General features: G+C 69.0%; 92 protein-coding genes and 1 riboswitch (2 of these 93 only partly in view). Of the genes, 38 read left to right on the top strand and 54 right to left on the bottom strand.

Going from position 1 to position 115,343, the window contains the following annotated elements; translation table 11 throughout:
* From ACWH49_RS24995 to ACWH49_RS24965, 7 genes are all read right to left on the bottom strand, one after another.
* Positions 1-5,971, bottom strand: partial view of a GH36-type glycosyl hydrolase domain-containing protein gene (locus tag ACWH49_RS24995; RefSeq protein WP_448173895.1) — the 5' portion only. 2,564 nt of this gene lie to the left of the window's left edge; the window shows 5,971 of its 8,535 coding nt (coding positions 1-5,971); its start codon is at positions 5,969-5,971; the stop codon falls past the left edge of the window.
* A gap of 10 nt (positions 5,972-5,981) precedes the next feature.
* Positions 5,982-6,224 (bottom strand): hypothetical protein, encoded by a 243-nt coding sequence (locus tag ACWH49_RS24990; RefSeq protein ID WP_448173894.1) that lies wholly within the window; start codon positions 6,222-6,224, stop codon positions 5,982-5,984.
* A gap of 204 nt (positions 6,225-6,428) precedes the next feature.
* Positions 6,429-6,971 carry a hypothetical protein gene (locus ACWH49_RS24985; RefSeq protein ID WP_448173893.1) on the bottom strand — a complete coding sequence of 181 codons (543 nt, stop codon included), beginning with the start codon at positions 6,969-6,971 and terminating at the stop codon, positions 6,429-6,431.
* Positions 6,968-7,348 carry a hypothetical protein gene (locus ACWH49_RS24980; protein WP_448173892.1) on the bottom strand — a complete coding sequence of 127 codons (381 nt, stop codon included), beginning with the start codon at positions 7,346-7,348 and terminating at the stop codon, positions 6,968-6,970. Before ACWH49_RS24980 ends, ACWH49_RS24985 begins: the two co-directional genes overlap by 4 nt.
* A gap of 35 nt (positions 7,349-7,383) precedes the next feature.
* Positions 7,384-7,776 (bottom strand): hypothetical protein, encoded by a 393-nt coding sequence (locus ACWH49_RS24975; RefSeq protein ID WP_056463306.1) that lies wholly within the window; start codon positions 7,774-7,776, stop codon positions 7,384-7,386.
* A gap of 53 nt (positions 7,777-7,829) precedes the next feature.
* The gene (locus ACWH49_RS24970) at positions 7,830-7,994 is read right to left on the bottom strand and encodes a DUF1328 domain-containing protein (RefSeq protein ID WP_082548774.1); all 165 of its coding nucleotides are present in this window, start codon (positions 7,992-7,994) and stop codon (positions 7,830-7,832) included.
* A gap of 185 nt (positions 7,995-8,179) precedes the next feature.
* Positions 8,180-9,523 (bottom strand): CHASE3 domain-containing protein, encoded by a 1,344-nt coding sequence (locus tag ACWH49_RS24965; RefSeq protein ID WP_448173891.1) that lies wholly within the window; start codon positions 9,521-9,523, stop codon positions 8,180-8,182.
* Positions 9,524-9,588: 65 nt separating this feature from the next.
* Here ACWH49_RS24965 and ACWH49_RS24960 point away from each other — a divergent pair, with 65 nt between their 5' ends.
* Positions 9,589-10,221 (top strand): response regulator, encoded by a 633-nt coding sequence (locus ACWH49_RS24960; protein WP_056463301.1) that lies wholly within the window; start codon positions 9,589-9,591, stop codon positions 10,219-10,221.
* A 10-nt stretch (positions 10,222-10,231) separates the two neighbouring features.
* Here the strand turns inward: ACWH49_RS24960 and ACWH49_RS24955 are convergent, their stop codons facing one another.
* Entirely contained in the window at positions 10,232-10,639 is a 408-nt protein-coding gene (locus ACWH49_RS24955) for a response regulator transcription factor (RefSeq protein WP_448173890.1), read from the bottom strand.
* Between the two features lie 190 nt (positions 10,640-10,829).
* On the opposite strand from ACWH49_RS24955, the gene ACWH49_RS24950 reads away from it, so the two are divergent.
* The 3 genes from ACWH49_RS24950 to ACWH49_RS24940 are packed head-to-tail and all read left to right on the top strand — an operon-like array spanning position 10,830 to position 14,966.
* Positions 10,830-12,329 carry an ABC transporter permease/substrate-binding protein gene (locus ACWH49_RS24950; protein ID WP_448173889.1) on the top strand — a complete coding sequence of 500 codons (1,500 nt, stop codon included), beginning with the start codon at positions 10,830-10,832 and terminating at the stop codon, positions 12,327-12,329.
* A gap of 35 nt (positions 12,330-12,364) precedes the next feature.
* A complete protein-coding gene (gene rmuC / locus ACWH49_RS24945) occupies positions 12,365-13,744 on the top strand; it encodes a DNA recombination protein RmuC (RefSeq protein WP_448173888.1) in 1,380 nt (459 codons plus the stop codon).
* The gene (locus ACWH49_RS24940; protein ID WP_448173887.1) at positions 13,737-14,966 is read left to right on the top strand and encodes an MFS transporter; all 1,230 of its coding nucleotides are present in this window, start codon (positions 13,737-13,739) and stop codon (positions 14,964-14,966) included. The genes rmuC and ACWH49_RS24940 overlap by 8 nt, the downstream gene beginning before the upstream one ends.
* 82 nt (positions 14,967-15,048) lie before the next feature.
* Here the strand turns inward: ACWH49_RS24940 and ACWH49_RS24935 are convergent, their stop codons facing one another.
* The 5 genes from ACWH49_RS24935 to ACWH49_RS24915 all read right to left on the bottom strand — a co-directional run bounded on the left by ACWH49_RS24935 (position 15,049) and on the right by ACWH49_RS24915 (position 21,965).
* Complete coding sequence (locus ACWH49_RS24935) at positions 15,049-15,690, bottom strand: glutaredoxin family protein (RefSeq protein WP_448173886.1); 642 nt, start codon at positions 15,688-15,690, stop codon at positions 15,049-15,051.
* A gap of 109 nt (positions 15,691-15,799) precedes the next feature.
* The gene (locus ACWH49_RS24930) at positions 15,800-17,854 is read right to left on the bottom strand and encodes a M3 family metallopeptidase (protein WP_448173885.1); all 2,055 of its coding nucleotides are present in this window, start codon (positions 17,852-17,854) and stop codon (positions 15,800-15,802) included.
* Between the two features lie 25 nt (positions 17,855-17,879).
* Positions 17,880-18,734: a bifunctional methylenetetrahydrofolate dehydrogenase/methenyltetrahydrofolate cyclohydrolase gene (locus ACWH49_RS24925; protein ID WP_448173884.1), complete on the bottom strand. Its 855-nt coding sequence runs from the start codon at positions 18,732-18,734 to the stop codon at positions 17,880-17,882.
* Positions 18,735-18,795: 61 nt separating this feature from the next.
* The gene (locus ACWH49_RS24920) at positions 18,796-19,419 is read right to left on the bottom strand and encodes a response regulator transcription factor (RefSeq protein ID WP_056463286.1); all 624 of its coding nucleotides are present in this window, start codon (positions 19,417-19,419) and stop codon (positions 18,796-18,798) included.
* Positions 19,416-21,965, bottom strand: a complete 2,550-nt coding sequence (locus tag ACWH49_RS24915; RefSeq protein WP_448173883.1) for a PAS domain-containing sensor histidine kinase — start codon at positions 21,963-21,965, stop codon at positions 19,416-19,418. Before ACWH49_RS24915 ends, ACWH49_RS24920 begins: the two co-directional genes overlap by 4 nt.
* A gap of 176 nt (positions 21,966-22,141) precedes the next feature.
* Between ACWH49_RS24915 and aceE the strand changes: the two genes are divergently transcribed.
* From aceE to lpdA, 4 genes are read left to right on the top strand one after another with little or no spacing between them, the layout of a single operon-like run.
* Entirely contained in the window at positions 22,142-24,850 is a 2,709-nt protein-coding gene (gene aceE, locus ACWH49_RS24910; RefSeq protein WP_448173882.1) for a pyruvate dehydrogenase (acetyl-transferring), homodimeric type, read from the top strand.
* 21 nt (positions 24,851-24,871) lie between these two features.
* Positions 24,872-26,542, top strand: a complete 1,671-nt coding sequence (gene aceF, locus ACWH49_RS24905) for a dihydrolipoyllysine-residue acetyltransferase (RefSeq protein ID WP_448173881.1) — start codon at positions 24,872-24,874, stop codon at positions 26,540-26,542.
* 7 nt (positions 26,543-26,549) lie between these two features.
* Positions 26,550-27,122, top strand: a complete 573-nt coding sequence (locus tag ACWH49_RS24900; protein ID WP_056463275.1) for a hypothetical protein — start codon at positions 26,550-26,552, stop codon at positions 27,120-27,122.
* Between the two features lie 2 nt (positions 27,123-27,124).
* Positions 27,125-28,900, top strand: a complete 1,776-nt coding sequence (gene lpdA / locus ACWH49_RS24895; protein ID WP_448173880.1) for a dihydrolipoyl dehydrogenase — start codon at positions 27,125-27,127, stop codon at positions 28,898-28,900.
* An 81-nt stretch (positions 28,901-28,981) separates the two neighbouring features.
* Here lpdA and ACWH49_RS24890 read toward each other — a convergent pair whose 3' ends face one another.
* Complete coding sequence (locus ACWH49_RS24890; RefSeq protein WP_448173879.1) at positions 28,982-30,472, bottom strand: TolC family outer membrane protein; 1,491 nt, start codon at positions 30,470-30,472, stop codon at positions 28,982-28,984.
* A gap of 196 nt (positions 30,473-30,668) precedes the next feature.
* On the opposite strand from ACWH49_RS24890, the gene ACWH49_RS24885 reads away from it, so the two are divergent.
* Both ACWH49_RS24885 and ACWH49_RS24880 read left to right on the top strand, forming a co-directional pair.
* The gene (locus ACWH49_RS24885; RefSeq protein ID WP_448173878.1) at positions 30,669-31,496 is read left to right on the top strand and encodes a transglutaminase-like cysteine peptidase; all 828 of its coding nucleotides are present in this window, start codon (positions 30,669-30,671) and stop codon (positions 31,494-31,496) included.
* Positions 31,497-31,517: 21 nt separating this feature from the next.
* On the top strand, positions 31,518-33,449 hold the full coding sequence (locus ACWH49_RS24880; protein ID WP_448173877.1) for a bifunctional diguanylate cyclase/phosphodiesterase: 1,932 nt from the start codon (positions 31,518-31,520) through the stop codon (positions 33,447-33,449).
* 9 nt (positions 33,450-33,458) lie between these two features.
* Here ACWH49_RS24880 and ACWH49_RS24875 read toward each other — a convergent pair whose 3' ends face one another.
* Complete coding sequence (locus ACWH49_RS24875; RefSeq protein WP_448173876.1) at positions 33,459-41,633, bottom strand: VCBS domain-containing protein; 8,175 nt, start codon at positions 41,631-41,633, stop codon at positions 33,459-33,461.
* Here ACWH49_RS24875 and ACWH49_RS24870 point away from each other — a divergent pair.
* Positions 41,601-41,837 (top strand): hypothetical protein, encoded by a 237-nt coding sequence (locus ACWH49_RS24870; RefSeq protein WP_448173875.1) that lies wholly within the window; start codon positions 41,601-41,603, stop codon positions 41,835-41,837. The genes ACWH49_RS24875 and ACWH49_RS24870 overlap by 33 nt on opposite strands.
* Positions 41,838-41,877: 40 nt before the next feature.
* Here the strand turns inward: ACWH49_RS24870 and ACWH49_RS24865 are convergent, their stop codons facing one another.
* From ACWH49_RS24865 to ACWH49_RS24855, 3 genes are read right to left on the bottom strand one after another with little or no spacing between them, the layout of a single operon-like run.
* The gene (locus ACWH49_RS24865; protein WP_448173874.1) at positions 41,878-43,281 is read right to left on the bottom strand and encodes an HlyD family type I secretion periplasmic adaptor subunit; all 1,404 of its coding nucleotides are present in this window, start codon (positions 43,279-43,281) and stop codon (positions 41,878-41,880) included.
* Positions 43,278-45,443, bottom strand: coding sequence for a type I secretion system permease/ATPase (locus ACWH49_RS24860; protein ID WP_448173873.1), 2,166 nt, complete (start codon positions 45,441-45,443; stop codon positions 43,278-43,280). Before ACWH49_RS24860 ends, ACWH49_RS24865 begins: the two co-directional genes overlap by 4 nt.
* 13 nt (positions 45,444-45,456) lie before the next feature.
* A complete protein-coding gene (locus ACWH49_RS24855; protein ID WP_448173872.1) occupies positions 45,457-46,005 on the bottom strand; it encodes an NUDIX hydrolase in 549 nt (182 codons plus the stop codon).
* Between the two features lie 135 nt (positions 46,006-46,140).
* Here ACWH49_RS24855 and ACWH49_RS24850 point away from each other — a divergent pair, with 135 nt between their 5' ends.
* Both ACWH49_RS24850 and pgeF read left to right on the top strand, forming a co-directional pair.
* Positions 46,141-46,851 (top strand): fumarylacetoacetate hydrolase family protein, encoded by a 711-nt coding sequence (locus tag ACWH49_RS24850; protein ID WP_448173871.1) that lies wholly within the window; start codon positions 46,141-46,143, stop codon positions 46,849-46,851.
* A 59-nt stretch (positions 46,852-46,910) separates the two neighbouring features.
* Positions 46,911-47,624 (top strand): peptidoglycan editing factor PgeF, encoded by a 714-nt coding sequence (gene pgeF / locus ACWH49_RS24845; RefSeq protein ID WP_448174396.1) that lies wholly within the window; start codon positions 46,911-46,913, stop codon positions 47,622-47,624.
* On the opposite strand, the gene ACWH49_RS24840 is transcribed toward pgeF, so the two are convergent.
* A complete protein-coding gene (locus ACWH49_RS24840) occupies positions 47,544-47,933 on the bottom strand; it encodes a hypothetical protein (protein ID WP_448173870.1) in 390 nt (129 codons plus the stop codon). The two genes, pgeF and ACWH49_RS24840, sit on opposite strands and share 81 nt — an antisense overlap.
* A gap of 41 nt (positions 47,934-47,974) precedes the next feature.
* On the opposite strand from ACWH49_RS24840, the gene phaC reads away from it, so the two are divergent.
* The 3 genes from phaC to phbB all read left to right on the top strand — a co-directional run bounded on the left by phaC (position 47,975) and on the right by phbB (position 51,776).
* Positions 47,975-49,669 carry a class I poly(R)-hydroxyalkanoic acid synthase gene (gene phaC, locus ACWH49_RS24835; protein ID WP_448173869.1) on the top strand — a complete coding sequence of 565 codons (1,695 nt, stop codon included), beginning with the start codon at positions 47,975-47,977 and terminating at the stop codon, positions 49,667-49,669.
* Between the two features lie 53 nt (positions 49,670-49,722).
* Positions 49,723-50,904 (top strand): acetyl-CoA C-acetyltransferase, encoded by a 1,182-nt coding sequence (locus ACWH49_RS24830; protein WP_448173868.1) that lies wholly within the window; start codon positions 49,723-49,725, stop codon positions 50,902-50,904.
* Between the two features lie 134 nt (positions 50,905-51,038).
* A complete protein-coding gene (gene phbB / locus ACWH49_RS24825) occupies positions 51,039-51,776 on the top strand; it encodes an acetoacetyl-CoA reductase (RefSeq protein ID WP_056470789.1) in 738 nt (245 codons plus the stop codon).
* On the opposite strand, the gene ACWH49_RS24820 is transcribed toward phbB, so the two are convergent.
* The 4 genes from ACWH49_RS24820 to map all read right to left on the bottom strand — a co-directional run bounded on the left by ACWH49_RS24820 (position 51,777) and on the right by map (position 57,069).
* A complete protein-coding gene (locus tag ACWH49_RS24820; protein ID WP_448173867.1) occupies positions 51,777-52,346 on the bottom strand; it encodes a TMEM165/GDT1 family protein in 570 nt (189 codons plus the stop codon). It abuts the gene before it with no gap.
* A 14-nt stretch (positions 52,347-52,360) separates the two neighbouring features.
* A riboswitch (yybP-ykoY riboswitch) is annotated at positions 52,361-52,534 on the bottom strand.
* 24 nt (positions 52,535-52,558) lie between these two features.
* Positions 52,559-53,614 (bottom strand): tRNA 2-selenouridine(34) synthase MnmH, encoded by a 1,056-nt coding sequence (gene mnmH / locus ACWH49_RS24815; protein ID WP_448173866.1) that lies wholly within the window; start codon positions 53,612-53,614, stop codon positions 52,559-52,561.
* A 21-nt stretch (positions 53,615-53,635) separates the two neighbouring features.
* Positions 53,636-56,236: a [protein-PII] uridylyltransferase gene (locus ACWH49_RS24810; RefSeq protein ID WP_448173865.1), complete on the bottom strand. Its 2,601-nt coding sequence runs from the start codon at positions 56,234-56,236 to the stop codon at positions 53,636-53,638.
* Positions 56,237-56,247: 11 nt separating this feature from the next.
* Positions 56,248-57,069: a type I methionyl aminopeptidase gene (gene map / locus ACWH49_RS24805; protein WP_448173864.1), complete on the bottom strand. Its 822-nt coding sequence runs from the start codon at positions 57,067-57,069 to the stop codon at positions 56,248-56,250.
* 96 nt (positions 57,070-57,165) lie between these two features.
* Between map and purL the strand changes: the two genes are divergently transcribed.
* Entirely contained in the window at positions 57,166-61,164 is a 3,999-nt protein-coding gene (gene purL, locus ACWH49_RS24800; RefSeq protein ID WP_448173863.1) for a phosphoribosylformylglycinamidine synthase, read from the top strand.
* Positions 61,165-61,170: 6 nt separating this feature from the next.
* Here purL and ACWH49_RS24795 read toward each other — a convergent pair whose 3' ends face one another.
* The gene (locus tag ACWH49_RS24795) at positions 61,171-61,977 is read right to left on the bottom strand and encodes a helix-turn-helix domain-containing protein (RefSeq protein WP_448173862.1); all 807 of its coding nucleotides are present in this window, start codon (positions 61,975-61,977) and stop codon (positions 61,171-61,173) included.
* A gap of 96 nt (positions 61,978-62,073) precedes the next feature.
* On the opposite strand from ACWH49_RS24795, the gene ACWH49_RS24790 reads away from it, so the two are divergent.
* A complete protein-coding gene (locus ACWH49_RS24790) occupies positions 62,074-62,814 on the top strand; it encodes a DUF1624 domain-containing protein (RefSeq protein WP_448173861.1) in 741 nt (246 codons plus the stop codon).
* Positions 62,815-62,938: 124 nt separating this feature from the next.
* On the opposite strand, the gene thrH is transcribed toward ACWH49_RS24790, so the two are convergent.
* Both thrH and ACWH49_RS24780 read right to left on the bottom strand, forming a co-directional pair.
* Positions 62,939-63,556, bottom strand: a complete 618-nt coding sequence (gene thrH / locus ACWH49_RS24785) for a bifunctional phosphoserine phosphatase/homoserine phosphotransferase ThrH (protein ID WP_448173860.1) — start codon at positions 63,554-63,556, stop codon at positions 62,939-62,941.
* Positions 63,557-63,610: 54 nt separating this feature from the next.
* Positions 63,611-64,858 carry an FAD-dependent oxidoreductase gene (locus tag ACWH49_RS24780; protein ID WP_448173859.1) on the bottom strand — a complete coding sequence of 416 codons (1,248 nt, stop codon included), beginning with the start codon at positions 64,856-64,858 and terminating at the stop codon, positions 63,611-63,613.
* A gap of 29 nt (positions 64,859-64,887) precedes the next feature.
* Here ACWH49_RS24780 and rlmB point away from each other — a divergent pair, with 29 nt between their 5' ends.
* The 3 genes from rlmB (at position 64,888) to ACWH49_RS24765 (ending at position 66,828) form a co-directional block, all read left to right on the top strand.
* The gene (gene rlmB, locus ACWH49_RS24775; protein ID WP_448173858.1) at positions 64,888-65,634 is read left to right on the top strand and encodes a 23S rRNA (guanosine(2251)-2'-O)-methyltransferase RlmB; all 747 of its coding nucleotides are present in this window, start codon (positions 64,888-64,890) and stop codon (positions 65,632-65,634) included.
* Between the two features lie 13 nt (positions 65,635-65,647).
* A complete protein-coding gene (gene upp, locus ACWH49_RS24770) occupies positions 65,648-66,274 on the top strand; it encodes a uracil phosphoribosyltransferase (protein ID WP_448173857.1) in 627 nt (208 codons plus the stop codon).
* An 89-nt stretch (positions 66,275-66,363) separates the two neighbouring features.
* On the top strand, positions 66,364-66,828 hold the full coding sequence (locus ACWH49_RS24765; RefSeq protein ID WP_448173856.1) for a hypothetical protein: 465 nt from the start codon (positions 66,364-66,366) through the stop codon (positions 66,826-66,828).
* Positions 66,829-66,841: 13 nt separating this feature from the next.
* Here ACWH49_RS24765 and ACWH49_RS24760 read toward each other — a convergent pair whose 3' ends face one another.
* Genes ACWH49_RS24760 through ACWH49_RS24745 form a run of 4 tightly spaced genes read right to left on the bottom strand, consistent with a single transcriptional unit; the run spans position 66,842 to position 70,162 of the window.
* On the bottom strand, positions 66,842-67,387 hold the full coding sequence (locus ACWH49_RS24760) for a chromate transporter (RefSeq protein WP_448173855.1): 546 nt from the start codon (positions 67,385-67,387) through the stop codon (positions 66,842-66,844).
* Positions 67,384-67,980, bottom strand: coding sequence for a chromate transporter (locus ACWH49_RS24755; RefSeq protein WP_448173854.1), 597 nt, complete (start codon positions 67,978-67,980; stop codon positions 67,384-67,386). Before ACWH49_RS24755 ends, ACWH49_RS24760 begins: the two co-directional genes overlap by 4 nt.
* Complete coding sequence (locus tag ACWH49_RS24750; RefSeq protein ID WP_448173853.1) at positions 67,977-69,155, bottom strand: MFS transporter; 1,179 nt, start codon at positions 69,153-69,155, stop codon at positions 67,977-67,979. The genes ACWH49_RS24755 and ACWH49_RS24750 overlap by 4 nt, the downstream gene beginning before the upstream one ends.
* Positions 69,155-70,162, bottom strand: coding sequence for a D-2-hydroxyacid dehydrogenase family protein (locus ACWH49_RS24745; protein WP_056470745.1), 1,008 nt, complete (start codon positions 70,160-70,162; stop codon positions 69,155-69,157). The genes ACWH49_RS24750 and ACWH49_RS24745 overlap by 1 nt, the downstream gene beginning before the upstream one ends.
* 106 nt (positions 70,163-70,268) lie before the next feature.
* Between ACWH49_RS24745 and ACWH49_RS24740 the strand changes: the two genes are divergently transcribed.
* Positions 70,269-70,781, top strand: a complete 513-nt coding sequence (locus ACWH49_RS24740) for a DUF1993 domain-containing protein (protein WP_448173852.1) — start codon at positions 70,269-70,271, stop codon at positions 70,779-70,781.
* 4 nt (positions 70,782-70,785) lie between these two features.
* Here the strand turns inward: ACWH49_RS24740 and ACWH49_RS24735 are convergent, their stop codons facing one another.
* Both ACWH49_RS24735 and lexA read right to left on the bottom strand, forming a co-directional pair.
* Entirely contained in the window at positions 70,786-71,097 is a 312-nt protein-coding gene (locus ACWH49_RS24735; protein WP_448173851.1) for a helix-hairpin-helix domain-containing protein, read from the bottom strand.
* Between the two features lies 1 nt (position 71,098).
* Positions 71,099-71,791, bottom strand: coding sequence for a transcriptional repressor LexA (gene lexA, locus ACWH49_RS24730; protein ID WP_448173850.1), 693 nt, complete (start codon positions 71,789-71,791; stop codon positions 71,099-71,101).
* Between the two features lie 92 nt (positions 71,792-71,883).
* On the opposite strand from lexA, the gene ACWH49_RS24725 reads away from it, so the two are divergent.
* Positions 71,884-72,855: an asparaginase gene (locus ACWH49_RS24725; RefSeq protein WP_448173849.1), complete on the top strand. Its 972-nt coding sequence runs from the start codon at positions 71,884-71,886 to the stop codon at positions 72,853-72,855.
* Here the strand turns inward: ACWH49_RS24725 and ACWH49_RS24720 are convergent.
* Both ACWH49_RS24720 and ACWH49_RS24715 read right to left on the bottom strand, forming a co-directional pair.
* A complete protein-coding gene (locus ACWH49_RS24720) occupies positions 72,834-73,256 on the bottom strand; it encodes a hypothetical protein (RefSeq protein ID WP_448173848.1) in 423 nt (140 codons plus the stop codon). The genes ACWH49_RS24725 and ACWH49_RS24720 overlap by 22 nt on opposite strands.
* Positions 73,257-73,290: 34 nt before the next feature.
* Positions 73,291-73,683 carry a hypothetical protein gene (locus ACWH49_RS24715; protein ID WP_448173847.1) on the bottom strand — a complete coding sequence of 131 codons (393 nt, stop codon included), beginning with the start codon at positions 73,681-73,683 and terminating at the stop codon, positions 73,291-73,293.
* A 195-nt stretch (positions 73,684-73,878) separates the two neighbouring features.
* On the opposite strand from ACWH49_RS24715, the gene ACWH49_RS24710 reads away from it, so the two are divergent.
* Positions 73,879-76,110 carry a putative bifunctional diguanylate cyclase/phosphodiesterase gene (locus ACWH49_RS24710; RefSeq protein WP_448173846.1) on the top strand — a complete coding sequence of 744 codons (2,232 nt, stop codon included), beginning with the start codon at positions 73,879-73,881 and terminating at the stop codon, positions 76,108-76,110.
* Between the two features lie 40 nt (positions 76,111-76,150).
* Here the strand turns inward: ACWH49_RS24710 and ACWH49_RS24705 are convergent, their stop codons facing one another.
* The 9 genes from ACWH49_RS24705 to dapC form a co-directional block, all read right to left on the bottom strand.
* Positions 76,151-77,215 carry a GspE/PulE/PilB domain-containing protein gene (locus tag ACWH49_RS24705; protein WP_448173845.1) on the bottom strand — a complete coding sequence of 355 codons (1,065 nt, stop codon included), beginning with the start codon at positions 77,213-77,215 and terminating at the stop codon, positions 76,151-76,153.
* A 133-nt stretch (positions 77,216-77,348) separates the two neighbouring features.
* Entirely contained in the window at positions 77,349-77,774 is a 426-nt protein-coding gene (locus ACWH49_RS24700) for an organic hydroperoxide resistance protein (protein WP_056470724.1), read from the bottom strand.
* A 40-nt stretch (positions 77,775-77,814) separates the two neighbouring features.
* Complete coding sequence (locus ACWH49_RS24695; protein WP_448173844.1) at positions 77,815-78,303, bottom strand: MarR family winged helix-turn-helix transcriptional regulator; 489 nt, start codon at positions 78,301-78,303, stop codon at positions 77,815-77,817.
* 85 nt (positions 78,304-78,388) lie between these two features.
* Positions 78,389-80,374 carry an ABC-F family ATP-binding cassette domain-containing protein gene (locus tag ACWH49_RS24690; RefSeq protein ID WP_448173843.1) on the bottom strand — a complete coding sequence of 662 codons (1,986 nt, stop codon included), beginning with the start codon at positions 80,372-80,374 and terminating at the stop codon, positions 78,389-78,391.
* A 4-nt stretch (positions 80,375-80,378) separates the two neighbouring features.
* A complete protein-coding gene (gene prmB / locus ACWH49_RS24685; RefSeq protein WP_448173842.1) occupies positions 80,379-81,266 on the bottom strand; it encodes a 50S ribosomal protein L3 N(5)-glutamine methyltransferase in 888 nt (295 codons plus the stop codon).
* Complete coding sequence (gene dapE, locus ACWH49_RS24680) at positions 81,263-82,414, bottom strand: succinyl-diaminopimelate desuccinylase (protein WP_448173841.1); 1,152 nt, start codon at positions 82,412-82,414, stop codon at positions 81,263-81,265. The genes prmB and dapE overlap by 4 nt, the downstream gene beginning before the upstream one ends.
* 8 nt (positions 82,415-82,422) lie before the next feature.
* The gene (locus ACWH49_RS24675; protein ID WP_056470707.1) at positions 82,423-83,613 is read right to left on the bottom strand and encodes a PilT/PilU family type 4a pilus ATPase; all 1,191 of its coding nucleotides are present in this window, start codon (positions 83,611-83,613) and stop codon (positions 82,423-82,425) included.
* A gap of 73 nt (positions 83,614-83,686) precedes the next feature.
* Entirely contained in the window at positions 83,687-84,520 is an 834-nt protein-coding gene (dapD, locus tag ACWH49_RS24670) for a 2,3,4,5-tetrahydropyridine-2,6-dicarboxylate N-succinyltransferase (protein ID WP_448173840.1), read from the bottom strand.
* A complete protein-coding gene (gene dapC, locus ACWH49_RS24665) occupies positions 84,517-85,728 on the bottom strand; it encodes a succinyldiaminopimelate transaminase (RefSeq protein WP_448173839.1) in 1,212 nt (403 codons plus the stop codon). Before dapC ends, dapD begins: the two co-directional genes overlap by 4 nt.
* 201 nt (positions 85,729-85,929) lie before the next feature.
* On the opposite strand from dapC, the gene ACWH49_RS24660 reads away from it, so the two are divergent.
* Positions 85,930-86,763 (top strand): transglutaminase-like domain-containing protein, encoded by an 834-nt coding sequence (locus ACWH49_RS24660; protein WP_448173838.1) that lies wholly within the window; start codon positions 85,930-85,932, stop codon positions 86,761-86,763.
* Here the strand turns inward: ACWH49_RS24660 and ACWH49_RS24655 are convergent, their stop codons facing one another.
* Positions 86,764-87,489, bottom strand: a complete 726-nt coding sequence (locus ACWH49_RS24655; protein ID WP_448173837.1) for a peptidase — start codon at positions 87,487-87,489, stop codon at positions 86,764-86,766.
* Positions 87,490-87,498: 9 nt separating this feature from the next.
* On the bottom strand, positions 87,499-87,972 hold the full coding sequence (gene queF, locus ACWH49_RS24650) for a preQ(1) synthase (RefSeq protein WP_448173836.1): 474 nt from the start codon (positions 87,970-87,972) through the stop codon (positions 87,499-87,501).
* 140 nt (positions 87,973-88,112) lie between these two features.
* Here queF and smc point away from each other — a divergent pair, with 140 nt between their 5' ends.
* The 5 genes from smc to ACWH49_RS24625 all read left to right on the top strand — a co-directional run bounded on the left by smc (position 88,113) and on the right by ACWH49_RS24625 (position 96,137).
* Positions 88,113-91,628, top strand: a complete 3,516-nt coding sequence (smc, locus tag ACWH49_RS24645) for a chromosome segregation protein SMC (RefSeq protein ID WP_448173835.1) — start codon at positions 88,113-88,115, stop codon at positions 91,626-91,628.
* Entirely contained in the window at positions 91,625-92,698 is a 1,074-nt protein-coding gene (locus tag ACWH49_RS24640) for a cell division protein FtsZ (protein ID WP_448173834.1), read from the top strand. Before smc ends, ACWH49_RS24640 begins: the two co-directional genes overlap by 4 nt.
* 41 nt (positions 92,699-92,739) lie before the next feature.
* The gene (ligA, locus tag ACWH49_RS24635) at positions 92,740-94,827 is read left to right on the top strand and encodes an NAD-dependent DNA ligase LigA (protein ID WP_448173833.1); all 2,088 of its coding nucleotides are present in this window, start codon (positions 92,740-92,742) and stop codon (positions 94,825-94,827) included.
* Entirely contained in the window at positions 94,824-95,630 is an 807-nt protein-coding gene (locus ACWH49_RS24630) for an NUDIX hydrolase (RefSeq protein WP_448173832.1), read from the top strand. The genes ligA and ACWH49_RS24630 overlap by 4 nt, the downstream gene beginning before the upstream one ends.
* A 150-nt stretch (positions 95,631-95,780) precedes the next feature.
* Positions 95,781-96,137: a YXWGXW repeat-containing protein gene (locus tag ACWH49_RS24625; RefSeq protein WP_448173831.1), complete on the top strand. Its 357-nt coding sequence runs from the start codon at positions 95,781-95,783 to the stop codon at positions 96,135-96,137.
* Between the two features lie 9 nt (positions 96,138-96,146).
* Here ACWH49_RS24625 and ACWH49_RS24620 read toward each other — a convergent pair whose 3' ends face one another.
* Genes ACWH49_RS24620 through ACWH49_RS24590 form a run of 7 tightly spaced genes read right to left on the bottom strand, consistent with a single transcriptional unit; the run spans position 96,147 to position 105,117 of the window.
* Entirely contained in the window at positions 96,147-98,561 is a 2,415-nt protein-coding gene (locus tag ACWH49_RS24620; protein ID WP_448173830.1) for a GcvT family protein, read from the bottom strand.
* A gap of 9 nt (positions 98,562-98,570) precedes the next feature.
* The gene (locus ACWH49_RS24615; RefSeq protein ID WP_448173829.1) at positions 98,571-99,443 is read right to left on the bottom strand and encodes an EamA family transporter; all 873 of its coding nucleotides are present in this window, start codon (positions 99,441-99,443) and stop codon (positions 98,571-98,573) included.
* Positions 99,443-100,015: a phosphonate degradation HD-domain oxygenase gene (locus ACWH49_RS24610; RefSeq protein ID WP_448173828.1), complete on the bottom strand. Its 573-nt coding sequence runs from the start codon at positions 100,013-100,015 to the stop codon at positions 99,443-99,445. Before ACWH49_RS24610 ends, ACWH49_RS24615 begins: the two co-directional genes overlap by 1 nt.
* Before the next feature lie 13 nt (positions 100,016-100,028).
* Positions 100,029-101,708, bottom strand: a complete 1,680-nt coding sequence (locus ACWH49_RS24605; RefSeq protein ID WP_448173827.1) for a Na/Pi cotransporter family protein — start codon at positions 101,706-101,708, stop codon at positions 100,029-100,031.
* A gap of 24 nt (positions 101,709-101,732) precedes the next feature.
* Positions 101,733-103,151 carry a phosphonoacetaldehyde dehydrogenase gene (gene phnY / locus ACWH49_RS24600; RefSeq protein ID WP_448174395.1) on the bottom strand — a complete coding sequence of 473 codons (1,419 nt, stop codon included), beginning with the start codon at positions 103,149-103,151 and terminating at the stop codon, positions 101,733-101,735.
* A 29-nt stretch (positions 103,152-103,180) separates the two neighbouring features.
* Positions 103,181-104,401, bottom strand: a complete 1,221-nt coding sequence (gene phnA / locus ACWH49_RS24595) for a phosphonoacetate hydrolase (RefSeq protein WP_448173826.1) — start codon at positions 104,399-104,401, stop codon at positions 103,181-103,183.
* The gene (locus tag ACWH49_RS24590; RefSeq protein WP_448173825.1) at positions 104,398-105,117 is read right to left on the bottom strand and encodes a phosphonate utilization associated transcriptional regulator; all 720 of its coding nucleotides are present in this window, start codon (positions 105,115-105,117) and stop codon (positions 104,398-104,400) included. The genes phnA and ACWH49_RS24590 overlap by 4 nt, the downstream gene beginning before the upstream one ends.
* A gap of 179 nt (positions 105,118-105,296) precedes the next feature.
* Here ACWH49_RS24590 and ACWH49_RS24585 point away from each other — a divergent pair, with 179 nt between their 5' ends.
* From ACWH49_RS24585 to ACWH49_RS24570, 4 genes are read left to right on the top strand one after another with little or no spacing between them, the layout of a single operon-like run.
* On the top strand, positions 105,297-106,334 hold the full coding sequence (locus tag ACWH49_RS24585; RefSeq protein WP_448173824.1) for a putative 2-aminoethylphosphonate ABC transporter substrate-binding protein: 1,038 nt from the start codon (positions 105,297-105,299) through the stop codon (positions 106,332-106,334).
* Between the two features lie 8 nt (positions 106,335-106,342).
* Positions 106,343-107,401 (top strand): putative 2-aminoethylphosphonate ABC transporter ATP-binding protein, encoded by a 1,059-nt coding sequence (locus ACWH49_RS24580; protein WP_448173823.1) that lies wholly within the window; start codon positions 106,343-106,345, stop codon positions 107,399-107,401.
* A gap of 28 nt (positions 107,402-107,429) precedes the next feature.
* Positions 107,430-109,151, top strand: a complete 1,722-nt coding sequence (locus tag ACWH49_RS24575; protein ID WP_448173822.1) for a putative 2-aminoethylphosphonate ABC transporter permease subunit — start codon at positions 107,430-107,432, stop codon at positions 109,149-109,151.
* A gap of 22 nt (positions 109,152-109,173) precedes the next feature.
* On the top strand, positions 109,174-110,277 hold the full coding sequence (locus ACWH49_RS24570; protein ID WP_448173821.1) for a 2-aminoethylphosphonate--pyruvate transaminase: 1,104 nt from the start codon (positions 109,174-109,176) through the stop codon (positions 110,275-110,277).
* Between the two features lie 9 nt (positions 110,278-110,286).
* Here ACWH49_RS24570 and ACWH49_RS24565 read toward each other — a convergent pair whose 3' ends face one another.
* On the bottom strand, positions 110,287-110,712 hold the full coding sequence (locus ACWH49_RS24565) for a PIN domain-containing protein (protein ID WP_448173820.1): 426 nt from the start codon (positions 110,710-110,712) through the stop codon (positions 110,287-110,289).
* A complete protein-coding gene (locus ACWH49_RS24560; RefSeq protein WP_448173819.1) occupies positions 110,702-110,920 on the bottom strand; it encodes a hypothetical protein in 219 nt (72 codons plus the stop codon). Before ACWH49_RS24560 ends, ACWH49_RS24565 begins: the two co-directional genes overlap by 11 nt.
* Before the next feature lie 82 nt (positions 110,921-111,002).
* Here ACWH49_RS24560 and ACWH49_RS24555 point away from each other — a divergent pair, with 82 nt between their 5' ends.
* The 4 genes in view from ACWH49_RS24555 to ACWH49_RS24540 are tightly spaced (at most 26 nt apart) and all read left to right on the top strand, a layout consistent with a single transcriptional unit that may run on beyond the window.
* On the top strand, positions 111,003-112,391 hold the full coding sequence (locus ACWH49_RS24555; protein ID WP_448173818.1) for a glutamine synthetase family protein: 1,389 nt from the start codon (positions 111,003-111,005) through the stop codon (positions 112,389-112,391).
* A 2-nt stretch (positions 112,392-112,393) separates the two neighbouring features.
* On the top strand, positions 112,394-113,986 hold the full coding sequence (locus ACWH49_RS24550; protein ID WP_448173817.1) for an ABC transporter substrate-binding protein: 1,593 nt from the start codon (positions 112,394-112,396) through the stop codon (positions 113,984-113,986).
* A 26-nt stretch (positions 113,987-114,012) separates the two neighbouring features.
* Positions 114,013-115,152: an iron-containing alcohol dehydrogenase gene (locus ACWH49_RS24545; protein ID WP_448173816.1), complete on the top strand. Its 1,140-nt coding sequence runs from the start codon at positions 114,013-114,015 to the stop codon at positions 115,150-115,152.
* A 1-nt stretch (position 115,153) separates the two neighbouring features.
* Positions 115,154-115,343: the start of a gamma-glutamyl-gamma-aminobutyrate hydrolase family protein gene (locus tag ACWH49_RS24540; protein ID WP_448173815.1), read on the top strand. 611 nt of this gene lie beyond the right edge of the window; only the first 190 of its 801 coding nucleotides appear in the window; it begins with the start codon at positions 115,154-115,156; its stop codon lies beyond the right edge, outside the window.

Here is a 115,343-nt window from a genome sequence, read left to right as displayed (position 1 = left end):
CGAGCGTGCGCAGCGTGCCCAGCTCGGCGGCGCTGAGGTCGTCGGCGCGGAGCAGGTGGAACGCCACGCTGGGGCCGGCGTTCTGCGCGGCGAACTGGTCGCGCAGCGACGCGGCGTCACGCTGAAGTGCCATCAGGTAGGACGCCGGTTCCGCATTCACGACGACGAGGTCGCAGCCCTCGCCGGCCCAGCCCCAGACGCGAAGCGCCTGCGCCAGCGTGCGCAGCAGCCCCATGCCTTGAGGCGTGCCGGCGGAGACCAGCAGGACCGGCCGGTCGCCGGAGATGCCGAAGCGCCAGAGCAGCTTGCGGTCGCAGGTGTCGGCCGCCTCGCGCTCCGCACCCGCATCGGCCACGCGGGTGCGCGCCAGCGTCATCACGATGGCACTGGTCAGCGTCTGGATCGCCGCCAGATTCTCGGGCGCGATCGCGAGCTCGCGCAGCCGGATGCCGGCCAGCGTCGCGGACATCAGCGAGGCGCGCTCGATCGGGCCGCGCTGGCGGTGCTTGTCGATCACCGCGTCGAGCGTGGCGCGCTGGTCGGACGCTGCCGTGCAGAAGGTCAGGCGGATCTTGCCGCCGGGCGGCAGCTGCAGGCGGACCGACATCGCGCAAACCGGATCGAGCCCCGTGTCGAGTGCGGTCTCGTCGCCGTCGTTCGCGCCCCCGCGGGGCTCGACGAAGGAGGCCAGCGGCTGGCTCGCGTCGCGGTTGCGGCCGAGCCAGTGGAGCCGGTCGGTCTGGACGCGCAGCGACTGGACTGCCGCGTCGCCTTCGGCGAGGAAGTGCGCCGCGTGCAGCGCCGGCTCGGTCGGCAGGCGCGGCTTGCGTTCGAAGCGCAGCGCCTGCTGCGCCGGCTGCCAGGTCGAGCGCAGGAACAGGTTGGAGAACGCCGGGTGCGCCTCGTCCGCGCTCGGTGCCGCGAGCGTGATCTCGAAGGCCGAGATCAGCTCCAGATCGAGCACGCGCTCGCCGAGGTTGCGCAGCTCGACCTGGCGGAACTCGATGTCGTCCTCCGGCCCGACCCAGACGGTGGTCTGCGCCGCGATCTCGCGCCACGTGGCGTTGAAGGACACGCGGTCGGCGTGGTAGGTGGCCTGGTAGTGCGCAGCCGGGTCGGGCGCCGGGTGCTGGGTCAGCGAGACGGCCTGCGGCTGGCGGTCCCAGCGCAGGTAGAAGAAGCTGCCGTGCAGGTCGCGCAGCGCATCGTCCCGCCAGCGCGACAGGCCGACGTGCCCCCACCGGCTCCAGCCCGCGCCGTTGCTGCGCAGCGCGACGCTGTAGCGGCCGTTCGACAGCAGCTGCGTCGGCGACACGGCGGTCAGTCCCGGCACGACCTCGCGCAGCAGTCCCGGCGTGCGGCGCTGGCGCGCGTCGGCCGACGGGCCGGGCGGCGGCGCGAGCAGCACCGAGACCTCGCGCGGCGCGCGTTCGTGCAGCAGCGACGAGACCGCCTGCACATGCCGGTTCGCCATCAACCACTGGCGCGGCGCGCCGTCGAGCAGCACATTGGCGATCGCGACCAGGCTCATGCCCTGGTGGTGCGCCATGAACGTGTCGACGCGGGCGAAGCCGTCGGTGTCGTTCTGGCGGCCGGGGCTGAAGTCGAGCGCCTCGATGAAGCCGTAGCGCGCGCGCGGCGTCAGCGCATCGAGCCGCTGCAGGTTCGCGACGGCCAGGTGCGGCGTCAGCTGCACCGCGAGCGCGGTGGCGTAGGGCGCGATCACCAGCTCGTCGGGAGGCGTGCGCCGCAGTGCGAGGCGCGGCACGCCCTGCGGGGCGTACTGGTAGGCCAGCGTGTGGTCGCTCGCCGCGTACGCCGATTCGGAGATGCCCCAGGGCACCTTCTGCTCGCGGCCGAATGCCACCTGCTCGCAGATGGCCGCATGGCCGGCGTCGCGCAGCACGCTGCCGTGCGGCTCCTCGAGCACCAGCGTGGGCATCAGGTATTCGAACATCGAGCCCGACCACGAGCGCAGCCCGGCCAGCGCGCCGACCGCGTAGAACGGCCGGCCGAGTGCAGCCCAGTGGTCGACCGGCGCGTCGCCCTTGGCGATCGCGAGCAGGCTGGTCAGGCGCGACTCGGACGCGAGCAGGTCGTAGAAGCTCGCGTCCAGCTGCTGTTCGGCGACGCGGTAGCCGATGTGGAACAGGTGCCGCTTGCGGTGGTACAGGAATGCGAAATCGGGTGCCCAGGCCAGCGCCTCGCAGCGCGCGGCGATGGCGCACAGGCGCTGCGCCGTGTTCGCGGTGTGCGCAGCGTCGAGCAGTGCACTGCGCAGCGTGGCCAGGTGATCGGCGGCGCGCCACGCGAACTCGTCGAGCGCGTCGGGGCGCAGGGCCGCCTCGTCGCCGGGCAGCACCTGGGCGAGTTCCTCGGTCGCGCCGCGCAACAGCGCATCGAATTCGTCCGGTCGCGCCGCGGCGTCCTCCAACGGCTCGGGCCGCTGGATCAATTGCATCAACGGTCCGTCCTGAAGCATCGGCTCGCCGACACCGCGGGCCGCCAGCAGGCGCTCGCGCGACGCGGCCAGCGCCGCGCGCGCGGCGCTGTCGCCGAACGGCGCCGCGGCCAGCTCGGTGCAGGCCTGCGCGACCGCGAGCAGGTGGCCGCTGAAGTTGCCGCTGTCGACCGTGGACACGTACATCGGGAGCAGCGCGGCGCGGCTTTCGGTGTCGTACCAGTTCAGGAAGTGGCCGCGGTAGCGCGGCAGCGTGTCGAGCGCGTCCAGCGTCGCTTCCAGCCGCGTCGCGAGGTCCACGCTGCCGATCCAGCCGAAGCGGCGGGCGCAGGCCGCGCTGAGCAGGTACAGACCGATGTTGGTCGGCGAGGTGCGGTGCGCGACGAGCGTCTGCGGCGTCAGCTGCAGGTTGTCCGGCGGCAGGTGGTTGTCGCCCGGGCCGACGCAGCGCTCGAACAGCCGCCAGGTGTCGCGCGCGGTGTCGGCGAGGTAGGCGCGATCGGCCGGTGGCAGCGTGGCGTCGCGGCGCGGCGGGTTCGGGCGGCTGACCCACCAGGTCCAGAGCGGTGAGGCGGCCCAGGCCAGGCACAGCAGCGTCGCGAGCCGGGGCCACGCGGTGCCCGCGCCGAGCAGCGCGAGCCACAGCACCAGCGCCACCGCCGGCACCGCGCGATGCCGACGCAGGATGTCGCCCAGCCGCGTCGAAGCCGAGGCCTGCGCCGCCGCGGCGGTCGTCCATTCGAGCAGGTGCCGGCGGCTGACCGCCATGCGCCACAGCGCCCGGGCGACCGCGTCGAGGTTGAGCATCGCCAGCTGCAGCAGCTGGCCGAGCAGCCACAGGCCGCTGCAGACGGCGCGGCGCAGGTCGGCGCCGGCCTGGCGGTAGAAGTGCAGCTTGGCGATGCCGTCCCGGCTCGGCGCGAAGCCCGCGACGGCACCCATCAGCGGCCCGGCGATCAGTGCCGCCAGCACCAGCACCAGTGCCGGCACGGGGGCGACGACGCCGCTGCCGAGCGCCAGCACCAGCAGCGCGAGCGACATCGGCGCGACCAGCGAGCGACGCAGGTTGTCGAGCATCTTCCAGCGGTTGATCGCCCGCATCGGGTAGCGCCCGGGGCGCAGGAGGAACGGCAGCAACTGCCAGTCGCCGCGGATCCACCGGTGCATGCGCGAGGCGGCGACGTCGGCGTGGAACGGCGCGTCCTCGATGACGGTGATGTCGCTGACGCTGGCGCAGCGCGCGAGCGCGCCTTCGAGCAGGTCGTGGCTGAGCACGCGGCCGTCGGGCAGGCGCTGCGACAACACCGCGTGCATCGCGGCCACGTTGAGCAGCCCCTTGCCGGTGAAGGTGCCTTCGTCGAACACGTCCTGGTAGACCTCGGAACTGGCGGCGCTGTACGGGTCGATCCCGCACTGGCCGGCGAACAGCCAGTGGTACAGCGTGAAGTCCTGGCGTGCGGGCAGCGGCGTCACGACGCGCGGCTGCAGGATGCCGTAGCCGTGGCGCACGGTGCGCGTCGCGGGGTCGACCTGTGGCTGGTTGTGCGGGTGCGCGGCCACGCCGACCAGTTCGCGCAGCCGACCGGGCGGGAGCTGCGTGTCGCCGTCGAGCGTCACGACGTAGCGCGTGTCGGGCGCAACGCGCGAAAGATCGCCCAGCTCGATGAACGCCCCGATGCCGTCGGCCGGCGGCTCGGCCAGCAGCGTGATCAGCGCTTCGAGCTTGCCACGCTTGCGCTCCCAGCCGATGTAGGCGCCTTCGGTGGTGCACAGCTCGCGATGGCGGTGCAGCACGAGGAAGCGCGGCGGCTGGCCTTCGGCGATTGCGTGGCGCGCGTTCAACGCGGTGATGCGGGCGATGGCCGCGTCGAGCAGGGCCGCGTCGGTCGGCAGCGTCGCGGTCGGCGCATCGGCCCAGTCGGTGAGCAGCGCGAACTGCGCGTTGCGCTCGGGGTTCGCGAGGTAGTGCAGCTCCAGGCGCTGCGCGAGTTCGTCGACCGCCGTCGCGCCGGTCAGCATGCCCGGGATCACGACCATCACGCGATGCGCCGGGGGGATCCCGTGCGCGAGCGCCAGCCGCGGAAGATGGGTGGGACGGATCGATTCGCTGATCAGCCGGTTGATCACCGCCACCACCGCCTCGGAGGCGGGGAACAGCATCAGCGTCGCGGCCAGCAGCGCGATCCACGGCGGCCCCTGCGGGCCGGGCAGCGCGTGACTGTGCCGGACCAGCATCCAGGCGACGAGCGCGGCGCTCGCGCCGGCCAGCGCCACGAGGTACAGCGGCAGCGCCAGGCGCCGGCGCCAGACCTGCCACGCCTCGACATGCCCGGGCTTCAGCCCGAGACGACGCAGCAGTTCGACGCGGCCCGGGCCGCGCAGCCAGTCGCTCGCAGAGGCGTACGTCCGATCGCGGCTGTCGCGCATCAGTTCGACGAGGGTCTGGGCCACGTCGGTTTCGGCGCGACCGCTGCGCCGTGCGAGTTGCTCGATCTCGTGCAGCGTCGCGTCGCGCGTGTCGGAGCGTTCGGCCTCGAAGGCCGGTGCGCTCAGCAAGCGCTGCATCGTCGTGCTGACCTCGTTGACCATCTCCGGCCAGTCGGCGTTGCCGATCAGGCGCAGCGAGCGGATCGCGTTGCTGACGCTGAGGTTGTCGGCGGCCTGCTCGGCAGGTTGCTGCACCTGGGCGGCGGCCAAATCGGGCAGGCGTGCGAGCAGCCAGTCGTGGTAGGCGCCGACGCCGGTGGCATGGTGGTCCTGCAGGCGCTGCGCGATCTGCACGAGGAAGGTGCGGCCGACGCCACGCCGGTTCAGCAGCTCGACGATCGCGTCGAGCCGCGCGAGCGGGTAGGTCTCGATGCGGTCGCCGACGAGGTTCGCGATCTCGCGCGCCGCCTTGTTCGTTGCCAGGCGCTCGGCGAGTCGCCGCAGGTTCTCGACCAGCACCACCCGCAGCGTCGTCGGCAGCGCCCAGAGCTCGCCGAGCGACAGTTCGCGCACCTGCTGGTACGCGCCGAGGAAGTGGCACAGCAGCGCGTCGTCGAACGCGCCGTCAGTGTGGGCGACGAAGGCCCAGGCGATGCTGTAGATGCGCGGCAGGCCGCGCAGCGGCTCGTCGATCAGCACCGGCAGGTCGCGGAAATACCGCCGCGGCAGGCCGTCGTGGATCTCGGCGAGCTGGCTTTCGATCAGGTGGAAGTTGTCGAGCAGCCATTCCGCCGCCGGGCTCACCTGGTAGCCTGTGCGTGCCTGCGCCCCGATGTACTGCTGCGCCTCGCGCAGCACGCGGATGTTGTCGGCCAGACGCGGAAAGAACAGTCCAGCGCCGCGCGCGGACGCGGCCGCGCGATGCGTCTCGGCCAGACTGCAACCATGCTGCGCGAAGCGCTCGAAACCGAAGATTTCCGACCGGTTGGGCGGCTCGACGGCGCCACGTGCGCCATCGAGGATGTCGATCAGGGATTCAGGCGCATCGGGTACCAGGGTTTGCAGCCCGGCGGAACCGCTCATGCCGCATGCTTCACAGCGCCAGCGCCGCCAGCCCGATCACCGCGCTCGCAACGCACAGGGTGGTGACGAAGCGCGGCGCGACGAAATCGTGCACCGCATCGGCTGCACAGCGCACCGCGAACCAGCGGCCGCGGCAGCCGTTGCAGCGGTTGATGTGGGCGCCTAGCTCGCGCAGTTCCATCGGTGCGGTCGCGCTCGCATCCGCGATCGAGGCGGTGGTCCAGCGCGGGGCGGCTACAACATCAGCAGACATCAGGGTTCTCCATCAAGTCAAACATCGTATGGAAGCGCGACGGTCGCGTCTGTCAGCTCGACGCGTCGGGGCACGTAGGACGATTCCTAGCGCCGGATGAGACAAAAAAGAAGCGCGCCGGAGCGCGCTTTCAAGACCCCACGGGGGGAGACCGGCCTGTAGTTGCGGGAAACCGCAACCGGCGAAGGGGTCGTTGGAGGTGATCTACGGGGCCGACGCTTCCGCAAACGCGGGCGCGGCGGCCTCGGCTGGGGCTTCCGGCGTCGCGCGCGCGCCGGGCGGTGGGGCCGGGGTCGGCGTGGTCGCGCGGCGACGCGGTGGCGTCGACATCATCGCGCCGACCGTCGTCATCCAGGATTCGATCGGCAGGCTGCTGGCGAGCCGCGACGCGAGCTGCGGAACGAGTCCGGCAAACAGGGTCGAGCGCAACAGCCAGCGCCACGGACGGCCCCAGGCGAGTGCCCCGCCCACGGCCGCGGCGCCGAGGACGAGCAGCCAGGGGTGGCGCAGTGCGACGGGGCGCGCGACGGCGCCGACCGCCTCCGCGGCCACCGCGCCGACCGGACGCAGTGGATGCACCGACCACCAGTGGCGCAGCGACTCCAGCACGTCGTGCAAGAGGGGCCAGGCCAGGACGCGGTCGAGCAACGGCCGCTCGGTCCGCGGTGCGGCCGGGGCGGGCGGCGGGTCCATCGCCAGACGCAGCCGTTCGCGCGACAGCTCGATGCGAGAGATGGACGCGCTCATGACGCGTTCACCTCACGCAGCATCGCCAAGTCGGCGGCGAGTTGCTGTTTCAGATCGCTGAATCCCGGCTCGGGTGCCCGGCGGCTCGCGATCAGGCAGGCGACGCCGACCAATGCCGGAATGCCGGGTGCCGCGAAAAGCGCCCACGGCGCGAGGATGCGAGCGTCTGGGGTAACGGCCCACAGCATCAACGCGACGCCGGCGAGCACGAGCGCCACGCACAGCAGCACGAGGGCGATGGCCCCCATCAGTGCGCGCGTCTTCCACGCCGAGGCGGTCTTGCCGATCTCCTCGCCCACCAGCCCCGCGTACGCTTCGGCGTGGTCGGCCAGCAACTGGGGTTGGGTGGCGACCAGCTTGAGCAGCGGATGGATCATGGTGGGTGCGTGCGCAGGACGGATGGAGCGGCGAATCAGTAGTCGCGGCCCGAGCGGCTCATCATGCTGACGAGCGCCATCAGCGCGGCGCCGGTCGCTGCAGCGATGAGCATCGACTTGACCGGCTCGTCCTTGATGTAGCCGACGGTCGTGTCCTGGGCGCGCAGGGCCTTGTCGCGCAGCTGGGCCGAGGTTTCCTTGACCACGTCGGCGCCGCGGCGGGCCGCGGCCTCGGCCTGGCTGGCCATGCGGTTGATCAGCGGCGCGGCCTGTTCGCGGGCCGTGTCGACCTTGTCGCTCAGGCGATCGAAGGCGGCATTCGCGACGTTCTGAGTCGAGCGGATCGCGCCCGACGCGGTGTCGGCGGCGTGCTCGGCGAAGTCGGAGGCTTCCTGGCCCATGGGCTTGGCGGTGTAGGTGGTGTTCATGACAGTTCCTTTTGAAGCAGGTGGATCAGATGTGCGCGGCCCGCGGCCGCACGTCAGTTCTTCTTGATCAGGCCGAACAGGAAGCTGGCGACGGCCAGGATCGCGAACAGCACGAACAGCAGCTTGGCGATGCCCGCAGCGCCGGCAGCAATCCCGCCGAAGCCGAACAACGCGGCGATCAGGGCAATCACGAAGAAGACGACGGCGTAATGCAGCATGGCGAGACTCCTGGTTCGGTGGCGCGTGAACGCGCTTTGTTGATAGGTTCGCATCGGGACCGAGGCGATGAGGAGAGTCTGGGCCGCGGCCCTCGAACGCACGATAGGGAACGTCGCCGCCCGCCTGTCGGGGGAGGCTCTCAAGGCGTGTAGGAGCGCGCCGACGCGATGGCGTCGGCGGCGGGTCAGCTGCTCTCGGGCAGTCGGGCGCGGACGACCGTGCCGGCGCCGGGCGCGGACTCGAGCGTGAGCTGGCCGCCTTCGGTCTCGAGGCGGTAGCGCATGCCGAGCAGGCCGTGCGCGCTGCTGCGCGGTTGCGCGGTGTCGAAGCCGACGCCGTCGTCGCGCACCGAGACCTGCACCACGCCGTCGACGGAACCGACGCGCACCTCGACGTTCTTCGCCTTCGCGTACTTCGTGATATTCGTCAACGCCTCCTGGACGAGGCGGTACACCGTCAGTTCGCCGGCCGGGCGCAGGCGCACCGGCTCGATCTCGGCGTCGGCGCGAACCTCGCTGCGCTGCGCCCATTCGCGCACCAGGATGTCGAGCGCGGCGACCAGGCCCAGGTTGCTCAGCGAGGATGGCCGCAGGTCCTCGATGATGCGGCGCTTCAGTGCGATGCCGCTGTTCAGGCCGTCGCTCAGGTGCTGCAGTCGTTCGGCGACTTCGGGCGTCACGGTGCCCAGGCGCGACTTGAGCCGCGCGACATCGAGCTTGGCCGCGGTGAGCAACGCGCCGAGTTCGTCGTGCAGCTCGCGGGCGAGCCGGTGGCGTTCGTCCTCGCGCACGGTCTGGAGGTGGCGGGCCAGGTCGGTCAGCTGCTCGGTGCGGACCAGCACCTCGCCCTCGAACTGGTCGCGCTCGGATTGCACCAGCCGGCGCTGCTCCTCGCGCTGGCGCACCAGCGCGGTGGTCTGCCGCAGGTACATGTAGAGGGCCAGCAGGCTCAGCGCCGTCATCGCACTGACGCCGATCCGGTTCAGCAGCAGCGTCTGCGCCAGGCTGCGGCGCGCGACCTCGACCTTGGCGGATTCGCGCTCGAGAAGCCGCTCGCTCAGTGTTCGCACCGTATCCATCTGCTCCTTGCCGATATTGCTCAGCATCAGGTTACGCCAGGCGTCGTCCTTGTGCTCGTCGTGCAGCTTCATGGTCTCCGCGAGCTCGGACAGCTTGGCGCGGGAGGCTTGCACCACCTGCTTCATCAGGGCGTCGTTCTCCGGCTCCCGGGCGTAGTAGCGGGTCAACCAGCCCAGGGTGCTGACGACCTGTCCCTGCGCCTCGACATACGGGCGCAGGTACTCGGATCGGCCGGTGATCAGGTAGCCGCGCTGGCCGGTCTCCGCGTCGGTCAGGCTGCGCCACAACACCTGGATGTTGGTGCGCGCCTCGGACTGCGTGCCGAGCGCGACGAACGTCGTCGTCGCCTGCTGGTACGAGCTCTCGCTGATCAGGAACATCGCGAGCGCGGCCAGGGCCGCAAGCGGGAAGGCGAACGGGCTGCCGCGCAGCAGCGGAAGCAACTTCATTGGCGTCTGCATCGCGAGCACCTTAAACTCCGTGAATTCGTCACCACCACGGACCACGAACGACCATGATTCGAATCGCCATCATCGACGACCACGCAATCGTGCGGGCGGGCCTGCGCCAGTTCTTCTCCGAGCAGGTCGACCTGACCGTGGTCGCCGAAGCGTCGAGCGGCAAGGAAGCGATCGACATCGTGCGCAAAGGGCAGGTCGATGTGATCGTGATGGACCTGTCGATGCCCGACCAGAGCGGCGTCGACGCGCTCGCCGCGATCAAGGCCCGCGCCCCGGATTTGCCCGTGCTGATCCTCTCCGGCTTTCCCGAGGAGCACTACGCCACCACGTTGCTGCGGCAGGGCGCCAGCGGCTACCTCAACAAGGAATGCGACCCGGAGGAGATCGTCAAGGCGATCCGCACCGTCTACCGCGGCCGCAAGTACATCACCGCCGGCGTGGCCGAGCTGCTCGCCGACGGGCTGGGCGGTGCCGGCGACAAGCCGGCGCACGAACAGCTCTCCGAACGCGAGTTCCAGGTGTTCCTGCGGCTGGCCAAGGGCGAGACGATCGGCCACATGGCCGACAGCATGTCGCTGAGCGTCAAGACCGTCAGCACCTACCGCACCCGCGTGATGGAGAAGATGAGCCTCGCCTCGAACAGCGACCTGACCTACTACGCACTCAAGAACGGCTTGATCCAGTAAGGCCGCCACGTCACGTGGGCGCCAGCTCGCCGAAGCCGGTGGCGCCTTCGGCGAGGCGCGCGCAGTAGAGGATCAGCGCGTCGATCTCGTTCGACTTGTCGAACACGCGATTGGCGCCCAGTTCCATGCACTTGCGGCGCATGTCCGGCGTGGCGTAGTTGCTCAGCACCACGAGACTCATCGGGCGGCGCAATTCGCTCGCCGAACGCAGCACGCCCAGTCCCGAGCCGCGCTTGAGGAAGATGTCGATGATGACGAGGTCGCAGGAGTGTGCCGCTTCCGAGAGCCAGCCGATCGCGGCGGGCTCGTCTTCGGCCGAGCCGACGACCTGCACCGGAGCCAGTTCCTCGAGCGCGGCCGTCAGGTTCTCCCGGATCACCGCACTGTCTTCGACGATAAAGGCTTTGAGGGCAGGCATGTCCTGGCGAGAAACGTTGTCCGGAATACTGCAGGAAAGAAGCGTCGATTTCCGAACCGCAATCGCTGCCCCGCAGCTCGAGGGAGGTCCTCGAACAGGCCTCCCATTGTTTCTCAAAAAGCGAAGTCGTACCAACCCGCAACGGCCCGAGGGCCCGTCGGAAACGTCCTACACGGGAGCCGGTTCGAATGTGATAAGGCAAAGCCGGCGCGCGCTCGTCGCGGCACTGATACTGTCGATCGGCGGCATCGCCGTGGCGGCGCCGCTGGTCGTCGGGTCCAAGCGCTTCACCGAGTCGTACGTGCTCGGCGAGATCGTGAAGCAGACGCTCGTCGCCCAGGGCATCGCGGCCGAGCACAAGCAGGGCCTGGGCAACACCGGCATCCTGGAGCAGGCGTTGTCCAGCGGCGCGGTCGACCTCTATCCCGAGTACACCGGCACGATCGTGCGTGAACTGCTGAAGCGGCCCCAGGCCGGCGGCAACCCCTCGCTCGCGCAACTCAACGAGTGGCTCGCGCCGCGCGGGCTGAAGGCCGCCGTACCGTTCGGCTTCAACAACACCTACGCCCTCGCGATGACCGAGGCGCGCGCGGCCGAACTCGGCATCGTGCGCGTGTCCGACCTGCTCGGGCCGAAAGCGCAGGGCCTTCGGCTCGGCCTCTCGCACGAGTTCCTGGAGCGCGGCGACGGCTGGCCGGCACTCAAGGCCGCCTACGGCCTGCCGCAGACCGCGGCGGCGGGCCTGGACCACGGACTCGCCTATGACGCGGTGCGTGCCGGCACCGTCGACGTGATCGACGTGTACTCGACCGACGCCAAGATCGGCCGCTACGCGCTGCGCGTGCTGCAGGACGACCGCGGCTTCTTTCCGGCTTACGACGCGGTCCTGCTGATGCGCAGCGCCGTCGACGTGCGACCGCTGGCGCGGCTCGAGGGGCGCATCGACGCGGCGACGATGATCGCATTGAACGCGCAGGTCGAACTCGACGGGCGCAGCTTCGCCGAGGTGGCGCAGCGCTTCGTCCAGGGCAGTGGCACGCCAGCGACCGTTGCGCCGGCGCGCGGGTTCTGGCAGCGCCTGTTCGCGCCGGACTTCGCGCGGCTCGCCGGCCAGCATCTGCTGCTGGTGTTCGGTTCGGTGCTGGCCGCGATCCTGATCGGCGTGCCGCTTGGCGTGGCGGCATGGCGCTGGCCACGCAGCGCGGCGTGGCTGCTCGGGGCCGTCGCGGTGCTGCAGACGGTGCCGTCGCTGGCGCTGCTCGCGTTCCTGATCGCGGTGCTCGGCAGCATCGGACTCGTGCCCGCGCTGATCGCGCTGTTCCTCTATGCGTTGCTGCCGATCGTGCGCAACACCCATGCGGGCCTGCAGGGGGTGCCGGCCGGCCTGGCGCAAGCCGCGCTGTCGCTCGGCCTCACGTCGGCGCAGAGCCTGCGCGAGGTGCAGCTGCCGCTCGCGCTGCCCACGCTGATCGCGGGCATCCAGACCGCGGCCGTCATCAACGTCGGCACCGCGACGATGGCCGCTTTCATCGGCGCCGGGGGTTTCGGCGAACGCATCGTCGCGGGCCTGGCCGTCAACGACAACGCCGCGCTGCTGGCCGGCGCGCTGCCCGCGGCGGCGCTCGCGCTGCTCGTGCAAGGGGCATTCAACCTGATCGAGCGCTGGCTGGTGCGTGGTCCGAGGGCCTGACCCGCGCAGCGCCCGGACCGGGCGACAATCACCGCATGCCCCTCGACTGGATTCCCCTCGCGCTTCTGGCGCTCCTCGTTCTGCTCGTGCTGCTGACCTTCTGGCTCGCGCTGCGCCGCCCCGACGCGGGGCCGATCCTGCAACTCGAGCGCAGCCTGCGCGACGAGGTGGCGCGCAGCGCCGGCGGCACGCGCAGCGAGCTGGCCCAGACGCTTGCCACGTTCCAGCAGACGCTGCTGACCCAGCAGGGCGACGTGGCGCGCACGCAGAACGAGCAGATCGACAGCTTCCGCACCCAGCTCGCCGCGACCCAGCAGCATCAGGCCGATACGCTCGGCCGTTCGGGCGAACAGCAGGCCCAGTCGCTGCAGCGTTTCGCAGAGACGCTGACCGAGCAGCTGCGCTCGCTGGCGTTGTCGAACGACCAGCGCATGGCCGAGGTTCGCGCTACCGTCGAACAGAAGCTCACGGCGATCCAGCTCGACAACGAGAAGAAGCTCGAGCAGGTGCGGATGACGGTCGACGAGAAGCTGCACGCGACGCTCGAACAGCGCCTCGGCCAGAGCTTCAAGCAGGTGGCCGACCGGCTCGAGCAGGTGCACCGCGGCCTGGGCGAGATGCAGTTGCTGGCCAAGGACGTGGGCTCGCTCAGCCGCGTGCTCAGCAACGTCAAGACCCGCGGCAACTTCGGCGAGGTGCAGCTCGCCAGCCTGCTGGAAGAGGTGTTCACCGCCGAGCAGTTCGCGCGCAACGTCGAGACCATCCCGGGCAGCAACGCCCGCGTCGACTTCGCGCTGCGGCTGCCGGGCCGGCGCGACGACGGGGCGCCGCTGTGGCTGCCGATCGACGCCAAGTTTCCGCGCGAGGACTACGAGCGCCTGCTCGATGCGCAGGAGCGCGCCGACCCGGTCGCTGCCGAGATCGCCGCCAAGGCGGTCGAGATGCGCCTGCGCAATGAGGCCCGCACGATCCGCGAGAAGTACATCGCCGCGCCGCACACCACCGATTTCGGCATCCTGTTCGTGCCGACCGAGGGCCTGTACGCCGAGGCGCTGCGCCGGCCGGGGCTGGTCGAGTCGCTGCAGCGCGAGCACAAGATCATGCTGGCCGGGCCGACGACGCTGCTGGCCACGCTGAACAGCCTGCAGATGGGCTTTCGCACGCTGGCGCTGGAAAAGCGCAGCGCCGAAGTCTGGGAGGTGCTGGGCGCCGTCAAGACCGAGTTCGCGAAGTTCGGCGAGGTGCTCGCCAAGACCAAGAAGAAGCTCGACGAGGCCAGCAGCAGCATCGAGATGGCCGAGCGCCGCACCCGCGTGATGGCGCGCGAGCTGAAGTCGGTCGAGGCGCTGTCCGATACGCGCGCGCAGCTGTTGCTGCCCGGAACCGAAGAGTTCGCCGAAGACGACAGTGCCTGAGCCCGATCCGTCGACGGCGGCGCCCGTCGCCCCAGGCGAGCGCGCCGCCTCGCTCACCACCGTGCTGGTCGCGTTGATCGTCGGCCAGATCTGCCTGCACTCGACAATGGCCGGCATCCGCATGGCCGCGCCGTTGTGGGTGCTGCGGCAGAGCCACGCCGAGTGGGCGGTCGGCGTGCTGGTGGGCTTGTTCGCGGTGGCGCCGATCGCGCTGGCGATGCAGGCCGGGCGGCTCGCGGACCGGCACGGCTACCACCGGCCGATGCAGGTGGCCGTGGCGCTCACGGTGGCCGGCGGTTCGTTCGCGGTGCTCTCGACCTGGTGGACGGCGCACGACTTCATGCTGCTGTGCCTGGGCGCCGTCTTTGCCGGCGCGGGTGCGAACTACGGTCTGATCGCGATCCAGCGCACCGCCGGCCGCAGCGCGCGCAATGCCACCGAACTGAAGCGCGTGTTCAGCTGGCTCGGCCTCGCGCCGGCGCTGTCGAACGTGACCGGGCCGGTGCTGGCTGGCGCGTTGATCGACCTGGGCGGCTTCCGGATGGCCTTCACGGCGCTCGCACTGCTGCCGCTGCTGGGCCTGTGGTCGGCGCGGCGCGTGCCGGTCGAGGTGCCACCGCCGCAGCCGCCGCGCGCCGCCGCGCACAGCTCGTGGGCGCTGTTGCGCACGCCGGGGCTGCGCCGGCTGCTGCTGGTCAACTGGCTGGTGTCGGCGAGCTGGGACGTGCACACCTTCGCGATCCCGATCCTCGGCCACGAGCGCGGGTTCAGCGCGTCGGCGATCGGCCTGGTACTCGGCGTGTTCGCCGGCGCGGTGGCGCTGGTGCGGCTGGCCATTCCCGTGCTGGCGCACCGGCTGCGCGAATCGCAGGTGCTGGCCGGCGCGATGCTCGGCACCGGCGCGGTCTTCGCGGTCTACCCGCTGGTGCACTCGGCCTGGACGATGGCCGCGTGCGCGGTGTTTCTCGGCCTCGCGCTCGGCTCGGTGCAGCCGATGATCATGACGACGCTGCACCAGCTCACGCCGCACGACCGCCACGGCGAGGCGATCGCGCTGCGTTCGATGACGATCAACTTCTCGAGTGCGGTGATGCCGCTGGCGTTCGGCGTCGCTGGTGCCGCGGTCGGCGTCGCGTCGCTGTTCTGGGTGATGGGGGCGCTGGTCGCCGCCGGCAGCACCCAGGCGCGCCGGATCAGATCGAGCGCGACCGTGCCGCGCTGAGGCGCCCCTGAGCGCCGGGCCGCCCCAAGCCAGGGGCGACACCCTCTGGGGGTGGCTGCGTACCCGCAGCCGGAGGCTTCATTCAGAACTTGATGCCGGAAGGATTGGCCGGCGCGGGGGCGGCCGGCGTCTCGGCGGCCGGTGCGGACGCCTCGGCCGCCGGCGGCTTGACTTCGCGGCGCTCGACGATCGGCGTGGCCGCCGCGTACTGGTAGCTGGCCGGCAGGCGCGATTCGCGCGGGTAGCCGGCGGCGTCGAGGTACGAGCCCCAGACCTCGGGCGCCAGGCCGCGCATCATCTGTGTGCCGATCGCCAGCGCCGGCACGTCGCGCGAACCGACCAGCCGTTCCAGCGCCGCGGCGTCGTCGGCGCTCTGCACCTGCTTCTCGGCGTATGGCACGCCGCGCTGGCGCAGCAGCTGGCGCGCGGCGTCGCAGGGGCTGCAGGCGCCGGTCATCGTGTAGAGGGTGACCGGGTAGCGCGCCGCGGGTTGACGCAGTTCGAGCGGCAGCGCGACATCGACCGCGCCGCCGCCGGTGCTGCGGCTGCCGATCGCGGTGACCTTGCCGCCCGCCGTGGCGGGCGGCCGGTCGGTGTACGTGATCTTGCCGTCGGGGCCGACGACCTTGTACTGCGCCTGGGCCGGCGCGACCGCGATCAGCGCGACCAGCGGGGCCCAGCACAGCCAGGCGAGCCGGTTCGTGGAGACGCGGTCTTCGTTCATGGAAACTCCGGGCAACAATTGATGGGCGAATCTACCGCACGCGCCCGGGCGCTTCAAGGGCGCGACACCCCCGAGTGCCGGGGTGGTGCGACACAGGTCGCGGATCGCGTCAATCCAGGCCCTGGTGCCGCAGCAAGGCGTCGATGCGCGGCTCGCGGCCGCGGAAGGCCTTGAAGCTGTCGAGCGTGCTGCGGCTGCCGCCGGTCTCGAGCACCGCCTCGCGCAAGCGGCGCCCGGTGGCCACGTCGAGCACGTCGGGCGCTTCCTCGAAGGCGCTCCAGGCGTCGGCCGAGAGCACCTCGGCCCACTTGTAGCTGTAGTAGCCGGCTGCGTAGCCGCCGTCGAAGATGTGGGTGAAGGTGTTGAGCGAGCGGCTGAACGGCGGCGGGGTCAGCACCGCGATGTCGGCGCGCACCGCATCGACGATCGCGGCCACCTGCGTCGGCGCCGACGCATCGGTGTGCAGCCGCATGTCGATCAGCGACAGCTCGACCTGGCGCAGCGTCTCCAGCCCGCTGTGGAAGTTCTTGGCGGCGAGCATGCGGTCGAACAGCGCGCGCGGCAGCGGCGCGCCGGTGTCGACGTGGGCCGTGAGGCGCTTGACGACGTCCCATTCCCAGCAGAAATTCTCCATGAACTGGCTCGGCAGCTCGACGGCGTCCCACTCGACGCCGGAGATGCCCGACACGCCAATGTCGTCGATCTGCGTCAGCATCAGCTGCAGGCCGTGGCCGAACTCGTGGAACAGCGTGGTGACGTCGTCGTGCGTCAGCAGCGCCGGGCGCGCGACGCCATCGACGACGACCGGCGGCGCGAAGTTGCAGATCAGGTTGGCGACCGGCGTCTGCAGGTGGCCCTCGGGGCGCAGCCAGCGATCGCGCACGTCGTCCATCCACGCGCCCGGGCGCTTGCCGGCGCGTGCGAACAGGTCGAGGTAGAACTGGCCGACCAGGCGCGGCGTGCCGTCGACCGCGCCCGGGTCGTCGCGCTCGATGCGGAAGAAGCGCACGCTTGGATGCCACACCGGCGCGGTGTCGGGGCGGATGCGCACCTCGAACACGGTCTCGACGATGTGGAACAGCCCTTCGAGCACCTTCGGCTCGGTGAAGTACTGCTTCACCTCCTGTTCGCTGAACGCGTAACGCTGCTCCTTGAGCCTCTGGCTCGCATAGGCGAGATCCCAGGCCTGCAGCTCGGGCAGGCCGAGTTCGTCGCGCGCGAAATCGCGCAACTCCGCCAGGTCGCGCAGCGCGCCCGAGCGGGCGCGGTGCCCCAGGTCTTCGAGGAAGCCGATCACCTGCGCCGGGGACGTCGCCATCTTCGGCACCAGCGACAGGTCGGCCGGGCTCGCGTAGCCGAGCAACTGCGCTTCTTCCTGGCGCAGCTCGAGCAACTGGCGGATCAGCGGGCCGTTGTCGAGGGCGGCCGGGCCGAACTCGCTGGCGCGCGTGGTATTCGCGCGGTACAGGCGCTCGCGCAGCGCGCGGTCGCGGGCGTACTGCATCACCGGCAGGTAGCGCGGGTACTGCAGCGTCAGCTTGTAGCCGGGCTGGCCGTCGGCCTCGGCGGCCTGGCGGGCGGCCTGAAGCACGTCGTCGGGCATGCCGTCGACCTCGGCGGCACTGGCGTAGTACGCGTAGCCGTCGGTCGCATCCAGCACGTGTTCGGAGAACTTCTGGCCGATCTCGGCCTGCAGGTCCTGCAGCTCGGCGTAGCGCTCGCGGGCCACGCCCTCGAGCTCGGCGCCCGAAAGCTTGAAGTCGCGCAGCGCGTTGGCCAGCGCGCGCAGCCGCGGTGCCGGCAGCTGCGCCGAGCGCGGGTCGGCGAGCACCGCCCTGTACTTGGCGAACAGCCGCTGGTCGGCGCCCATGCGGGTGTAGAGGTCGACGACCTTGGGCATGTTGGCGTTGTACGCGTCGCGCAGCGCGGGGGAATCGGCGACGGCGTTCAGGTGGCCGATGGCGCCCCACGCGCGCCCGAGCCGCTCGGTCGCGACATCGAGGACGGCGGACAGCGCGTCGTAGTCGGCCGGCGTCGCGTCGCTGGTCGCGAGGTCGAGCGCGGCATCGGCGGCGGCGAGCAGCTGGTCCATCGCCGGCGTGATGTGTTCGGGGCGGATCGCGTCGAAGCGGGGCAGGCCGTCGGTGCTGAGCAGGGGATTCATGTCCATTCGATCGTTCCCGAAGTGATTAGCGCGCGGCCGCCCGCTCGGCGGATTCCAGCGTGTTGACGAGCAGCATCGCCCGCGTCATCGGGCCGACGCCGCCGGGCACCGGCGTGATCCATCCGGCGACCTGCGAGACGCCGGCGAAGTCGACATCGCCGCACAGCTTGCCGTCGTCGTTGCGGTTCATGCCCACGTCGATCACGACGGCGCCGGGTTTGACCATCGCCGCCGTCAGCACGTTGCGCTTGCCGACCGCGGCGACGACGACGTCGGCCTCGCGGGTCAGCGCGCCGATGTCCCTGGTTCCGCTGTGGCAGATGGAGACGGTGGCGTTGGCTTGCAAGAGCAGCAGCGCCATCGGCTTGCCGACCGTGTTGCTGCGGCCGATCACGACCGCGTGCTTGCCGCGCAGGTCGATGCCCGTGGTCTCGATCAGCTTCATGCAGCCGTACGGCGTGCAGGGGCGGAAGCCGGGCAGGCCGGTCATCAACTCGCCGGCACTCAGCGTGGAGAAGCCGTCGACGTCCTTCGCGACCGAGATCGCCTCGATCACGCGGTGCGGGTTGATGTGCCGCGGCAGCGGCATCTGCACCAGGATGCCGTGGATCGTCGGGTCGGCATTGAGCGCCGCGATGCGCGCCAGCAGCGCGGCTTCGGCGTATTCGGCCGGGTAGGTCTCGAGCACCGAGCGGATGCCGGCGCCCGCGCAGTCGTTGACTTTATGCTTCACATAGACCTGCGAGGCCGGGTCGTCGCCGACCAGGATCACCGCCAGACCGGGCTGGTGGCCGCGGGCGGTCAGCGCCGCGGCGCGCTCGCCGATCTCGGCTCGGATGGATTTGGCAAGTGCGTTGCCGTCGATCAGTTGGGCGGCCATCACGGGTTCCTTGAATGCAAAAGGCCGCTGGTGAAGCGGCCTTTGGAGTGACGCGGTATGGTCAAGCCTTCGCTTGCGCCCCCAGCGCGATCTTCAGCAGATCGGCCACGGTGTTGGCGTTGAGCTTTTCCATGATGTTGGCGCGGTGCGCCTCGACCGTCTTGATGCTGATGCCGAGGTCGTCGGCGATCTGCTTGTTCAGGCGCCCGGCGACGATCCGCTCCAGCACCTGTGCCTCGCGGGTCGTCAGGCGCGACAGCAGCGCGTCGCGGCTGGCCGCCTCCTGGTGCTTGGAGAAGTCGACGCGGGCGCGGTCGAGCATCTTCTCGACCAGCGCGACGAGCTCTTCCTCCTTGAACGGCTTCTCGATGAAGTCCTCGGCGCCTTTCTTCATCGTCGTCACGGCCATCGGCACGTCGCCGTGGCCGGTGATGAAGGTGACGGGCAGCGGCGAGCGGCGTTCGAGCAGGCGGTCCTGCAACTCGAGGCCGCTCATGCCGTCCATGCGGATGTCGGCGATGAGGCAGGCCACTTCGCGCGGATCGAAGCGCGACAGAAAGGACTCGGCGGAATCGAAGCACTTGACCCGGTAGTCCTTGCCTTCGAGCAGCCATTGCAAGGAGTCGCGGACCGCCTCGTCGTCATCAACGACATAGACCGTGCCCTTTTTCGGAATCAAGCTCATGAATTGACAGTCGCCTTGGAGATTGAGAAGGGCTCGGAAGACGAGCTCTGGACCGGCAGCGTGAACGAGAAACGGCAGCCCACTGCGGTCTCGCCATTGTAGAGGTTCTGCGCCTTGATCCGGCCGCGGTGGCTCTCGATGATCGAGCGGCACAGCGACAGGCCGATGCCCAGGCCCTCGACCTTGGTCGAGAAGAACGCCTCGTACATGCGCGCGATCACTTCGGGCGCGAGGCCGGGGCCCATGTCGGTGACGCTGAACTCGATCACCTCGCCTTCGTCCGGCGTGTGGCGCGGCACCACGCGCAACTCGATGTTGCGGCGCGCCGGCGGCAGCTTGGCGTTGTCGATCGCCTCGGCGGCGTTCTTCAGCAGGTTCAGCACCACCTGCTCGATCAGGATCGGATCGACCAGCAGCACCGGCAGCCGCTGCGCCACGTAGGTGTGGATCGCGACGTTGCGGCGGCGCAGCTCGATGCCGGCGAGTTCGACGGCGTCCTCGACGATGCTGGTCGCCTGCGACGGCTGGCGTTGCGGCTCGCTGCGTTTCACGAACGAACGGATGCGGTGGATGATCTGGCCGGCGCGCTGCGCCTGCTTGGAGGTCTTCTCGAGCGCGGCGATCAGGTCTTCCTTGGCGATCGCGTTGTTGTTGACGCGCGTGATGATGCCGTTGCAGTAGTTGGTGATCGCGGTCAGCGGCTGGTTCAGCTCGTGCGCGACCGACGAGGCCATCTCGCCCATCGTCACCAGCCGGCTCGTCACCTGCGCCTTGTCGGCCTGGCTCTGCGCCAGCGCCTCGGCGCTGCGCCGCGCGGTGATGTCGGTGGCGATCAGCATCTGCGCGAGCCGGCCGTCGGTCCACTGCAGGTAGCGCGCACGCACCTCGAACCACTTGGCGAGCGGCTCGATGTAGACCTCGCGCGAGTCGGAGCCGGCCTCGGTCAGCTCCTGCGTGGGCAGGCCGCCGAAGTTGTCGACCGAGTCGTCCATCTCGGCCGCGAGGTAGGGCACGCCGGCCTCCGCGCCGGCGAGCAGCGCATGGCCCTGCGATTCGGCGCCGAACCAGAGCCGGTACGAGCGGTTCGCGAACAGCAGTTCGCCCTGCTGCACCGACAGCACCGAGACTGCCGCGTCCAGCCCCTCGAGCACGGTCGTGAAGCGCTCGTGCGAGGCCGACAGCTGATCGCGGATCCGCTTGGCCTCGGTGATGTTGGTCATCGAGGTCATCCAGCCGGTCTGCACGCCCTTCGGGTCGATCAGCGGCGAGACGTACATGCGCGAGTCGAACAGCGAGCCGTCCTTGCGCATGATCTTCACCTCGATGCCGCCGGCCGGGCTGCGGCCCTGCAATTCCTGCTGCAAGAGGCGCGCGTTCTCTTCGAGGCGATCGGGCGGCCAGTGCGGGAAGGGCGGGGTGCGGCCGACCAGTTCCGACTCGAAGAAGCCGGTCATCGCGCAGAAGGCCGGGTTCACGTACGTGATGCGGCCTTCCAGGTCCATCGCGCGCATGCCGGTCAGCATGGAGTTCTCCATCGCGCGGCGGAAGTTGGTCTCCGAGACCAGCGCGCCCTGCATCTGCAGGCGGCGGCGCATGTGGCGCCAGGTGCCCAGCAGCATCCAAACCGTCAGCACCGACAGCGCAGCCACCATCCAGAACAGGGTGTTGCTGATCAGGCCGATCGAGGTGCGGTAGCCGTGCACGCGCAGGATGAGACCGTTCGCTGCCGGCGCCAGCGGCAGCTGGTAGACGATGGACGGCTTCGGCGGCTTGGCGCCCGGCATCTGCGTGACGGTGCTGGCGTAGACATGCTCGCTCGCGTCGGTCAGCGTGATGGTGTGGCGGCGCGAGACCTCCGGCGGGAGATTGCGGCGCATCAGCGCCTCGATCGAGTATTCGGCGATCAGCGCGCCAGCGAATGCGCTGCGTTCGAGCAGCGGCACCTGGACCTGGAACACCGCGTTGCCGAGCGAATCGACGAACGGCCGGGTGTAGACCGGTTGACGCTGCGCGCGGGCGGCGGCGAAGCCGGCCTCGGTCGGCGAGTCGCTCCCCTCGACCGGCAATGCGGCCGGCGTGTCGTCCGGCGTGGCACCGGCCTCGGCCGGGAAGCTCGTCGCCGAATAGCTGGCGCGCGGGGCTCGCGCCGCGTTGACCCAGACCAGGTTGGTGATCTCGGGCCGCTCGCGCGTGAAGCTGCCCGCTTGGGCAAGGAACTGGTCGTGGTCGATCGCGCGGGTGACGATCTCACGTGCGATCCGTACCAGCTGTTCCTGGTTCTCGATCAGGCGCAGGCGGATCTGGGTCTGCGCGATCTCGGCATCGCGCTTGACCGATTCCTGGCCCCGCTCGAATTCCTCATTGCGCAGATACCAGAACGCCAAGATGATGGCTGCGAGAAAGAGGAGCACCGAGACCAGCGGACCCAGCGTCGCGTACCGATCCTGGCGGGCGGCCGACTGGCGCCGCCACCAGCGCCCGAACAGCTTTTCGGGCCAGGTTCGGGCGGGGCGCGGTTTGGTGGTGGCCTCGAGGGCAGGTTGCATGGCGGAATTATCAAGGGTGGCGCGTTCAAGCCCCGAACCGATGGAGGTAAGAAGCCCGATCAACGGGCCTTCGGACGCAGAAATTCACAATATGAAATCGCTTCGCACCATTTGGAACTTCACGGGAGTTGTGAGAGACTTCCGCGCACCCGACAAATTCGATCAAGGAGACAAGCATGTCAGCACAGCCTGATTCATTCCTCGGAGCCGCCGCCAATGACGCAGACGCCCAGGAAACCCGTGAATGGTTGGACGCACTTTCGGCCGTGATCGGCGCGGAAGGCGGTGAGCGCGCGCACTTTCTGCTGGAGACGCTGATCGACCACGCGCGCCAGGCCGGCATCGACGTGCCGTTCTCGGCCAATACCGCCTACGTCAACACGATTCCGGCCGACCAGGAAGAGCGCACGCCCGGCAACATCGAGATCGAGGAACGGCTGCGCACCTACATGCGCTGGAACGCGATGGCGATGGTCGTGAAGGCGAACCGCCTGCACCCCGCCGACGGCGGCGACCTGGGCGGCCACATCTCGAGCTTCGCGTCGCTGGCGACCATGTTCGGCACCGGTTTCAACCACTTCTGGCACGCCGAAAGCGAAGGCCACGGCGGCGACCTGCTCTACATCCAGGGCCATTCGTCGCCCGGCGTCTATGCGCGCGCGTTCATGGAAGGCCGCCTGAGCGAGGAACAGCTGCTCAACTTCCGCCAGGAGGTCGACGGCAAGGGCATCTCCAGCTACCCGCACCCGAAGCTGATGCCGGACTTCTGGCAGTTCCCGACCGTCTCGATGGGCCTGGGCCCGCTGATGGCGATCTACCAGGCGCGGTTCCTGAAGTACCTGCACGCCCGCGGCATCGCCGACACCAGCAACCGCAAGGTCTGGGTGTTCTGCGGCGACGGCGAGATGGACGAGCCCGAATCGTTGGGCGCGATCGGCCTGGCCGCGCGCGAGAAGCTCGACAACCTGATCTTCGTCATCAACTGCAACCTGCAGCGCCTGGACGGCCCGGTGCGCGGCAACGGCAAGATCATCCAGGAGCTCGAAGGCGAGTTCCGCGGCTCGGGCTGGAACGTCATCAAACTGCTCTGGGGCAGCTACTGGGACCCGCTGCTGGCGCGTGACAAGGACGAGATCCTGCGCAAGGTGATGATGGACACGGTCGACGGCGACTACCAGGCGATGAAGGCCAACGACGGCGCGTTCGTGCGCAAGAACTTCTTCGGCCAGCACCCGAAGCTTCTCGAGATGGTCGCGAAGATGAGCGACGACGACATCTGGCGCCTGAACCGCGGCGGCCACGACCCGCAGAAGGTCTACGCCGCGTTCCACAAGGCCGTCTCCACCAAGGGCCAGCCGACCGTGCTGCTGATCAAGACGGTCAAGGGCTTCGGCATGGGCAAGAGCGGCGAGGGCAAGAACACCGCGCACCAGACCAAGAAGCTGCTCGACGAGGACCTGAAGGTCTTCCGCGACCGCTTCAACATCCCGCTGACCGACGAGCAGCTCGCCGACATCCCCTTCATCAAGCCGGCCGACGACACGCCGGAGATGAAGTACCTGCACGAGCGCCGCAAGGCCCTCGGCGGCTACCTGCCGCACCGCCGCCAGAAGGCCGACGAGAAGCTGAACGTGCCGCCGCTCGAGACCTTCAAGGCCGTGCTCGATGCGACTGCCGAGGGCCGCGAGATCTCGACCACGCAGGCGTTCGTGCGCTTCCTGACGCAGTTGCTGCGCGACAAGGAACTCGGCCCGCGCGCGGTGCCGATCCTGGTCGACGAGGCGCGCACCTTCGGCATGGAAGGGCTGTTCCGCCAGATCGGCATCTACAACCCCGCGGGTCAGAACTACACGCCGGTCGACAAGGACCAGGTGATGTACTACCGCGAGGACAAGTCCGGCCAGGTGCTGCAGGAAGGCATCAACGAGCCCGGCGGCATGAGTTCGTGGATCGCGGCGGCGACGTCGTATTCGACGAACAACCGGATCATGATCCCGTTCTTCGTCTACTACTCGATGTTCGGCTTCCAGCGCATCGGCGACCTGGCCTGGGCCGCCGGCGACATGCAGGCGCGCGGCTTCCTGCTCGGCGGCACCTCGGGCCGCACGACGCTGAACGGCGAAGGCCTGCAGCACGAGGACGGCCACAGCCACATCCTGGCCAGCACGATCCCGAACTGCATCAGCTACGACCCGACCTTCGCGCACGAGGTCGGCGTGATCCTGCACCACGGCCTGAAGCGCATGGTCGAGGACCAGGAGAACGTCTACTTTTACCTGACGCTGCTGAACGAGAACTACCCGATGCCGGGCCTGAAGGCCGGCACCGAGGAGCAGATCATCAAGGGCATGTACCTGCTCGAGGAAGGCGCCAAGAAGACCCCGCGCGTCAACCTGCTGGGCAGCGGCACGATCCTGCTCGAGAGCGTCGCGGCCAAGAAGCTGCTGGAAGAAGAGTGGGGCGTCGCCGCAAACGTCTGGAGCTGCCCGAGCTTCAACCAGCTCGCGCGCGACGGCCAGGACGCCGACCGCTGGAACCTGCTGCACCCGACCGAGAAGAAGCAGCGCGTGCCGTTCGTGACCGAGCTGCTCGACAAGCAGCCGGGCCCGGTGATCGCCTCGACCGACTACATGAAGAACTACGCCGAGCAGATCCGCGCGTTCATCCCGAAGGGCCGCACCTACCGCGTGCTCGGCACCGACGGCTTCGGCCGCAGCGACTTCCGCAGCAAGCTGCGCGAGCACTTCGAGGTCAACCGCCACTACATCGTGGTCGCCGCGCTGAAGGCGCTGGCCGACGACGGCTCGGTGCCGGTGGCCAAGGTCGCCGAGGCGATCAAGAAGTACGGCATCAACGCCGACAAGATCAACCCGCTGTACGCCTAACAAGACCCCGGAGACAAGAACATGGCACTGGTTGAAGTCAAGGTCCCGGACATCGGCGACTTCGAAGAGGTCGAGGTCATCGAGCTGCTGGTCAAGCCCGGCGACACGGTGAAGGCCGAGCAATCGCTGATCACGGTCGAGAGCGACAAGGCGTCGATGGAAATCCCGTCGTCGCATGCCGGCGTCGTGAAGGAGCTGAAGGTCAAGCTCGGCGACAAGGTCAAGGAAGGGTCGCTGGTGCTGATGATCGAGGCGGCGGGTGACGCCGCCTCCGCCGCGCCTGCCCCTGCGCCCGCCGCCGCGGCGCCTGCCCCTGCGGCTGCGCCCGCGCCGGTCGCTGCGCCCGCCCCCGCACCGGCCGCGAGCGCCGGACCCGTGGATGTGCTGGTCCCCGACATCGGCGATTTCGACGAGGTGACCGTCATCGAGGTGATGGTCAAGGCTGGCGAGACGATCAAGGTCGAGCAGAGCCTGATCACCGTCGAGAGCGACAAGGCCTCGATGGAGATCCCGTCGTCGCATGCCGGCGTGGTCCACGACGTCAAGGTCAAGGTGGGCGACAAGGTCAAGATGGGCAGCCTGGTGGCCGTGATCCAGGCGACCGGCGGGGCGGCTGCGCCGGCCGCAGCGGCGGCTGACGCGGCTCCGGCGCCAGCGACCGCTTCCGCGCCGGCGCCCGCGGCCGCCCCGACCGCCGAGAAGGCCCTGCCCACGGCTGCGCTGCCCGCCCACGAGCCCACCGCGCCGAAGGGCAACCTGCCGCACGCGTCGCCGACGATCCGCAAGCTCGCGCGCGAGCTCGGCGTGCCGCTCGAGGAAGTCCAGGGCAGCGGTCCCAAGGGCCGCATCACCCAGGACGACGTGCACCGCTTCGTCAAGGGCGTGATGGCCGGCAGCGTGCAGACGGCGGCGCAGAAGTCGGCGGCACCGTCGGCGGCCGCTTCGGCCGGTGGCGGCATCCCCGGCCTGCTGGCCTGGCCGAAGGTCGACTTCACGAAGTTCGGCGCGGTCGAGCGCAAGGACCTGTCGCGCATCAAGAAGCTCAGCGGCGCGAACCTGCACCGCAACTGGGTGCTGATCCCGCACGTCACGAACAACGACGACGCCGACATCACCGAGCTCGAGGCCTTCCGCGTCTCGACCAACAAGGAGAACGAGAAGTCGGGCGTCAAGGTCACGATGCTCGCCTTCGTGATCAAGGCGGTCGTCGCGGCGCTGAAGAAGTTCCCGGAGTTCAACACCTCGCTCGACGGCGACCAACTGGTCTACAAGCAGTACTTCCACATCGGCTTCGCGGCCGACACGCCGAACGGCCTGGTGGTGCCGGTGCTGCGCGACGCCGACAAGAAGGGCATCCTGCAGATCAGCACCGAGATGGGTGAACTGGCCAAGAAAGCGCGCGACGGCAAGCTCGGGCCTGCCGACATGACCGGCGGCTGCTTCTCGATCAGCTCGCTCGGCGGCATCGGCGGCACGCACTTCACGCCGATCATCAACGCACCGGAAGTGGCGATCCTCGGCCTGTCGAAGAGCGCGATGAAGCCGGTGTGGGACGGCAAGCAGTTCGTGCCGCGCCTGACGCTGCCGCTGTCGCTCTCCTACGACCACCGGGTGATCGACGGGGCGCTGGCGGCCCGCTTCAATGCCTATCTCGGGCAGGTCTTGGCCGACTTCCGCCGCGTGCTTCTCTGAGTCGCGCATGACGACGGTAGTGGTGGCCCGCAAGGGCAACACCGTGGCCATCGCGGCCGACACGCTGGTCACGTTCGGCGACACGCGTCTCGGTCACGGCTACGAAGCGAACCTGAAGATGTTCAAGGTCGGCGATTCGTGGATCGGCATGGCCGGCACGACCGCGCACTTCCCGGTCGTGCGGCGGGCGCTGGCGTCGCTGCCGCCCGAAGAGCTCAAGCTGCACTCGCGCGACGAGGTGTTCGAAACCTTCCTGAAGCTGCACCCGAAGCTGAAGGAGAACTTCTTCCTCAACAGCAAGGAGGAAGACGCCGACCCGTACGAGAGCTCGCAGTTCACCGCGCTGATCGCCAACCACGCGGGCATCTTCGGCATCTACTCTTACCGCGAGGTGTTCGAGTTCGACCGCTTCTGGGGCATCGGCACCGGGCGCGCGTTCGCGCTCGGGGCGATGTATGCGAGCTACGACAAGGCCAAGACGGCGCGCGAGGTCGCCGAGACCGGCGTGCGCGCCGGCTGCGAATTCGACAAGAACTCCAGTGGACCGTTTCACGTCCACACCCTCAAACTGAAAGGCTGAACATGGCCATCATCGACATCAAGGTGCCGGACATCGGCGATTTCAAGGACGTGGCGGTGATCGAGGTGCTGGTCAAGCCCGGCGACACCATCAAGGTCGAGCAATCGTTGCTGACCGTGGAAAGCGACAAGGCGTCGATGGAGATCCCGTCGTCGCACGCCGGGGTCGTGAAGGAGGTCAAGGTCAAGGTGGGGGACACGGTCAACGAAGGCTCGGTGATCGTGTCGCTCGACGCGGAGGGCGCGGCAGCTGCGCCTGCCCCTGCGCCCGCCGCTTCGGCCCCTGCGCCGGCCGCGGCACCGGTGGCCGCCGCGACGCCGGCGCCTGTCGCGTCCACGTACGCCGGCGGTGCCGACGTCGAATGCGACCTGGTCGTGCTCGGCGCTGGCCCGGGCGGCTACTCGGCTGCGTTCCGCGCCGCCGACCTCGGCATGAAGGTCGTGCTGGTCGAGCGCTTCGCGACGCTCGGTGGCGTGTGCCTGAACGTCGGCTGCATCCCGTCGAAGGCGCTGCTGCACGTGGCCGCGGTGATGGACGAGGTCAAGCACTTCGACAGCTACGGCATCACCTTCCAGCCGCCGGCGATCGACCTGGCGAAGCTGAAGACGCACAAGGAAAAGGTCGTCGGCAAGCTGACCGGCGGCCTGGCCGCGATGGCGAAGATGCGCAAGGTCACGGTGGTACAGGGCACCGCGGCGTTCCTCGACCCGTTTCACCTCGCCGTCGATTTGGCGAAGGGCGGCAAGCAGACGATCAAGTTCAAGCAGGCCATCATCGCCGCCGGCTCCGAGGCCGTGAAGCTGCCGTTCCTGCCGAAGGACGATCCGCGCGTCGTGACCTCGACCGGCGCGCTCGAACTGCGCCAGAACCCGAAGCGCATGCTGATCGTCGGCGGCGGCATCATCGGCCTGGAGATGGGCACGGTCTACTCGACGCTCGGCGCGCGGCTGGACGTGGTCGAGATGCTGGATGGGCTGATGCAGGGCGCCGACCGCGACCTGGTCAAGGTCTGGCAGAAGATGAACGCGCCGCGCTTCGACAACATCATGCTGAAGACCAAGACGGTGGGCGCCGAAGCGACGAAGGACGGCATCCTGGTGACGTTCGAGAACGCCGACGGTTCGCCGGCGGCGGTCAGAGAACAGCTTTACGACCTGGTGCTGCAGGCCGTCGGCCGCATGCCGAACGGCAAACGCATCGGCGCCGACAAGGCCGGCGTCGCGGTCACTGACCGCGGCTTCATCCCGGTCGACATCCAGATGCGCACCAACGTGCCGCACATCTTCGCGATCGGCGACATCGTCGGCCAGCCGATGCTCGCGCACAAGGCGGTCCACGAGGCGCACGTGGCCGCCGAGGTGGCGGCCGGCGACACCAAGGCGGCGTTCGATGCGCGCGTGATCCCGAGCGTGGCCTACACCGACCCCGAGGTCGCGTGGGTCGGCGTGACCGAGGACGAAGCCAAGGCCAAGGGCATGAAGGTCAAGAAGGGCCTGTTCCCGTGGAATGCGTCGGGCCGCGCGATCGCGAACGGGCGGGACGAGGGCTTCACCAAGCTGATCTTCAGCGAGGAGACCCACCAGATCGTCGGCGGCGGCATCGTCGGTACGCACGCCGGCGACATGATCGGCGAGCTCGCGCTGGCGATCGAGATGGGCGCGGACGCGTTCGACATCGGCAAGACGATCCACCCGCACCCGACGCTGGGCGAGAGCATCGGCCTGGCCGCCGAAGCGTTCGAAGGCGCGTGCACCGACCTGCCGCCGGTCAAGCGCTAGTCGGCAGACCGGCGCGCCAAGCAGAAAGGGGCCTCGCGGCCCCTTTCGTTTTCTTGCCGACGTGCTCGGCACCGCGCGCGATCAGGGCTTGCGCACCGGCGCGATGGCGTCGACGGGGCGCTGCAGCGGCGGGACGTCAGCCGCCATCTTCTGCGCCCGCGCATCCAGCTCGCTGCGGTCCACGACGTTCGCCAGGTCGGCGACGATCGCCGGGCAACGCGTCGGCGCGTCGTCGCTCTGGTCCCAGCCCGAGGCGTCGTCGGCGACGTTCGACGTGCGGCTGATGCCGAGCGTGCGGCCCAGCTGGTCCATCGCCGCGTGGGCGCGCGCATAGGCCAGCCCCAGGTCGTGCTCGGCGTTCGCGTACGCACGGCGGGCGGTGTAGACCTCGTTCTCGGCGTTCAGCAGGTCCAGCAGGCTGCGCTGGCCGATGTCGAACTGCTGGCGGTAGGCGTCGCGGGCCTTCTCGATCGCGAGCGTGTTGCGTTCGAGATAGACCAGCTGATCGACCAGCTTGCGCGTGTCGTTGTAGGCGATCGAGGCGGTCTGGCGCACGTCGCGGCAGGTCTTGTCGCGCAGGTCGGTGGCCTGGCTGAGCAGATTGGCCTGCTGGCGCACGCGGGCCGTGTCGGCGCCGCCGTTGTACAGGTTCCAGTTCAGCACGATCTCGGCGGTCGCGTTGCGGGTCTGGTCGAGCAGGCTGTCGACGTTGCGGCCGGCGGCGCCCCGCACCCGCGCCTCGACGCGCGGCTGGAAGGCCGAGCGGCGGCCGTCGGCCAGTGCGCGCGCGGCGCGCAAGGCCTCGATGCTCGCGCTGACGGCGGCGCTCTGGCGCACGGCGAGCGCCATCGCCTCGGCCGGCGAGGCCGGCAGCCCGGCCTTCAGCATCGCGATCGTCGGCAGGTCTTTCGGCGGCGCGCTGCCGACGATGCGCTGGTAGCGCTGGGTCACGTCGTGCAGGTTCGCGACTTCGGTCGTCAGGTTCGATTCGGCCAGCGCCACCCGCGCGCCGGCCTGCTCGAGGTCGACGCCGCGGCCGACGCCGGCCTTGAAGCGCGACTGGATCTGCAGGTACGCGGAGCGATGCTGCACGTAGTTGTCTTCGGCGAGTTGCACCAGGCGGCGGTAGCGCTGCACGTCGAAGTGGGCGCGCGCGGCCTCCAGCGCCGTCTGCTCGGTGGCGTCGATCAGCTCGAAGTAGCGCGCCAGGCGGTCGTGGCCGTAGCGGGCGACGTCGTTGCTCGTGCCCAGGCCGTCCCACAGCAACTGCGTCAGGTTCAGGCCGACCTGGCGGCGCGTCAGCGTTTGCCCCTCTTCGGGCAAGCGGCCGGTGAACCGGTCGTGATCGCGCGCGACGCTGGCGTTCAGGTCCACACGGGGCAGGTAGGCGGCGCGGGCCACGTCGACGGCGTCGACCGAGGCGCGATAGGCGTTGAAACGCGCCGTCACTTCGGGATTCGTGTTGACGGCCTGTTCGACGGTCTGGCGCAAAGGGTCGCGCGTTTGCGCCAGGCTCGTGCCGGCCGCCAGCAACAGCGTCAGGGCGCCGAGCGTCAATCGATTCGTCTTCATGGTCCTCCGGACTGGGTTGTGCGCGCCTTGATCGACGCGCATTGGGGCCCGACGCCCCGCCGGAATTTTCGACGCGCGCGCCCGAATGGAACGCGCAGTGATGCGTGCCAATGACGCCCGGCGGCGCACTTTGTCACGCCGGGTGCCGTGTCTTGGCCAGATAAGCCGCGCCGTCGGCAGCGTGCTGCGCTGATCCGTGGCCCGCCCGGTCCATGTGGCGCTCAAGTCGCGCGCCGCGCGGACGAGAACGATGGGGACGAACCAAGCCTGCGACGTGACCTTTCCCGCAACAGTCCTCCCCGCCGCCTCGCCCGGCACCCTCTGCGCGAGACCGGCGCGGCGCGCATCCGCGCGCGTTTTGCGGGCAGGGCGGCGCACGGTCGTGGGGGTGCTTGCAGGGATCGCGCTGCTCTGCGGCATGGTCGCCGCGCGGGCGTTCGATGTCGAGGCGATGCTGCGTGCGTCGCAGGCGCGCGGGGCCCAGGCCCACGCCGGCGCGCGCGCGTTGCAGGGCCTGCTGGCCAGCCTGGACGGGCAGGACGAGCCGGCGCGGCTGGTCGCGATCAACCAGTTCTTCAACCGCCGCATCCAGTTCGCGCCGGACACGGAGGTCTGGGGTCAGATCGACTACTGGGCCAGCCCGCTCGAGACGCTGGCGCAGGGCCGCGGCGATTGCGAGGACTATGTCATCGCGAAGTACTACGGCCTGCTTGCCGCGGGCGTGCCGGTGGCGCACCTGCGCCTGGTCTACGTGCGCGCGACGCTCGGCGGGCCCGGCGGCGAGGTCCTTCCGCACATGGTGCTCGCGCACTACGCGACGCCGGGCGCGGAGCCGTCGATTTTGGACAATCTCGTGGGCGATATCCGCCCCGCGTCGCGCCGGCGCGACCTGGAGCCCGTCTTCAGCTTCAACGGCGACGGCTTGTGGCAAGGTGTCGGGGCGAACCGCGCCGGCGACCCCGCGGCGCGCTTGTCGCGCTGGCGTGAGGTGCAGGTGAAGGCGCGTGCCGAGGGTTTCGATTGATGATTGAAGAGTGAGCCACCGATGTCGCTGATCCGTCAGATCTGGTTGTTGTTGCTGGGCACCTTGTTGCTGGCGTTCGTCGCGGGCGTGACGGTCAACGTGACGGGCGCGCGCGACGCGCTGCAGACCCAGCTGAGCCTGCAGAACAGCGACAACGCGACCGCGCTGGCGCAGGTCATGACACAGCAGAAGGGCCAGCGCGAGCTCATGGAGCTGGCCGCCACGGCGCAATTCGACACCGGCTACTACCAGCGCATCCGGCTCACCGGGGTGGACGGGAAGCCGCTGTTCCTGCGCGAGGCCGCCAGCAAGCCGCTGCGCGCGCCGGCCTGGTTCGCCACGCTGGTGCCGATCGCCTCCGTGCCCGGTACCGCCCAGGTCTCGGACGGCTGGCGCGCGATCGGCACGCTCGAGGTCGTCAGCCAGGTTGCGTATGCGCATGACCAGCTGTGGCGCAGCAGCGTGCGCTCGGCGCTGGCGCTCGCGCTGGTCGGCCTGGTCGCGGGCGCGCTGGCGCACGTGGGCGTGCGGCGCATCCGCAGGCCGCTGACGGCGACGGTGGCGCAGGCAGAGTCGTTGCAGCGCGGCGAGTACCTGCGGGTGCCGGAACCGAGCGTGCCGGAACTGCGCCGGTTGACCGTGGCGATGAACTCGATGGTGGACCGGCTGCGCGGCGTGTTCGAGTCGCAGGCGGAGCAGGTCGAGGCCCTGCGCAGGCAGGCCGGTGGCGACGCGCTGACCGGCCTGGCCAACCGCGCGCACTTCCTCGCGCAGCTGAACGCGTCGCTGCAGCGCGAGGACGGCAGCATCGCCGGCGGCCTGGTGCTGCTGCGCGTGCTCGACCTGGCCGAACTGAACCGGCGGCTGGGTCGCCCCGGCGCCGACCGCCTGATCGCCGCCATCGCGCAGACGCTGCACACCTACACCGAACGCGTGCGCGGCGCGTTCGCCGGCCGCCTGAACGGCTCCGATTTCGCGCTGGCCTTGCCGCTCGGCGGTGTCGCGGCCGAAAGCGCGCGCGCGGTCGTCGAACTGTTGCGCTCGGCCCTGCCGGGGCTGGATGCCGGGGCAGCCGTGGCGGCGGGGGCGATCGAGACGCGCCACCGGGCGGTGCTGGCCGAATTGATGGCCACGGCCGACCTGGCACTCGCGCGCGCCGAGAGCGCCGGCCCGTTCTCCGTCGAGGCCGGCGACGCCGCCGACGCGCCCTGGCTGCTGCTCGGCGAGCGCGGCTGGCGCGAGCGCGTCCGCGAGGCACTCGTCGCGGGCCGCGTGCGGTTGGCGCCATACCCGGTCGTCGACGCCCAGGGTCGCCTGATCCACCTGGAATGCCCGCTGCGCATGCAGCTCGAGGAAGACGGCCGGTTCGAGGCGGCAGCCTACTGGCTGCCGCTGGCGATGCGCAGCCGCCTGACCAGCGAGGTCGACGAGCGCGCGCTCGCGCTCGCGCTCGAGGACATCGCCCACGACGGCCAGCCGCGCTCGATCAACCTGTCGCCCGCGTCGCTGGCGGACAGCGGTTTCGCCGCCCGTCTGCGGGCCGCGCTGCAGGCCATGCCGCGTGAAGCCCGGCTGGTCTGGATCGAGATCAACGAGGCAGCCGCGGTCGAGCACTTCGATCTGGTGCGCGAACTGGGTCGTCAGCTGCGGCCGACCGGCGCGCGCTTCGGGCTGGAGCACGCCGGCGAGCATCTCGGCGAGATCGAGCGCCTGTTCGAGGCGGGGCTCGATTACGTGAAGCTCGACGCAGCCGTGGCCCACGGCGTCGCGCTCGACGCCACCCGCGCCGGCTTCGTGAAGAGCCTGGTCACGCTGCTGCACAGCCTCGCGATCCAGGTGTACGTGGAAGGCGTCAACGACGAGCACGACGCCCGGGCGCTCCATGCGCTGGGCGTCGATGGCCTCACCGGCCCGGGGGTCGAGACGCCGGCCGGCGCACCGGCCCGTGTCTGACCCGCTGGTTCAATCAACCACCAGCTTGCCCTTGCTCAGCAGGTCCTGAATGATCAGCTGATCGGTGTTGAGGGCGCCGCCGTTGGTCAGATCGACGCCCGTGAGCACGATCTTCTCGTCGGCGCTGCTCGTGCCGACGCCGTGCGATTTCACTTCGATCGTCGTGGTTCCGGCGCTCGTGGTGAAGTGCAGGAAGTCGGTCAGGTTTCCGTTGGGCTGGAAGGCGTTGTGATACTCGCCGATCAACAAGTCGCGCAGATCGAGCACGTCGCCGCCGGAGGAGGCCGCGGCCTTGTTGAAGTCGGTGATCGTGTCGACCGCGGGCGACGCCGACGTGCCCTGTTCGTTCAACGTCCACGCGAAGGTGTTGCTCGAGGTGTCGGTGCCCGTGCCCGTGCCACCGGTCAGGGTGTCGCTGCCGGCGCCTCCCCAGAGCACGTCGCTGCCGGCGCCACCGATCAGAATGTCGTTGCCGGTCCCGCCGGCGAGCACGTCGTTGCCCCCCAGGCCGTTCAGGGTGTCGTTGCCGCCGGACGCGGAGATGACATCGGCGCCCGCGGTGCCGTTCAGGAGATCGGCTCCGTTTCCTCCCATGATCCCGCCCGTCGTGGTTTCGGTCAGCGTGAGCGTGGCGGTGCTGTAGCCGCCGTGTTCGTCGGCCACCGTGTACGAGATGGCCGGTGCGGTCCCGGTGTAGCCGGCCAGCGGCGTGAACTGGTAGTTGCCGTCCGCCTCCATGCGGAAATAACCGACGCCGGCGATCGTCACGCTGTCGGTCGTGTTGTCGAGGACCCCGACGCTGTCGTAGGTCGGGTACGTCGTGCCGTTGACGGTGAAGCCCGTCACGTACAGGGTGTGGCCGTCGGCATCGGTGTCGTTGGTCAGCACATTGCCGTGGACCACCACGTCGCGGATTGCGGTCACGGCGTCGTTGAACGCCACCGGCGCGGTGTTGGGGGCAATGACGTTGAGCGTCACCGGGGTGATCGTGGTCGCGACCGAGCCACCCAAAGTTTCGGTCGAGGTGGCCTTGTAATTCAACGTGAAGCTGCCGGTGTACCCGGCAGGTGGGGTCACCGTGAGGGCCGAGTAGGTCCAGCCCGTGATCATCGCCACCTGGTTGCCCGCAGTGGCCGTGAAGCTGTGGGTGCCGTCGCTGATCGACGCACCGATCGGGATGCCGGTCACGGCGAGAGCCAAGGCTTCCGAGCCGTCGGTGTCCACCAGCGCGACCGAGGGTTGCGGCAACTGCGTGGTGGTGTTCGTGAACATCGTGTTCGCCGACAACTGCAATGACAGGTTGTCCATCACGCCACCGAGCGAGTTGGAATCCGTCGCCTGGAAGGTCAAGCGGGTGGTACCCGTGGCGGCGGCCGCCAGGTCCAGCTCGAAGTGGGTCCATTCGCTGGTGTCGGTGTTCAGCGTGGCCACCTTGACGCCGCCCCAGAACACGTCCATCTGCGCCGTGCCATAGGCCGGTATCAGCCCTTGGGAGCCGATGTTCTGGTTGTTCAGACGCTCCGCAAAGTCGAAGGACAAGTGGTAGACCTGCCCGGCTTTGGTCGAGACATCGGTGTAGAGATTGGATGCCGCACCCGCGTTGGACTCGAGCTCGATGACACGGTTGGAACTGCCGTTCTGCAGGTATTCGCCCTCGGCATAGACTTCGATCGTGCCGCCCGTGTTGTTGGTGCGCCAGGCGCCGCCGTTCATGTCGGTGGCATAGCGCGTCCAGGCATTGGGTCCGCTCAGCGAGGTCAGTTCGTCGAGGCTCGAGGAACGGAGGAAGCTGGCCGTCGTCAGGGACAGCGTTGGCGCGTCTGCGACCGGGGCGATGTCGAGTGTCATCGTGCCGGTGTTGCTGGTCAGGCTGCCGTCACTCGCGGTGTAGGTGAACTGCGCGTAGTCGGCCTTCATGTTGCCCAGGCCAGCCGCGTAGCCGGTTGTTCCGGATGCGTTCAGCGCCGGCGCGAAGCGCAGATTGCCAGCGTTGACATCAGCGTAGGTAAAGCTGCTGCCTGCCGCTACGGCCGTCCAACTGGTGCCGTCGAAGTGCTGGAGGGTGCCGCTAACCGGCAGCGTCGAGATCTTGATCGACAGGCTGCTGTTGGCGCTGTCGACGTCGCTGACGCCGAAGTTGGCCCAGGTGAGAACGAGCGGCGTGTCCTCGGTACCTGTCACCGCGCCGCTGGTGACCGTCGGTGCGTCGTTCGTGCCGGTGATCGTCAAGGTCAACGTGGTCGACGAGGTGGCGCCGGCGGTGTCACGCATCGTGTAGGTGAACTGCTCGGTGGCGGTCTGGCCGGCGGCCAGCGCCTCGGCGGCGGGGCGGTTGGCCAGGTAGGTGTAGCTGCCGTCGGCCTGCATCGTCAGCGTGCCGTAGGTACCGGTCAGCGGTGTGCTCACTGCGCCGGAGGTGGCGCCGAAGGCCACGCCCGTGACCTGGCGGGTGTCGCCGGCATCGACGTCGGTGTCGTTGCCGAGCACGCCAGGGGCGACGGAGGTGAACAGCACGTCTTCGGTGACGGAGGCCGCATCGGCGACCGCCACCGGGGCGTCGTTGGCGCCCTGGATCGTCACCTGCAGCGTGGTCGTCGAGGTGAGCCCGGCGGCGTCGCGCACCGTGTAGCTGAAGGTGTCGAGCAGGGTGTTGCCGGCGGTGCGCAGGGCCTGCACGGCGGCCAGGCTGTTGTTGACTGCGTAGGTGTAGTTGCCGCTCGCGTCGAGCGTGAGCGTGCCGTACAGGCCGGTCGTGCTGCCGCCGACGATGCCCGCGCCGATGCCCGAGACCGCGGAGACGGTCTTGGTGTCGCCGACATCGACATCGGTGTCGTTGGTCAGCACATTGCCGCTCGGGTTGGTGCCGGCGATGGCGTTGGCGACGCCGCCGGCTTCGACGGCGATGGTGCTGTCGCTGACGGCCATCGGCGCGTCGTCGACGCCGGTGACCGTGATCACCAGGTTGGCCAGGGACGAGGCGCCCCGGTCGTCGATCACCTGGTACGGCACCGTGACGACCTGGCTCTGCCCTGCGGCGAGCGACTGGTAGGCCGCGTTGCTCGGGTCGAAGGTGTAGCTGCCGTTCGAGTTGAAGGTCAGCCCGGCCGGAGCGGCGCCGGTCAGTGCGAAGCTCAGCACTGCGCCGGTGTCGACATCGCTGCCGGTGACCGAGCCCGAGACGACCGGCGCATCTTCCGCGACCGTGAAGCTCGCGCCCGGCGAGGTCGGCACGTCGTTGGTGCCGTTGACCGTGACGACCACCGTGCGCGTGCTGCTGCCGTCGGCCGAGGTGACCGTGAAGCTCTCGGTCAGCGAGGCGGTTGCGGGCAGTGACTGCACGTTGGCGGCCGCGTTGTTCAGCGTGTAGGTCCAGACACCGGCGGCCGTCAGCGCGAAGGTGCCGTAGGTGCCGGGCGTACCGGCCTGCGCGATGAAGCTGGACTGGCCGGCGTCCGGGTCGGCGATGGTCAGCGTGCCGGTCGAGACCAGCGTGGTGTCTTCCTTCACGGTGCCGGTCAGCGGGCCCGAGATCACCGGCAGATCGTTCGTGCCGGTGACGGTGATCGTGACGGTCGTGGTCGAGCCGTCGGAAAGTTGGACGGTGATCGGCTCGCTGACGACCTGGCCCTGCGCGAGCGGTTCGGCGCGGGCGTCGAGCGTGTAGGTCCATTGGCCGTTGGACTGGAGCACGAGCGAGCCGTAGCTGCCGCTGATCGTGGCCGGCACAAAGGCCAGCGTGGGGTTGTCGACGTCGGTGGCCGTGAGCGTGCCGCTGACAGTGGGCGAGGTGTTCTCGGTGACCGCACCAACGCCCGCAGAGATGACCGGCGCATCGTCGGTGCCGGTGATCGTGACGGTGACCTGCGAGGTCGTGCCATCGACGCTGCGAACCGTGAAGACCTCGTTCGGCAGCGTTTGGCCAGCGCCGAGCGCCTGCACGGCCGGGTCGGCGTTGTTGAGCGTGTAGGTCCACACGCCGGCCGCATCGATGCTGAAGCTGCCGTGGGCGCCGGCAATGCTGGTCTGCGGCAGGAAGGCGGACTGACCCACGTCGGCATCGCTGACGGTGAGCGTGCCGCCCGTGGTCAGGGTCGTGTCTTCGACGGTTGCGCCGGTGGCTACGCCGCCGATCACGGCCGCGTCGTTGGTGCCGGTGACGGTGATCGTGACGGTCGTGGTCGACCCGTCATTGAGCGTGACGGTGATCGGCTCGCTGACGACCTGGCCCTGCGCGAGCGGTTCGGCGCGGGCGTCGAGCGTGTAGGTCCATTGGCCGTTGGACTGGAGCACGAGCGAGCCGTAGCTGCCGCTGATCGTGGCCGGCACAAAGGCCAGCGCCGGGTTGTCCACGTCCGTGGCGGTCAAGGTGCCGCTGGTGCTGGGCGAGGTGTTCTCGGTGACCGCACCGACGCCCGAAGAGATGACCGGCGCGTCGTCGGTGCCGGTGATCGTGACGGTGACCTGCGAGGTCGTGCCATCCAGGCTCTGAACGGTGAAGACTTCGCTCGGCAGCGTTTGGCCAGCGCCGAGCGCCTGCACGGCCGGGTCGGCGTTGTTGAGCGTGTAGGTCCACACGCCGGCGGCGTCGATGCTGAAGGTACCGTGGGCACCCGCAATGGCGGTTTGCGGCTGGAAGCTCGACTGGCCCGCGTCGGGATCGACAACGGTCAACGTGCCACCGGTGGTGAGCGTCGTGTCTTCGACGGTTGCGCCGGTGGCCACGCCGCCGATGACGGCCGCGTCGTTGGTGCCGGTGACCGTGATCGTGACGGTCGTGGTCGACCCGTCATTGAGCGTGACGGTGATCGGCTCGCTGACGACCTGGCCCTGCGCGAGCGGTTCGGCGCGTGCGTCGAGCGTGTAGGTCCATTGGCCGTTGGACTGGAGCACGAGCGAGCCGTAGCTGCCGCTGATCGTGGCCGGCACAAAGGCCAGCGCCGGGTTGTCCACGTCCGTGGCGGTCAAGATGCCGCTGGTGCTGGGCGAGGTGTTCTCGGTGACCGCACCAACGCCCGAAGAGATGACCGGCGCATCGTCGGTGCCGGTGATCGTGACGGTGACCTGCGAGGTCGTGCCATCCAGGCTCTGAACTGTGAAGACTTCGCTCGGCAGCATTTGGCCGGCGCCGAGCGCCTGCACGGCCGGGTCGGCGTTGTTGAGCGTGTAGGTCCACACGCCGGCCGCGTCGATGCTGAAGCTGCCGTGTGCACCGGCGATGCCGGTCTGCGGCTGGAAGGCGGCCTCGCCGGCGTCCGGATCGACGACCGTGAGCGTGCCACCGGTGGTCAGCGTCGTGTCTTCCACGGTCGCGCCGGTGGCGTTCCCGCCGATGACGGCGGTGTCGGGTACTGGCGTGACGTTGATCGTCAGCGTGTTCGGCACCGTGTCGAAGGCGCCGGCGCTGTCCTGCACGCTGAAGGTGAAGTTCGCGTAAGGCGAGCCGTTGGCATCGGCGATGGGCTTGAAGACGAGCAGACCCGCGGCGATGTCGGCGGCCGAGATGACGGCGCCGGCGGCCACGGCCACGCCGTTGAGCAGCAGCGTGCCGGCGGCAGGCAGGGTGTCGATGCGCACACCGGCCAGGGTTTGACCGGCATCCGCGTCCGCGAACCCGAAGTCGGCCGTCGTCACCGTGTACGACCCGTCTTCGTTGATCGCGTGCGTGCTGTCGGCGCCGGTGGGCGGCGTGTTGCTGCCGACGTTGACGGTGACGGTGGCGGTGCTGGTGCCGCCCTGGCCGTCGCTGATCGTGTAGCTGATGACGACCGGGCCGGTGACGTTGGTGGCCGGCGTGAAGTTCAGCGTGCCGTCCGGGTTGACGGTGACCGTGCCCTGGGCCGGGTTGGTCAGCACCGCGGTCGTGACGGTGAGTGGATCGCCGTCCGGATCGGTGTCGTTCGGCAGCACCGGGATGTTGCTGACGGCGGTGTTGATCGGCGTGGATGCGATGTCGTTGCTCGCGATCGGTGCGTCGTTGGTGCCGGTGACCGTGATCGTGACGGTCGTGGTCGACCCGTCGTTGAGCGTGACGGTGATCGGCTCGCTGACGACCTGGCCCTGCGCGAGCGGTTCGGCGCGGGCGTCGAGCGTGTAGGTCCATTGGCCGTTGGACTGGAGCACGAGCGAGCCGTAGCTGCCGCTGATCGTGGCCGGCACAAAGGCCAGCGTGGGGTTGTCGACGTCGGTGGCCGTGAGCGTGCCGCTGACAGTGGGCGAGGTGTTCTCGGTGACCGCACCAACGCCCGCAGAGATGACCGGCGCATCGTCGGTGCCGGTGATCGTGACGGTGACCTGCGAGGTCGTGCCATCGACGCTGCGAACCGTGAAGACCTCGTTCGGCAGCGTTTGGCCAGCGCCGAGCGCCTGCACGGCCGGGTCGGCGTTGTTGAGCGTGTAGGTCCACACGCCGGCCGCATCGATGCTGAAGCTGCCGTGGGCACCAGGGATGCCGGTCTGCGGCTGGAAGGCGGCCTCGCCGGCGTCCGGATCGACGACCGTGAGCGTGCCACCGGTGGTGAGCGTCGTGTCTTCGACGGTTGCGCCGGTGGCCACGCCGCCGATGACGGCCGCATCAGGAACCGGCGTGACGTTGATCGTCAGCGCATTCGGCGCCGCGTCGAAGGCGCCGGCGCTGTCCTGCACGCTGAACGTGAAGCTCGCGTACGGCGACCCGTTCGCATCGGCGACGGGCACGAAGACGAGCTGTCCGGCGGCGATCACGGCGACCGGGATCAGCGCCCCGGCGGTGACCGCCACGCCGTTCAACAGCAGCGTGCCCGCGCCGGGCAGGGTCTCGATGCGGACGTTGGCGAAGGTTTGGCCGGCGTCGCCGTCGGCATAGCCGAAGTCGGCGACCTGCACGGTGTACGACCCGTCTTCGGCGATCGTGTGGACGCTGTCGGTGCCGGTCGGTGCGGTGTTGGGGCCGACGGTGACGGTGACGGTCGCCGTCGCGGTGCCGCCCTGGCCGTCGGTCACGGTGTAGCTGATGACGACCGGGCCGGTGACGTCGGTGGCCGGCGTGAAGTCCAGCGTGCCGTCCGCGTTGACCGTGATCGTCCCCTGGGCCGGGTTGCTCAGGACCGCGGTGGTGAGGGTGAGCGGATCACCATCCGGATCGGTGTCGTTCGACAGCACCGGGATGCTGACCGGTGTGTTGATCGGCGTCGTGACCTGGTCGTCGATCGCCACCGGCGTGTCGTTGACCGCGCCGACCGTGATCGTCAGCGTCGAGGTCGTCGTGACGGTGCCGTCGGTCAGCGTGTACGTGACCGGCGGCACCGGGCCGTTGTAGTTGGGCGCAGGGACGAAGGTGTAGCTGCCGTCGGGGCCGATGGTCAGCGTGCCGATGCCCGGAATCGTCGCGCTCGTGCCGGCCGGGTAGGAGACGCCGTCGATCGTGTACTGGGTCAGCGTCAGCGGGTCGCCGTCGACGTCGCTGTCGTTGCCGAGCACGTTGCCGGATACCGGGGTGTCTTCGAGCGTCGCGACGGTGTCCGGCTGCCCGATCGGCGCGTCGTTGACCGGCGCGAGATCGATCACGACGCCGCCAGGTACCGTGACGCCGCCGTCGGTGACGGTGTAGCGGAATAGGCCGACCGGCGTGCCGGGCGTGTAGTCGGTGGGCGGGACGTAGGTCAGCCCGGTGAGTTCGCCCGGGGTCAGCACGCTGCCGATCGTCACGGGCGTGCCGTCCGACTTCACGAGTTCGCCGATCAGCGGCAACTGGGTCACGCGGATGACGGCGGCCTCGCTGATCCCGGTCGGCGCGGCCAGGCCGAGGTTGACCGGCGCACCTTCTTCGAACGCCTGGATCGTGGTCGTGTCGGCGGCGATGGCTCGCTCGGCTTCGCGCTCGGCCACGCCGATCGGCTCGATGAAGACGCGCTCGGAGGTGTCCGGGAAGGACATCGACGCCGGCGTCACTGCCTCGGTGATGCGGGCCACGCGCAACCCGGGCAGCAGATCGCCACTGTCGCCGCCCGTCAGGCCGGCAGCGGTCGCGTCGGTCGGTTCGGGCTGGTTCAGGCCGGTGATGACACGGTCGATCTCGGGCGTTGCCGGCGCTGCGACAGCGCGCGCGACGGGCGCGCCGTCGTCCGGGGTCAGCTGCACGATGCCGTTCTGCGAGGTCAGGATGACATCGCCGCGATGCACGAGATCGCCGAGATGCAGCGCGTGCATCTTGCCATCCTCGCCCAGCAACAGGGCAGTGCCCCACAACCCGGAGATACGGCCTTGAAGAGTTTTGACGATGGTCGGCATGAGTCGGCTGAATGGGCAAGGAAACGGATAAGCGAGCCTATTTCAGTCGACCTTCCTTATGTGCGCGCAACACGGACACAACGTGAAGCCATTCACCTAAAGCCGGACTTCGCGCTTGCATAGCGCAAGGCGATTCGGCGTATTTCGGACACCGATTTGGGTGTCAGCGCTCGCGCAGCGCGTAGGCCTTGCCCTTGAGCACCGGCTTGAGCAGGTACGACATCACGGTCTTGTGACCGGTGAGGATGTCGACCTCCGCAGTCATGCCCGGGATGATCGGCAGCTTCTCGCTGAAGTTGGCGCGCGTCGTGCGCACCCGCACGAGATAGAACGCGTTGCCCTTCTCGTCGACCACCGTGTCGGGGCTGATGTTCTCGACCGCGGCGTCCATGCCGCCGTAGATCGAGAAGTCGTAGGCGGTGAACTTCACGGTGGCCGCCTGGCCCGGGTGGATGAACGCGATGTCGCGCGGCATCACTTTGGCCTCGAGCACCAGCACGTCGTCGAGCGGCACGATCTCGACGATGTCCTTGCCAGGCTGCACCACGCCGCCCACCGTGTTGGCGAGCAGGCGCTGGACGCGTCCGCGCAACGGGCTGCGGATCTGGGATTTGTCGACCTTGTCCGTGAGGGCCACGGCGCCCTGGTTCAGCGCGTTGAGCTTGCCCATCAACTCGGCCAGTTCCTTGCGGGCCTCGTTGCGGAAGGTCAGCTCGGTCTCCTGGATCTTGCGCTGCGCCTCGCCGATGGAGGCCTGCACGCGGGCCATCTGCGCGCCGGACTGCTCCGAGTCGCCGCGTGCCTTGGATACCGCGCCTTCCAGGCGCAGGATGTCGACCTCCGAGACGGCGCCGCCGGCCAGCAGCGGGCGGGTCTTGGTCAGCTCCTGCTGCGCGAGGTCGAGGCTGCGGTCGGCCGACGCCTTGCGCGAGCGCATCTCGCCCAGCTCCTGCTGGCGTTGCTGGAGCTGCTGCTGGTTGATCGCCAGCAGCGTGTTCAGCTCGGACAGGCGCGTCTCGTACAGGCGCCGCTCCTCTTCGACGATGCGGCGCTCGTCGGCGCTGTCGCTTGCCGGCGGCGCTTCGAATGCCGCGCCTTCGGCGAGTGCCCGCAGCCGCGCCTGCCGGGCTCGCAACGCGAAGCCCTGCGCCGCGCTCTCGCGCACGCCGGAAGTGGCGCGCGTTTCGTCGATTTTCAGCAGCAGCTGGTCCTTCTCGACGACCTGGCCTTCTTTCACGAGGATCTCGGACACGACGCCGCCGTCGAGCGATTGCACGAGTTGCAGCTGGCGTGACGAGATCACCCGCGCATCGCCCTTGGTGATCTCGTCCACCTTGGCAAGCGCGGCCCAGACCAGCAGCAGCACGACCACGACGACGGCCGCGCGCACGATCTTCTGCGCGCGCTGCGTCTTGGCCCGCGACATCAGGTCGCCGGCTTCCAGATCGAAGCCGCGGAAGCCGGCGCCGTCGCGGTCGTCCGGGGTCGCGGCCAGGGCGTCCGCCAGGCGCTGGCGAATGCCCGCCCGGGGTGCCGGGCCCGTGGGGGGAGTGATCAATGCGCTCATGCCGCCTTCGCCACGCGTCCGCTTTGCAGTGCTTCCATGATGCGATCGCGCGGGCCGTCCGCAACGATCTTGCCGCCATCGATCACGATCACGCGGGTCACCATCGCCAGCAGCGAGGTGCGGTGCGTGACCAGCACCACGGTCTTGTCCTGCGCGAAGGCGCCGAGCCGGCCGGTCATCTGCGCTTCGGTGGAGAAGTCCATCGCGCTGGTCGGCTCGTCCAGCAGCAGCATCGGCGCGTTGTGCAGGACGGCCCGTGCCACGCCGACGCTCTGGCGCTGCCCGCCCGAGAGCGATTCGCCGCGTTCGCCGACCGGCATGTCGAAGCCGCGCGGATGGCGGTTGACCAGATCGGTCATGCCGGCCACATCGGCCGCCGCGACGATCGCCGAATCGTGCGCGTAGGGCAGGCCCATCGCGATGTTCTCGCGCAAGGTGCCGTAGAAGAGCGTCACGTCCTGGGAGACGTAGCCGCAGTTGCGGCGCACGTCGGCCGGGTCGAGCTGACGCAGGTCGATGCCGTCGAGCAGCACCGCTCCCTCGGTCGGTTGGTACAGGCCCATGATCAGGCGCTGGATGGTCGACTTGCCCGAGCCGACGCGGCCGATCAGCGCGACCTTCTCCCCCGGGGCGATCTTGAAGCTGAGGCCGTCGAGTGCCGCGTCGGTGCGGCCGGGGTACGCGAACTGGACGTTGCGGAACTCGATCTCGCCGCGCAGCGTCGGCCGTTCGACGAACGCCTGGCCGAGCGGGCGCTCCACCGGCTTGTCCATCATCCGGTTCAGGTTCTCGAGCGCGGTGCGCGCGCCCTGGTACTGCAGCATCAGACCGATGATCTGCCCGGCCGGCGCGAGCGCCCGCGACGACAGCATGCTCGAGGCGATCAGCGCGCCCATGGTCAGCTCGCGCTGCCCAATCAGGTAGACGCCGATGATCACAATGACGACCGACACGAACTGGATCAGCGTGTTGGTGCCGTACATCGCGCCGGACGACAGCGCGCGCGTCTTGACGTTGGTCTTGGCGAGGAACAAGTTGGCCCGCTCCCAGCGCCGCTGGATCACGCTCTCGGCGCCTTGCGACTTGATCGTCTCGATGCCGGTCAGGCTCTCGATCAGCGTCGCGTGGCGCATCGCCGAGGCGCGGTACGTGGTCTCGGAGAGCTCGTGCAGACGCTGTTGCCGCACCCAGCCGAGCGCCAGGATCAGCAACGCCGCCAGCACCACCGGCAACGCCAGCCACGGCGAGATCCACAGCATCACGCCGACGAACAGCAGCGCGAACGGCAGGTCGATCAGCGCGGTCACGGTGCTCGACGCGATGAAATCGCGCACCTGCTCGAAGCCGCGCAGGCTGGCGGCGAAGGAGCCGACCGATTCGGCCCGGTGCTCGAGCCGCATGCCGAGCACCTTCTCCATGAGCGTGGCGGAGATCTGCACGTCGACGCGCGCACTGGCCTCGTCGACGAAGTGGCTGCGCAGCAAGCGCATGAACAGGTCGGCGCCGAGCACCAGCACGACGCCGAGCGCGAGCGCCCACAGCGTCTCGACCGCGTTGTTCGGCACGACGCGGTCGTAGACGTTCATCGAGAACATCGGGAACGCCAGCGCGAACAGGTTGACGAGCAGCGCCGCCCAGAGCACGTCGCGGTAGACGAAGCGCTGCTGCAGCAGGGCGCCCCAGAACCAGTGGCGCGAACGCGGTGTGTCGCGCTCGGCCATGCCCTCGGTGCGCTTGTCGAAGCGGAAATGCGGCCGCACGAACAGCACGACGCCGGTGTGGCGCTCGGTGAGCTCGGCGCGCGGCAGCGTCACCGTGCCCTGGCCGGTCTCGGGCAGCAGCAGGCGGGCGTTGGCGCCGCCTTCGTCCCAGCCGAGAAGGACGCACGCGCGGTCGCCCTGGAGCACCAGGATCGCGGGCAGGGTGGCCGCGTCGATCTGGTCGAGCCCGATACGCTGCAGGCGGGTCGACATGCCGGCGCGAGCGGCGGCGCGCTCGGCGAGTTCGAGCGTCATGCGTCCCTCGACGAGCGGCATGCCGGCGGACAGGGTGGCGCGCGACGCTGCGCGCCCGTGGAGTCGGCAGATCTCGACCAGGCCGTCGAGCAGCGGGTCGGCATGGATCAAGTCTTCGCGCAGTCGCGAAGGCGCTGTCGTTGTCATGAGGACGCGGGAATCAGGAAATGTCGGAACAGTGCAGATCGAACCGGCCGAGGCGCTTGTCGGCGAAGTAATGCATCAGCGTTTCCCGGACGGTGCGGAATGCGAGCTCGTCCCAGGGAATCTCTTCTTCCGTGAAGAGGCGTGCCTCGATCGTCTCCGGGCCCGGCGCGAAGTCGGTGTCGAGCAGGCGGGCGCGGAAGTAGAGGTGGACCTGCCCGACGCGGACGACGCTGAGCACGGTGAACAGCCCCAGCATCTCGAAGTGCGCGCCGGCCTCTTCGACGGTCTCGCGGGCGGCGCCTTGTTCGAGCGTCTCGCCCAGTTCCATGAAGCCTGCCGGCAGCGTCCACTTGCCGTAGCGCGGCTCGATGTTGCGGCGGCACAGCAGGACTTGGTCACCCCAGGCCGGCACGGTGCCCACCACGTTGAGCGGGTTCTCGTAGTGGACCGTATGGCACACCGTGCAGGTGGCCCTCTCACGGTTGTCATCGGCCGGTATCGCATAGACCGTCGAGCCGCCGCAGACCTTGCAGTGCTTGATGCCGTGCGGGGTGATCAACATGGCCGCGAGTGTAGCGGCGCGCCCGTGTCGAACATGGTTCGGCGGGCGGCGAAACGGGGCGCTGCATGGCATCATTCCACGTTGTCGGCGTCGCTGGGTCGACCTGAAGATGGACAACAACCGGAGACTCCCGAGATGACATTTGTTATCAATCCTGTCGCTGCTGCCGCCGTTCCCGTTCAAGGCGGTGCGGCCGGCGCGCTGTTCCCGGTGCACCGCATCTATTGCGTGGGCCGCAACTACGTGGAGCACGCGATCGAGATGGGCCATAGCGGCCGCGAGGCGCCGTTCTTCTTCATGAAGCCAGCCGACGCGGTGTTGTCCGTGCAGGAGGGCACGGTCGGCGAGATGCACTACCCGACCCTCACGAAGAGCCTGCATCACGAACTCGAACTCGTGGTCGCCATTGGAAAGGGCGGGCGCGACATCCCGGCCGCGCAGGCACTCGAACACGTCTGGGGTTACGCGATCGGCCTGGACATGACGCGTCGCGATCTGCAAACTGACGCGAAGAAACAAGGGCGGCCCTGGGACATCTCGAAGGGCTTCGACGAGTCCGCGCCGATCGGGCCGATTCGTCGCGCCGAGGAGTGCAGCCTGACGCCCGACACGAAGATCAGCCTGCTGGTCAACGGCGAGCCTCGCCAGGCCAGCACGCTGGGCAAGCTGATCTGGAGCGTGGCCGAGATCATCGAGCACCTGTCGAAGGCGTGGGAGTTGCAGCCGGGCGACCTGATCTACACCGGCACGCCCGAGGGCGTGGCCGCGGTCGTTGTGGGCGACACGCTGACGGCAAGCCTCGAGGGCGTGGGCACGCTCGAAGTCAAGTTGATCCCCGCCGCGTGAACCCGCATCCCGACTGGCTGCGCCCGACCTGGTCGGTCGATGCTGCCGTCGGTGCTTTCATGACGACGCGGCACGGCGGTGTCAGCGCCGCGCCGTTCGACAGCCTGAACCTGCGCGACGGCGTCGGCGACGACGCTTTGGCGGTGACGCACAACGAGCGTGTCGTTGCGGAAGCGGCTGGCGCTGCGCCGGTCTGGCTCGATCAGGTGCACGGCGCCACGGTCGTGCGATTGACGCGCGCCGATGCCGAACCGGGTGCGCCTGTCCATCGTGCCGACGCAGCGGCCACCACTGAGCGCGGAATCGCCTGCGCGGTGCAGGTCGCCGATTGCCTGCCGGTGCTCTTCGCGGCGCCCGGCGGGCGTGCGGTCGGTGCGGCGCATGCGGGCTGGCGCGGTTTGGCGGCCGGTGTGCTGGAAGCGACGCTGGCGGAGGTGTCGCAGCTGGCGCATTGCGCACCCGACGAAGTACAGGCATGGCTCGGCGCGTGCATCGGGCCGGCGCAATTCGAGGTCGGTGTCGACGTGCTGGACGCGTTCCGCGCGGCGCAAGGCGAAGGCGCCTTGCGCCGCTTCGTGGCCAAGGGCGGCGACAAGTGGCTCGCCGACCTGCCGGGCCTGGCGCGTGACCGTCTTCAGGCGGCGGGGGTGCGGCAAATCGGTGGTGAGAGCTGGTGCACGGTCAGCAAGCCGTCACGGTTTTTCTCGTTTCGTCGCGATCGCGTCACCGGCCGCATGGCCGCCTTGATCTGGATCAACCGGCGCGTCGTTTGAGACGGCGCTCTCGGCCGCCCGCCGGACTCGCTTGCGTGCCGGACTCAGCACCAGGTAGCCGACGATGCCGAGCGGCAGCACACCGTACAGCAGCACCGTGAACAGCGCGCCCAGCAGGGTGCCGCGCGGGCTTGTCGCCTCGACGACGGCCACCATCAGCACGACATAGCCCCACGCGATGGCGATCAATACCATCGCGGCGGCCTGGCGTTTCTCTGCCTGATTGTGAAATTGAATGTCATAATGCGATACAAATAGGGATAGCCTGCGGATGTACAAACCCCGCAGACTCACGTAAAACAAGTGCACGAAGCGCTGCCCCAGACCGCCGACGCCAGCCCAGGAGACTCATGACCACCCCCCTCGATTCTGCGGCTGCGTCCGCCACCGATCTTGCGGCCAACGCGCAAGCCCTGGGCCACACGTTCGGCGAGATCTGGAAGTCGATGTCCGGACTGAGCATCCCAGTGCCCGCGGTGGCAGAGCTGCAGAAGGCCTATGTCGAGCAGGCGACCGAGCTCTGGAATCAGACCTTGCAGGCCAAGCCGCCCGCGCCAGCCGACCGTCGTTTCGCCGCGCCCGACTGGGTCAAGAATCCCGCCGCCGCCTACACCGCGCAGATGTACCTGCTGAATGCGCGCACGCTGATGCAGATGGCCGACAGCCTGCAGGGCGACGCGAAAACCAAGGCGCGCATCCGCTTCGCGGTCCAGCAGTGGATCGACATGGCGTCGCCGAGCAACTACCTCGCGCTCAACCCGGAGGCGCAGCGCAAGGCGCTCGAGACCAAGGGCGAGAGCATCGCCCAGGGCATCAAGCACCTGCTCGACGACGTGCGCCAGGGCCACGTCTCGCAGACCGACGAGCGCGTGTTCGAGATCGGCCGCAACGTGGCGACCACCGTAGGCGCGATCGTGTTCGAGAACGAGCTGTTCCAGCTCATCGAGTACAAGCCGCTGACCGCCAAGGTCTACGAGCGCCCGATGCTGTTCGTGCCGCCGTGCATCAACAAGTACTACATCCTCGACCTGCAGCCGGAGAATTCGCTGATCCGCTACACGGTCGAACAGGGCCATCGGGTATTCGTCGTCAGCTGGCGCAACGCCGACGAGAGCATCAAGAGCTACACCTGGGACCAGTACATCGAGGACGCGGCGATCCGCGCGATCGGGCTGACCCAGGAGATCTCCGGCAGCAAACAGATCAACACGCTCGGCTTCTGCGTGGGCGGCACCATCCTCGCAACGGCGCTGGCCGTGCTGGCGGCGCGGGGCGAGAAGCCTGCGGCGAGCATGACGCTGCTGACCACCTTCCTCGACTTCACCAGCACCGGCGTGCTCGACCTGTTCATCGACGAGACGATGGTGCAGATGCGCGAGATGACGCTCGGCCCGAAGAGCCCGGGCGGCGGCAGCCTGCTGAAGGGTCAGGAACTCGCGACCACGTTCAGCTTCCTGCGCCCGAACGACCTGGTGTGGAACTACGTCGTCGGCAACTACCTGAAGGGCGAGACGCCGCCGCCGTTCGACCTGCTCTACTGGAACAGCGACGGCACCAACCTGCCGGGGCCGATGTACTGCTGGTATCTGCGCAACACCTACCTCGAGAACAATCTGGTCAAGCCGGGCAAGCTGACGGTGTGCGGTGAAAAGGTCGACCTGGGCAAGATCAGCGCGCCGGCCTACATCTACGCCTCGCGCGAGGACCACATCGTGCCTTGGGAGGGCGCCTACCGCAACACCGCGGTGCTCAAGAGCCCGACCCGCTTCGTGCTCGGCGCGTCCGGCCACATCGCCGGCGTGATCAACCCGCCGGCCAAGGGCAAGCGCAGCCACTGGATCGGTGCCCCTGGCGCGCTGCCGGCCGACGCGCAGAGCTGGTTCGACAAGGCCACCGAACACCCGGGCAGCTGGTGGACCGATTGGGCCGGCTGGCTCAAGGGCCACGCCGGCAAGCAGGTCGCGGCGCCCAAGGCACCCGGCAACCGCCAACATCCCGTCATCGAGGCGGCTCCCGGCCGCTACGTGAAGCAGAAGGCCGCCTGAGCGGCATCGCCTTCGACCACCCATTTCATCATCTCAACCTCTGGAGAACTTCCATGACCACCGACATCGTCATCGTCGCCGCCGCCCGCACCGCAGTCGGCAAGTTCGGCGGCACGCTGGGCAAGACCCCCGCGACTGAACTCGGCGCCGCCGTCGTCCAAGACCTGCTGCGTCGCGCCAACCTGTCGGGCGACCAGATCAACGAGCTGATCTTCGGCCAGGTGCTGACGGCCGGCTCGGGCCAGAACCCGGCGCGCCAGACGGTCATCAAGGCCGGCCTGCCGCAAAGCGTTCCGGCGCTGACGATCAATGCGGTCTGCGGCTCGGGCCTGAAGGCCGTGATGCTGGCGGCGCAGGCGATCCGCGACGGCGACTCCGAGATCGTGATCGCCGGCGGCCAGGAGAGCATGAGCATGTCCCCGCACGTGCTGCCGAATTCGCGCGAAGGCATGCGCATGGGCGACTGGAAGATGGTCGACACGATGATCGTCGACGGCCTGTTCGACGTGTACAACAAGTACCACATGGGCATCACCGCCGAGAACGTCGCGAAGAAGTACGACATCTCGCGCGAGAAGCAGGACGCGCTCGCGCTCGCCTCGCAGCAGAAGGCGGCCGCGGCCCAGGAAGCGGGCAAGTTCAAGGACGAGATCGTGCCGTTCAGCATCGCGCAGAAGAAGGGCGACCCGATCGTCTTCTCGGCCGACGAGTACATCAACAAGAAGACCAGCGCCGACGCGCTGGCCGGTCTGCGCCCCGCGTTCGACAAGGCCGGCAGCGTGACCGCCGGCAACGCCTCGGGCCTGAATGACGGTGCCGCCGGCGTGGTGCTGATGACGGCGGCGAAGGCCGCGCAACTGGGGCTGAAGCCGCTCGCGCGCATCGCCAGCTACGCCACCGTCGCGCTCGACCCCAGCATCATGGGCATGGGCCCGGTGCCCGCCTCGCAGAAGGCGCTGCAGCGCGCCGGCTGGAAGGCCCAGGACCTCGACCTGCTCGAGATCAACGAAGCCTTCGCGGCACAGGCCTGCGCCGTCAACAACGAGATGGGCTGGGACACCAGCAAGGTCAACGTCAACGGCGGCGCGATCGCGATCGGGCACCCGATCGGTGCGTCCGGCTGCCGCATCCTGGTGACGCTGCTGCACGAAATGCAACGCCGCGACGCGAAGAAGGGCATCGCCTCGCTGTGCATCGGGGGTGGCATGGGCGTTGCGTTGACTGTCGAGCGCTGAGCGCGCGCCGAAGCATTCCGCCGGGCGCCTCGTCGCCCGCCACCACCTCACCGGCGCAGCACGCGCCGGCGCGCCGCACGCGGGCAACGGCCCCGCGTGCGGCGCCGTCATTGGAAATCACCGGGAATCACATCATGAGTCAGAAGATCGCGTACATCACCGGCGGCATGGGCGGCATCGGCACCACCATGTGCCAGCGGCTGCACCAGGACGGCTTCAAGGTCATCGCCGGCTGCGGCCCGAGCCGCGACCACGCGAAGTGGATCGGCGAGCAGGCCGCGCTCGGCTTCACGTTCTATGCGTCGGTCGGCAATGTCGGCGACTGGGATTCGACGGTCGCCGCGTTCCAGAAGGTCAAGGCCGAACATGGCGCGATCGACGTGCTGGTCAACAACGCTGGCATCACGCGCGACGGCATGTTCCGCAAGATGAGCCGTGCCGATTGGGACGCGGTGATCGAGACCAACCTGACGAGCCTGTTCAACGTGACCAAGCAGGTCATCGACGACATGGTCGACCGCGGCTGGGGCCGCATCATCAACATCAGCTCGGTCAACGGCGAGAAGGGCCAATTCGGCCAGACCAACTACTCCGCCGCCAAGGCCGGCATGCACGGCTTCACGATGGCGCTGGCGCAGGAGGTGGCGAGCAAGGGCGTGACGGTCAACACCGTGAGCCCCGGCTACATCGCGACCGACATGGTCAAGGCGATCCGCCAGGACGTGCTCGACAAGATCATCGCCGGCATCCCGGTCAAGCGCCTGGGCACGCCGGGCGACATCGCGTCGATGGTCTCGTGGGTCGCGTCGGACGAATCCGGCTTTGCCACCGGGGCCGATTTCTCGGTCAACGGCGGCCTGCACATGGGGTAGTCAGAACAGGTGGCCGAGGTTGAACAGCGTCGCCACCCCCAGCACCAGGAAGATCGCCGCCGCGATGCCGTGGACCAGTTTCATCGGCACCTTCTTCGCGAGCCGGTCGCCGACGAACACCGCCGGCACGTCCGCGATCATCATGCCGAGCGTCGTGCCGGCCACGACCGCGACCAGGTCCTGGTAGCGGGCCGCCAGGGCGACCGTCGCGATCTGCGTCTTGTCGCCCATTTCGGCAAGGAAGAACGCGATCAGCGTCGTGCCGAACACGCCGAAGCGCAGCGCGGACGACTCGTCATCGTCGATCTTGTCGGGGATCAGCATCCAGCCGGCCATCGCGATGAACGACACGCCGATGACCCAGCGCAGGATCTGCGGGCCGAGCGCCTGCGCGATCCAGCCGCCGACCAGCCCCGCCGTGGCGTGATTGAGCAGCGTGGCGACGAGGATGCCGAGGATGATGGGGACGGGCTTGCGAAACTTGACCGCGAGCAGCATCGCGAGCAGCTGGGTCTTGTCGCCCATTTCACCGAGCGCGACGACGCCGGTCGAGACGAGGAATGCTTCCAACAGGGATTCTCCAGGACCGGTGCAACAGACGGATGACCACACGGTCCCGCCGGTCGTGCCGGGTCCGCGCGGTCAAAGGTCTTGCCAGGCTGGATCAGCTGCCTGCGCCATGGCCGTGGGGGCCAAGTGTGTTGACGCAGGCCCTGCATCGTGGCGATGCGAGGCGGCTACTCCCCAATGACGGGTGAAGACGCGATTGTAAGCGCTCCCGGTCAGCCGGCCGCGATCGCGCGCGCCGCGGCGGCTTCCAGCGAGGCCTCGCCGCCGTCCCATGCCAGATCGGCGAGCAGGGCGGTCACGCCGGCGAAGTTGCGCTTCATCGACTGGGCGTAGATCGGGTCGTAGTGCTGCACCAGCAGGTCGCGCACGACATCGGGCGTGCGCCCGGCGCGTGCGGCCTCCTGCCAGGCATTGACGACGTCGTGGCCGCGCGTCGCGCGCAGGGCGTCCAGCCGCTCGCAGAACGCGGCCGTGTCGGTGACGAAGTGCCCGTAGTCCTCGAGCAGCAGCGCGACGCGCGCGTCGAGCGACAGGTCCAGGCGCAGGCACGGCGATGCGCGCATCCGTTCGATCAGGGCAAGCGGCACCCGCAAGTCGCCGACCTTCTTGCTCTCGCTCTCGACATACACCGGCCGCGCCGGATCGAAAGTGCGCAAGGCGTCCCAGACGCGCGACTCGAACTGTTTCTGCCCCGGCTGCGGGCTGCCGGGCACCAGGCCCAGCACCGAGCCGCGGTGGTTGGCCAGCGCTTCCAGGTCGAGCACCTGCGCGCCCTGGGCGCGCAGCACCTGCAGCAAACGGCTCTTGCCGGCGCCGGTGCTGCCGCAGATGACCCGGTACTGCAGGCCGGCGGGCAGCACCTCGAGCGCGGCGATCACGGCGCGCCGATAGGCCTGGTAGCCGCCCTCGAGCTTGTGCACGCGAAAGCCGATCTGGTCGAGCACCAGCGACAAGGAACCGCTGCGCGAGCCGCCGCGCCAGCAGTAGACGAGCGGTCGCCAGTCCTTGGGCTTGTCGAACACCTCGCGCTCGATGTGGTCGGCGATGTTGCGCGCCACCAGGGCGGCGCCGCGCTTCTTCGCGAGGAACGGCGACTGCTGCACGTACTCGGTACCGACGACGATGCGCTGCGCATCCGTCAGCGACGGCCAGTTGACCGCACCGGGCAGGCGGTCGAGCGCGAATTCGCTCTCGGAGCGCGCATCGATCAGCGTGTCGAACTCGTCGAGCCGCGCGATCGCGTCGGCCGCGTTGATGGAGAGGAGCATCGTCGGGTCGGCCTCGACCGCTCAGGACGCGAGCGCGTCCAGCAACTCGGTCTCGATCTGCAGCTGCACGCGGTTCTGCTGCAGCGCCGGCCCGTCGATCAGGAAGGTGTCTTCGACCCGCTCGCCGAGCGTCGTGATCTTCGCGAGCTGCAGGTTGATGTGGTGGCGCGCGAGCACCCTGGCGATCGAGAACAGCAGGCCGGAGCGGTCGCTGGCCGAAACGCCGAGCAGCCAGCGCTGCGCGCGCTCGTCCGGTCGCAGCGTGATGCGCGGCGTGATCGGGAACGACTTGACGCGCCGCGAAATGCGTCCGCGCCCCGGCTCGGGCAGCGGCCCGGTCTCGGCGAGCGCATGCGTCAGCTGGTTCTCGACGAACAGGATCAAGTCGCGGTAATGCGTCTCGTAGCTCGAACCGCTGATCTGGAAGGTGTCGAGCGCATAGCCGATGCGCGTGGTGTGGACCTTGGCGTCGAGGATGTTGAAGCCCGCGCCATCGAAGTAGCCGCAGATCCGCGCGAACAGGTCCTGCTGGTCGCGCGCGTAGACGAGCACCTGCAGGCCCTCGCCGAGCGGCGAGACGCGCGCCCGCACGACCGGCGTGGGCGTCTGCACGTGGCCGATCAGCGAGCGCGTGTGCCAGGCGATGTCGGCCGCATCGTGGCGCGCGAAGTAGCTCAGGTCCAGCGTGTTCCAAAGTTCGTGCTGCACGCCCGGCGCGAACGACGCGAGATTCAGCATCTGGCGCGCCTCGAGCTTGCGCGCCTCGACCTCGGCGTCCATGTTCGGCCTCGCGCCGCCGAGCGCGCGCAGCGTCAGGCGGTACAGGTCCTCGAGCAGCTTGCCCTTCCACGCGTTCCAGACCTTCGGGCTGGTGCCGCGGATGTCGGCCACGGTCAGCAGGTACAGCGCGGTCAGCGTGCGCTCGTCGTGCACGAGCTTGGCGAACGCCTCGATCACGTCCGGGTCGGAGAGGTCTTCCTTCTGCGCGATGCGCGACATCGTCAGGTGCGCCTCGACCAGGAACTCGATCAGCGCGGCGTCCTCGCCGACGACGCCATGGTCCTTGCAGAAGCGGCGCGCCTCGACGGCGCCGAGCTCCGAGTGATCGCCGCCGCGGCCCTTGGCCACGTCGTGGAACAGCGCAGCGATGTACAGCACCCAGGGCCGGTCGAAGCTCGACGCGAGCTGCGAGCAGAACGGGTACTCGTGGGCATGCTCCGGGATGAAGAAGCGCCGCACGTTGCGCACCACCATGATGATGTGCTGGTCGACCGTGTAGACGTGGAACAGGTCGTGCTGCATCTGCCCGACGATGCGGCGGAACACCCACAGGTAGCGGCCCAGCACGCTCGTCTGGTTCATCAGCCGGAACACGTGGGTCTGGCCGCCGGACCACTTCAGGATCTTCATGAAGGTGGCGCGGTTCACCGGATCGTGGCGGAACTTCGCATCCATCAGGTCACGCGCGTTGTAGAGCGCCCGCAACGTGCGCGCCGACAGGCCCTTCGGCCCGACCGTCTGCTGGTAGACCAGGAAGGTCTCGAGGATGGCATGCGGGTCGCGCTGGTAGAGGTCGTCGCTCGCCACCTCGAGCATGCCGCCGCGTTCCAGGAACTTGGCGTTGATCGGGCGCATCGGGGCGTCCTGCGAACCCTCGATCCGCTCCTCGATGTTGAGCATCAGGATCTGGTTCAGCTGGGTGACCGCCTTCGCCGCCCAGTAGTAGCGCTTCATCAGCACCTCGGACGCGCGCTGGCCGTGCGTGCCGTGGTAGCCGAAGCTCTCGGCGACGGCGGTCTGCAGGTCGAACACCAGCCGGTCCTCGCGGCGGCCGGCGATCGCGTGCAGGCGGGCGCGGATCAGCTTCAGCAGCCCCTCGTTGCGGTTCAGCTGCTTGACCTCGAACGGCGTGATCAGGCCCTTCGCGGCCAGCGCCGCCCAGGTCTTGCCCAGACCCGCGGCGCGCGCGACCCAGATCACGACCTGCAGGTCGCGCAGGCCACCCGGGCTTTCCTTGCAGTTCGGTTCGAGTGCGTAGGGCGTGTCTTCGTACTTGCGGTGGCGCTGCACCATCTCGAGCGCCTTCGCGCGCAGGAACGCCTTCGGGTCCATCGCCTGGGTGTTGGCGACGCGGAAGCTGTTGAACACGCGCCGCGAGCCGCACAGGTAGCGCGATTCGAGCAGCGCGGTCTGGACGGTCACGTCGCTCTTCGCCATCGCGATGCACTCGCTGACCGAGCGCACGCTGGAGCCGATCTCCAGGCCGATGTCCCAGCAGGCGGTGATGAATGCCTCGATCGAGGTCTTCAGCGCATCGCCGGTGGCCGTGGGCGGCAGCAGTATCAGCACGTCCACATCCGACTGCGGGAACAGTTCGCCGCGACCGTAGCCGCCGACGGCCAGCAGCGCGGTGCCCGACGGCATCGCGGCGTGCTCCCACAACGCCAGCAAGGTCTCGTCGACATGCTTGCTGAGCGCGCGCAGCAAGGTCGCCGCCGCCGGGGCGGAGGGACGTGCCTCCAGGAAGTGCGCCAGCAGGGTCGCCTTGCCGTCGCGAAACCGCGTGCGCAGGTCGGTGACGCTCGTGGCCGTCGGCGGCGGCGCGTCCAGCACGGCGGCCATCGGCGCGGTCCTCAGGCGGTCGCTGCGGCCGCGGCGGTCACGAAGGCCGGCAGCGGCGGGCTGCCCGCCGACAGCGTCATCACCTCGTAGCCGGTCTCGGTGACCAGCACCGTGTGTTCCCACTGGGCGGACAGCGAGCGGTCCTTGGTGACGATGGTCCAGCCGTCGCCCATCTCTCGGATCTCGCGGCGGCCGGCGTTGATCATCGGCTCGATCGTGAACATCATTCCCGGCACCAGCTCCTCGAGTGTGCCGGGGCGGCCGTAGTGCAGCACCTGCGGGTCTTCGTGGAACTTCTGGCCGATGCCGTGGCCGCAGAATTCGCGCACCACCGAGAAACCACTGTTCTCGGCGAAGGTCTGGATCGTGTGGCCGATGTCGCCCAGGCGCACGCCCGGCTTGACCTTCACGATGCCCTTCCACATGGCCTCGTAGGTGATCGCGCACAGGCGCTTGGCCGCGATCGAGCCTTCGCCGACCACGAACATCCGGCTCGTGTCGCCGTGCCAGCCATCCTTGATGACGGTCACGTCGATGTTGACGATGTCGCCGTTCTTCAGCGGCCGGTCGTTCGGAATGCCGTGGCAGACCTGCTGGTTGATCGACGTGCAGATCGACTTGGGGTAGGGCGTGTACCCCGGCGGCGCGTAGTTCAGCGGCGCGGGAACGGCCTGCTGCACGTTCACGATGTGGTCGTGCGCGAGCCGGTCGAGCTGTTCGGTGGAAACGCCCGGCTTCACGTGCGGCGTGAGCATGTCCAGCACTTCGGAGGCGAGGCGGCCGGCGATGCGCATCGCCTCGACGTCCGCAGCAGTCTTGATCGTGATCGTCATGGGGCGGCATTATCCACCGCGGCCGTAAAATCGCGGGTTTCCACCGGGGCGACCCCGAGAGCGCCCTGGCCATGACTCCACCAGCGAGCCCGCCGCGTGACTTCCACCCCCAAGCACCTGTCTCACTTCGAGGGCGGCAATGCGCTGTCCAGCTTCCGCGCCGCGGCGCTGCTGCCGCGCCTTAAGGCCGTCGACGCCCGCATCAGCGGTGTGGCCGCGCGGCACGTGCACTGGGTCTGGAGCGACACGGAACTGCCGCGCGACGCGCACGACAAGCTCGCCGGCCTGCTGCGCTACGGTGACGCCTATGCCGGCCCGACGGACGGCACGCTGATCGTCGTCGCCCCGCGCCTGGGCACCGTCTCGCCCTGGGCCTCGAAGGCGACCGACATCGCACACAACTGCGGCGCCGCCATCCGCCGCGTCGAGCGGGTCACCGAGTACCGCCTGACGCTCAAAAGCGGCCTGCTCGGCGGCACCAAGGCACTGAGCGCGGACGAGCTGTCCGCCGCGGCGGCACTGCTGCACGACCGCATGACCGAAAGCGTGCTGCTCGCCCGCGAGGACGCGGTCCACCTGTTCGACGAGCAACCAGCGATCCCGATGGCGCATGTGGACGTGCTGGCGCAGGGGCGCGATGCGCTGGCCAGCGCGAACGTCGACTTCGGCCTGGCGCTGTCGGATGACGAGATCGACTACCTCGTCGCCGCGTTCAGCGGGCTGAAGCGCAACCCGACCGACGTCGAGCTGATGATGTTCGCGCAGGCCAACAGCGAGCACTGCCGCCACAAGATCTTCAACGCCCAGTTCGTGATCGACGGCGTCCCGCAGCAGCGCTCGATGTTCCAGATGATCCGCAACACCGAGGCGCTCAACCCGCAGCACACGGTGGTCGCGTACAGCGACAACGCGTCGGTGATGGAAGGTGGCACGATCGAACGCTGGCTGCCGCAGGGCTACACGAACGCGCCGGTATACAGCGCGCGTACCGAACCGGTCCATGTGCTGATGAAGGTCGAGACCCACAACCACCCGACGGCGATCTCGCCGTTTCCGGGCGCCTCGACCGGCGCCGGTGGCGAGATCCGCGACGAGGGTGCGACCGGTCGCGGCTCGAAGCCCAAGGCCGGCATCACGGGGTTCAGCGTGTCCAACCTGCACCTGCCCGGAACGAACGAGCCGTGGGAGCAAACCCCGTACGGCAAGCCCGAGCACATTGCCAGCCCGCTGCAGATCATGATCGACGGACCGCTCGGTGGTGCCGCGTTCAACAACGAGTTCGGCAGGCCGAACCTGGGCGGCTACTTCCGCGTGTTCGAGCAGGACGTGGCCGGCCAGCGTCGCGGTTATCACAAGCCGATCATGATCGCCGGCGGGCTCGGCTCGATCGCCGCGTCGCAGACGAAGAAGATCGCGTTCCCGCCCGGCACGCTGCTGATCCAGCTCGGCGGCCCGGGCATGCGCATCGGCATGGGCGGCGGCGCCGCGAGCTCGATGGCGGCCGGCGCGAACGCGGCGGCGCTCGATTTCGACTCGGTGCAGCGCGGCAACCCCGAGATCGAACGCCGCGCGCAGGAGGTCATCAACCACTGCTGGGCACTCGGCGACAGCAACCCGATCCTGGCGATCCATGACGTGGGCGCGGGCGGTATCTCGAACGCGTTCCCCGAACTCGTCGACGGCGCCGGCATGGGCGCGCGCTTCGACCTGCGCCAGGTGCCGCTGGAGGAGACCGGACTCGCGCCCAAGGAGATCTGGTGCAACGAGAGCCAGGAGCGCTACGTGATGGCGGTCGCGCCCGAGGCGCTGCCGATCTTCCGCGCGATGGCGGAGCGCGAGCGCTGCCCGTTCGCGGTCGTCGGCGTGACGACGGCGGAGAAGGACCTGATCCTCGAAGACGGCCCCGGCGGCGAGCGCTCGATCGCGATGCCGATGGAGGTACTGCTCGGCAAGCCGCCGAAGATGGTGCGCGATGTGCGGCGGGTGGAACGCGAATCGCCGCGGCTGGACCTGAACGACGTGGTGCTGGAGAAGGTCGCGTTCGACGTGCTTCGGCACCCGACGGTGGCCAGCAAGCGCTTCCTGATCACGATCGGCGACCGCACGGTCGGCGGCCTGAACAGCCGCGATCCGATGGTCGGGCCGTGGCAGGTGCCGGTCGCCGATTGCGCGGTCACGCTGGCCGATTTCAGCGGCTTCCGGGGCGAGGCGATGGCGATGGGCGAGCGCACGCCGCTCGCGTCGCTCGACGCGCCGGCCTCCGGCCGGATGGCGGTCGGCGAGGCGATCACGAACCTGCTGGCGGCGCCGATCGAGCTGGCGCGCGTCAAGCTCAGCTGCAACTGGATGGCGGCCTGCGGCGAGCCGGGCGAGGACGCTGCGCTGTACGACACCGTGACGGCCGTGGGCATGGAGCTGTGCCCGGCACTGGGCATCAGCGTGCCGGTCGGCAAGGACTCGCTGTCGATGCGCACGCGCTGGTCGGATGACGGCGCGGCCAAGCAGGTCACCGCGCCGGTCAGCCTGATCGTCACCGCGTTCGCGACGCTGGCCGACGTGCGTCCGACGCTGACGCCGCAGCTGCAGCCCGGCGACACGACGCTGATCCTGATCGATCTCGGCCAGGGCAGGAACCGCATGGCCGGCTCGATGCTGGCGCAGGCGCTGAACCAGTTCGGCTCGCGCGCCGAGGACGGCGTGCCCGATCTCGACGACCCGGCGCAGCTGAAGGCGCTGGTCGCCGCGATCAACGCGCTGCGCGCGCAGGGCCGCCTGCTCGCCTACCACGATCGCAGCGACGGCGGCTTGTGGGCAGCTGCGTGCGAGATGGCTTTTGCGGGCCACCTGGGCCTGAGTCTGAACGTGGACATGCTGGTCACCGAGGGCGACGGCATCAGCGACAGCCGCGCCGAGTACGGCGACTCGAAGAACTGGGCGATGCAGGTTGGCGCACGCCGCAACGAGCTCACCTTGCGCGCGCTGTTCAACGAAGAACTCGGCGCCGTGATCCAGGTGCCGACGGCGGCGCGCAACGAGGTGATGCAGCTGCTGCGCGAGCACGGCCTCAGCAAGCACAGCCACTTCATCGGCAAGCCGAACGACCGCGGCGTGATGGAGGTCTGGCGCGACGCCAAGGCGGTCTTCAGTGCGCCGCTGCGCGACCTGCACCAGACCTGGGACGAGGTCTCCTGGCGCATCGCGACGCTGCGCGACAACCCGGCCGGCGCGGATGCGGAGCACGAGGCGGCGGGGCGGGTCGACGACCCGGGCCTGCACGTGTCGCTCAGCTTCGATGCGAGCGTCGACGTCGCCGCGCCGTTCATCGGCAAGGCGCGGCCCAGGCTGGCGATCCTGCGCGAGCAGGGCGTCAACAGCCACCTCGAGATGAGCTACGCAATGGACCGCGCCGGCTTCGAGACCTACGACGTGCACATGAGCGACCTCCAGGCCGGCCGCGCGCGTCTCGACCAGTTCCAGGGCTTCGTCGCCTGCGGCGGCTTCAGCTACGGCGACACGCTGGGCGCCGGCGAGGGCTGGGCGCGCTCGGTGATGTTCAACCCGGCGCTGGCCGAGCAGTTCGCCGCGTTCTTCAACCGCCCCGACACCTTCGCGCTCGGCGTGTGCAACGGCTGCCAGATGATGGCGGCGCTCTCGCCGATCATTCCCGGCGCGAGTGCGTGGCCGAAGTTCACGCGCAACCGCAGCGAGCAGTTCGAGGCGCGGCTCAGCCTGGTCGAGGTGCTCGACAGCCCGTCGATCTTCTTCACCGGCATGGCCGGCAGCCGGCTGCCGGTGGCGGTGGCGCACGGCGAGGGCTTCGCCGATTTTTCGCAGCGCGGCGACGCGAGGGCGGTGCACCGTGCGATGCGCTTCGTCGACCATTTCGGCGCAGCGACCGAGGCCTACCCCTTCAACCCGAACGGCAGCCCGGACGGACTGACCGCGGTCACCACCGCCGATGGCCGCTTCACCGCACTGATGCCGCACGCCGAGCGCGTGTTCCGCAATGTGCAGCTGAGTTGGACATCGGGCGAGCGCAGCGCCCCGAGCCCGTGGACGCGGATGTTCGCGAACGCGCGGGTCTGGGTCGGGTAGGCCGAACTAGCGCCGGGCTGCCGCCGCGGCACGCAGCGCCTCGGCGGTGGCCGCGTCGGCGGGGAAGAAGGTCTCCAGCGCCAGTTCCGACAGCGTGACCTCCACCGGCGTGCCGAACACCGTCATCGTGCTGATCAACGACAGGGTGCCCAGCGGGGTGTCGAGCACGAGCGGGACGACGATCGACGTGTGGGGCATGAAGGCGGCGGCGCCGTCGTGCGCAGGCACGGGGTAGCCGGCGAGTTCGTCGGCGAGCGCGGCGAGTGTCGCGTCGGCGGTCACCGCGATCTGGTGGTGCAGGCGCTCGAACAGGTGCGCGCGCCACTGCGCCAGGTTGAGAATGCGCGGGGCCAGGCCGTCGGGATGGAGGCTGACGCGCAGCACATTGGCCGGCGGCGCCAGGAGGTCGGGGGCGACCCCCATGGTGAGCAGCGCGCCGGACGCTGCGTTGTGCGCGATCAGGTTCCAGTGCCGGTCGACCGCGAGCGCAGGGAAGGGCTCGTGCGCCTCCAGGATCTGCTCGACCGCGGCGCGTGCGGCCGCGAGCGCCGGGTCGTCCAGTCCGCGTTCCGCGTACATCGGCGCGAACCCTGCCGCCGTCAACAGCCGGTTGCGTTCGCGCAGCGGCACGTCGAGCCGGTCGGCCAGGCGCAGCACCATCTCCCGGCTCGGCATCGCGCGGCCGGTTTCCACACAGCTCAGATGCCGCGTCGAGACCTCGGCATCGACCGAGAGGTCGAGCTGGCTCAGGCGGCGGCGCTGGCGCCATTCGCGCAATTGCGTGCCGACGGGCGGGGTGGCAGAGGGGCTCATGGGCAGGACGATAGCGCAGCGTCGGCGCGACTCGCATGACCTGCGAGGTCATGGACGCAGTGACCCGCCGTCAAGCAGCTGCGCTATCGTCCCTGCGTGACCGCGACGACGAGACCTTCCGCAACCGCGCGCCAGCGCTTCGACCGCCTCGACGCGCTGCGCGCGGTCGCGATCGTCTGGATGGCGCTGTTCCATTTCTGCTTCGACCTGAACTACTTCGGCTTCATCCGCCAGAACTTCTACACCGACCCGTTCTGGACCCTGCAGCGCAGCTGCATCGTCAGCCTGTTCCTGTTCTGCGCCGGCCTCGGCCAGGCGGTCGCGCTCGACCAGCGCCAGCCCTGGCCGCGCTTCTGGCGCCGCTGGGCGCAGGTGGCGGGCTGCGCGTTGCTGGTGACGATCGGTTCGCTGTGGATGTTCCCGCGCAGCTACATCAGCTTCGGGGTCCTGCACTGCATCGCGATTGCGCTGATCGTGATGCGGGTGAGCGGCGGCGCGGGGCGTTGGCTGTGGCCGCTCGGGCTCGTCGCGATCCTGCTGCCGCAGTTCGTTCAGCACCCGTTCTTCGACACGCGCTGGACCAACGGGCTCGGCCTGGTCACCCGCAAGCCGGTCACCGAGGACTACGTGCCGCTGCTGCCGTGGCTCGGCGTGATGTGGTGGGGCATGGCGGCGGGCCGGTGGGTGCTGGCGCAGCGCCGCGTCTGGCTCACCGGTGCGCTGCCCGCCGCGCTCGCGCCGCTCGCGACGCTCGGCCGCTGGAGCCTGAGCTTCTACATGCTGCACCAGCCGGTGCTGATCGGCGCGCTCATGCTGCTGTCCACGTTGCGCCGCTGAGTCCTCGTGGCTGCGCTAGGTCCGCCTGGCCTTCAACGCGCCCTACGACAAGCCCTGCGACGGGGTCGTCTCCGGCCGTCCCTGCCGACGGCATCGGGCCGTGGAAGCCCTCTCGCGGTGCCGCTCAACCGCCGCGCAGCCGCAGCGCGGCGGTGTCGATCGCCGACTTCAGGTCGGCATAGGTGCGCGTCACCGGGAACTGCGGGAACTGCTTGACGATGGCTTCGGGCGGATGGATGAAGAAGCCGGCGTGCGCGGCGCCGAGCATGCCGGTGTCGTTGTACGAGTCGCCGGCGGCGATCACCTGGAAGTTGAGGCCACGCAGCGCGTTGACGGCGTGGCGCTTCTGGTCCGGCTGGCGCAGCACGTGGCGGCGCACGAAGCCGTCGGCGTCGACCTCGAGCTTGTGGCACATCAGGGTCGGCCAGCCCAGTTGCTTCATCAGCGGCTGCGCGAATTCGTAGAACGTGTCGGACAGGATGATGACCTGGTAGCGGCTGCGCAGGTCGTCGAGGAAGTCCTTCGCGCCGGCCATCGGGCGAATGCCGGCAATCACGTCCTGGATGTCGGCCAGCTTCAGCCCGTGCTGCGCGAGCAGATCGATGCGGAAGTTCATCAACTTGTCGTAGTCCGGCTCGTCGCGGGTGGTGCGCGACAGTTCCGTGATGCCGGTGCGCTTCGAGAACTCGATCCAGATCTCGGGGACGAGCACGCCTTCGAGGTCGAGGCAGATCATTTGCATGGGGTGGCTCCGGCGCGGCGGTGGTGAAGGGCGGCGCGGATCGTACCCGACGCGCTAGGGTTGTCGGCTCACGGCCCGCGTCTCGACCCGCTCGGGCCGCACGCCGATGCCGACCAGCCGCGCCGGCAGCCGCCGCAGCACCGCGAAGCGTTGCAGCAGCCGCACCGGCAGCGGCAGCTCGGCCGGCGCCGCGGTGCCGGCGAGCACCGGCGCGAGCACCTCGTTCTGGATCGCGATCTGGGCCCGCTGCGTCACCCGGGCCGGCCAATCGCGGCGGCGCTGCACGGCCTCCAGGTGCTCGGGCGTCAGGCGCTTCTCGCGCAGTGGTTCGGCCAGCAGGTTCGACGCAGCCACCGCGTCCTGGATCGCCAGGTTGATGCCGACGCCGCCGACCGGCGACATCGCATGCGCCGCGTCGCCGATGCACAGCAACCCGTCGCGCCACCAGCGCGGCATGCGGCTGATCTGCACACTGAGCAGCTTGACCTGGTCCCAATCTTTCAGCGTCGAACTGCCGGCGATCAGGAATGGCGCGATCGCACCGACGCGGTCGCGGAACGCGTCGAGGCCGGCGGCCTGCAGGGCGGCGAGCGAGCCCTTCGGGATCACGTACGCGCACTGCCAGTAGTCGCCGCGGTTCAGCGTGACGAGCAGGGCGCCGGGGCGGATCGAGCCCCCGGTCTGCGAGCGCGGGTCGGCGCGGTCGCGCGGGACGCGAAACCAGAGCACGTCGATCGGCGCGGCGAGGTCCTCGCTCGCCAGGTTGGCGCTGCCGCGCAGCGTGGTGTGGCGGCCGTCCGCGGCGACGACCAGGCCGGCGTGCACCGCGAAGCCGCCTTCGGCGGTCTGCACGTTGACGCCGATCACCGCACCGTCGTCCGGGCGCTCGATCACGCCCAGCGCCTTCGCGCCCAGGCGGAGCGAGAAATTCGGCAGTGCGCGCGCCCGGTCGGCGATGAAATCGAGGAAGTCCCATTGCGGCACCAGCACCATGAACGGCCGCGGCGCGTCGAGGTGGGTGAAGTCGGCGATCGTGACGGACTCGCCGTAGACATCGCCGACCAGCTCCGTCACCTCGTCGTGCGGCAGTTTCAGGAAGTCCTCGAGCAGCCCGAGGTCGTCGAGCACGGTCAGCGTGGACGGGTGGATCGTGTCGCCGCGGAAGTCGCGCAGGAAGTCGAGGTGTTTCTCGAGCACGATCACGTCGACGCCGGCCCGCGCGAGCAAATAGCCCAGCATCAGCCCGGCCGGGCCACCGCCGGCGATGCAGCATTCGGTGCGGAGCGAGGGCGTGGCGTCCATGGCGCGATCGTAGGCCGTAACATCGGCGAATGACAAAGGGAAAGCAAGTCCTGTTCGGCTTCCACGCGGTGACCGTGCGACTGAAGTCCGCGCCGCGGTCGGTCCTCGAGGTGCATGTGGACGCCTCGCGGCGCGACCAGCGCATGCGCCAGTTCGTCGAGCGCGCCCGCGAGGCCGGCGTCAAGCTGGTCGACAGCGACGACGAGCGCCTGGCCAAGCTCAGCGGTTCGCAGCGCCACCAGGGCGTCGCCGCGCGGGTCGAGGCGCTGTCGATCAGCAACTCGCTCGACGACACGCTCGACGCCGTCGACGGCCCGGCGCTGCTGCTGGTGCTCGACGGCATCACCGACCCGCACAACCTCGGCGCCTGCCTGCGCGTGGCCGACGGCGCCGGCGCGCATGCGGTGATCGCACCGAAGGACCACGCGGTCGGCATCAACGCCACGGTCGCGAAGGTCGCGAGCGGCGCGGCCGACACGGTGCCGTACTTCATGGTCACCAACCTGGCACGCACCTTGAATGAGCTGAAGGAGCGCGACATCCGCATCATCGGCACGTCGGACGACGCGCAGCGCTCGCTCTACGACCTCGACCTGACCGGCCCGGCCGCGCTGGTGCTCGGCGCCGAAGGCAGCGGCATGCGCCAGCTCACCGGCAAGACCTGCGACGAGCTGGTCCGTCTGCCGATGGCCGGCGCGGTCGAGAGCCTGAACGTGTCGGTCGCCAGCGGCGTGTGTCTGTACGAAGCGGTGCGCCAGCGCCTCAAGAAGCCCTGAAGGAGAAGCATCCATGCCGGTGATCGACGTCAAGCATCCGCTGGTCAAGCACAAGGTCGGCCTGCTGCGCGAGAACGGCATCTCCACCAAGAAGTTTCGCGAGCTGACGAACGAGCTCGCGCGCTTGCTCGCGTATGAGGCGACCGCCGATTTCCCGCTCGAGAAGACGACGATCGCATGCTGGAGCGGCCCGGCCGAGATCGAGCGGATCAGCGGCAAGAAGGTGACGGTGGTGCCCATCCTGCGCGCCGGCCTGGGCATGCTCGACGGCGTGCTCGACATGATCCCGAGCGCCAAGGTCAGCGTCGTCGGCCTCAGCCGCAACCACGAGACCCTGCAGCCCGAGAACTACTTCGAGAAGTTTGTCGGCAAGCTGGACGAACGCACCGCGCTGATCATCGACCCGATGCTCGCGACCGCCGGGTCGATGATCGCGACCGTCGATCTGCTGAAGCAGCGCGGCTGCAAGGACATCCGCGCGCTGGTGCTGGTCGCCGCGCCCGAGGGCGTGGCCGCACTCGACAAGGCGCACCCGGATGTGCGCTGCTGGACCGCGTCGATCGACAGCCACCTGAACGAGATCGGTTACATCATCCCCGGCCTGGGCGACGCGGGCGACAAGATCTTCGGCACCAAGTGACGCCCCGCGGTCGACCCGCGGGTTGAACTTTTACCAATCTTGACGCGACATGTCTTGCGGCCGTCACAAGCGGCCCCTAGGCTGTCCGCATGAAGAACATCATCCTGCCTCGCCCGTTCCGCCTGTGGATGACCGGCAGCCTGGCCGTCGTGATGGCCGCGATGATTCCGCTGCGCGGCGCTTCCGAGTCGGAACGCAGCCATGGGCTGCGCCTGCTGCGCCACAGTCGCTACGATGTGAGCGAAACGCTTCAGCGCATCGAGCTGGCGGCGCGCGACCGCGGGCTGTCGGTCCTGGCGCGGGTGGCCGGCGCGCCGCCGGTGCTGGTTCTGGCCTCGTCGATCGGCGGCACGCTGGTGGTGATGAACGAGGCCGATTCGCGGCCGGCCATGCCGTTGAGCCTGATGGTCAGCGCAGCGGCCGACGGCGGGGCCGACGTGCTGGTCGCGTCGACGCACGAGGCGAACGCGTCCAGCGACTGGTCGGAGCTGCCGAGTGCGGTGGTGGACGATCTGCGCGCATTGCCCGGCGTGGTCGAGCGCGCGCTCGGCTGAAGGATCGCCGGCCTCAAACGAGGCCGAGTGCGCCGGACACGGTGCCGAGCGCGACCAGCCACATCGGGCTGAGCTTGGTGCGCAGCATCACGGCGATGCTGACGACGATCAGCGCGAGCGCGCCCCAGCGGTGCGCCGGGTCGCGCAGGTACGGTTCGGCGAGCACCCAGCCGGTCGCGAGCAGCAGGCCCAGCGTCAGCGGCGTCAGCCCGGCGGTGAAGGCGCGCACGAAGCGCGTCTCGCGCCGCTGCGCGCCCCAGCGCGTCGCCCACAACGACAGCAGCGTCGACGGCACCAGGATGCCGGTCATCGTCGCCAGCGTGCCCAGCGGCCCGGCCACGTTCCAACCGAGCACGGCGACGAACAACACGTTCGGTCCGGGCGCTGCTTGCGCGATCGCGATCGACGCGGTGAATTGGGCGTCCGTCAGCCAGTGGTGCTCGACGACGATGTAGCGGTGCATGTCGGGCACTGTCGTGATCGCGCCGCCGACCGCGAGCAGGCTCAGGATCAGGAAATGGGTGAACAGGCCGAACAGGTCGGTCGCGTCGAGCTTCATCGCGCCGCCTTCAGCCGCCACCACGCGACGACGATCGCGACCGAGCCGAGCCCGGCGATGACCCACACCAGCGGAATCCGCAGCCACGCGGTGCCGATCAGCGTGAGCGCGCCGAAGCCCAGGCAGATCGGCAATCCCATCGCGTTGCGGCGCAGCGTGCCGAGCAGCTTCAGCCCTGTGGACAGGATCAGCCCCGCCGCGACCGCGCCCATGCCGCGCAGCGCGCCGGTCACCATCGGGTACTGGTCGAAGCGCACGTAGAGCGCCGTCAGCGCCAGCACGATGACCATCGGGGCCAGCAGCATCCCACCGAGCGCAGCCATCGCACCGCGTGTGCCGAAGCTGCGGTCACCGAACATCAGTGCCAGGTTGACGACGTTCGGGCCCGGCAGCACCTGGCTGATCGCGAGCATCTCGACGAACTGGTCCTTGGTCAACCAGTTGCGGCGCTCGACCAGCTCGCGCTGCGCCACCGGCAGCACGCCCCCGAAACCCTGCAGCGCGAGCCGGTTGAACGCAAGGAACAACTCGCCGAGCGACTGCGGCACCGCAACGTCGGTGCCGTCCTGCAGCGCGCCCGTGGCCGGTGTCATGCGAACGCCACCTTGCGGCTGCCGGCCCACAGGCTCAACCCGATCGCCGCGAGCAACCAGGCCAGACCGCACCAGTTCAACGGCGCATAACCGCCATGCGAGATCAGCCAGCCGCCGCTCGACGCGCCGACGGCCTGACCCAGGTAGATCGCCGACGTGTTCAGCGCCATCAGCGCGGGAGCCAGCGCCGGCGCCGCCATGCCCAGGCGCGCCTGCTGGGTCGAGTTCGACGAGAAGCAGCCCAGCGCCCACGGGATCAGGATCACCGCGGTGCCGACCAGCGTGCTGCCGAACGGCCACAGCAGCAGCGAGACGGCGATCAGCGACAGCGCCACCGCCACCGCCACGTTCGGCCCGACCCGATCGATCACCCGCGTCAGCACCACATTGCCGACCAGCCCGAACGCGCCGAACCACATCAACAGCATCGTGATCTGCTCGGTGCTCGCGCCGAGCTGGTGCTTGTAGTAAGGCGCGAAGTACGAGAACAGCGTGAACTGCCCGGCGCCCGAGAGCGCGGTGACCAGCACCATCGCCATCAGGACAGGGCTGGTGAAGACGTCCTTCCAGGCGCGCATCGACAGGGCGGCCGGGCGCACGCCGTCGGGCATCACCGCGAAGACCCAGGCGGCCGCGACGATCGACAGCGCCGCGACGGTCGCGAACGCCACCTCCCAGCCGAAGGTCTCGCCGATCCAGGCCGACATCGGCAGCCCCGCGACCGAGGCGACCGACCAGCCGAGGAAGATGAAGGTGATCGCCCGGCCGCGTTCATGCGGCGCGGCCATGTACCCGATCGCTGCGGCGGCCTGCGGCGTGAACACCGCCGCGGCCAGCATCGTGACGGCGCGCACCGGCCACAGGGCTGCGTAGCTCGGCATCAGCGCGCTCAGCGCATGACCCGCGCCGTACCACACCAGCGCGAGTGCGAGCAGCCGGCGACGATCGAAGGCCGCGACCCAGCCCGCCAGCAGCGGGGCGCCGAACGCCATCGTGGCCGCGGCGATCGCGATCAGCTGGCCCGCGAGCGTGACCGACACGTCCAGCGAGCGCGCGATGTCGTTGAGCGTGCCGGCCACCGACATCACGCCGCAGCCGATCACGAAGTTGCCGAACATCAGTGCCCAGCGCAAGCTGGCGTGGACCCCTGCCGCAGGCTGCGACGACTCCGGCATCAGCGCATCACTTTCAGCGCCTCGGGGTTGAGGATGTTCGTCGGCGTGCCGTTGATGAAGTTGACGACGTTGTCGAACGCGGCCTTGAAGTACATCTCGTAGCTGTCCTGTTCGACATAGCCGATGTGCGGCGTGCACACTGCGTTCTCGAGCCGCAGCAGCGGGTGGCCCTGCAGGATCGGCTCGCTCTCGAACACGTCGACCGCCGCCATGCCCGGGCGGCCGCGGTTCAGCGCCGAGACCAGCGCGCCTTCCTCGATCAGCTCGGCGCGCGAGGTGTTGACGAGCAGTGCGGTCGGCTTCATGCGCGACAGCGCGTCGAGCTTGACGACGCCGCGCGTGCTGTCATGCAGCCGCAGGTGCAGCGTCAGCACGTCGCAGGCCTCGAAGAAAGCCTCGCAGCTCGGCGCCGCGACATGGCCGTCGCGCGTGGCGCGCTCGCGCGCCGACTCGCTGCCCCACACCGTGATGTGCATGCCGAAGGCGCGGCCGTAGCCGGCCACCATCTGGCCGATCTTGCCGTAGCCCCAGATGCCCAGCGTCTTGCCCTTGAGCACCATGCCGAGGCCGAAGTTCGGCGGCATCGACGCCGCCTTCAGCCCCGACTGTTGCCACGCGCCGTGTTTCAGGTTGCCGATGTACTGCGGCAGGCGGCGCATCGCCGCCATGATCAGCGCCCAGGTCAGCTCGGCCGGCGCGACCGGCGAGCCGACGCCCTCGGCCACCGCGATGCCCATGCGCGTGCAGGTCTCCACGTCGATGTGCGAGCCGACCTTGCCGGTCTGCGAAATCAGCTTCAGCTTGGGCAGCTTTTCGAGCAGCTGCTTCGGGAACTGGGTTCGCTCGCGGATCAGCACCAGCACGTCCGCATCGCGCAATCGCACGGAGAGCTGGCCGATGCCCTTCACGGTGTTGGTGAAGACCTTGGCGTTCAGCTGCTCCATCACGCTCGCGCACTTGAGTTTGCGCACCGCGTCCTGGTAGTCGTCGAGGATGATGATGTTCACGAGGTCGGGAGGGTCCGTCGGTGCCTGTGTCGGACCCGATTGTGCACGGCCGCAAGAAGGCCTGTAGCATCCCCGCTCCCTTGTCCACGACCCTGGAGACAGACCCATGTCGATCACCATGCACTCGGCCAGCGCGCCGATCTTCGTCACGATGCTCACGAATCTGTCGGCCTGGCTCGACAAGGCCGAGGCCCACGCGACCGCGAAGAAGTTCGACCCCGCGGTCCTGCTGGCGGCGCGTCTGGCCCCCGACATGCTGCCGTTCACGACCCAGGTGCAGATCTGCTGCGATACCGCCAAGTTCCTGATGGCCCGCCTGGCCGGCGTCGACGCGCCGAAGTTCGACGACAGCGAGCAGACCCTGGCCGACCTGCGCGCCCGCATCGCCGCGACGATCGAGTTCGTCAAGTCGGTGCCCGCCGACAGCATCGACGGCACCGAAGAGAAGGACGTGACGCTGCCGCGCCGCACCGGCCCGATCGTCATGAAGGGCGAGGCGTACCTGAAGCACTTCGCATTGCCGAATTTCTTCTTCCACGCGACGACGGCGTACGCGCTGCTGCGTCACAACGGCGTCGAAATCGGGAAGATGGACTTCCTGGGTGCGCCGAAGGGCTGAACTGTCAGAGTTGCCCGAACTGCGCCTTGCGCTGTGGCGTGTAGCGCCACCAGGGCGCGGCGGCGGCCCCGTTCATGAAATCGACGGCGGCCATGAAGGTGTCGAGCACGCACGGATCCTGGCGCTCCCCGGACGCCGTGCACAGCTTGCGGTAGAGCGCGTAGGCGTCCTGACCGCGCAGGTCGGCCGGCCGGCCGATGCCGATCGAGCGCAGGTCGGCCGCGAGCGACGGCCCGATGTTGGGCAGTTGCTCCAGCGTCGCGCACTCGGCGGCGCTGGCCGCCTTGGGTGACTTGATCACGGTCGCTGCCGGCATCTCACAGCATCATGTTGTTGCGGATCAACCCGACCGCCAGGCCCTCGAGCTCGAATTGCATCTCGCCCGCATCGGCGCCGCCGGTGGGCACGACGATGGTCTGGAAATCGGGGTTCTCGGGGATCAGCTCGATGCTGTTGCGCGTGCGACGAAAGCGCTTGACAGTGACCTCGTCACCCAGCCGGGCGACGACGATCTGGCCGTTCTTGGCGTCCTTGGCGCGCTGCACGGCGAGCAGGTCGCCGTCGATGATGCCGGCGTCGCGCATGCTCATGCCGCGGACCTTCAGCAGGTAATCGGGCCGGCGCGGAAACACGCTGGCCTCCATCAGGTAGGTCTGGTCGACGTGTTCGTGCGCGAGGATCGGGCTGCCGGCGGCGACGCGGCCGACCAGCGGCAGCGTGAGCTGCGCCAGGCTCGGCAGCGGCAGCGCGAACTGCTTGCCGCGCTGCTGGTTGAGCTGACGCAGCGTCTCGGAGCGAAGCCGGATGCCGCGCGACGTGCCGCCGACCAGCTCGATCACGCCCTTGCGCGCCAGCGCCTGCAGGTGTTCTTCGGCCGCGTTGGCCGATTTGAAGCCGAGCTCGCTGGCGATCTCGGCGCGAGTCGGCGGGGCGCCGGTGCGCTCGATCGCGCTCTGCACGAGGTCGAGGATCTGCTGCTGGCGATCGGTGAGCTTGGGCGGTTCGTACACTGGGCGTCCTTGAAAGCGGATGCGCCGTCGGCACGGCTGAGCGGTGCTGACGATCCATCCAGTACCTGTATTTTCATCCAGCTGGCGCAAAAATGCAAAACGTATCGTCGATCGTCGTGGTGCTCGGGACCGGAGGCACCATCGCCGGCGCCGCGAGTGAGGCGACGGACAACGTCGGCTACGTGGCCGCACAGCGGGGTGTCGCGCAGCTGCTGGCAGCGGTCCCGGCACTGGCCGGCGCACCGATCGAGGCCGAGCAGATCGCGCAACTCGACAGCAAGGACATGACGCACGCGGTCTGGCATGCGCTGGCGCTGCGCTGCGCACACCACCTCGCGCGGCCCGAGGTGGCGGGCATCGTCATCACCCACGGCACCGACACGCTCGAGGAGACCGCCTGGTTCCTGCAGCGCACGCTGGCACCGGCGCGGCCGATCGTGCTGGCCGCGGCGATGCGGCCCGCAACGGCGCTGCAAGCGGACGGCCCGCAAAACCTGCTCGACGCGGTCACGGTGGCGCGCACCCCCGGCGCCCGCGGCGTGACGGCGCTGCTGGCGGGTCGGCTGCACGCCGCCGCCGACGTGCGCAAAGTGCATCCCTACCGGCTCGACGCGTTCGCGTCGGGCGATGCGGGGCCGCTGGGCGTGGTGGAGGAGGGCGTCCTGGGGCGGTTTCGCGAGTGGCCATGCGAGCCGGCGCTGGTCGGCGCGGCACAGCTGCCCGCCGATGCGGGGGCGTGGCCGGCGGTCGAGATCGTGACCAGCCATGCCGGCGCGAGCGGCGAGATCGTTGCCGCGCTGTGTGCCGCCGGCACGCGCGGCATCGTCGTCGCGGCCACCGGCAACGGCAGCGTGCACGAGCGCCTCGAGCGGGCGCTGGCAGCAGCCCAGGACGCCGGCGTGTCGGTTTGGCGCAGCACGCGTTGCCTCGACGGGCGGATCATCGACTCGGGCGACACCGCCTTCCCGTCTGCCGGTGCGCTGACGCCCACGAAGGCGCGGATCGAACTGATGCTGCGCCTGATGGCGGCTTCGGCGGCGGCTCAGGCCGCGCGGTCGTCCTGATCGCCGGCGCCGTAGAGGCGGTGCTCGTTCAGGACCTGCAGCGACTGCAGATCGCTTGCCACCTCGGGCGCGAAGCCCTGGCGATTCGGGCGCCGTGCGACCAGCAGGTCGTCGAGATACTCCTCGATCAGGCCGGGATCGCGCCACAGCAGCGCCATGCGGTTGGCAATTCGCGGGTAGCGCGCGGCCAACAGGTCGGGCCGGAAGTCGTCCGGCAGACGCGCCAGCCAGGCCACGGCGGCGTCCGACAGCACCTCGTCACGGTGGCGGCGGGGCGCGCGATGGCGCACCCAGTCGGAGTCGGTCATCAGTTCGGGCGGCTTGGGGCCCCTGGGCGGCGCCGGCGCGGCCGCGCGCAGCAAGGTCAGCGGGAACCGGAAAAGCGGCAACAGCTTGCGCATCGTCAGGGCGCCTTCGGCGTGCTGCGACAGGTGATCAGGCGCGCGGGCGCAATCCCGGGAAGGTGCTCTCGCTGAACGGTTGCGTGTCGGCGAAGCCATGTGCCGCGAGTTGCGGCGCTTCGAACAGCAGCCCGCCTGCAAGCGCATTCGCCGCGGGACCGGTCGGCATCGGGGCATGGACCGCCGCGGCCGGTGCGGCCTTGGTCAGGGCCGTGGCGGCCTGGCGCCGGGCGGACAGTTCCTTCTGAAGCTGCGCGACCTGCTCGCGGGCCTTCTTGACCTGTTCGTGCAACACGTCACGGTCCGCGTTGACGCGGCCAAGCTTGCTCTCGAGCCGCAGCCGCTCGCGGCGATACCACCAGCGCGACGCGATGGCCGTCACGGCGATGGCGAGGATGGCGAACAGCAATGCGGTGAGGTCTTGCATGGTTCACTGCCTATCGGTTGGCGCTGGCGATACTTTAGCCGCGCAATCCCCCGGTCTCTTTGCAGTCGGGAAACATTTCCATCAAGTCGACGGACCGCCCGTCGATAAAGCCGGATCACCGGTCTGAGCGTCCGCGCTCGGTTCCGCCACCACGGGTTCGTCGCCCCGCAGCGACGTTGTCGGAGAGGATGTTCGATGGACGACGACTGGATGCGCAGCGCGTTGTATGCGGGGGTCATGGCGCTGTGCCTGTACCTCCCCTTCGTCGCGCTCGACCTGGTGCGGCGCGCCCGCACCAAGCGCCACGCCAGCCCCTGGGGCTGGCTGCTGGGTGGCGCGGCGGCATGGGGCACCAGCCTGTCGGCGGCGTTGCTGATGACCTTGCTGGCGCGCCATGGGGCGCTCGACCTGTCCCACGACGGCGCACTGCTGCTCGCGTCCTGGCTGGTGAGCGTCGGCACCGCGTTCGGTGTCTTCGCCGCGGTCTCGATCGCGCTGCCCGGCTGGCGCAGCTGGCTGCGCATCAGCGCCGGACTCGCGCTCGGGGTGCTGGTGTCGAGCAGCCTGATGCTGGTGTCGCTGCAGCCTGTCAACGCCTGGGCGCCGCTGTGGTCGCAGAGCTGGCCGCTCGACCTGACCTTGATCGGCGCGAGCCTGACGCTGGTCGCGTACCTGCTGGCCAGCGAAGGCCTGCTGCGATGGTCCGAGCGCCGCGCGCGCTGGGCCGGGCCTGCCGCAGGGGTCGCATTCGCCGCCTTCCTGTGGCTCGTGGTGGGCGACGACGTCTCGTTCGGCGCACCCGACACCATGCCCGGATTGCCGAGCCCGCATGCCGGCTGGCTTGCCGGCATCGCGGCCGCGGTGTCGCTGTCGGTGGTGCGCTTCATGTCACGCATCGAGCGCCACCTCGCCGAGCGGGCCGACGGCCTTGAACGTTCGCTGCGCCAGGCGAACTCCGACCTGCAGAAGATCGCGTACCACGACGCGCTCACGGGCTTGCCGAACCGGCTCGTGTTCGAGGACAAGCTCGTGGCCGCGGTCGGCCGCGCCGACCAGGCCCGGGAGCGGCTCGCGGTGCTGTTCATCGATCTCGACGGCTTCAAGCCGATCAACGATTCCTTCGGCCACAGCAGCGGCGATGCGGTGCTGCGCCAGGTGGGCGACCGGCTGCGGCGGATCTCGCGCTCGGCGGACACGATGGCCCGCGTCGGCGGCGACGAATTCCTGATGCTGCTCGAAGGCGAGGTCGACGAGCAGAACGCGGCGCAAGTCGCCACGCGCATGCTGGCGACCTTGAGCGAGCCGTATTCGATCGGCAGCCGCGAGGTGGTGATCTCGTGTTCCATCGGGATCGTCTTCTATCCGGACGGCGGCGCGCAGCCGAAGCTGATCGCGCGCGCCGATGCCGCGATGTACGCGGCCAAGCGTTCGGGCGGCGCGTGCTACTGCTTCTTCGAGCCGAGCATGGAGGCCGATGCGCACGAGCAGCTCGACCTGCAGCGCGACCTGCGCCTGGCGCTCGAGAACAACGAACTCGAACTGTTCTACCAGCCGAAAGTGGATGCACTGTCCGGCCGGGTCACCGCGGCGGAGGCGCTGTTGCGCTGGAAGCACCCGACCAAGGGGATGATCGGCCCCGCCACGTTCATCCCGGTGGCCGAGCGCTTCGGCCTGATCGGCACGCTCGGCAACTGGGTCATCGAGGACGCCTGCCGGCAATCCCGGGCGTGGCGCGACAAGGGCCTGCGCATGCGCGTCGCGATCAACCTGTCGGCCTTCCAGATGCGCCAGGACGACCTGGTCGAGCGCATCACGACGGCGCTGGCACGGCACCGCATCGATCCGTCGCTGCTGACCTGCGAGATCACCGAGTCGGTCGCGATGGAGGACACGCGTGCCACGCAGGTCACCTTCCAGCGCCTCGGCGAAGCCGGCGTGCACCTGTCGATCGACGATTTCGGGACCGGCTACTCGAGCCTGGGCTACCTGCGCAAGCTGCCGGCCGAGGAACTCAAGATCGACCGCAGCTTCGTGATGGACATCGAGACCGGTGCCGACGCACGGGCCGTCGTCGATGCGGTGATCCGCCTGGCGCACGCGCTCGGCCTGAAGGTCGTTGCCGAGGGGGTCGAGACCGAGAGCCAGCGCGACCTGCTGATCAAGATGGGCTGCGACGAGCTGCAGGGCTACCTTTTCGCCAAGCCGATGTCGGCGCGCGCGCTGCTGCTGTGGGCCAGCGACGACCGCGAGCGCGAGATCGCGTTCAAGCCCTCGCTGTTCGGCGAGACGCGACCGATCTCGCAGCAGGAGCTGCTGGCCCATCGGCGGGCGGTCACGTCCACGGTGCCGCAAAGCCAGCATGACCGGGTGACCTCGCGCTCGAACGGCTTCGCCAGCACGCTGCCGAACAGCAACTCGATCTTCTGACGCTGGCGCGGCGCGCGCCGGGCCGGGCCGGACGAGCGGCTCAGATGGTGCTGGCGAAGAACGGCAGCTTGTCGGCGACGTGGCCGGACCAGATGTCGTTCTTCTGGCGGTCCTGCGCGAGCATGATCTGCATGCGCGACGCGAGCACAGGCGTCACGGTCACGCCCGTGATCGCGTTGACGCCCTTGAGCTTCATCACGCGCGCCGGCTTGTCGACGGCGACGATGAGCTGGTCCTTCACCAGAAGCAGCGGGACCATGTGCAGGCCGAGCGCGACGCGTCGCGGCAGCTTGGCCGCCGCCTTCGGGTCGATCGGGAAGCGACCGAGGTCGACCAGCGGATAGCCCATCTTGTGCGCGAGCGCCGTCTGCAGGTCGCCGCGCGAGATCAGGCCGTCCTTGACCAGCATCTCGCCGAGCGGCACGTCGCGCGCGGCCGACTGGCGTGCCAGCGCGCGCTCGAGCTGCGATTCGGTCAGGAGCCCGAGTTCGAGCAGCGAATGGCCGAGCGGCAGGATCGGCATGCGCTGCTGGCGTTCGATCGCCGCGAGCAGCTCGTGCGGGCTCGAAATCCACATGCGGGCAGCAATCTCCTCGGCCGACGCGCCGAATTCGCTGCGGATGTAGGCGCTGCGCGGCACGAAGACGCGTTGCAGCGCGGACTCCTCCTGCACCGGCGGAAACAGGAACATGCCGTCCGCGGTCTCGACGCGGCCACAGGTCCGGCCGGTGATCGGCGTCACGGTGCCGGCGCCCTGGAGCCGGTAGTCGCGCTCCTGGGCGGCGGCCGGCACGCGTTCTGCCGGCGCGCCGGACGCGCTCAGTGCGGGTTGCAGCGGCGTGGTCAGGGTGAGGCGGCGGAAGCGGGTGAACGGCAGTTCGACGATCGTGCCGTCACGCGAGGTGCGGAAGTGCAGCGTGCGCTGCAGCGCATCGAACCCGGTCATCTCGCCGTCGACCGGCGTGCCGACGACACTCTCGATGCGGCACGGTTGCGGGACGTCGATGCCGGGCGGCGGGCGGTGGCGCCAGTCGAACGGAAGCGCAGGCCAGCCGAAGCGCTCGGGCTCGTCGGACATCAGGGTCGGGAACGGGGTCAGGGGCATCGCGCGCGGCAGGTCGTTGATCGTTCATCGGCGGCTCTGGGTCACACTTGAGCCACATTTACGATAACGCCGCGCAGGCCCGCCGAGCCTCAGAAAACACCGCGAATGCGTGCGCATTCGCGGTGATCGGCGATCAGACGACGGTCAGCGTGACCTCGATGTTGCCGCGGGTCGCGTTCGAGTACGGGCAGACCTGATGCGCCGCCTCGACCAGCTTCTGCGCCGCCTCGCGCTCCATGCCGGGGATCGAGACGTTCAGCGCGACCTGGATGCCGAAACCGGCCGGGATCGGGCCGATGCCGACATCGGCGGCGATCGAGGTGTCGGCCGGCAGCGCGATCTTCTGCTTCATCGCGACGAACTTCATCGCGCCGATGAAGCAGGCCGAGTAGCCGGCCGCGAACAGCTGTTCCGGGTTGGTGCCGACCGCGCCGTTGCCGCCCATTTCCTTCGGGGTCGTGAGCTTCAGGTCGAGCACGCCGTCGGACGATTTCGAGGTGCCTTCGCGGCCGCCGGTCGAGGTGGCGTGGGCGGTGTACAGAACTTTGTCGAGCTTCATGGGCGAGGTCCTTGGTTGCGGGTGGGGGAAGGGATCGGAGTCACGCAGCCAGCGCGAGGTGGTCGGCCACGTGGTCGCGCAGCTGCTGCAGCCGCGTCGTGAGTGCGGAGATCTCGGTCAGCTTGCACCCCGTGGCGCACGCAACCTGTTGCGGCACGCCGACCGCGCGGCGCTGGAGCGCGCGGCCGGCGTCGGTCAGCGACAGCGCCACGCGACGCTCGTCACCCGCGGCGCGGGTGCGGGCGACCAGGCCGGCGATTTCCATGCGCTTGAGCAGCGGGGTCAGCGTGCCCGAATCGAGGTACAGGCGCTGGCCCAGTTCGCCCACGCCGATCGGCTCGCGCTGCGCCTTCGGCTGTGCGTCGTGCTCCCAGAGCACGAGCAGCACCAGGTACTGCGGGTAGGTCAGGCCGAGCGGCGCCAGCACCGGCTTGTACAGCTTGGTCATCTGCAGCGAGCTCGAGTACAACGCGAAACACAGCTGGCGATCGAGGCGCTGGTGTTCACGGGGATCGGTGGGGTGACGCATGGCCCTACTCTAACGAATTGCTGGCGATTAAATTGCGAACAATCTAATTGCCCGCACTGACGACAGGGCTGTTGCCGCCCGGCGTTCAGCCTGCGGGTTGCGCCGTCAGGGCGTCGACGCGTGTGCTGAGCTCGAGCCAGCGCGCCTCGAGCGTCTCGATCTCGTCCCCGATCTGCTTCAGTCGCTTGCCTTGTTCGGCGCGTTGGGCCGGTGTCAGCGTCGGGGCCGCGAGCGCGGCCTCGGCGGCGTCGCGGTCGCTCATCAGCACGCCCAGGCGGTTGTCGACGGCGTTGAGTTCCTTGCGCAGCGGCTTCAGTTCGTCGCTGCGCTGCTGGCGCTGCGCGGCGCCGGTCTTGCGATCGTGGCCGCCGGGTGCCGCCGCGACGCTGGGCGCGGCGACCGGCGCGGGCGCCGGCGCCACGGCGTCGCGCTTGCGCTTCTTGTCGCCCTTGGACTGCTCGCGCGCGGCCTCGCGCGATTGTTCGAGCAGCCACTTCTGGTAGTCGTCGAGGTCGCCGTCGAACGGCTGCACGCCGCCGGCGGTGACGAGCCAGAACTCGTCGCAGACCTCGCGCAACAGCGCGCGGTCGTGGCTGACCAGCATCACCGTGCCCTCGAACTCGTTCAGCGCCATGCTCAGCGCCTCGCGGGTGGTCAGGTCGAGGTGGTTGGTCGGCTCGTCCATCAGCAGCAGGTTGGGGCGCTGCCAGACCAGCATCGCCAGCACCAGGCGCGCCTTTTCACCGCCGGAGAGCGTGCCGACCGGCTGCGACACCATCTCGCCGACGAACCGGAACGAGCCGAGGAAGTCGCGCAGCTCCTGCTCGCGGCCGGACGGGCCCTTGTCCCGGGCCAGGCGGATCATGTGCATCAGGGCGCCGTCGTCGAGCGACAACACGTCGAGTTCCTGCTGCGCGAAGTACCCGATCGACAGGCCCTTGCCCTCGGTGACCTCGCCGGCCAGGAGCGGCAGGTCGCCGACGATGGTCTTGACCAGCGTCGACTTGCCCTGGCCGTTGGCGCCCAGGATGCCGATGCGCTGGCCTGCCAGGACCGAGCGGTTGATGCCGTCGATGATGCGGGTTTCGCTGCCATCGTCGGCGCGGTAGCCGCAGGCCATCATCGAGAACGCGAGCATCGGGTTCGGCAGGCTCAGCGGCTCGCGGAACTCGAACTGGAAGTCGGCGCTGGTCAGCACCGGGCCGAGCTTCTCCATGCGCGCCAGCGCCTTCACGCGGCTTTGCGCCTGCTTGGCCTTGCTGGCCTTGGCCTTGAAGCGGTCGATGAACTTCTGCAGATGCGCCATGCGCTCCTGCTGCTTCGCGAAGTTGGCCTGCGCCTGCATCATGCGTTCGGCGCGCATCTCCTCGAACGCGGTGTAGTTGCCGGTGTAGCGGGTCAGCTTGGTGGCGTCGAGATGCAGCGTGACGTTGGTGATCGCGTCCAGGAACTCGCGGTCGTGGCTGATCACGATCATCGTGCCCTCGAAGCGCTTGAGCCACGCCTCGAGCCAGACGAGCGCGTCCAGGTCCAGGTGGTTGGTCGGCTCGTCGAGCAGCATCAGGTCGGCCGGGCACATCAGCGCGCGGGCGAGCTGCAGGCGCATGCGCCAGCCGCCTGAGAAGCTGTTGACCGGCGAATCGAGCTCGCTGGTCTTGAACCCGAGGCCGAGCAGCATCGCCTGCGCGCGCGGGCGGGCCTCGAAGCCGCCGGCGTCGCTGATCGCGTGGTGGGCTTCGGCCATCGCGTGGCCGTCGTCGTCGAGCTCGGCCTGAACGAGCTGGGCCTGCGCTTCCATCAGCCGGGTGTCGCCTTCGAGCACGAACTCGGTCGCGCCCTGGTCGGTCTCGGGCATTTCCTGCGCGACCTCGCCGATGCGCCATCGCGGCGGCATCGCCACATCGCCGGCATCGGACTGCAGGCGGTGCGTCAGCAGCGAGAACAGCGACGACTTGCCGGCCCCGTTGCGGCCGACCAGGCCGACCTTCTCGCCGGGCTGCAGCACGACGCTGGCGCCATCGAGGACGAGCTTGACGCCGCGGCGCAGGGAGACGTTGTTCAGAGCGAGCATGGGATCAGGACCAGCGGTATTTGGAGAGGGATTCGCGTGTGACCAGCAGCACCCGGTCGTCGCCGGCGCTGGTTTCGAGCCAGGCCACTTCGAGGCGCCGGAACGCGTGCTCGAAATGCGGGCGCTCGTTTCCGATCTCGAGCACCAGCACGGCATCGACCGTCATGTGCTTCGGCGCTTCGCGCAGGATCCGGCGAACCAGGTCCATGCCATCGTCGCCGCCCGCCAGCGCCAGAGCCGGCTCGGCGCGGTACTCGGCCGGCAGCGCCTGCATGCTCTGCGAATTCACGTAGGGGGGGTTGCACAGGATCAGGTCGTACGGGCCGCGCACCGCGTCGAGCAGGTCGGACTGCAGCAGCGTGATGCGCTTGTCCAGCCTGTGGCGCTCGACGTTGATGCGCGCGACCGCCAGCGCGTCGTCAGACACGTCGGCCGCGTCGACCACGATCTCCGGGTAGGCCATCGCCGCGATCACCGCGAGGCTGCCGTTGCCGGTGCACAGGTCGAGCACCCGGTGGGTCGTGTCGCTGAGCCAGGCGTCGAGCGTGCCGCTGCCTTCGCCGTCGGCGAGCAGCTCGGCGATGAACGAGCGCGGCACGATGGTGCGCTCGTCGACGTAGAACGGCACGTTCTGCAGCCAGGCTTCCTTCGTCAGGTACGCGGCGGGCAGGCGCGATTCGATGCGCCGGGTGATCAGGGCCTCGGAAGTCGCCTGCTCGTCGGCGGTCAGGTCCTTCTTCGCGCGTTCTTCGAGGGCGTCCAGCGGCAGCCCGAGCGACCACAGCACCAGCCACGCCGCTTCGTCGAATGCATTGCCGGTGCCGTGCCCAAACGAAACGCCCGCCTGTTTGAGGCGGGCGCTCTGCGCGGTGATGAGATCGATCAGTGTCATGTCAGCAAACGGACCAGCAGGTCACGGTAAATGTTCTTCAGCGGATCGAGGCTCGCGACGTCGACCCGTTCGTCGATCTTGTGGATCGTGGCGTTCAACGGCCCGAACTCGATCACCTGCGGGCAGATCTTCGCGATGAAGCGGCCGTCGGAGGTGCCGCCGGTGGTCGAGAGCTCGGTTGTCAGCCCGGTGACGCCGAGGATCGCGGCGGACAGCGCCTCGCTCAGGTCGCCTACCGGCGTCAGGAAGGGCTCGCCGCCGAGCGTCCACACAAGCTCGTATTTTAGGCCGTGGCGGTCCAGCACGTCGTGGACACGCGCCTTGAGCGACTCCGGCGTCGATTCGGTCGAGAAGCGGAAGTTGAAGTCGACCACCACGTCGCCCGGGATCACGTTGCCGGCGCCGGTGCCGCTGTGGACGTTCGAGACCTGCCAGCTGGTCGGCGGGAAGTACGCGTTGCCCTCGTCCCAGCGGATCGCGACCAGCTCGGCCAGCGCCGGCGCGAGCAGGTGGATCGGGTTCTTCGCGAGGTGCGGGTAGGCGATATGGCCCTGCACCCCGATCACCCGCAGCCTGCCGGACAGCGTGCCGCGGCGGCCGTTCTTGATCATGTCGCCGAGCGAGTCGACCGAGGTCGGCTCGCCGACGACGCAGTAGTCGAGCCGCTCGCCGCGCTCGCGCAGCCACGCGCAGACCTTGACGGTGCCGTCGAGCGCGGGGCCCTCTTCGTCGCTGGTCAGCAGGAAGGCGACCGAGCCGGCGTGCTGCGGCACGGCGGTGACGAATTCTTCGACCGCGACGACCATCGCTGCGATCGAGGTTTTCATGTCGGCCGCACCGCGCCCGTAGAGCTGGCCGTCGCGGTGCGTGGGCACGAACGGATCGCTGCTCCACTGCGACAGCGGGCCGGTCGGGACCACGTCGGTGTGGCCGGCGAACGCAAGCAGTTTGCCGGCCGCACCGGCCGTGCCGCGGCGCACGGCCCACAGGTTGGTGACTTCGGCGCCGGCCGGGCCGTGCACCCGCGTGTGGCACTCGAAGCCAAGCGTGGCCAGGCGCTCGCGCAGCAACGCCTGACAGTCGCCGTCATCGGGCGTGACCGAGCGCAGGGCGATCAGCTGTTCGGTGAGTTGCAGCGTGCGGGACATCGGCGGACTCAGAAGCGGCGCAAGCTCGCGGCCGAGGTCGAGGCCGGTTCGGGCCGCACGTCGAGCGTGATTTCGGTGAACGAAGCCTGGTCGTCGGATTCGTCGCGCTTGGGCACGATGCGCGAGACCGGCGTCATGTCGTTCTGCAGGCGCCACATCAGGTTGGTCGGCGAGTCGGCGAAGGCCAGGCCCTCGTCGCGCGAGATCACGCCGGTGTTGATCAGGCGCGCCAGGTCCTGCTCGAAGGTCTGCGAGCCTTCGGCCATCGACTTCTCCATCGCCTCCTTGACGCCGGAGAAGTCGCCCTTCTCGATCATCTCCGCGACCAGCTTGGTGTTCAGCATCACCTCGACCGCCGGCACGCGGCCGCCGGCGGTGGCGCGCATCAGGCGCTGCGAGACGATCGCCTTCAGCCCGGCGCCCAGGTCGGCCAGCAGCGCAGGGCGCGCTTCCGGGCTGTAGAACGACAGGATCCGGCCGAGCGCGTGGTAGCTGTTGTTGGCGTGCAGCGTGGACAGCACCAGGTGGCCGGATAGTGCATACGAGATCGCCGCGGTCATCGTCTCGCGGTCGCGAATTTCGCCGATCAGGATGCAGTCGGGCGCCTGGCGCAGCGCGTTCTTCAGCCCGACCTGCAGCGAGTGCGTGTCGCGCCCGACCTCGCGCTGGTTCACGACCGACTTCTTGTTGTTGAACAGGAACTCGATCGGGTCCTCGATCGTCAGGATGTGGCCGGCCAGCTGCTGGTTGCGCTGCTCCAGCATCGCCGCCAGCGTGGTGCTCTTGCCGGCGCCGGTGGAGCCGACCATCAGGATCAGGCCGCGCTTCTCCAGCACCAGCGTGTTCAGCACCGGCGGGACGTTCAGGCTCTCGAGCGTCGGGATCACGAACGGGATGCAGCGGAACACCGCGGCGATCGAGCCGCGCTGCCGGAACGCGCTGAGCCGGAAGCTGCCGACGCCGGCCAGGCCGACACCGATGTTCAGCTCGCCGGTGTCGTCCAGCTCCTCGAGCTGGCTCGGCGTCAGCAGTTCGGCCAGCAGCTGGCGCGGCTGCGCGTGGGTCAGCGGCTGGTCGCTCAGCTGCAGCAGCTGGCCGTTGATCTTGATCAGGATCGGCGAGCTCGCCGAGAGGTACACGTCCGACGCCGCCTTCTCCGACATCAGGCGCAGCACGCGCTCCATGTTTCCGCCACTCATGAGAATCCTTTCAGGCTTGGGGAACGGCCGATCATTTCACGCTTCGCGGGCGGTGTGGGCGCCGCGGCCGTGATCAGCTGCGCAACAGTTCGTTGATGCTGGTCTTGGCGCGGGTCTCGGCAGTGACCTGCTTGACGATCACCGCGCAGTACAGGCTGTGGCTGCCGTCGGCCGCCGGCAGGTTGCCGCTGACCACGACCGAGCCCGACGGGATGCGCCCGTAGCTGACTTCGCCGGTCATGCGGTTGTAGATCTTGGTGCTCTGGCTGATGTACACGCCCATCGAGATCACCGAGTTCTCCTCGACGATCACGCCCTCGACGACCTCGCTGCGCGCGCCGATGAAGCAGTTGTCCTCGATGATCGTCGGGTTCGCCTGCAGCGGCTCCAGCACGCCGCCGATGCCGACGCCGCCGGACAGGTGGACGTTCTTGCCGATCTGCGCGCACGAGCCGACGGTCGCCCAGGTGTCGACCATCGTGCCTTCGTCCACGTAGGCGCCGATGTTCACGTAGCTCGGCATCAGCACCACGTTCTTCGCCACGTACGAGCCGCGCCGCGCGACGGCGGGGGGCACCACGCGCACGCCGGTGGCGCGCATCTCGTCCTCGGTCAGGTGCGCGAACTTGGTCTGGACCTTGTCGAAGAAGCCGAGGTCGCCGGCGCGCATCATCTTGTTGTCGTTGAGGCGGAAGCTCAGCAGCACCGCCTTCTTGACCCACTGGTTGACGGTCCACTGGCCCACGCCCTGGCGCTCGGCCACGCGCAGGCGGCCGGCGTTCAGGTCGGCGATCACGCTCTCGACCGCGGTGAAGATCTCGGGGCTGTTGGTCGCATTGATCGACGCGCGACTCTCCCAGGCGAGTTCGATGGTGCTTTGCAGCTGGTGGGGGCTTGCTTGGGTCATGACGGGGCTCGTTGGGCGGTGATGAAGGAAACGATTCGGTGCGCGGCCTCGAGGCACTCGTCGACCTCGGCGACCAGCGCCAGGCGGATGCGGCCGGCGCCCGGGTTGACGCCGTGGGACTCGCGCGCCAGCAGCGTGCCGGGCAGCACCGCGACATTGTATTGAGCGAGCAGCCCGAGCGCGAAGGCGATCTCGTCGCCGCCGGGGGACAACTCCGACACGTCCGCCCACAGGTAGAAACCGGCATCGGGCAGCGCCACCGGCAGCACCGGCGCCAGCACCGGCACGACCTGCGCGAACTTGGCGCGGTACTTGTCGCGGTTCGCGACCACGTGGGCCTCGTCGTTCCAGGCGGCGATGCTGGCCTGCTGGTAGACCGGGCTCATCGCGCTGCCGTGGTAGGTGCGGTAGAGCAGGAACTGCTTCAGGATCGCCGCGTCGCCGGCGACGAAGCCCGAGCGCATGCCCGGTACGTTCGAGCGTTTCGACAGGCTGGTGAACGCGACCAGCCGCTCGAAGCCGCGGCCGAGTTTCGTCGCGGCTTCGAGCGAGCCCAGCGGGGGCTCGTCCCGGAAGTAGATCTCGGAGTAGCACTCGTCCGAGGCGATCACGAAGCCGTGCTTGTCGCTGAGCTCGAACAGGCGCTTCCACTCGGCCAGCGGCATCACCGCGCCGGTCGGGTTACCGGGCGAGCAGACGTAGAGCAGCTGGGTGCGGGCCCAGGTGTCGTCGGAGACGCTCGCCCAGTCGGCCGCGAAGTTGCGCGCCGGGTCGCTGTTCACGTAGGCCACTTCGGCACCCGCCAGCAGCGCCGCACCCTCGTAGATCTGATAGAACGGGTTCGGACTGACGACGGTGGCCCGGGCCTTCGTCGGGTCGATCACCGTCTGCGCCAGCGCGAACAGCGCCTCGCGCGAGCCGCCCACCGGCAGCACCTGCGTCTGCGGATCTAGCGTGACGCCGTAGCGGCGCCCCACCCATGCGGCAAACGCCTGGCGCAGCGCCGGATCGCCGGCCGTCGCGGGGTAGCTCGCCAGGCCCTTCAGGTTGTCCGCGATCGCCTGCTTGATCAGCTCCGGCGTGGCGTGCCGCGGCTCGCCGATGCCCAGGCTGATCGACTTGAGCGCCGGATTCGGGACGATGTCCTTGGTCAGCGCACGCAGGCGCTCGAACGGGTAGGGGTGCAGGCGCGACAGCAGCGGGTTCATCGGGCGATTATCGATGGAGTGCTGCTGGCTCGTTTCGTGCGTAGGAAGCCGACTACGGCCGGGCGCGCCGTTCCACGCCTGCGAGCGGCCGGTTCGCCGCTGACGCGGTGGGCCGGGCGGACTTACCGTATGTCCAACCCTCTGTCGATCGTGCGCGTACGCGACCGCTCGGCCATATCCTTTCCCCGGATCATCTGACCCATGTTCATCAAGATCGGCTTCGACATCGAGCTGTCGGTCGCCTCGCCGATGGCGATCATCTATCTGCTGCACGTCCACCCGTCGCGGCGCGACGACCTGATGGCGCCCGAGATCGTCGAGATCAGTCCCACGCTCGAGGTGGAGGAATACCTCGACGCGTTCGGCAACCAGGTGGGCCGCGTCAACGCGCCGTACGGCGTCGACCGTGTGAGGTTTCGCAGCGAATCGGTGATCCAGGACTCCGGTTTGCACGACCCGACCGACTGGTACGCCTGGCAGCACGACCCGACCGACCTGCCGCCCGCCACGCTGCAGTTCCTGCTGCCCAGCCGCTACTGCGAGGTCGACAGCGAACTGCTGCAGTTCGCATGGAACCAATTCGGCCACACCGCCAAGGGCTGGCCGCGGGTGCAGGCGATCTGCGATTTCGTGCATCACCACATCCGCTTCGATTACCAGCAGGCCCGCTCGACCCGCACGGCCGTCGAGGGCTTCCGCGAGCAGGTCGGCGTGTGCCGGGACTACACGCACCTGGCCGTCACGCTGTGCCGCTGCATGAACATCCCGGCGCGCTACTGCACCGGCTATCTGGGCGACATCGGCATCCCGCCGGTGCGCTACCCGATGGACTTCAGCGCCTGGTTCGAGGTCTTCTTGGGCGACCGCTGGCACACCTTCGACGCCCGCCACAACGTGCCGCGCATCGGCCGCGTGGTGATGGCCCGCGGCCGCGACGCCGGCGATGTGCCCATCACCATGGCCTTCGGCCAGAACCAGCTGACGCGGTTCGAGGTGACGACGTACGAGGTCGACAGCTGCGGGAACGCCGTGTAGTCACCAGGCGAGCGGCGGCAGTTCGCGGAAGACCTTGCGGGTGCCGCTGACCCACTGCTTCTTCAGCACCTCGAAGTACTCGTCGCCGTACTCGAAACGGCGCTTCATCGTCACGGTCAACCGATCATTCTCGTAACACAGCAGATCGATGGGCATGCCGACCGACAGGTTGCTCAGCATGGTCGAATCGAAGGACACGAGCACGCACTTGGTCGCGTCGTCCATCGTCGCGGTCGGGGTGATCGCCAGGTCCAGGATCGGCTTGCCGTACTTGGCCTCGCCGGTCTGCAGGAAGCAGGTCTCGGCGCCGGCCTCGATGAAGTTGCCTTCGGCGTAGATGCGGAACAGCCGCGGCGCCTCGCCGCCGATCTGTCCGCCGAGGATGAACGACGCGTTGAACTTGAGGCCGCTGCTTTCCATGTGCGGGCCGTCGCGCCGCTCGATGTCGCGCATCGCGTCGGCCACGAGATTGGCGACGTCGAACATCGACGAAGCCCCCCAGACGCCGCCGGTCTCATCCGGCCCCGCACGCTTGCGCAGCAGCCCGATCGCGGCCTGCGTGGCGGCGAGCCCGCCCGAGCTGAGCAGCACCAGCACGCGGTCTCCTGCGCGCTCGAACACCGTCATCTTGCAGAACTTGGCGTAGTTGTCGACACCCGCGTGGGTGCGCGAATCACTCGCCAGGATCAGACCGCTTTCGAGCTTGACGCCAACGCAATAAGTCATGCGTTCAGGCTACAGCAACCCGGTCGCCGCGTCGTGGCGAGGGAGTTGAACGACTGGCTCGGGCGTCCACCCCTTCTTGCGGTGCTCGGCCACCACGTTGGTGTAGATGCCACCCCGCACGTACCACTTGGCGGTGATGCGGATGAAGCGCGGGTCGGTGGCCCGGACGATGTCGTCGACGATGTCGTTGGTGACCTTCTCGTGGAACGCGCCTTCGTTGCGGTAGCTCCACATGTACATCTTCAGGCTCTTCAGCTCGACGCAGAGCCGGTCGGCGACCATGTCGATCGTGATGTGCGCGAAGTCCGGCTGGCCGGTCAGCGGGCAGTGGCAGGTGAACTCGGGGATCTGAAACTGGATCACGTAGTCGCGCTGCGGCGTCGGGTTCGGAAACACCTGCAGTTCCTTGCTCGGCGCACTGGGCGGATTCGCGGGCTTCCGGCGTTGCGACGGCGCGGTTTTCGGGGTGGCGGTCTTGGCCATGTCGGTGACTTTTCGAGAGCTTTGAGACAAGCGTCGAATGCTATCATCCGGACTGCTCCGAAGCCTGCGTCCTGCAGGCTTTTCTCAAATAAATCAAGCACTTAGGCGCCAACCCGCCGCCCGCTTCACGTGGTCCCAAGATGCGCCTGAATTCGATCAAGCTTTCCGGTTTCAAGTCGTTCGCGGAGCCGACCAACTTCCAGCTGCCGGGCCAGCTGGTCGGCGTCGTCGGGCCGAACGGCTGCGGCAAGTCCAACATCATGGACGCGGTGCGCTGGGTGCTGGGGGAGAGCAAGGCGAGCGAGCTGCGCGGCGAGTCGATGCAGGACGTGATCTTCAACGGCTCGGGCAACCGCAAGCCGGCGTCGCGCTCCAGCGTCGAGCTGGTCTTCAGCAACGAGGACGGGCGCGCCGGCGGGCAATGGAACCGCTTCGCCGAGATCGCCGTCAAGCGCGTGCTGACCCGCGACGGCACCAGCAGCTACTTCATCAACAACCAGCCGGTGCGCCGCCGCGACGTGCAGGACGTGTTCCTCGGCACCGGCCTGGGCCCGCGCGCCTACGCGATCATCGGCCAGGGAACGATCAGCCGCATCATCGAGAGCAAGCCCGAGGAACTGCGCCTGTTCCTCGAAGAAGCCGCCGGCGTCTCCAAGTACAAGGAGCGCCGCCGCGAGACCGAGAACCGGCTGAAGGACACGCGCGAGAACCTGACCCGCGTCGAAGACATCCTGCGCGAACTGAACAGCAACCTCGACAAGCTGGAAAAGCAGGCCGAGGTCGCGAGCCAGTACCGCGCGCTGCAGACCAGCGGCGAGACCAAGCTGCACCAGCTGTGGTTCCTGAAGCACCGCGACGCGGCGAGCGAGGAGGCGCGGGTCAAGAAGCAGGTGGCCGAAGCGATCAACGCGCTCGAGGCGCGCACCGCCGAGCTGCGCCACGGCGAGGCCGAGCTCGAGACGATCCGCCAGGCGCACTACGCCGCCAGCGACGAGTTGCACACGCACCAGGGCGCGCTGGCCGAAGCGGCGCTCGAAGTCAGCCGGCTCGAGGAGCGCATCCGCTACGTGGTGGAGGGCCGGGCCCGCGTCGAGCAGCGGCTGGTCGAGCTGGGCGCGCAGAACGAGCAGTGGACGCTGCGCCAGAGCGAGGCGCAGGCCGAGCTGGAGCGCATCGCCGAGCAGATCGCCACCGCGGACGAGCAGGGCGAGGTGCTGGCCGCGCAGGCCGAGGAGCAGTCCGGCAACCTGCCGACGTTCGAGGACGCGGTGCGCGCGGCGCAGAACGCCAGCAACGAGCAGCGCACCAAGGTCGGCGCGGTGCAGCAGCAGATCCAGGTGCTGGCGGCCGAGAGCCGCAACCTCGACGACCAGAAGCGCCAGTTCAACGCGCGGCGCGACAAGCTCGCCGCCGAGCGCAACCAGCTGGCCGCGCCGGACGTCGATCGTCTCGCCGAGCTGAAGCAGCAGCACGCCGTCGCCGACGAGGCCGCCGGCGTGGCCGATGCGCGGCTGCACGAGCTGAACGACCACGTGCCGGCGCTCGACGAGGAGCGGCGCGAGAAGCAGGACAGCGTCAACACCGAGAGCGGCAAGCAGGCCGACCTGAGCGCCCGCCTCGACGCGCTGCGCGCGCTGCAGGAGAAGGTGCAGACCGAGGGCAAGCTCAAGCCCTGGTTGGCCAAGCACGGCCTCGATTCGCTGCAGGGCCTGTGGACGAAGATCCACATCGAATCGGGCTGGGAGACGGCGCTCGAGGCCGCGCTGCGCGAGCGCATGGGCGCGCTCGAAGTCGGCCGCCTGGAGACGATCCGCGCGTTCGCGAACGACGCGCCGCCGGCCAAGCTCGCGTTCTACACGCCACCGAACGCCGCGATCTCGAACACGCACCAGACGCTGTCCAAGCTCAGCGACCTCCTGCGGCTGAGCGACGCCGGCCTGAAGGCGCTGCTGAACGACTGGCTCGAAGGCGTCTACACCGCCGCGACCATCGACGAGGCGCTGGCCGAGCGCGCGAAGCTCACGCACGGCGAGGTCATCATGACCCGCGACGGCCATGCGGTCAGCCAGTTCGCCGTCGCGTTCTACGCGCCCGATTCCGAGCAGGCGGGGATGCTGGCACGCGCGCAGGAGATCGAGAACCTGGAGCGCCAGCTGCGCGCCCAGGTACTCATCGCCGAGGAGGCGCGCAGCAGCCTGGTGCGGGCCGAAGCCAGCTACACCGAGGCCTCGCAGCGCCTGGTTCTCGCCCGCCGCGACGCCGGTGAGACGCAGACCCGTGCCCATCAGTTGCAGGTCGAGCTGATGCGCCTGTCGCAGCTGGCCGAACAGACCAGCACCCGTCGCGGGCAGCTCGACGAAGAACTCGCCGAGATCGACGCGCAGCTCGAGGACCTGGCCGAGCGCGGCGCGACCGGCGAGGCCCGCTTCGAGGAGCTCGACATGCAGCTCGCGACCACGCAGGAGCGCCACGCGGAACTCGACGACGCGGTGATCGCCGCCGAGCGCAAGCTCGCCGAAGCGCGCGAGCAGTTGCGCGCGCTGGAGCGCCAGTCGCAGGAGGCGCAGTTCGCCGCGCGGGCGCTGGCGGCGCGCCGCGGCGAGCTGCAGCGCGGCATCGAGACCGCGGCCGAACAACTCGCCGGCAACCAGCAGGCGCACGCGTCGCTGCAGGAAGAACTGGTGCGGCTGACCGACGCCTCGGCCCAGGCCGGCCTGCAGGAAGCACTTGCGCTGAAGCTCGAGCGCGAGGCCGCGCTCGGCGCCAAGCGCAGCGAGTACGACGACCTGACGATGCGCCTGCGCCGCGCCGACGAACAGCGCCTGCAACACGAGCAGAGCCTGCAGCCGCTGCGTGACCGCATCACCAAGCTGCAGCTGGAAGAGCAGGCCGCGCAGCTCGGCGGCGCCCAGTACCTCGACCAGCTCGTGGCAGCGAACGTCGACTTCGAGGCGCTCGCGGCCGGCATCGAGACGGACGGCGTCAAGCTCACCGGCCTGCAAGGCGAGATCGACCGCATCAACCGCGAGATCAATGCACTCGGCGCGGTCAACCTGGCCGCGCTCGACGAGCTGACCGCATCGCGCGAGCGCAAGACCTTCCTCGATGCGCAGAACGCCGACCTGGTCGAGGCGATGACGACGCTGGAAGACGCGATCCACAAGATCGACCTCGAAACCCGCGACCTGCTCGCGAGCACCTTCGACCAGGTCAACACCCACTTCGGCCGCATGTTCCCGGAGCTGTTCGGCGGCGGCAACGCGAAGCTCGTGATGACCGGCGACGAGATCCTCGACGCCGGCGTGCAGGTGATGGCGCAGCCGCCGGGCAAGAAGAACAGCACGATCCACCTGCTGTCGGGCGGCGAGAAGGCGCTGACCGCGATCGCGCTCGTCTTCGCGATCTTCCAGCTGAACCCGGCGCCGTTCTGCTTGCTCGACGAGGTCGACGCGCCGCTCGACGACGCCAACACCGAGCGCTACGCCAAGCTCGTCAAGCAGATGGCGCAGGGGACGCAGTTCCTGTTCATCAGCCACAACAAGATCGCGATGGAGATGGCCGAGCAGCTGATCGGCGTGACGATGCAGGAGCAGGGCGTCTCGCGCATCGTGACGGTGGACATGGACGCCGCCGTGTCTCTCGCGGAAGCAGCATGAGCAACACTCTGACGATTGCGCTCGCCTCGCTGGGCGGCGTCGTGCTGGCCGGCGTGATCGCGCATGGTGCGTGGCAGGCGCGGCGCGCCGACCCGAAGCGCGCCGAGCGCGTGCCCGAGCGCGTGGAGCCGCGCGAGCCGGTGATGGGTGGCGAGGAGCCGCCGTTCGACGCCGATGCCGGTGACGCGGCCGCCGCCGCCATCGCCGATCTGTCCGCGCACGCCGAGCGCCGGGCCAACCGCCGCACGATCCCGCGCCTGGACGCGCTGATCGATTCGATCGCGACGCTCGCGGTCGAAGCGCCGATCGCCGGCACGCAGGCCCTCGCGCACGTACCCCCCACGCGCCGCGCGGGCGGCAAGCCGTTCGGCATCGAAGGCCTGAACAGCGAGACCGGCGAGTGGGAATTCCCGGCCAGCAGCCAGCGCTACGGCGAGTTCCAGGCCGGCGTGCAGCTGGCCAACCGCACCGGTGCGCTCAACGAGATCGAGTATTCCGAATTCGTGCAGAAGGTGCAGGCGTTCGCCGACGCGATCGGCGCGATGCCCGACTTCCCCGACATGCTCGAAGCCGTCGCCGCCGCCCGCGAACTCGACCACTTCGCCAGCGCGCACGACGCGCAACTCGCGGTGCAGTTGCGCTCGCGCGCCGCGGCGTGGAGCATCGGCTACATCCAGCAGCACGCCAGCCGCCACGGCTTCGTGCCCGGCGTCGTGCCGGGCCGACTCGTGATGCCCGGTGCGGAAGAGGGCGCGCCGCCAAAGCTGACGTTGACCTTCGATTCGCAGGCTGCGCTGGCGGATGACCCGAACGTCGCCGCGGTGCGCGAGGTCACGCTGAGCTTCGACGTGCCGCAGACCGACCCGTCGGCCCAGCCCTTCGACGCCTGGCAGGCGAGCGCACAGGCGCTGGCCGAGAGCATGGACGCGGTGATCGTCGACGACCACGGCCGCGAGCTCGGCACCGAGAGCTTCGCCGCGATCGGCAGCGAGCTCGGCCAGCTCTACGCCGCGCTCGAAGCGCGCGACCTGGCGGCCGGTTCGCCCGCCGCGCGGCGCCTGTTCAGCTGAACAGGCCGGCGAACGCGCGTGACCTGACTAAACTTCGGGCCATGCCCGATCACGACCCCGCCAAGCGCGCCGTGGCGCTGCGCAAGGAACTGCAGCACCACGCGCACCTCTACTACACGCTGGATGCGCCGCAGATCCCGGACGCCGAGTACGACAAGCTGTTCCAGGAACTTCAGGCGATCGAGGCCGCGCACCCCGACCTGGTGACGCCCGACTCGCCGACCCAGCGCGTGATCGGCGCCGTGCTCGAGGGCCTGGCGCCGGTGCGGCACGCGGTGCCGATGCTGTCGATCCACACCGAGACCGACACCACGCCGGCCGGTGCCGAGAAGTTCGACGCGCGGGTGCGCAAGGCCCTCGCGCTGGCGGACGACGCGCCGCCGCTCGCCTACCACGCCGAGCTCAAGTTCGACGGGCTGGCGATCAACCTGCGTTACGAGCGCGGCGAACTGGTGCAGGCCGCCACCCGCGGCGACGGCGAGACCGGCGAGGACGTGACCCACACCGTGCGCATGATCCCGACCGTGCCGAAGCGGCTGCGCGGCGCCGCGGCCCTGGCCGCCACCGTGATCGAGGTGCGCGGCGAGGTGTTCATGCGGCGCGACGATTTCGAGGCGCTGAACGAGCGCCAGCGCAAACTGATCGAAGGCGGCGCGAAGGGCGAGAAGACCTTCGTCAACCCGCGCAACGCCGCGGCCGGCGTGGTCCGCCAGCTCGATGCCGGCAAGGCGGCCAAGCGGCCGCTGAGCTTCTTTGCCTATGCGCTCGGCGAGGTCGTCGGCTGGGACGTGCCGGCTACCCAGCACGCGCTCGCCGCCGCGTTCCGCAAGATGGGCCTGCCGGTCAACGACGACAGCCGCGTCGAGCATGGCGCCGAGGGCTTGATCCGGTTCCACCGGGAGATCGCCGCGAAGCGCGACGCGCTGCCGTTCGACATCGACGGCGTCGTCTACAAGCTCGACGACCGCGCGCAGCAGGAGCAGCTCGGCTTCAAGTCGCGCGAGCCGCGCTGGGCCGTCGCGCACAAGTACCCGGCGCAGGAGCAGACGACGCTGCTGCACGACATCGACGTGCAGGTCGGCCGCACCGGCAAGCTGACGCCGGTCGCCAAGCTGCAGCCGGTGTTCGTCGGTGGCACGACGGTCAGCAACGCGACGCTGCACAACCAGGACGAGATCGACCGCAAGGACGTGCGGATCGGCGACACCGTGATCGTGCGACGCGCCGGCGACGTGATCCCGGAGGTCGTCGGTTCGATCATCGAGAAGCGCCCGCCCGACGCGCAGCCGTTCGACCTGTACCAGCGGCTCGGCGGCAAGTGCCCCGTCTGCGGCAGCGAGATCACGCGCGAGGAGGGCGAGGTCGACTGGCGCTGCTCGGGCGGCCTGTTCTGCCCCGCGCAGCGCAAGCAGGCGATCCTGCATTTCGCCGGGCGGCGGGCGATGGACGTCGAGGGGCTGGGCGACAAGCTGGTCGATCAGCTCGTCGATGCCGGCATCGTGCGCACGCTGCCCGAGCTGTACAAGCTCGGCGTCGCGAACCTCGCTGCGCTCGAGCGCATGGCCGACAAGAGCGCGCAGAACCTGGTCGAGGGGCTCGAGAAGAGCAAGCAGACCACGCTCGCCCGCTTCCTGTATGCGCTGGGCATCCGCCATGTCGGCGAGACCACCGCGAAGGACCTGGCCCGGCATTTCGGCCAGCTCGACCGCGTGCTCGATGCCAGCGAGCCGCAGCTGCTGGAAGTGAGCGACGTCGGCCCGATCGTGGCCCACAGCATCCACACCTTCTTCGCGCAGCCCCACAACCGCGAGATCGTCGAGCAGCTGCGCGCCTGCGGCATCACGTGGAAGGAAGACGACGGCACGGCCGACAACGCGCCCAAGCCGCTGCTCGGCCAGACCTTCGTGCTGACCGGCACGCTGCCGACGCTGAGCCGCGACGAGGCGAAGGACCGCATCGAAGCGGCGGGCGGCAAGGTCAGCGGCTCGGTCTCGAAGAAGACGAGCGTCGTCGTCGCCGGCGCCGAGGCGGGCAGCAAGCTCGACAAGGCGACCGAACTCGGCATCACCGTGATCGACGAGGCGGCGCTGCTCGCGCTGCTGCCCGACCCGCCCGCCGTTCCGTCATGACCCGCGACGGCGCCGCCGACGAATTCTGGCGCCGCCTGCGCGCCCGCGTCGACGTGCCGCCCGCACGGGCCCGCGCGCCGCTCTGGCTGGGGGTCCCGGGCGAGTGCATCGGCTCGGTCGAGCCGGCGCTCGCGCAGCGCCTGGTGGCCGCCGGGCTGCCGGTCCGCGCGTCCGAAGCGGGCGTGTGCGTTGCCGCCGGCGACGCCGCGTCCGCCGACGCCGCATTGGCGCGCATCGCAGCCTGGCTGCATGCCGAACGCGTGGTCACCGGCTGGCGGGACGAGCTGTTGACCGTGACCGATCAGCACGACATGCCGCGTGCCCGCATCGAGCGCGCGGCCGTGCGCCCGCTGGGCATCACCACCCACGCGGTGCACCTGGTCGGGCAGACGCCCGACGGCGGCGTCTGGGTGCAGCAGCGCGCGCTCGACAAGGCCATCGACCCGGGCCAGTGGGACACGCTGATGGGCGGCCTGCAGGCGGCCGGCGAGTCCGACGCGACGACGCTCGAACGCGAGACCTGGGAAGAAGCCGGCTTGCGCATCGCCGCCTTGCCGCATTTGCAGCCACGCGGCCGATTGACCGTGCGCCGCCCGGTCTCCGATGGCTACATGGTCGAGCACATCGAACTGTTCGACGCCGTCGTTCCGCATGGCGTGGTGCCCGAGAACCGCGATGGCGAAGTCGCGCGCTTCGAGTGCCTGACGATCGCCGAGCTGATCGCGCGCCTGAAGTCCGACGCCTTCACCGTCGAGGCCGCGGCGCTGCTGATGCGCTGGCTCGAACTGCAGCGCTGCCTGTAGCGTATAGGGCAACTTTGCAAAGCTTCGCAGGCGCCAGCGCCATCGCGCGGCGGCCTGGCACGTTGACTGACATGACGCTCTCCGGTTTGCCGACGAGAAGGTGCCCGGGCCGCGTCGAGACTTCAGTCCCATGCTTCAAGGAGCTGCACCGTGAACATCAAGACCACTGTCTATGCCGCCGCGCTCGCGGCACTGCTCGGCGTCTCGGCGCTGCCGGCCCAGGCCGACGTCCTTGTCAGGGTGTCGCCGCCGCCATTGCGCACCGAAGGCGTGCCGGTGGCGCGGCCCGGCTTCGTCTGGTCGCCGGGGTACTGGAACTGGAACGGGCGCCGCCACGTGTGGGTCGCCGGCAGCTGGATGCGCGAGCGTCCGGGCTATGTCTATCACCGCCCCGAGTGGGTGCAGCGCGGCGAGCGCTGGCAGATGCGCCGCGGCGGCTGGGACCGTGATGGCGATGGCGTGCCGAACCGCCACGACCGCCGGCCGAACAACCCGAATCGCCACTGACGGCGGCGATCAGGCGCGCGGCGGCCAGGTGTCCCAGGCCGTCGCACCGATCGCTTCGCCCCACAGATCGACCTGCGCACGCGTGCCGGCGTGCGGGCGCCGAGCTGCCTCGCCACGCACGTAGCCCAGCGCGACGCAGGCGTTCGCCCTGGGGCTCCAGCCGACCGACGACAGTTCGCCGACCGGCCGCCCGTCGATCAGCAGCGGCTCGCCGCCCCAGGCGCAATGAGCGGCCGAGTCGAGCACGACGGTCACGAGCCTCTTGCGAAGCGGCTGGCCCTGCGCCTGCAGCAACGCCTTGCGTCCTACGAACTCCGTGGGCTTGTCGAGGCTGACCGCGAAGGTCAGCCCCGCCTCGAACGGCGTCTCGTCCGGCCCCAGTTCGGCGCCCCAGGCGCGGCGGCCCGCCTCGATGCGCAGCGCGTCGAGTGCGTAGTAGCCGGCGTCGCGCAGGCCCAGGTCGTCACCCGCCTCGTGCAGCGCGAGGTACACGTGGCGCGCCATCTCGATCGGCACGTAGAGCTCGAAGCCCGGACCACCGACGTAGCTCATGCGCGCCGCGCGCACGCGGGCGAAGCCGACATCGATCTCGCGGCTGTGCGAGAACTTCAGCGCCTCGGCCGACAGGTCGTCCGGCGACACCCGCGCCAGCAACTCGCGCGCCTTCGGGCCCATCACCGACAGCACCGCGATCATCGCGCTGACGTCGGTCAGCATCGCGTGCTCGGTCGCGCCGATGTGGCGATTGATCCAGTCCTGGTCGCGCGTGGTCTGCGCCGAGCCGGTGACGATCATGAAGCGGTCGGCCCCGGTGCGGATCACGGTCAGGTCGCTCTCGAAGCCGCCGCGCTCGTTCAGCATCGCGGTGTAGACCATCCTGTCGACCGGCACGTCGATCTCGTTCGCGCACAGGCGTTGCAGCACGGCGAGCGCATCGCGGCCCTGCAGCAGCAACTTGGAGAACGAGGTCTGGTCGTACAGCGCCACCGCCTCGCGCGTCGCGCGCTGCTCGTCGATCACCCAGTCGAGCCACTGCGGGCGGCCGAGCCCGGGCTCGGCGGGGTGGGCGCCGGCGGGTTTGAAGTAGTTGGCGCGCTCCCAGCCGTTCTTGCTCCCGAAGACCGCACCCTTGTCGGCCAGCAGGTCGTAGAGCGGCGAGGTGCGCAGCGGGCGCGCGGTCTCGAGCTCCTGGCGCGGCCAGCGCATCGCGTAGTGCAGGCCCAGCGTCTCGCCGGTGCGTTCGGCCAGCGCTTTCCGGTTGGCCATGAACGGGCCGAAGCGGCGGATGTCCACGTCCCACAGGTCGCTCGGCGCTTCGCCGCCGACGATCCATTCGGCGATCAGCCGGCCCGCGCCGCCGGAGTTCGCGATGCCCGCGGAGTTGAAGCCGGCCGCGACGAAGTAGTTGCGCAGCTCCGGCGCCTCGCCGAGGATGAAGTTGCCGTCGGGCGTGAAGCTCTCGGGGCCGTTCAGCAGCATCTTCACCTTCGCGGTCTCGAGGCACGGCGTGCGGTGGATCGCGTTCGTCATCAGGATCTCGAACTGGTCCCAGTCCTCGCCGAGCAGCTGGAACTGGAACGTGCTCGGGATCGGGTCCATCCGCCACGGCTTGGCCTGCGGCTCGAAGCCGCCCATCACGAGCCCGCCGACCTCTTCCTTGTAGTAGATGAACCCATCCGGGTCGCGCATCACCGGCAGCATCGGGTGCACGCCGTCGATCCGGTCGGTGACGATGTAGAAATGCTCGGCGGAGTACAGGGGCACGTTGACACCGGCCAGGCGGCCGAACTGGCGCGCCCACTGGCCGGCGCAGTTCACCAGGACCTCGCAGAGAACATCGCCCTGGGTCGTGCGCACGCCGGCGACGCGGCCGTTCTCGGTCAGCACGCCGATGACCTCGATGTCCTCGACGATCTTCACGCCGCGGTTGCGCGCGCCCTTGGCGAGCGACATCGTCAGGTCCGCCGGGTTCGCCTTGCCGTCGCCGGGAATCCACAAACCGCCCTCGAGGTCGTCGGTGCGCAGCAAGGGGTAGAGCTCGCCGGCACGCTGCGCGTCGATCACCTCGACCTCGACGCCGAAGCTGCGCGCCAGCGCGGCCTGCTTGCGCAGCACCTTCATCCGCTCCGGCGTCGCGGCGACGTTGACGCTGCCGCACTGCTTCCAGCCGGTCGCCAGGCCGGTCTCGGCCTCGAGCGTCGAATAGAGCTCGATGCCGTACTTGCTCATCTGCGTCATGTTGCGGTTGGGGCGCATCTGCCCGACCAGCCCGGCGGCGTGCCAGGTGGTGCCGCAGGTCAGCTTGCCCTGTTCGAGCAGCACCACGTCGCGCTCGCCCATCAGGCTCAGGTGGTAGGCCGTCGAGCAGCCGGCGATGCCGCCGCCGACGACGACGATGCGGGCGTGGGAGGGCAGGGTGGTCATGTCGAACTCCTATCCGAAGCGAAGCGCCATCACGCCGGCCACGATCACGCCGGTGCCGATGGCACGTTGCAGGCCGAAGCGCTCCTTCAGCCACACGGTGCCGATCAGTGCGGCGAACAGCACCGAGGTCTCGCGCAGCGCAGCGACCGAGGCGACCGGCGCGCGCGTCATCGCCCACAGCGCGATGCCGTAGGCGCCGATCGACGCGCTGCCGCCGAGCGCCGCGACCGGCCAGCGCTGGCGCGCGTAGGTGACGATCTCGCGCCGGCCCTGCGCGCTGCGCCGCAGCCAGACCAGCAGCGGATACGCGATGCCGTCGAGCACGAACAGCGTCAGCACGTAGCGGATGGCACCGTGGTCGTCCACGACGCTCTCGCGCACGCCGCGGCCGTCGACCACCGTGTAGGTCGCGATGATCGCGGCGTTCGCGAACGCGAACATCAACGCCTTGCGGTGGTGCAGCGCCTCACCCGGGTGCGCAAGGCCGACCAGCGCCACGCCCAGCGTGATGCCGACGATGCCCAGCCACGCCACCAGCGATGGCGCCTCGCCGATGAATGCGCTGCTGGCCAGCGCGACGAGCATCGGCGCGAAGCCGCGCATGATCGGGTAGGTCAGGCCCAGCTCACCGTGCTGGTACGCACCGACCAGCGCGATGTAGTAGCCGATGTGGATCACCAGCGACGCCGCGATGAACGGCCAGGCGCTGCGCGGCGGCAGGCCGATCCAGAGCATGAGGGGCAGCGCGATCAGCGCACCGAGGAAGTGGACCAGCGCGGTGTCCAGCGCCTTGTCGGTGCCGGACTTGATCAACGCGTTCCACGAGGCGTGGAGCAGCGCCGCGCACAGGACGGCGGCGACGATCGGCCAGGTCAAGGCCATCAGGCGTGGGATGCGCTGGCGTGGGCCGGCGCCAGCGAGCAGCGGGCCGCGCGTTCGAGGAAATGCGCGAGCGGCGGCGTGACCAGGTCGGCCTGCTTCGCCAGGTCGTCCCACTGCCGCAGCATCACCGCGTCGCGCGCGCCGGGCTGCTCGACGAACGCGGCGGCCTGCTCGGCGCCGAACACGCCACCCTGCAACGCGAGGCTGCGCTTCGAGTCGTCCGACAGCTTCGCGTAGTAGCCCGGGTTGGCCTGGCACAGATAACGCTTCGCGTCGACATGCAGCTTGATCGCGTCGAGCACGGCATCCGGGAACAGCCCGCGCAGGAACGGCAGCGCGTAGTACTGGTGCGTGTCGTCGATGCCGCGCAGCGATGGCGTGTCGCCCTGGTCGTTCAGCAGGTGCCCCAGGTCGTGCAGCAGGCAGGCCGTGACCAGCGCATCGTCGGCGCCGGATTGCTCGGCCAGGTGCGCGGTCTGGAGCGCGTGCTCGAGCTGGGTGACCGGCTCGCCGCTGTACTGGCTGGCGCCGTGGCGCGCGAAGAGCAGGGCGATATCGTCGAGGCTGATCATGGCGTGGCGGCGTTCAGCGGATGGGGGTTTCTGGGCCGCTCAGCGCACCGTGCTGCGAATTGCGGATGCGGGTCTTGGTCAGCGCGCCGGCCGATTCCAGGATCGGGTAGGCGATCGAGCAGATGTGCGAGTTGATGCGTTTCAGGTCGCTGATCAGGTCGATGTGCAGCGAGCTGGTCTCGATGCTCTGGGCCGTGTTGTCCTGCAGCCGGGCGATGTGGCTGGCGGCGTACTCGTGCTCCAGGTCGCGAAAGCGCGCCTTTTCCTCGAGCAGCTTCTTGGCGTCGCGCACGTGGCCGTCGAGGAACACGCTCATGCCCAGCCGCAGGTTCGCGGTCAGGCGCTCGTGCAGATGGACGATCTCGGCCATGCCGGCATCGGAGAATCGACGGTTCTTGCGGATCTTCTTGTCCTCGATGTCCTGGATCACGCGCTCGATGATGTCGCCGATCTGCTCCATGTTGATCGTGAACGAGACGATGTCGGTCCAGCGCCGGCCTTCGTCCTCGGACAGCGCCTCGCGCGAGATCTGCGTCAGGTAGAACTTGATCGCCGAGTAGAGCTGGTCGACCGTGTCGTCCATGTTGCGCAGCTGCTCCGCCAGCACGAGGTCGTTGTCGCGCAGCACCGGCAGGATGCCGTGCATCATGGTCTCGACCACGTCGGCCTGGTGCAACGCCTCGCGCGCGGCGCAGCTGATCGCGAGCGACGGCGTCTGCAGCGCGGACGGGTCGAGGTGGCGCGGGCGCGTCGAGCCAACCGCTGCCGGCGGTGCCGGCAGCAGCTTCTCGACCCAGCGCGCCATCGGGCCGGTCAGGCCGATGAACAGCAGCGCGCGGATCACATTGAAGCCGAGGTGGAACGCGATCACCTGCGCGTGCACGCTCGGGATGTATTCCTGCAGCAGCACGTGCACCTGCGGCAGCAGCGGAATGGCGATGGCGCAGCCGGCCAGCTTGAACAGCAGGCTGCCGAGCGGCAGGCGCAGGCGCAGCACCGGCGGGCCGGAGCTCGTCAGCATCGCGAGGATGCCGCTGCCGATGTTGGCGCCCAGCACCAGGCCGAGCGCGACCGTGACCGGCAGGATGCCCGATGCGGCCAGCGTGGCCGTCAGCAGCACGAACGCGAGGCTGGAGTAGCACGCCATCGTCAGCAGCGCGCCGACGATGATGTCGAGGAACACGTCGTTCGGCAGCCCGACGATCAGGCCGCGGATCACCGGCGACGCGATCATCGGCTGCGTGGCCGCGACGATCAGCTGCAGCGCGAGCGTGATCAGGCCGAAGCCGATCGCCACCTGCCCGGCACGGCCCCAGGTGCTCTTCTCGTTCGAGATGAACAGCACCACGCCGGTGAAGATCAGCAGTGGCGACAGCCACGACAGGTCGAACGAGAACACGACCGCCATCAGGCTGGTGCCGATCTCCGCGCCGAGCATCACCGCGAGGCCGGCGGCCATGCCGACCAGCCCGCTGCCGACGAACGACGAGATGATCACCGCGGTGGCCGTGCTGGACTGCACCAGCCCGGTGACCGCCAGGCCGGCCAGCATCGACTTGGCGCGGTTGCTCAGGCTGCTGGCCAGTACCCGGCGCAGGTTCTCGCCGAAGATCCGGATCACGCCGGTGCGCACGATGTTCGTGCCCCAGACGAGCAGGGCGATCGCGGCCAGCAGGTTCAGCAGATGGATCATCGGGTCGGGAAAGCCTTTCTGGGGTCAGACCCAGGGCAGGGAATAGGTCTTGGTGTTGGTGAAGCTCTTGATCGCTTCCTGCACGCCTTCCTTGTACCCGAGGCCCGAGTCCTTGATGCCGCCGAACGGCGTCAATTCGAGTCGGTAGCCAGGCACCTCACGGACGTTGACCGTGCCGACCTGCAGTTCGGAGACGAAGCGCGAGATGTAGTCGAGCCTGTTGGTGCAGACGGCCGATGACAGGCCGTAGGCCGTGCCGTTGGAAATCCTGATCGCCTCGTCGATGGTCGCGAACGTGATGATCGGAGAGACCGGGCCGAAGGTCTCCTGCAGCGCGACGGTCATCTCGGGCCGCACGCGGTCGAGGACGGTCGGCGCATACAGCGCACCCTGGCGCTTGTTGCCGACCAGCAGCCGGGCGCCCTGCGAAACCGCTTCGTCGACACGCGACTCGAACAGGCGCGCCGCCTCTTCGTCGATCACCGTGCCCATCTCGACCTTCGCATCGCTCGGGTCCCCGAAGCTCCAGGCCTTCGTCTTCTCGACCACGAAGTCGGTGAAACGCCCGACCACCGCTTCGTGCACCAGCATGCGCTTGACCGCGGTGCAGCGCTGGCCGGAGTTCTTGTACGAGCCCTGCACCGCGAGCGTCGAGGCTTCGTCGAGATCGGCGTCTTCCATCACGATGATCGGATCGTTGCCGCCGAGCTCGAGCACCATGCGCTTGTAGCCGGCCTTGGCGGCGATGTACTTGCCGATCGCGACGCCACCGGTGAAGGTGACCAGATCGACCAGCGGGTTCGTGATCAGCTCGTCGGCGATCTCGCGCGGGTCGCCGGTCACGACCGAGAGCATCTCCGGCGGCAGCCCCGCCTCGTAGAGCAGGTCGGCGAAGAGCAGGGCGGACAACGGCACCTTCTCGGAGGGCTTCAGCACCATCCGGTTGTTGGTCGCGATCGACGGCACCACCTTGTGCGCGACCTGGTTCATCGGGTGGTTGAACGGCGTGATCGCGGTGATGACGCCGAGCAGCGGGTCGCGCTGGGTGTAGACGCGGCGCTTCTTGCCGTGCGGAGTCAGGTCGCACGAGAAGATCTGGCCGTCGTCCTTCAGGCACTCGTTCGCGCCGAAGACCAGCACGTCGGCGACGCGGCCGGCTTCGTAGGTCGCGTCCTTCATGCACAGGCCGGACTCGGCGCTGATCAACGCGGCGACCTGCGCGGTGCGTTCGCGCACCAGCACGGCGGTCTTGTTCAGGATATTCGCGCGCTCGAAACGGGTGAGCTTCGGCTTGTAGGCGTGGGCGATCGCGAAGGTGTTCTGCACTTCCGCCAGCGTCGCCTTCGGCACGCTGCCGATGCAGGCGTTGGTGTACGGGTTGAGGACCTCGATGCAGCGGTCGCCGGTGCGGTCCATGCCGACCTTCTCGCCGGCGATCCGCATGCCCCAGTTCTGGGTGGTGTCGGTCATGGTCATTGCGCGTGGTTGAGTGCGAGATCGAAGGCGTCGAAGTTGCGCCAGCGGTGATTCATGTCCAGTCCGTCGATCTTGCGGTTCAGGATGAGAGGAATGCGTTGCTCGGATACGCCGCCGTGCGAGCGCAGCGGTGCGTCGAGCGCACTGAGGTCGTGGCGCGCCGCCGCGGTGCCGATGACGGTGGAGCGTTCGGAGACGACGACGATGTCGCCGATGCGATCGGCCGGCAGTTCGAAGCGCTCGGCCGCCTCGGCCCGGGTCAGCACCGATTCCATGCCGCGCTGCGCGGCCAGGCGCTTCACCAGCGGCGCTTGATCGACGCCTGCGGGGAGGTACACCGTCGCGAAGGAGCCGAGCGCACCGTGGTGAACCACGTACGGGTCGGTGATCGGCAGGATCACGCGCGCCTTCGAGGCGCCGAGCCAGCCATCGAGCACGTCCTGCAGGTAGATCACGTCCGGCTGCGCGTCCATCGCGGTCTTCGCGTTCATGCCGTGGTCCGCGGTCAGCGCGATCACGCAGCCGAGCGCGTCGAGCTCGCCGAGGTACGAATCCATCATCGCGTAGAACGCGTCCGCGCCGTCGGTGCCGGGCGCGTGCTTGTGCTGTACGTAGTCGGTGGTCGAGAGGTACATCACGTCCGGCCGCTTCGCCTGCTGCATCAGCTTCACGCCCGCGGCGAACACGAACTCCGACAGGTCCGCGCTGTACACCGACGGCACCGGCTTGCCAACCAGCCCGAGCACGTCCGCGATGCCGTTCTCGGCCAGCGAGACCTCGTCGGCTTTCTCCGCCGAGAAGCAGATGCCGGTCATCTGGTGGCCGAGCAGCTTGCGCAGCTTGTCCTTCGCGGTGACGACCGCCACCGACGCGCCGGCCTCGGCCAGCGTGGCCAGCAGCGTCGGCGCGCGCAGCCACTTCGGGTCGTTCATCATGACCTCGGTGTCGGTCGCGACGTCGTACAGGTAGTTGCCGCAGATGCCGTGCACCGAGGGCGGGGCACCGGTCACGATCGACAGGTTGTTCGGGTTCGTGAAGCTCGGGATCACGCAATCGGCGATCAGCGCGGTGCCTTCGTCGAGCACGCGCTTCAACCACGGCATGCGGCCGTGCGCGACTGCCTGGGCCAGGTATTCGGGCTCGCAGCCGTCGACACAGACGACGACGGTCGGAAGCTTCGGCGTGGCGTAGTTTCGGTTGTTGACGTTGAGGATCATGTGGGGGCTTTCTCCAGCGCGCGCGCATGCTGCTGCTGGCGCAGGTTGTTCTTGATCGTGCGTTCCTTGCTTTCGATCACGTGGTCGAACATCGCGCGACCGGCCGCTTCGGCATCGCCCGAGGCAATCGCCTTGACGATCTGCCGGTGCTCACTGGCGGAGATCGGCATCAACCAGCCGTCGGCCAGGTTCAGGCGGCGGAACAGGCTCAGCTCCTTGATCAGCTTGCGATAGATCGCGGTCAGCTTGCTGTTGCCCGCCAGTTCGACCAGGCGGTCGTGGAATTTCAGGTTCAGCAGGTGGTAGTGGTACGCGTCCTTGGCCTTGACCGCCTGCTCCATCTGGTCGACCAGGCCGCGAACTTCCTTCAGCTGCACCGGGCTGATGTTCTCGGCGAGGCGGCGGCCGACCAGTTCGTCCATCGCGGCGCGCAGGTCGAAGATTTCGACCGCTTCGTGGATCGGGATGTCGCGCACGAAGACGCCGCGGTTCTTTTCGGTGCGCACCAGACCGGCTTCCTCGAGCATGCGGAACGCCTCGCGCAGCGGCCCGCGCGAGACGCCCAGGCGCGCGGCCAGGGCCATCTCGGTCAGCTTGGCGCCGGGGGCCAGTTCGCCGGACAGGATCATTCGCTCGAGCTCGCCTTGCACGACGCTCGTGAGGGAACTCGTTTGCAGCAGCGTGATGGTCGGATGGGGCACGACGGTAGTGCTCATGGGTGACGAGTAGATGACAGTGACTGTTTATTGTCAACAATTTTCAGGAAACAGTTGACGACGGTTTGAGTGCCCCCCTAGACTGCCCTGCCAGCATCGTGGGGTCGTCCCTCTCGACGGGCACGCGGCTTGCAAACCGGTTCGTTTCATCCACGCTTCCTCTTCGTCAGGAGTTCCGCATGAATCTGGGTTCCATCAAGCCGGTGCTCGCTGCGCTGGCGCTGCTCGCCGGCACCGGCGCGTTCGCGCAGAAGACGCAACTCACGGTCTACACCGCGCTCGAAACCGATCAGTTGAAAGCCTACGAGGCCGGGTTCACCAAGGTGAACCCCGACATCGAGATCAAGTGGGTGCGCGACTCGACCGGCGTGATCACCGCGAAGCTGCTGGCCGAGAAGGCCAATCCGCAGGCCGACGTCGTGATGGGCGTGGCGGCGTCGAGCCTGGCGCTGCTGGACACGAACAAGATGCTGATCCCGTACGCGCCGCTGAATCTCGACGCGATCATGAGCCAGTACCGCGACAAGAAGAGCCCGCCGGCCTGGTTCGGCATGGACGTGTGGGGCGCGACCGTCTGCTTCAACACCGTCGAGGCGCAGAAGAAGGGCCTCCCCAAGCCCGAGACCTGGAAGGACATGACCAAGCCGATCTACAAGGGCCAGATCGTGATGCCGAACCCGGCCTCGTCGGGCACCGGCTTCTTCGACGTGTCCGCCTGGCTCACGCTCTGGGGAGACGACAACGGCAAGGGCGGCGGCTGGAAGTTCATGGACGCGTTGCACGAGAACATCGCGCAGTACACCCATTCGGGCTCCAAGCCCTGCAACATGGCGGCCACCGGCGAGTACGTGATGGGCATCTCGTTCGAGTACCGCGGCAACACCAACAAGGCCAAGGGCGCGCCGATCGACCTGGTGTTCCCGAAGGAAGGCCTCGGCTGGGACCTGGAGGCGTTCGCGATCCACGCCGGCACCAAGAAGCTCGACGCCGCGAAGAAGCTCGCCGACTGGGCCTCGAGCAAGGACGCGATGAAGCTGTATGGCAAGAACTTCGCGATCACCGCGGTCCCGGGCGTGGCCGAACCACTGAAGAACGTGCCGGCCGACTACGAGAAGCGCCTGGTGAAGATGGACTTCGCGACCACCGCGTCGAACCGCGAACGGGTGTTGGCCGAGTGGAACAAGCGCTACGACGCGAAGTCCGAGCCGAAGAAGTAAGCGGCTCGATGAGCGAGTACCTGCGCCTGGAGGGCATCCGGAAGAACTTCGGTTCGTTCCAGGCGCTGCGTGACGTCGACCTCGCGATCGCGAAGGGCGAGTTCGTCTGCTTCCTCGGTCCCTCGGGCTGCGGCAAGACGACGCTGCTGCGAATCATCGCGGGGCTCGAGACGCAGACGGCCGGCCGCATCGTCCAGGCGGGCCGGGACATCTCGGTGCTGCCGCCGGCGCAGCGCGACTACGGCATCGTCTTCCAGTCGTACGCGCTGTTCCCGAACCTGACGGTGGCCGACAACGTCGCCTATGGCCTGGTCAACCGCAAGCAGCCGCGGGCCGAGATCGCGAAGCGGGTCGAGGAACTGCTCAAGCTCGTCGGCCTGCCCGGCAGCGGGCCGAAGTATCCGGCGCAGCTGTCGGGCGGCCAGCAGCAGCGGATCGCGCTCGCACGCGCGCTCGCCACCAAGCCGGGGCTGCTGCTGCTCGACGAGCCGCTGTCCGCGCTCGATGCGCTGGAGCGGGTGCGGCTGCGCCAGGAGATCCGGGCGCTGCAGAACCAGCTCGGCGTGACCACCATCATGGTCACGCACGACCAGGAGGAGGCGCTGTCGGTGGCCGACCGGATCGTCGTGATGAATCACGGCGTGATCGAGCAGGTCGGCACGCCGATGCAGGTCTACCGCGACCCGGCCACGCCCTTCGTCGCCGATTTCGTCGGCAAGATCAACGTGCTGCCGGGCCGTTTGCACCCGGGTCGGGCACTGCAGATTGGCGCGAGCCGGTTCGAGTGCACGCTCGATGCGGATGCGGCGCGCGACGTCAAGGTCTATCTTCGGCCCGAGGACGTGCTGGCGCGGCCGATCGCGGCCGGCGACGCCAACGTGTTCGAGGCGTCGATCGAGAAGATCGAGTTTCTCGGCTCGTACTGCCATGTCAGCGTGCGCGCCGCCGAGATCGGGCCGCAGCCGTTGACGGTCTACCTGTCGCTGAACTACCTCGCCGAGCAGGGCCTCGAGGTCGGCAGCCGGCTGCCGCTGCGGGTGATGCCGGAGCGCATGCGCTTCTTCTGAAGCCCCGCCGCGCCGAGCTGCCGCCTTCATGTCCACCGTCGCCTTGCCGTCGCCGCCCAGCACCGCCGCGCTGCGCCAGCGCGCGCACTGGACCGACCGCATCGCGCACGCGCTGCTGTTCGCGATCGTGCTGGCGCTGGTGGTGTTCCTGGCGTTGCCGCTGGCGAGCATCCTGGTCAAGTCGCTGCTGGACCCGCAGGGCGCCTTTGTCGGCCTCGTCAATTTCACCAGCTACCTGGCGACACCGTCGCTGCTGACCTCGCTGTGGAACAGCGTGTGGGTCTCGCTGCTCGTCACCGCGATCACGGTGCCGCTGGCCTTCACGTTTGCGTATGCGCTGACGCGCAGCTGCATCCCGCTGAAAGGCACGCTGCGGACGATCGCGCTGGTGCCGCTGCTGGCGCCTTCGCTGCTGTCGGCGCTGTCGCTGATCTACTGGTTCGGCAACCAGGGCCTGGTGCGCGGCTTCATCCAGGCGTTCGGGTTCAACGAGATCTACGGCGCGCCGGGTGTCGTCGCGGCCGAGTGCTTCGCGGCGTTCCCGCACGCGCTGATGATCCTGGTCACGGCGCTGTCGCTGGCCGACGCGCGGCTGTACGAAGCGGCCGACGCGCTGGGCACCGGCACGCGGCGCAAGTTCTTCACGATCACGCTGCCGGGCGCGAAGTACGGGCTGATCTCGGCGGCGCTGGTCAGCTTCACGCTTGTGATGACCGACTTCGGCATCCCGAAGGTGATCGGCGGCAACTTCAACATGCTCGCCACCGACGTGTTCAAGCTGGTGATCGGCCAGCAGGATTTCCAGCGCGGCGCGGTCGTCGGCCTGCTGCTGCTGACGCCGGCAGTGCTCACCTTCGTCGTCGACTGGACCATCAGCCGCAAGCAGACCGCGATGCTGTCGGCCCGCGCCGTGCCATACCGGCCGAAGCCGGCGCGCGGCTTCGACGTCGCGATGCTGGTCTTCGCCCTGCTGATCGCCGCGTTGATGCTCGCGATGCTCGGCATGGCGGTGTTCGCGTCGTTCGCGAGCTTCTGGCCCTACAACCTCGCGCCGACGCTGACCCACTACACGATGGGGCTGGTCGATGCCGAGGTCGGCGACGCCTTCGTCAACAGCCTGAAGCTCGCGGCCGGCACGGCGTTCTTCGGCACGATCCTGGTGTTCGTCGGCGCCTACATGCTCGAGAAGACGCGCGGCATGGACGCGCTGCGCCCGGTCGTGCGGTTGCTCGCGATGCTGCCGATGGCGGTGCCCGGGCTGGTGCTAGGCCTGGGCTACATCTTCTTCTTCAACCTGCCGGGCAATCCGTTGAACGGCCTGTACCAGACGCTGCCGTTGCTGGTGCTGTGCACGATCGTCCACTTCTACACGACGGGCCACCTGACGGCCGTGACGGCGTTGAAGGCGCTGGACACCGAGTTCGAATCCGTGTCGGCGTCGCTGAAGGTGCCGTTCTTCAAGACCTTCTGGCGCGTCACGTTGCCGATCTGCACGCCGACGCTGCTCGACATCGCACGCTACTTCTTCATCAACGCGATGACGACGATCTCGGCGGTGGTGTTCCTCTATTCGCCGAGCACCAAGGTCGCGTCGATCGCGATCCTCAACCTCGACGAGGCCGGCGAGGCCGGTGCCGCCGCCGCCTGCGCGGTGCTGATCACCGCCGGCTCGACGCTGGTGACCCTGCTGTTCATCGCGCTCGGCTGGTGGGTCAACCGCCGGACCCAGGCCTGGCGCGGCGGGCGCTGACAACAAGGAAGGAGAAGACACCGTGGACCGTGATGCCATCCTGCTGACCCCCGGCCCCCTGACCACCACGCTGCGCACCAAGCTCGCGATGCTGCGCGACTGGGGTTCGTGGGACGCCGATTTCGTCGCGATGACCGCCGAGCTGCGCCGCCGGTTGATCGCGATCATCGACGGCGCCGATTCGCACGTCGTCGTACCCTTGCAGGGCAGCGGCACGTTCTCGGTCGAAGCCGCGGTCGCGACGCTGGTGCCGCGCGATGGCCACCTGCTGGTGCTGGACAACGGCGCGTACTGCAAGCGACTCGGCAAGGTCGCGACACTGATGGGCCGGCGCACCACGATCATGGCGCACCCCGAGGACGAAGCCGTCTCGGCGGACGCGCTCGATGCGAAGCTGCGCGCCGATCCCAGCATCACCCATGTCGGCTTCATCCATTGCGAGACCGGCACCGGCGTACTGAACCCGCTGCAGGCCGTGAGCGACGTGTGCCTGCGCCACGGCAAGGGGCTGATCATCGATGCGATGAGTTCGTTCGCGGCGCTGCCGATCGACGCGCGGAAGGTCAGGTTCGATGCGCTCGTCGCCGCCAGCGGCAAGTGCCTGGAGGGCGTGCCGGGCATGGGCTTCGTCTTCATCCGCCAGGCCGCCCTCGCGGCGTGCGAGAACAACTCGCACTCGCTGGCGATGGACCTGTTCGACCAGCACGCCTACATGGAGAAGACCGGCCAGTGGCGCTTCACGCCGCCCACGCACGTGGTCGCGGCGCTGGGCGAGGCGCTGAAGCAATTCGACGAGGAGGGCGGCCAGCCGGCCCGTTTGGGGCGCTACACCGACAACTGCGCCACGCTGATCGAAGGCATGAAGGGCCTCGGGTTCAAGCCCTTCCTCGCGCCGGCGCTGCAGGCGCCGATCATCGTGACCTTCCACGCGCCGGCGGTGCCCGGCTACGATTTCAAGGCCTTCTACGCCGAGGCCAAGCGCCGCGGCTTCATCCTCTACCCGGGCAAGCTGACGGAAGTGGAGACTTTCCGCGTCGGCTGCATCGGCGCGATCGGCCGCAACGAGATGCACCAGGCGGTGAATGCCGTGGCCGACGCGATGCGCGCGCTGGGTTGGGCGCGCTGAATGCGCGCGTCAGCTGCGGAACGGGTTCTCGATGCGCAGCGTGCCGATGCGCTGGCCATGCTGCAGGTCTTCGCTCAGCAGGTGCTTGCAGCCCGCTTCGAGCGCTGCGGCGACGATCAGCGAGTCGTAGAAGCTGAACTTCCAGCGTTGCTGCAGGTCGAGCGCGCGTCGGTACAGCTCGATGCTGGACGCCACGCGATCCAGGGGTGCCAACACCGTGTCGACGTAGAGCCGCGCCGCCGCCGCGTCCAGCGTGATCTCGGCCTTGCGCAACACCGTGTTCAGGCACTCCTGGATCACCTGGAAGCTGATGCAGGCGTTGTCCGTCGCGAGCGCCTCGCCGACGATTCGGTCGGCGATCGCGTGCTTGCGCGGGTCGCGGGTATCGAGTTGGTAAATGAAGACGTTGGTGTCGATGAACCGGTCAACGCTCATTCATCTCGTCCCGCGTCAGCTTGCGGCCCACGACCAGCTTGCCGCGCAGGTCGGCCATCACGGATTCATACTGCTGCAGGCGCTGCTTGCGGGCGTAGCTGGCCAGCCAGAGGCGGAACTGCTCGTTCAACGTGGTTCCCTCGCTCGACGCACGCTCGCGCGCCGCGGCGATCAGATCGTCGTCGGCAGTCAAGGTGATGTTCTTCATCGGGCGCCTCGTGTAAAAATATTCGTGTACACGAGTGCAGTGTAGTCGAATTCGTGTATTTGGTCGACCGCAGGGGTGGAACATGGCGAACAAGCGAACAGACAGATCTGCCGAGCATCCCGCGCTGAGGGCGGTGCGCGAATCCGGCACCGGCAAGGTCAAGGTCGCGGTCAGCGATATCGACGGCATCCTGCGCGGCAAGTACCTGCACATCGACAAATTCCTCGGCGCCGCGCAGCCGCACCCGAACGGCGGTTTCGGCTTCTGCGACGTGGTGTTCGGCTGGGATGCCAACGATCACTGTTACGACAACGCCACGCTCACGGGCTGGCAGCACGGTTTCCCGGATGCGCTGGCGCGGCTCGATCTCGACACCTTCCGCAACGTGCCGTGGGACGACGGCGTGCCGTTCTTCCTCGGCGATTTCGTCACCCCGGCCGGCGATCCGTCGCCGATCTGCCCGCGCCAGACGCTCAAGCGCGTGCTCAAGCGCGCCGAGAAGCTCGGCGTGTTGCCGATGGCGGGCATGGAGTTCGAGTGGTTCAACTTCGCCGAGACGCCGCAGAGCTGGGCGGCCAAGCAGGGCGTCGGCCCGGAGCCGATCACGCCGGGCATGTTCGGCTATTCGCTGCTGCGCATGAACCACAAGCGCGAGTTCTTCAAGGCGCTGATGGACGAGATGCCGCTGTTCGGCGTGCCGATCGAGGGGTTGCACACCGAGACCGGCCCGGGCGTCTACGAGGTCGCGATCGCGTTCGGCGAGGCGCTGGAGCAGGCCGACCGCGCGATCCTGTTCAAGACCGGCGCCAAGGAAATCGGCGCGCGCTTCGGCGTGATGCCCAGCTTCATGGCGAAGTGGAACCAGCAACTGCCGGGCTGCTCGGGGCACATCCACCAGAGCCTGTCGGACGGCAAGGCCAACCTGTTCTTCGATGCGAAGTCGCCGCGAAAGATGAGCAAGCTGTTCGAGAGCTACCTCGCGGGGCAGTGCGGCTTCCTGATGGAGATGGCGCCGATGTTCTGGCCGACCATCAACAGCTACAAGCGCCTGGTCGACGGCTTCTGGGCGCCGGTCAAGCCGACCTGGGGCATGGACAACCGCACCGCGAGTTTCCGCGTGATCGCCGGCAGCCCGAAGGCGACGCGCCTGGAGACCCGCTGCCCCGGCGCCGACGTGAACCCGTACCTCGCGATGGCCGCGGTGATCGCGGCCGGGCTGCACGGCGTCGAGCAGGGCCTGAAGCTGACCCAGCCGCCGATCACCGGCACCAACCAGGGCGCAGACGACATTCCGCGCGCGCCGCGCACGCTGATCGAGACCACGCGGGTGTTCAGGCAGTCCGACGTCGCGCGCGACTGGTTCGGCGACGACTTCGTCGACCACTTCGCCGCCACCCGCGAGTGGGAGTGGCGCCAGTGGCTGGACGGCGTGACCGACTGGGAACTGAAGCGCTACTTCGAGATCATCTGACGATGCCGCGCCTGTTCAGCCGCGTTCGCCATCTGTTCGCCGTGGCGCTGATCGCCGCGGCGCCACTCGCCGGCGCGGTGACGCTGCGCATCGCCAGCGCGTTCGACCCGCAGACGATGGACCCGCACGCCGTCGCGCTGCTGTACCACACAAGGGTCTACACCCAGGTCTACGAATCGCTGGTGAACCGCGATGCGCAGTTCCGGCCCGAGCCGTCGCTGGCCTTGTCGTGGCAGGCCACCGGCCCCACCACCTGGCGCTTCAAGCTGCGCCCCGGAGTGCTGTTCCACGACGGAACGCCGTTCACCGCCGACGACGTGGTGTTCTCGATCGAGCGCGCGCTCGGGTCGACCTCGCAGCGCTCGTTCCAGCTCAAGGGCGTGAAGGCGGCGCGCCAGGTCGACCCGCTGACGGTCGACCTGCTACTCGAAGCGCCGGACGCGGTGCTGCCCGAGAAGCTGCAAGGCCTGGCGATCATGAGCCGCGCCTGGAGCGTCGCGAACAAGGTCGAGAAGGCGCAGGACTTCAACGGCAAGCAGGAGACCTTCGCGGTGCGCAACGCCAACGGCACGGGCCCGTACCGGCTGGAGCGCTTCGAGCCCGACGTGCGCACCGTGCTGCAGCGCAACCCGCGCTGGTGGGGCTGGGGCGACAAGCGCTCGGGCAACGTCGACGAGGTGACGCTGGTCGCGATCCGCTCCGACGCGACGCGTCTGGCCGCGCTCGTCTCGGGCGAGATCGACCTCGTGCTCGACCCGCCGTACCAGGACATCGAGCGCCTGAAGCGCGAGGGCGCGATCAAGCTGATGCAGACCGTCGACCTCGGCCAGCAGTACCTCACGTTCGACCAGGCGCGCGACGAACTCGAGGGCAGCGACGCCCGGATCGCCGGCCAGCCGCGTAACCCGTTCAAGGACCTGCGCGTGCGCCGCGCGGTCTACCACGCGCTCGATGTCGACCTGATCGCGCAGAAGGTGCTGCGCGGACAGGGCGTGCCGACCGGCGCGTTCCTGTCGCCGAAGGTCGATGGATCGCCGGCCGAACTGGACAAGCGCCTGCCATACGACCCGGTGCGCGCGAAGGCACTGCTCTCCGAGGCGGGCTACCCGAACGGTTTCTCGGTCACGCTCGACTGCGTGAACGTCCCGTGGCGCGAGGCGGTGTGCCAGGCGATGACGGTGATGCTGACCAAGGTCGGCATACGCGCCAACCTGCGCACCTCGGCGACGAACCAGTTCTTCCCGAAGCTCACCGGTGCGACGGCGAGCTTCATGGAGTTCGGCTGGACACCGAACCCGGACGCGTGGGCGTCGCTGAACGCACTGTTCCGCACCTGGGACAAGTCGGGCGGCGGCACCTTCAACGCCGGCCGCTACAGCAACCCGAAGCTCGACGTGCTGATCGACGGCATGCGCGTCGAGCCCGACCTGACCCGCCGGCGCGCGATGGTCGGCGTCGCGCTGCGGATGGTCCATGACGACCTGCCGTTCATCCCGCTCTACCGCCGCTCGCTCAACTGGGCGATGAACAAGAAGGTCACCGTCGTACAGTGGCCGACCGACTACACCGAGCTGCGTTGGGCGCGGGTTCAATAATCGACGCCCTGACCTGAGAGAGCGCCATGAGCATCACGAAGTTTTCGTTCCCGACCACCATCCACTTCGGCGCCGGCGCGCGCGCCCTCGCGGGGCCGCATCTTCGTGAGCAGGGCCTGAAACGCCCGCTGATCGTCACCGACAAGGGTCTGGCCGCGCTGCCGCTGATCGCCGAGCTGAAGGCGGGTCTCGAAGCAGCCGGGCTGACTGTCGCGGTCTATGGCGGGGTGTTCGGCAACCCGACCGGCAGCCAGGTCATGAGCGGTGCCGCCGCGTACCGGGCGCACGAGGCCGACTGCGTGGTCGGCGTCGGCGGCGGCGCGGCGCTCGACGTGGCCAAGGTCGTCGGGCTGCTCGCCACGCACCCGGGCGACGTGATGGAGTACGTGTGGGACCACCCGCAGGTGCGTGCGATCGACGTCGCCGCGCTGCCGTATTTCATCGCGCTGCCGACCACCTCGGGCACCGGCAGCGAGGTCGGCCGCAGCAGCGTGATCAGCGAGGAAGCTTCGCACGTCAAGCGCGTGATCTTCTCGCCGGCGATCCTCGCCAAGCTCGTGTTCGCCGACCCCGAGCTGACGCTCGGCCTGCCGCCCGCGGTGACCGCGGCGACCGGCATGGACGCGCTGACCCACAACATCGAGAGCTATCTGTCGCCGGCCTACCACCCGCTGTGCGACGGCATCGCGCTCGAAGGCACGCGCATCGGCGCACGCGCGTTGCTGACGGCGGTGCGCGAGCCCGGCAACCTGCAGGCGCGGGCCGACATGATGATGAGTTCGATGATGGGCGCGATCGCGTTCCAGAAGGACCTGGGCGCGGTGCACTCGTGCGCACACGCGCTCGGCACGGTCTGCGACCTGCACCACGGCCTGGCCAACGCGCTGATGATCGAGCCGGTGATGAGCTTCAACCTGGAGACCGTGCCGCACAAGTTCGCCGAACTGGCGCACGTGGTCGGCGTGTCGTCGGCCAGCGGATTCGTGCCGTGGCTGGCGCACCTGAAGCACCAGATCGGCATCGCGCCCGGGTTGGCGGCGGTCGGAGTCAAGCGCGGGCAGTTCGGCCGGCTGGTGGAGATCGCCACGGCCGATGGCTGCCACGCGACCAATCCACGCGCGTGCACCGCGGCGGACTTCGAGCGCTTCTTCACGGAGGCGTTCTGAGATGGCACGACCCCTGATCATCGGCATCTCGGCACGCATCCATCACCCGGTCGGCCCGGTTCTGGACCTGGGCGGTGTCTACACCAAGACGCTGCACTACCTCGAGCAATCGGTCGCGCACTGGGTGCTCGCGAAGGACGTGCTCGCGGTGATGATCCCGGCGATCGAGAGCGAGGGCTTGATCCAGCGCA

The organism is Rhizobacter fulvus (assembly GCF_964020785.1).
Note: the sequence above shows the minus strand (reverse complement) of the source record. Positions and strands in the feature narration are given on the sequence as shown.

Coding starts and splice junctions, on each gene's coding strand:
- ACWH49_RS24990 (WP_448173894.1), bottom strand. CDS start 6,224: ATGTCTGCTGATGTTGTAGCCGCCCCGCGCTGGACCACCGCCTCGATC.
- ACWH49_RS24985 (WP_448173893.1), bottom strand. CDS start 6,971: ATGAGCGCGTCCATCTCTCGCATCGAGCTGTCGCGCGAACGGCTGCGT.
- ACWH49_RS24980 (WP_448173892.1), bottom strand. CDS start 7,348: ATGATCCATCCGCTGCTCAAGCTGGTCGCCACCCAACCCCAGTTGCTG.
- ACWH49_RS24975 (WP_056463306.1), bottom strand. CDS start 7,776: ATGAACACCACCTACACCGCCAAGCCCATGGGCCAGGAAGCCTCCGAC.
- ACWH49_RS24970 (WP_082548774.1), bottom strand. CDS start 7,994: ATGCTGCATTACGCCGTCGTCTTCTTCGTGATTGCCCTGATCGCCGCG.
- ACWH49_RS24965 (WP_448173891.1), bottom strand. CDS start 9,523: ATGAAGTTGCTTCCGCTGCTGCGCGGCAGCCCGTTCGCCTTCCCGCTT.
- ACWH49_RS24960 (WP_056463301.1), top strand. CDS start 9,589: ATGATTCGAATCGCCATCATCGACGACCACGCAATCGTGCGGGCGGGC.
- ACWH49_RS24955 (WP_448173890.1), bottom strand. CDS start 10,639: ATGCCTGCCCTCAAAGCCTTTATCGTCGAAGACAGTGCGGTGATCCGG.
- rmuC (WP_448173888.1), top strand. CDS start 12,365: ATGCCCCTCGACTGGATTCCCCTCGCGCTTCTGGCGCTCCTCGTTCTG.
- ACWH49_RS24935 (WP_448173886.1), bottom strand. CDS start 15,690: ATGAACGAAGACCGCGTCTCCACGAACCGGCTCGCCTGGCTGTGCTGG.
- ACWH49_RS24930 (WP_448173885.1), bottom strand. CDS start 17,854: ATGAATCCCCTGCTCAGCACCGACGGCCTGCCCCGCTTCGACGCGATC.
- ACWH49_RS24925 (WP_448173884.1), bottom strand. CDS start 18,734: ATGGCCGCCCAACTGATCGACGGCAACGCACTTGCCAAATCCATCCGA.
- ACWH49_RS24920 (WP_056463286.1), bottom strand. CDS start 19,419: ATGAGCTTGATTCCGAAAAAGGGCACGGTCTATGTCGTTGATGACGAC.
- ACWH49_RS24915 (WP_448173883.1), bottom strand. CDS start 21,965: ATGCAACCTGCCCTCGAGGCCACCACCAAACCGCGCCCCGCCCGAACC.
- aceE (WP_448173882.1), top strand. CDS start 22,142: ATGTCAGCACAGCCTGATTCATTCCTCGGAGCCGCCGCCAATGACGCA.
- aceF (WP_448173881.1), top strand. CDS start 24,872: ATGGCACTGGTTGAAGTCAAGGTCCCGGACATCGGCGACTTCGAAGAG.
- ACWH49_RS24900 (WP_056463275.1), top strand. CDS start 26,550: ATGACGACGGTAGTGGTGGCCCGCAAGGGCAACACCGTGGCCATCGCG.
- lpdA (WP_448173880.1), top strand. CDS start 27,125: ATGGCCATCATCGACATCAAGGTGCCGGACATCGGCGATTTCAAGGAC.
- ACWH49_RS24890 (WP_448173879.1), bottom strand. CDS start 30,472: ATGAAGACGAATCGATTGACGCTCGGCGCCCTGACGCTGTTGCTGGCG.
- ACWH49_RS24880 (WP_448173877.1), top strand. CDS start 31,518: ATGTCGCTGATCCGTCAGATCTGGTTGTTGTTGCTGGGCACCTTGTTG.
- ACWH49_RS24870 (WP_448173875.1), top strand. CDS start 41,601: ATGCACGAGATCGCCGAGATGCAGCGCGTGCATCTTGCCATCCTCGCC.
- ACWH49_RS24875 (WP_448173876.1), bottom strand. CDS start 41,633: ATGCACGCGCTGCATCTCGGCGATCTCGTGCATCGCGGCGATGTCATC.
- ACWH49_RS24865 (WP_448173874.1), bottom strand. CDS start 43,281: ATGAGCGCATTGATCACTCCCCCCACGGGCCCGGCACCCCGGGCGGGC.
- ACWH49_RS24860 (WP_448173873.1), bottom strand. CDS start 45,443: ATGACAACGACAGCGCCTTCGCGACTGCGCGAAGACTTGATCCATGCC.
- ACWH49_RS24855 (WP_448173872.1), bottom strand. CDS start 46,005: ATGTTGATCACCCCGCACGGCATCAAGCACTGCAAGGTCTGCGGCGGC.
- ACWH49_RS24850 (WP_448173871.1), top strand. CDS start 46,141: ATGACATTTGTTATCAATCCTGTCGCTGCTGCCGCCGTTCCCGTTCAA.
- pgeF (WP_448174396.1), top strand. CDS start 46,911: ATGACGACGCGGCACGGCGGTGTCAGCGCCGCGCCGTTCGACAGCCTG.
- phaC (WP_448173869.1), top strand. CDS start 47,975: ATGACCACCCCCCTCGATTCTGCGGCTGCGTCCGCCACCGATCTTGCG.
- ACWH49_RS24830 (WP_448173868.1), top strand. CDS start 49,723: ATGACCACCGACATCGTCATCGTCGCCGCCGCCCGCACCGCAGTCGGC.
- phbB (WP_056470789.1), top strand. CDS start 51,039: ATGAGTCAGAAGATCGCGTACATCACCGGCGGCATGGGCGGCATCGGC.
- mnmH (WP_448173866.1), bottom strand. CDS start 53,614: ATGCTCCTCTCCATCAACGCGGCCGACGCGATCGCGCGGCTCGACGAG.
- ACWH49_RS24810 (WP_448173865.1), bottom strand. CDS start 56,236: ATGGCCGCCGTGCTGGACGCGCCGCCGCCGACGGCCACGAGCGTCACC.
- map (WP_448173864.1), bottom strand. CDS start 57,069: ATGACGATCACGATCAAGACTGCTGCGGACGTCGAGGCGATGCGCATC.
- ACWH49_RS24795 (WP_448173862.1), bottom strand. CDS start 61,977: ATGAGCCCCTCTGCCACCCCGCCCGTCGGCACGCAATTGCGCGAATGG.
- thrH (WP_448173860.1), bottom strand. CDS start 63,556: ATGCAAATGATCTGCCTCGACCTCGAAGGCGTGCTCGTCCCCGAGATC.
- ACWH49_RS24780 (WP_448173859.1), bottom strand. CDS start 64,858: ATGGACGCCACGCCCTCGCTCCGCACCGAATGCTGCATCGCCGGCGGT.
- rlmB (WP_448173858.1), top strand. CDS start 64,888: ATGACAAAGGGAAAGCAAGTCCTGTTCGGCTTCCACGCGGTGACCGTG.
- upp (WP_448173857.1), top strand. CDS start 65,648: ATGCCGGTGATCGACGTCAAGCATCCGCTGGTCAAGCACAAGGTCGGC.
- ACWH49_RS24765 (WP_448173856.1), top strand. CDS start 66,364: ATGAAGAACATCATCCTGCCTCGCCCGTTCCGCCTGTGGATGACCGGC.
- ACWH49_RS24760 (WP_448173855.1), bottom strand. CDS start 67,387: ATGAAGCTCGACGCGACCGACCTGTTCGGCCTGTTCACCCATTTCCTG.
- ACWH49_RS24755 (WP_448173854.1), bottom strand. CDS start 67,980: ATGACACCGGCCACGGGCGCGCTGCAGGACGGCACCGACGTTGCGGTG.
- ACWH49_RS24750 (WP_448173853.1), bottom strand. CDS start 69,155: ATGCCGGAGTCGTCGCAGCCTGCGGCAGGGGTCCACGCCAGCTTGCGC.
- ACWH49_RS24740 (WP_448173852.1), top strand. CDS start 70,269: ATGTCGATCACCATGCACTCGGCCAGCGCGCCGATCTTCGTCACGATG.
- ACWH49_RS24735 (WP_448173851.1), bottom strand. CDS start 71,097: ATGCCGGCAGCGACCGTGATCAAGTCACCCAAGGCGGCCAGCGCCGCC.
- ACWH49_RS24725 (WP_448173849.1), top strand. CDS start 71,884: ATGCAAAACGTATCGTCGATCGTCGTGGTGCTCGGGACCGGAGGCACC.
- ACWH49_RS24720 (WP_448173848.1), bottom strand. CDS start 73,256: ATGCGCAAGCTGTTGCCGCTTTTCCGGTTCCCGCTGACCTTGCTGCGC.
- ACWH49_RS24715 (WP_448173847.1), bottom strand. CDS start 73,683: ATGCAAGACCTCACCGCATTGCTGTTCGCCATCCTCGCCATCGCCGTG.
- ACWH49_RS24710 (WP_448173846.1), top strand. CDS start 73,879: ATGGACGACGACTGGATGCGCAGCGCGTTGTATGCGGGGGTCATGGCG.
- ACWH49_RS24705 (WP_448173845.1), bottom strand. CDS start 77,215: ATGCCCCTGACCCCGTTCCCGACCCTGATGTCCGACGAGCCCGAGCGC.
- ACWH49_RS24700 (WP_056470724.1), bottom strand. CDS start 77,774: ATGAAGCTCGACAAAGTTCTGTACACCGCCCACGCCACCTCGACCGGC.
- ACWH49_RS24695 (WP_448173844.1), bottom strand. CDS start 78,303: ATGCGTCACCCCACCGATCCCCGTGAACACCAGCGCCTCGATCGCCAG.
- ACWH49_RS24690 (WP_448173843.1), bottom strand. CDS start 80,374: ATGCTCGCTCTGAACAACGTCTCCCTGCGCCGCGGCGTCAAGCTCGTC.
- prmB (WP_448173842.1), bottom strand. CDS start 81,266: ATGACACTGATCGATCTCATCACCGCGCAGAGCGCCCGCCTCAAACAG.
- dapE (WP_448173841.1), bottom strand. CDS start 82,414: ATGTCCCGCACGCTGCAACTCACCGAACAGCTGATCGCCCTGCGCTCG.
- ACWH49_RS24675 (WP_056470707.1), bottom strand. CDS start 83,613: ATGAGTGGCGGAAACATGGAGCGCGTGCTGCGCCTGATGTCGGAGAAG.
- dapD (WP_448173840.1), bottom strand. CDS start 84,520: ATGACCCAAGCAAGCCCCCACCAGCTGCAAAGCACCATCGAACTCGCC.
- dapC (WP_448173839.1), bottom strand. CDS start 85,728: ATGAACCCGCTGCTGTCGCGCCTGCACCCCTACCCGTTCGAGCGCCTG.
- ACWH49_RS24660 (WP_448173838.1), top strand. CDS start 85,930: ATGTTCATCAAGATCGGCTTCGACATCGAGCTGTCGGTCGCCTCGCCG.
- ACWH49_RS24655 (WP_448173837.1), bottom strand. CDS start 87,489: ATGACTTATTGCGTTGGCGTCAAGCTCGAAAGCGGTCTGATCCTGGCG.
- queF (WP_448173836.1), bottom strand. CDS start 87,972: ATGGCCAAGACCGCCACCCCGAAAACCGCGCCGTCGCAACGCCGGAAG.
- smc (WP_448173835.1), top strand. CDS start 88,113: ATGCGCCTGAATTCGATCAAGCTTTCCGGTTTCAAGTCGTTCGCGGAG.
- ACWH49_RS24640 (WP_448173834.1), top strand. CDS start 91,625: ATGAGCAACACTCTGACGATTGCGCTCGCCTCGCTGGGCGGCGTCGTG.
- ligA (WP_448173833.1), top strand. CDS start 92,740: ATGCCCGATCACGACCCCGCCAAGCGCGCCGTGGCGCTGCGCAAGGAA.
- ACWH49_RS24630 (WP_448173832.1), top strand. CDS start 94,824: ATGACCCGCGACGGCGCCGCCGACGAATTCTGGCGCCGCCTGCGCGCC.
- ACWH49_RS24620 (WP_448173830.1), bottom strand. CDS start 98,561: ATGACCACCCTGCCCTCCCACGCCCGCATCGTCGTCGTCGGCGGCGGC.
- ACWH49_RS24615 (WP_448173829.1), bottom strand. CDS start 99,443: ATGGCCTTGACCTGGCCGATCGTCGCCGCCGTCCTGTGCGCGGCGCTG.
- ACWH49_RS24610 (WP_448173828.1), bottom strand. CDS start 100,015: ATGATCAGCCTCGACGATATCGCCCTGCTCTTCGCGCGCCACGGCGCC.
- ACWH49_RS24605 (WP_448173827.1), bottom strand. CDS start 101,708: ATGATCCATCTGCTGAACCTGCTGGCCGCGATCGCCCTGCTCGTCTGG.
- phnY (WP_448174395.1), bottom strand. CDS start 103,151: ATGCGGATCGCCGGCGAGAAGGTCGGCATGGACCGCACCGGCGACCGC.
- phnA (WP_448173826.1), bottom strand. CDS start 104,401: ATGATCCTCAACGTCAACAACCGAAACTACGCCACGCCGAAGCTTCCG.
- ACWH49_RS24590 (WP_448173825.1), bottom strand. CDS start 105,117: ATGAGCACTACCGTCGTGCCCCATCCGACCATCACGCTGCTGCAAACG.
- ACWH49_RS24585 (WP_448173824.1), top strand. CDS start 105,297: ATGAATCTGGGTTCCATCAAGCCGGTGCTCGCTGCGCTGGCGCTGCTC.
- ACWH49_RS24580 (WP_448173823.1), top strand. CDS start 106,343: ATGAGCGAGTACCTGCGCCTGGAGGGCATCCGGAAGAACTTCGGTTCG.
- ACWH49_RS24575 (WP_448173822.1), top strand. CDS start 107,430: ATGTCCACCGTCGCCTTGCCGTCGCCGCCCAGCACCGCCGCGCTGCGC.
- ACWH49_RS24565 (WP_448173820.1), bottom strand. CDS start 110,712: ATGAGCGTTGACCGGTTCATCGACACCAACGTCTTCATTTACCAACTC.
- ACWH49_RS24560 (WP_448173819.1), bottom strand. CDS start 110,920: ATGAAGAACATCACCTTGACTGCCGACGACGATCTGATCGCCGCGGCG.
- ACWH49_RS24555 (WP_448173818.1), top strand. CDS start 111,003: ATGGCGAACAAGCGAACAGACAGATCTGCCGAGCATCCCGCGCTGAGG.
- ACWH49_RS24550 (WP_448173817.1), top strand. CDS start 112,394: ATGCCGCGCCTGTTCAGCCGCGTTCGCCATCTGTTCGCCGTGGCGCTG.
- ACWH49_RS24545 (WP_448173816.1), top strand. CDS start 114,013: ATGAGCATCACGAAGTTTTCGTTCCCGACCACCATCCACTTCGGCGCC.